The organism is Martinezella tropici, assembly GCF_008370325.1.
GTDB lineage: Bacteria > Pseudomonadota > Alphaproteobacteria > Rhizobiales > Rhizobiaceae > Rhizobium > Rhizobium tropici_B.
Map to the genome: position 1 here is coordinate 1 of NZ_VNIP01000010.1, position 112,297 is coordinate 112,297.

At 60.2% G+C, this 112,297-nt stretch carries 114 protein-coding genes, 2 tRNA genes, 1 pseudogene and 1 riboswitch (1 of these 118 cut by a window edge); of the genes and pseudogenes, 54 read left to right on the forward strand and 63 right to left on the reverse strand.

The annotated features are described in order from the left end of the window. Window positions 1–63: 63 nt before the first annotated feature. The 5 genes from FP026_RS18835 to metG form a co-directional block, all read right to left on the reverse strand. Window positions 64–543 (reverse strand): SRPBCC domain-containing protein, encoded by a 480-nt coding sequence (locus tag FP026_RS18835; RefSeq protein WP_149636155.1) that lies wholly within the window; start codon window positions 541–543, stop codon window positions 64–66. Window positions 544–610: 67 nt separating this feature from the next. Further along, window positions 611–1,102, reverse strand: a complete 492-nt coding sequence (locus tag FP026_RS18840) for a YbaK/EbsC family protein (protein WP_149636156.1) — start codon at window positions 1,100–1,102, stop codon at window positions 611–613. Next, the gene (locus tag FP026_RS18845; protein ID WP_149636157.1) at window positions 1,099–1,926 is read right to left on the reverse strand and encodes an MBL fold metallo-hydrolase; all 828 of its coding nucleotides are present in this window, start codon (window positions 1,924–1,926) and stop codon (window positions 1,099–1,101) included. Before FP026_RS18845 ends, FP026_RS18840 begins: the two co-directional genes overlap by 4 nt. A 4-nt stretch (window positions 1,927–1,930) precedes the next feature. Further along, window positions 1,931–2,713, reverse strand: a complete 783-nt coding sequence (locus FP026_RS18850; protein ID WP_149636158.1) for a TatD family hydrolase — start codon at window positions 2,711–2,713, stop codon at window positions 1,931–1,933. 8 nt (window positions 2,714–2,721) lie between these two features. Next, entirely contained in the window at window positions 2,722–4,275 is a 1,554-nt protein-coding gene (gene metG / locus FP026_RS18855; RefSeq protein ID WP_149636159.1) for a methionine--tRNA ligase, read from the reverse strand. 211 nt (window positions 4,276–4,486) lie between these two features. Here metG and FP026_RS18860 point away from each other — a divergent pair, with 211 nt between their 5' ends. Then, window positions 4,487–5,326: a sulfite exporter TauE/SafE family protein gene (locus FP026_RS18860; RefSeq protein WP_188112628.1), complete on the forward strand. Its 840-nt coding sequence runs from the start codon at window positions 4,487–4,489 to the stop codon at window positions 5,324–5,326. A 51-nt stretch (window positions 5,327–5,377) separates the two neighbouring features. On the opposite strand, the gene FP026_RS18865 is transcribed toward FP026_RS18860, so the two are convergent. From FP026_RS18865 to FP026_RS18895, 7 genes are all read right to left on the reverse strand, one after another. Further along, window positions 5,378–6,409 (reverse strand): DNA polymerase III subunit delta', encoded by a 1,032-nt coding sequence (locus FP026_RS18865; protein ID WP_149636161.1) that lies wholly within the window; start codon window positions 6,407–6,409, stop codon window positions 5,378–5,380. Further along, entirely contained in the window at window positions 6,406–7,083 is a 678-nt protein-coding gene (tmk, locus tag FP026_RS18870; protein ID WP_149636162.1) for a dTMP kinase, read from the reverse strand. Before tmk ends, FP026_RS18865 begins: the two co-directional genes overlap by 4 nt. Window positions 7,084–7,236: 153 nt before the next feature. Further along, window positions 7,237–8,436, reverse strand: coding sequence for a D-alanyl-D-alanine carboxypeptidase family protein (locus FP026_RS18875; RefSeq protein ID WP_149636163.1), 1,200 nt, complete (start codon window positions 8,434–8,436; stop codon window positions 7,237–7,239). Between the two features lie 70 nt (window positions 8,437–8,506). Then, the gene (locus FP026_RS18880; protein ID WP_432444134.1) at window positions 8,507–9,676 is read right to left on the reverse strand and encodes a septal ring lytic transglycosylase RlpA family protein; all 1,170 of its coding nucleotides are present in this window, start codon (window positions 9,674–9,676) and stop codon (window positions 8,507–8,509) included. Between the two features lie 245 nt (window positions 9,677–9,921). Continuing rightward, window positions 9,922–10,791, reverse strand: a complete 870-nt coding sequence (locus tag FP026_RS18885) for a sigma-70 family RNA polymerase sigma factor (RefSeq protein WP_149636165.1) — start codon at window positions 10,789–10,791, stop codon at window positions 9,922–9,924. After that, window positions 10,784–11,407, reverse strand: coding sequence for a flavodoxin family protein (locus tag FP026_RS18890; protein ID WP_149636166.1), 624 nt, complete (start codon window positions 11,405–11,407; stop codon window positions 10,784–10,786). Before FP026_RS18890 ends, FP026_RS18885 begins: the two co-directional genes overlap by 8 nt. A 106-nt stretch (window positions 11,408–11,513) precedes the next feature. Then, window positions 11,514–11,603, reverse strand: a tRNA-Ser gene (locus FP026_RS18895). A gap of 416 nt (window positions 11,604–12,019) precedes the next feature. On the opposite strand from FP026_RS18895, the gene FP026_RS18900 reads away from it, so the two are divergent. Then, on the forward strand, window positions 12,020–12,616 hold the full coding sequence (locus FP026_RS18900) for a DNA-3-methyladenine glycosylase (RefSeq protein WP_149636509.1): 597 nt from the start codon (window positions 12,020–12,022) through the stop codon (window positions 12,614–12,616). Between the two features lie 73 nt (window positions 12,617–12,689). Here FP026_RS18900 and FP026_RS18905 read toward each other — a convergent pair whose 3' ends face one another. The 4 genes from FP026_RS18905 to FP026_RS18920 form a co-directional block, all read right to left on the reverse strand. After that, window positions 12,690–14,234 carry a DHA2 family efflux MFS transporter permease subunit gene (locus FP026_RS18905; RefSeq protein ID WP_149636167.1) on the reverse strand — a complete coding sequence of 515 codons (1,545 nt, stop codon included), beginning with the start codon at window positions 14,232–14,234 and terminating at the stop codon, window positions 12,690–12,692. Then, window positions 14,227–15,453, reverse strand: coding sequence for an HlyD family secretion protein (locus tag FP026_RS18910; RefSeq protein ID WP_149636168.1), 1,227 nt, complete (start codon window positions 15,451–15,453; stop codon window positions 14,227–14,229). The genes FP026_RS18905 and FP026_RS18910 overlap by 8 nt, the downstream gene beginning before the upstream one ends. After that, window positions 15,446–15,910, reverse strand: coding sequence for a MarR family winged helix-turn-helix transcriptional regulator (locus FP026_RS18915; protein ID WP_149636169.1), 465 nt, complete (start codon window positions 15,908–15,910; stop codon window positions 15,446–15,448). The genes FP026_RS18910 and FP026_RS18915 overlap by 8 nt, the downstream gene beginning before the upstream one ends. 314 nt (window positions 15,911–16,224) lie before the next feature. Then, entirely contained in the window at window positions 16,225–16,506 is a 282-nt protein-coding gene (locus FP026_RS18920; RefSeq protein ID WP_149636170.1) for a hypothetical protein, read from the reverse strand. Window positions 16,507–16,686: 180 nt separating this feature from the next. On the opposite strand from FP026_RS18920, the gene FP026_RS18925 reads away from it, so the two are divergent. The 5 genes from FP026_RS18925 to FP026_RS18945 are packed head-to-tail and all read left to right on the forward strand — an operon-like array spanning window position 16,687 to window position 22,175. Continuing rightward, window positions 16,687–18,579 carry a peptidylprolyl isomerase gene (locus tag FP026_RS18925; RefSeq protein ID WP_149636171.1) on the forward strand — a complete coding sequence of 631 codons (1,893 nt, stop codon included), beginning with the start codon at window positions 16,687–16,689 and terminating at the stop codon, window positions 18,577–18,579. 25 nt (window positions 18,580–18,604) lie between these two features. After that, entirely contained in the window at window positions 18,605–19,627 is a 1,023-nt protein-coding gene (gene trpD / locus FP026_RS18930; RefSeq protein ID WP_149636172.1) for an anthranilate phosphoribosyltransferase, read from the forward strand. Window positions 19,628–19,633: 6 nt separating this feature from the next. After that, window positions 19,634–20,449 (forward strand): indole-3-glycerol phosphate synthase TrpC, encoded by an 816-nt coding sequence (trpC, locus tag FP026_RS18935; RefSeq protein ID WP_149636173.1) that lies wholly within the window; start codon window positions 19,634–19,636, stop codon window positions 20,447–20,449. Between the two features lies 1 nt (window position 20,450). Then, a complete protein-coding gene (gene moaC, locus FP026_RS18940) occupies window positions 20,451–20,945 on the forward strand; it encodes a cyclic pyranopterin monophosphate synthase MoaC (RefSeq protein ID WP_149636174.1) in 495 nt (164 codons plus the stop codon). 3 nt (window positions 20,946–20,948) lie between these two features. Further along, window positions 20,949–22,175, forward strand: coding sequence for a molybdopterin molybdotransferase MoeA (locus FP026_RS18945; protein WP_149636175.1), 1,227 nt, complete (start codon window positions 20,949–20,951; stop codon window positions 22,173–22,175). 69 nt (window positions 22,176–22,244) lie between these two features. Here the strand turns inward: FP026_RS18945 and gnd are convergent, their stop codons facing one another. Then, window positions 22,245–23,270, reverse strand: coding sequence for a phosphogluconate dehydrogenase (NAD(+)-dependent, decarboxylating) (gene gnd, locus FP026_RS18950; protein ID WP_149636176.1), 1,026 nt, complete (start codon window positions 23,268–23,270; stop codon window positions 22,245–22,247). A 305-nt stretch (window positions 23,271–23,575) separates the two neighbouring features. Between gnd and tehA the strand changes: the two genes are divergently transcribed. Continuing rightward, a complete protein-coding gene (tehA, locus tag FP026_RS18955; RefSeq protein ID WP_149636177.1) occupies window positions 23,576–24,577 on the forward strand; it encodes a dicarboxylate transporter/tellurite-resistance protein TehA in 1,002 nt (333 codons plus the stop codon). A 31-nt stretch (window positions 24,578–24,608) separates the two neighbouring features. After that, window positions 24,609–24,980 carry a VOC family protein gene (locus tag FP026_RS18960; protein ID WP_149636510.1) on the forward strand — a complete coding sequence of 124 codons (372 nt, stop codon included), beginning with the start codon at window positions 24,609–24,611 and terminating at the stop codon, window positions 24,978–24,980. Window positions 24,981–25,004: 24 nt separating this feature from the next. Here FP026_RS18960 and FP026_RS18965 read toward each other — a convergent pair whose 3' ends face one another. Beyond that, a complete protein-coding gene (locus tag FP026_RS18965) occupies window positions 25,005–26,138 on the reverse strand; it encodes a citrate synthase (protein WP_149636178.1) in 1,134 nt (377 codons plus the stop codon). Between the two features lie 85 nt (window positions 26,139–26,223). Here FP026_RS18965 and FP026_RS18970 point away from each other — a divergent pair, with 85 nt between their 5' ends. Beyond that, entirely contained in the window at window positions 26,224–27,312 is a 1,089-nt protein-coding gene (locus FP026_RS18970; protein ID WP_149636179.1) for a citrate synthase/methylcitrate synthase, read from the forward strand. A 16-nt stretch (window positions 27,313–27,328) separates the two neighbouring features. Here the strand turns inward: FP026_RS18970 and FP026_RS18975 are convergent, their stop codons facing one another. After that, a complete protein-coding gene (locus FP026_RS18975) occupies window positions 27,329–28,204 on the reverse strand; it encodes a LysR family transcriptional regulator (protein WP_149636180.1) in 876 nt (291 codons plus the stop codon). 100 nt (window positions 28,205–28,304) lie between these two features. On the opposite strand from FP026_RS18975, the gene FP026_RS18980 reads away from it, so the two are divergent. Continuing rightward, the gene (locus FP026_RS18980; RefSeq protein ID WP_149636181.1) at window positions 28,305–28,904 is read left to right on the forward strand and encodes a LysE family translocator; all 600 of its coding nucleotides are present in this window, start codon (window positions 28,305–28,307) and stop codon (window positions 28,902–28,904) included. Between the two features lie 26 nt (window positions 28,905–28,930). Here the strand turns inward: FP026_RS18980 and FP026_RS18985 are convergent, their stop codons facing one another. The 4 genes from FP026_RS18985 to FP026_RS19000 all read right to left on the reverse strand — a co-directional run bounded on the left by FP026_RS18985 (window position 28,931) and on the right by FP026_RS19000 (window position 33,006). Continuing rightward, on the reverse strand, window positions 28,931–30,790 hold the full coding sequence (locus FP026_RS18985; RefSeq protein WP_149636182.1) for a CHASE2 domain-containing protein: 1,860 nt from the start codon (window positions 30,788–30,790) through the stop codon (window positions 28,931–28,933). Window positions 30,791–30,802: 12 nt separating this feature from the next. Beyond that, window positions 30,803–31,336 (reverse strand): FecR domain-containing protein, encoded by a 534-nt coding sequence (locus tag FP026_RS18990; protein ID WP_149636183.1) that lies wholly within the window; start codon window positions 31,334–31,336, stop codon window positions 30,803–30,805. Between the two features lie 86 nt (window positions 31,337–31,422). Then, window positions 31,423–32,472, reverse strand: coding sequence for a HoxN/HupN/NixA family nickel/cobalt transporter (locus tag FP026_RS18995; RefSeq protein ID WP_149636184.1), 1,050 nt, complete (start codon window positions 32,470–32,472; stop codon window positions 31,423–31,425). Window positions 32,473–32,613: 141 nt separating this feature from the next. Beyond that, the gene (locus FP026_RS19000; protein ID WP_149636185.1) at window positions 32,614–33,006 is read right to left on the reverse strand and encodes a rhodanese-like domain-containing protein; all 393 of its coding nucleotides are present in this window, start codon (window positions 33,004–33,006) and stop codon (window positions 32,614–32,616) included. Between the two features lie 65 nt (window positions 33,007–33,071). Here FP026_RS19000 and ftrA point away from each other — a divergent pair, with 65 nt between their 5' ends. Next, entirely contained in the window at window positions 33,072–34,109 is a 1,038-nt protein-coding gene (gene ftrA / locus FP026_RS19005; protein ID WP_149636186.1) for a transcriptional regulator FtrA, read from the forward strand. Here the strand turns inward: ftrA and FP026_RS19010 are convergent. The 4 genes from FP026_RS19010 to FP026_RS19025 form a co-directional block, all read right to left on the reverse strand. After that, entirely contained in the window at window positions 34,072–35,700 is a 1,629-nt protein-coding gene (locus FP026_RS19010; protein WP_149636187.1) for a CTP synthase, read from the reverse strand. The two genes, ftrA and FP026_RS19010, sit on opposite strands and share 38 nt — an antisense overlap. A 143-nt stretch (window positions 35,701–35,843) precedes the next feature. After that, on the reverse strand, window positions 35,844–36,371 hold the full coding sequence (gene secG, locus FP026_RS19015; RefSeq protein ID WP_149636188.1) for a preprotein translocase subunit SecG: 528 nt from the start codon (window positions 36,369–36,371) through the stop codon (window positions 35,844–35,846). A gap of 114 nt (window positions 36,372–36,485) precedes the next feature. Beyond that, window positions 36,486–37,256 carry a triose-phosphate isomerase gene (gene tpiA / locus FP026_RS19020; protein ID WP_149636189.1) on the reverse strand — a complete coding sequence of 257 codons (771 nt, stop codon included), beginning with the start codon at window positions 37,254–37,256 and terminating at the stop codon, window positions 36,486–36,488. Between the two features lie 136 nt (window positions 37,257–37,392). Then, entirely contained in the window at window positions 37,393–38,289 is an 897-nt protein-coding gene (locus FP026_RS19025) for an alpha/beta fold hydrolase (RefSeq protein WP_149636190.1), read from the reverse strand. Window positions 38,290–38,494: 205 nt separating this feature from the next. Here FP026_RS19025 and parE point away from each other — a divergent pair, with 205 nt between their 5' ends. The 3 genes from parE to FP026_RS19040 all read left to right on the forward strand — a co-directional run bounded on the left by parE (window position 38,495) and on the right by FP026_RS19040 (window position 43,206). Further along, window positions 38,495–40,558, forward strand: coding sequence for a DNA topoisomerase IV subunit B (gene parE / locus FP026_RS19030; RefSeq protein ID WP_149636191.1), 2,064 nt, complete (start codon window positions 38,495–38,497; stop codon window positions 40,556–40,558). Window positions 40,559–40,711: 153 nt separating this feature from the next. After that, window positions 40,712–41,842 (forward strand): esterase-like activity of phytase family protein, encoded by a 1,131-nt coding sequence (locus tag FP026_RS19035; RefSeq protein WP_149636192.1) that lies wholly within the window; start codon window positions 40,712–40,714, stop codon window positions 41,840–41,842. 149 nt (window positions 41,843–41,991) lie between these two features. Then, complete coding sequence (locus FP026_RS19040) at window positions 41,992–43,206, forward strand: AI-2E family transporter (RefSeq protein ID WP_149636193.1); 1,215 nt, start codon at window positions 41,992–41,994, stop codon at window positions 43,204–43,206. Here FP026_RS19040 and FP026_RS19045 read toward each other — a convergent pair. The 4 genes from FP026_RS19045 to FP026_RS19060 all read right to left on the reverse strand — a co-directional run bounded on the left by FP026_RS19045 (window position 43,178) and on the right by FP026_RS19060 (window position 46,137). After that, window positions 43,178–43,642: a GNAT family N-acetyltransferase gene (locus FP026_RS19045; RefSeq protein ID WP_188112629.1), complete on the reverse strand. Its 465-nt coding sequence runs from the start codon at window positions 43,640–43,642 to the stop codon at window positions 43,178–43,180. The two genes, FP026_RS19040 and FP026_RS19045, sit on opposite strands and share 29 nt — an antisense overlap. A 35-nt stretch (window positions 43,643–43,677) precedes the next feature. Then, window positions 43,678–44,817 (reverse strand): DUF2336 domain-containing protein, encoded by a 1,140-nt coding sequence (locus FP026_RS19050; protein WP_149636194.1) that lies wholly within the window; start codon window positions 44,815–44,817, stop codon window positions 43,678–43,680. A 127-nt stretch (window positions 44,818–44,944) separates the two neighbouring features. Continuing rightward, window positions 44,945–45,550 carry a flavin reductase family protein gene (locus tag FP026_RS19055; protein WP_149636195.1) on the reverse strand — a complete coding sequence of 202 codons (606 nt, stop codon included), beginning with the start codon at window positions 45,548–45,550 and terminating at the stop codon, window positions 44,945–44,947. Further along, window positions 45,550–46,137 carry a nitroreductase family protein gene (locus FP026_RS19060; RefSeq protein WP_112343105.1) on the reverse strand — a complete coding sequence of 196 codons (588 nt, stop codon included), beginning with the start codon at window positions 46,135–46,137 and terminating at the stop codon, window positions 45,550–45,552. The genes FP026_RS19055 and FP026_RS19060 overlap by 1 nt, the downstream gene beginning before the upstream one ends. Window positions 46,138–46,247: 110 nt before the next feature. On the opposite strand from FP026_RS19060, the gene FP026_RS19065 reads away from it, so the two are divergent. Then, on the forward strand, window positions 46,248–47,363 hold the full coding sequence (locus tag FP026_RS19065) for a hypothetical protein (protein ID WP_188112630.1): 1,116 nt from the start codon (window positions 46,248–46,250) through the stop codon (window positions 47,361–47,363). A gap of 77 nt (window positions 47,364–47,440) precedes the next feature. Here the strand turns inward: FP026_RS19065 and FP026_RS19070 are convergent, their stop codons facing one another. From FP026_RS19070 to FP026_RS19090, 5 genes are all read right to left on the reverse strand, one after another. Next, complete coding sequence (locus tag FP026_RS19070; protein ID WP_149636196.1) at window positions 47,441–48,280, reverse strand: lysophospholipid acyltransferase family protein; 840 nt, start codon at window positions 48,278–48,280, stop codon at window positions 47,441–47,443. A gap of 144 nt (window positions 48,281–48,424) precedes the next feature. After that, complete coding sequence (gene thrS, locus FP026_RS19075) at window positions 48,425–50,413, reverse strand: threonine--tRNA ligase (protein WP_149636197.1); 1,989 nt, start codon at window positions 50,411–50,413, stop codon at window positions 48,425–48,427. 127 nt (window positions 50,414–50,540) lie between these two features. Continuing rightward, complete coding sequence (locus FP026_RS19080) at window positions 50,541–51,068, reverse strand: DUF1697 domain-containing protein (protein WP_149636198.1); 528 nt, start codon at window positions 51,066–51,068, stop codon at window positions 50,541–50,543. 4 nt (window positions 51,069–51,072) lie between these two features. Beyond that, entirely contained in the window at window positions 51,073–51,495 is a 423-nt protein-coding gene (yidD, locus tag FP026_RS19085; RefSeq protein ID WP_149636199.1) for a membrane protein insertion efficiency factor YidD, read from the reverse strand. A gap of 15 nt (window positions 51,496–51,510) precedes the next feature. After that, the gene (locus tag FP026_RS19090; protein ID WP_149636200.1) at window positions 51,511–51,975 is read right to left on the reverse strand and encodes an iron-sulfur cluster assembly scaffold protein; all 465 of its coding nucleotides are present in this window, start codon (window positions 51,973–51,975) and stop codon (window positions 51,511–51,513) included. A gap of 402 nt (window positions 51,976–52,377) precedes the next feature. On the opposite strand from FP026_RS19090, the gene folE reads away from it, so the two are divergent. The 3 genes from folE to FP026_RS19105 all read left to right on the forward strand — a co-directional run bounded on the left by folE (window position 52,378) and on the right by FP026_RS19105 (window position 54,529). Beyond that, on the forward strand, window positions 52,378–52,989 hold the full coding sequence (gene folE / locus FP026_RS19095) for a GTP cyclohydrolase I FolE (protein ID WP_149636201.1): 612 nt from the start codon (window positions 52,378–52,380) through the stop codon (window positions 52,987–52,989). A 25-nt stretch (window positions 52,990–53,014) separates the two neighbouring features. Then, window positions 53,015–53,464, forward strand: a complete 450-nt coding sequence (gene hisI, locus FP026_RS19100; RefSeq protein ID WP_149636202.1) for a phosphoribosyl-AMP cyclohydrolase — start codon at window positions 53,015–53,017, stop codon at window positions 53,462–53,464. 105 nt (window positions 53,465–53,569) lie between these two features. Then, window positions 53,570–54,529: a patatin-like phospholipase family protein gene (locus FP026_RS19105; RefSeq protein ID WP_149636203.1), complete on the forward strand. Its 960-nt coding sequence runs from the start codon at window positions 53,570–53,572 to the stop codon at window positions 54,527–54,529. A 156-nt stretch (window positions 54,530–54,685) separates the two neighbouring features. Here the strand turns inward: FP026_RS19105 and FP026_RS19110 are convergent, their stop codons facing one another. Both FP026_RS19110 and FP026_RS19115 read right to left on the reverse strand, forming a co-directional pair. Continuing rightward, the gene (locus FP026_RS19110; protein WP_112343114.1) at window positions 54,686–55,120 is read right to left on the reverse strand and encodes a CBS domain-containing protein; all 435 of its coding nucleotides are present in this window, start codon (window positions 55,118–55,120) and stop codon (window positions 54,686–54,688) included. Window positions 55,121–55,285: 165 nt separating this feature from the next. Further along, window positions 55,286–56,056 carry a rhomboid family intramembrane serine protease gene (locus tag FP026_RS19115; protein WP_149636204.1) on the reverse strand — a complete coding sequence of 257 codons (771 nt, stop codon included), beginning with the start codon at window positions 56,054–56,056 and terminating at the stop codon, window positions 55,286–55,288. Between the two features lie 314 nt (window positions 56,057–56,370). Between FP026_RS19115 and FP026_RS19120 the strand changes: the two genes are divergently transcribed. The 8 genes and pseudogenes from FP026_RS19120 to FP026_RS19155 all read left to right on the forward strand — a co-directional run bounded on the left by FP026_RS19120 (window position 56,371) and on the right by FP026_RS19155 (window position 62,881). Continuing rightward, a complete protein-coding gene (locus tag FP026_RS19120) occupies window positions 56,371–57,033 on the forward strand; it encodes a PAS domain-containing protein (RefSeq protein ID WP_246665389.1) in 663 nt (220 codons plus the stop codon). Window positions 57,034–57,116: 83 nt separating this feature from the next. Beyond that, a complete protein-coding gene (locus FP026_RS19125; protein WP_149636206.1) occupies window positions 57,117–57,746 on the forward strand; it encodes a PilZ domain-containing protein in 630 nt (209 codons plus the stop codon). Window positions 57,747–57,819: 73 nt separating this feature from the next. Then, window positions 57,820–58,782, forward strand: a pseudogene (gene pip / locus FP026_RS19130) (prolyl aminopeptidase). After that, the gene (locus FP026_RS19135; protein ID WP_188112645.1) at window positions 58,697–59,080 is read left to right on the forward strand and encodes a hypothetical protein; all 384 of its coding nucleotides are present in this window, start codon (window positions 58,697–58,699) and stop codon (window positions 59,078–59,080) included. Before pip ends, FP026_RS19135 begins: the two are co-directional and overlap by 86 nt. A gap of 90 nt (window positions 59,081–59,170) precedes the next feature. Beyond that, complete coding sequence (locus FP026_RS19140; protein ID WP_149636208.1) at window positions 59,171–59,776, forward strand: transglutaminase-like cysteine peptidase; 606 nt, start codon at window positions 59,171–59,173, stop codon at window positions 59,774–59,776. A gap of 324 nt (window positions 59,777–60,100) precedes the next feature. After that, window positions 60,101–60,871, forward strand: coding sequence for a hypothetical protein (locus FP026_RS19145; RefSeq protein WP_149636209.1), 771 nt, complete (start codon window positions 60,101–60,103; stop codon window positions 60,869–60,871). Window positions 60,872–60,988: 117 nt separating this feature from the next. Beyond that, window positions 60,989–62,479 carry a D-alanyl-D-alanine carboxypeptidase gene (locus FP026_RS19150; RefSeq protein ID WP_149636210.1) on the forward strand — a complete coding sequence of 497 codons (1,491 nt, stop codon included), beginning with the start codon at window positions 60,989–60,991 and terminating at the stop codon, window positions 62,477–62,479. A 126-nt stretch (window positions 62,480–62,605) separates the two neighbouring features. After that, window positions 62,606–62,881: a hypothetical protein gene (locus tag FP026_RS19155; RefSeq protein WP_075856917.1), complete on the forward strand. Its 276-nt coding sequence runs from the start codon at window positions 62,606–62,608 to the stop codon at window positions 62,879–62,881. A gap of 13 nt (window positions 62,882–62,894) precedes the next feature. Here the strand turns inward: FP026_RS19155 and FP026_RS19160 are convergent, their stop codons facing one another. Then, a complete protein-coding gene (locus FP026_RS19160; RefSeq protein ID WP_149636211.1) occupies window positions 62,895–63,329 on the reverse strand; it encodes a DUF1489 family protein in 435 nt (144 codons plus the stop codon). A 58-nt stretch (window positions 63,330–63,387) separates the two neighbouring features. After that, a complete protein-coding gene (locus tag FP026_RS19165) occupies window positions 63,388–64,797 on the reverse strand; it encodes an L-serine ammonia-lyase (protein ID WP_149636212.1) in 1,410 nt (469 codons plus the stop codon). A 196-nt stretch (window positions 64,798–64,993) separates the two neighbouring features. Here FP026_RS19165 and FP026_RS19170 point away from each other — a divergent pair, with 196 nt between their 5' ends. From FP026_RS19170 to FP026_RS19180, 3 genes are all read left to right on the forward strand, one after another. Then, on the forward strand, window positions 64,994–65,686 hold the full coding sequence (locus FP026_RS19170) for a DUF599 domain-containing protein (RefSeq protein WP_149636213.1): 693 nt from the start codon (window positions 64,994–64,996) through the stop codon (window positions 65,684–65,686). Window positions 65,687–65,748: 62 nt separating this feature from the next. After that, complete coding sequence (locus FP026_RS19175; RefSeq protein WP_149636214.1) at window positions 65,749–66,738, forward strand: heparan-alpha-glucosaminide N-acetyltransferase; 990 nt, start codon at window positions 65,749–65,751, stop codon at window positions 66,736–66,738. Between the two features lie 12 nt (window positions 66,739–66,750). Beyond that, window positions 66,751–67,224 carry a methyltransferase family protein gene (locus FP026_RS19180; RefSeq protein WP_149636215.1) on the forward strand — a complete coding sequence of 158 codons (474 nt, stop codon included), beginning with the start codon at window positions 66,751–66,753 and terminating at the stop codon, window positions 67,222–67,224. A 22-nt stretch (window positions 67,225–67,246) separates the two neighbouring features. Here the strand turns inward: FP026_RS19180 and FP026_RS19185 are convergent, their stop codons facing one another. Next, the gene (locus FP026_RS19185; protein ID WP_112343126.1) at window positions 67,247–67,636 is read right to left on the reverse strand and encodes a MerR family transcriptional regulator; all 390 of its coding nucleotides are present in this window, start codon (window positions 67,634–67,636) and stop codon (window positions 67,247–67,249) included. Between the two features lie 385 nt (window positions 67,637–68,021). On the opposite strand from FP026_RS19185, the gene FP026_RS19190 reads away from it, so the two are divergent. Further along, a complete protein-coding gene (locus tag FP026_RS19190) occupies window positions 68,022–68,516 on the forward strand; it encodes a peptide deformylase (protein WP_149636216.1) in 495 nt (164 codons plus the stop codon). A gap of 61 nt (window positions 68,517–68,577) precedes the next feature. Here the strand turns inward: FP026_RS19190 and FP026_RS19195 are convergent, their stop codons facing one another. Beyond that, on the reverse strand, window positions 68,578–69,117 hold the full coding sequence (locus tag FP026_RS19195) for a hypothetical protein (protein ID WP_432444135.1): 540 nt from the start codon (window positions 69,115–69,117) through the stop codon (window positions 68,578–68,580). A gap of 648 nt (window positions 69,118–69,765) precedes the next feature. Between FP026_RS19195 and FP026_RS30285 the strand changes: the two genes are divergently transcribed. Beyond that, window positions 69,766–69,906: a hypothetical protein gene (locus FP026_RS30285; RefSeq protein ID WP_188112631.1), complete on the forward strand. Its 141-nt coding sequence runs from the start codon at window positions 69,766–69,768 to the stop codon at window positions 69,904–69,906. Window positions 69,907–70,030: 124 nt separating this feature from the next. On the opposite strand, the gene lipB is transcribed toward FP026_RS30285, so the two are convergent. After that, complete coding sequence (gene lipB, locus FP026_RS19200) at window positions 70,031–70,747, reverse strand: lipoyl(octanoyl) transferase LipB (RefSeq protein ID WP_149636218.1); 717 nt, start codon at window positions 70,745–70,747, stop codon at window positions 70,031–70,033. Window positions 70,748–70,985: 238 nt separating this feature from the next. Between lipB and FP026_RS19205 the strand changes: the two genes are divergently transcribed. Then, a tRNA-Leu gene (locus FP026_RS19205) sits at window positions 70,986–71,070 on the forward strand. Between the two features lie 45 nt (window positions 71,071–71,115). Here FP026_RS19205 and FP026_RS19210 read toward each other — a convergent pair. Next, on the reverse strand, window positions 71,116–71,313 hold the full coding sequence (locus FP026_RS19210) for a hypothetical protein (RefSeq protein WP_149636219.1): 198 nt from the start codon (window positions 71,311–71,313) through the stop codon (window positions 71,116–71,118). 54 nt (window positions 71,314–71,367) lie between these two features. Between FP026_RS19210 and FP026_RS30610 the strand changes: the two genes are divergently transcribed. Next, window positions 71,368–71,583, forward strand: coding sequence for a hypothetical protein (locus tag FP026_RS30610; protein ID WP_149636220.1), 216 nt, complete (start codon window positions 71,368–71,370; stop codon window positions 71,581–71,583). Continuing rightward, complete coding sequence (locus FP026_RS30290; RefSeq protein WP_188112632.1) at window positions 71,480–71,857, forward strand: hypothetical protein; 378 nt, start codon at window positions 71,480–71,482, stop codon at window positions 71,855–71,857. The genes FP026_RS30610 and FP026_RS30290 overlap by 104 nt, the downstream gene beginning before the upstream one ends. 18 nt (window positions 71,858–71,875) lie before the next feature. Here FP026_RS30290 and FP026_RS19225 read toward each other — a convergent pair whose 3' ends face one another. Then, the gene (locus FP026_RS19225; RefSeq protein WP_149636222.1) at window positions 71,876–72,298 is read right to left on the reverse strand and encodes a helix-turn-helix domain-containing protein; all 423 of its coding nucleotides are present in this window, start codon (window positions 72,296–72,298) and stop codon (window positions 71,876–71,878) included. 218 nt (window positions 72,299–72,516) lie between these two features. Between FP026_RS19225 and FP026_RS19230 the strand changes: the two genes are divergently transcribed. The 6 genes from FP026_RS19230 (at window position 72,517) to sugE (ending at window position 78,665) form a co-directional block, all read left to right on the forward strand. Next, window positions 72,517–73,452, forward strand: a complete 936-nt coding sequence (locus tag FP026_RS19230) for a DMT family transporter (protein ID WP_188112633.1) — start codon at window positions 72,517–72,519, stop codon at window positions 73,450–73,452. An 80-nt stretch (window positions 73,453–73,532) separates the two neighbouring features. Continuing rightward, complete coding sequence (locus FP026_RS19235; protein WP_149636223.1) at window positions 73,533–75,542, forward strand: acetyl-CoA carboxylase biotin carboxylase subunit; 2,010 nt, start codon at window positions 73,533–73,535, stop codon at window positions 75,540–75,542. A gap of 162 nt (window positions 75,543–75,704) precedes the next feature. Then, a complete protein-coding gene (locus FP026_RS19240) occupies window positions 75,705–76,832 on the forward strand; it encodes an S-(hydroxymethyl)glutathione dehydrogenase/class III alcohol dehydrogenase (RefSeq protein WP_149636224.1) in 1,128 nt (375 codons plus the stop codon). Between the two features lie 74 nt (window positions 76,833–76,906). After that, the gene (locus tag FP026_RS19245; RefSeq protein ID WP_149636225.1) at window positions 76,907–77,371 is read left to right on the forward strand and encodes a YaiI/YqxD family protein; all 465 of its coding nucleotides are present in this window, start codon (window positions 76,907–76,909) and stop codon (window positions 77,369–77,371) included. Next, a complete protein-coding gene (gene fghA, locus FP026_RS19250) occupies window positions 77,368–78,204 on the forward strand; it encodes an S-formylglutathione hydrolase (RefSeq protein ID WP_149636226.1) in 837 nt (278 codons plus the stop codon). Before FP026_RS19245 ends, fghA begins: the two co-directional genes overlap by 4 nt. Before the next feature lie 146 nt (window positions 78,205–78,350). Next, the gene (gene sugE / locus FP026_RS19255) at window positions 78,351–78,665 is read left to right on the forward strand and encodes a quaternary ammonium compound efflux SMR transporter SugE (RefSeq protein WP_149636227.1); all 315 of its coding nucleotides are present in this window, start codon (window positions 78,351–78,353) and stop codon (window positions 78,663–78,665) included. Window positions 78,666–78,672: 7 nt separating this feature from the next. On the opposite strand, the gene FP026_RS19260 is transcribed toward sugE, so the two are convergent. The 8 genes from FP026_RS19260 to FP026_RS19295 all read right to left on the reverse strand — a co-directional run bounded on the left by FP026_RS19260 (window position 78,673) and on the right by FP026_RS19295 (window position 85,008). After that, window positions 78,673–79,059, reverse strand: coding sequence for a DoxX family protein (locus FP026_RS19260; RefSeq protein ID WP_149636228.1), 387 nt, complete (start codon window positions 79,057–79,059; stop codon window positions 78,673–78,675). Between the two features lie 136 nt (window positions 79,060–79,195). After that, window positions 79,196–79,588, reverse strand: coding sequence for a DoxX family protein (locus tag FP026_RS19265; protein WP_149636229.1), 393 nt, complete (start codon window positions 79,586–79,588; stop codon window positions 79,196–79,198). Window positions 79,589–79,709: 121 nt separating this feature from the next. Continuing rightward, a complete protein-coding gene (locus FP026_RS19270) occupies window positions 79,710–81,242 on the reverse strand; it encodes an acyl-CoA carboxylase subunit beta (protein WP_149636230.1) in 1,533 nt (510 codons plus the stop codon). A 63-nt stretch (window positions 81,243–81,305) separates the two neighbouring features. Beyond that, window positions 81,306–81,776: a hypothetical protein gene (locus FP026_RS19275; protein ID WP_149636231.1), complete on the reverse strand. Its 471-nt coding sequence runs from the start codon at window positions 81,774–81,776 to the stop codon at window positions 81,306–81,308. 69 nt (window positions 81,777–81,845) lie between these two features. Further along, window positions 81,846–82,631 carry an ATP12 family chaperone protein gene (locus FP026_RS19280; RefSeq protein WP_149636232.1) on the reverse strand — a complete coding sequence of 262 codons (786 nt, stop codon included), beginning with the start codon at window positions 82,629–82,631 and terminating at the stop codon, window positions 81,846–81,848. Between the two features lie 9 nt (window positions 82,632–82,640). After that, complete coding sequence (locus tag FP026_RS19285) at window positions 82,641–83,294, reverse strand: HAD-IA family hydrolase (protein ID WP_149636233.1); 654 nt, start codon at window positions 83,292–83,294, stop codon at window positions 82,641–82,643. Then, window positions 83,291–84,289, reverse strand: coding sequence for an RluA family pseudouridine synthase (locus FP026_RS19290; protein WP_149636234.1), 999 nt, complete (start codon window positions 84,287–84,289; stop codon window positions 83,291–83,293). The genes FP026_RS19285 and FP026_RS19290 overlap by 4 nt, the downstream gene beginning before the upstream one ends. A gap of 185 nt (window positions 84,290–84,474) precedes the next feature. After that, entirely contained in the window at window positions 84,475–85,008 is a 534-nt protein-coding gene (locus FP026_RS19295; RefSeq protein WP_149636235.1) for a copper chaperone PCu(A)C, read from the reverse strand. A gap of 168 nt (window positions 85,009–85,176) precedes the next feature. Beyond that, window positions 85,177–85,264: riboswitch (glycine riboswitch) on the forward strand. 148 nt (window positions 85,265–85,412) lie between these two features. Between FP026_RS19295 and gcvT the strand changes: the two genes are divergently transcribed. From gcvT to FP026_RS19315, 4 genes are all read left to right on the forward strand, one after another. Further along, entirely contained in the window at window positions 85,413–86,549 is a 1,137-nt protein-coding gene (gene gcvT / locus FP026_RS19300) for a glycine cleavage system aminomethyltransferase GcvT (RefSeq protein WP_149636236.1), read from the forward strand. Between the two features lie 25 nt (window positions 86,550–86,574). Beyond that, window positions 86,575–86,937, forward strand: coding sequence for a glycine cleavage system protein GcvH (gene gcvH, locus FP026_RS19305; protein WP_149636237.1), 363 nt, complete (start codon window positions 86,575–86,577; stop codon window positions 86,935–86,937). After that, window positions 86,937–89,801 (forward strand): aminomethyl-transferring glycine dehydrogenase, encoded by a 2,865-nt coding sequence (gene gcvP, locus FP026_RS19310; RefSeq protein WP_149636238.1) that lies wholly within the window; start codon window positions 86,937–86,939, stop codon window positions 89,799–89,801. Before gcvH ends, gcvP begins: the two co-directional genes overlap by 1 nt. Window positions 89,802–90,145: 344 nt before the next feature. Next, window positions 90,146–90,430: an addiction module antidote protein gene (locus tag FP026_RS19315; RefSeq protein WP_149636239.1), complete on the forward strand. Its 285-nt coding sequence runs from the start codon at window positions 90,146–90,148 to the stop codon at window positions 90,428–90,430. 22 nt (window positions 90,431–90,452) lie between these two features. Here the strand turns inward: FP026_RS19315 and sufA are convergent, their stop codons facing one another. From sufA to FP026_RS19350, 7 genes are all read right to left on the reverse strand, one after another. Continuing rightward, on the reverse strand, window positions 90,453–90,842 hold the full coding sequence (sufA, locus tag FP026_RS19320) for a Fe-S cluster assembly scaffold SufA (protein ID WP_149636240.1): 390 nt from the start codon (window positions 90,840–90,842) through the stop codon (window positions 90,453–90,455). 76 nt (window positions 90,843–90,918) lie between these two features. Further along, window positions 90,919–91,299, reverse strand: a complete 381-nt coding sequence (locus tag FP026_RS19325; protein ID WP_112510877.1) for an SUF system Fe-S cluster assembly protein — start codon at window positions 91,297–91,299, stop codon at window positions 90,919–90,921. Between the two features lie 11 nt (window positions 91,300–91,310). Next, the gene (locus tag FP026_RS19330) at window positions 91,311–92,552 is read right to left on the reverse strand and encodes a cysteine desulfurase (protein WP_149636241.1); all 1,242 of its coding nucleotides are present in this window, start codon (window positions 92,550–92,552) and stop codon (window positions 91,311–91,313) included. Window positions 92,553–92,567: 15 nt separating this feature from the next. Beyond that, entirely contained in the window at window positions 92,568–93,845 is a 1,278-nt protein-coding gene (sufD, locus tag FP026_RS19335; RefSeq protein WP_149636242.1) for a Fe-S cluster assembly protein SufD, read from the reverse strand. Between the two features lie 22 nt (window positions 93,846–93,867). After that, a complete protein-coding gene (sufC, locus tag FP026_RS19340) occupies window positions 93,868–94,623 on the reverse strand; it encodes a Fe-S cluster assembly ATPase SufC (protein WP_092716448.1) in 756 nt (251 codons plus the stop codon). Window positions 94,624–94,694: 71 nt separating this feature from the next. Continuing rightward, a complete protein-coding gene (sufB, locus tag FP026_RS19345; RefSeq protein ID WP_149636243.1) occupies window positions 94,695–96,164 on the reverse strand; it encodes a Fe-S cluster assembly protein SufB in 1,470 nt (489 codons plus the stop codon). 146 nt (window positions 96,165–96,310) lie between these two features. Further along, window positions 96,311–97,477 (reverse strand): cysteine desulfurase family protein, encoded by a 1,167-nt coding sequence (locus tag FP026_RS19350; RefSeq protein WP_149636244.1) that lies wholly within the window; start codon window positions 97,475–97,477, stop codon window positions 96,311–96,313. A 234-nt stretch (window positions 97,478–97,711) separates the two neighbouring features. Here FP026_RS19350 and FP026_RS19355 point away from each other — a divergent pair, with 234 nt between their 5' ends. Then, window positions 97,712–98,389: an alpha/beta hydrolase gene (locus tag FP026_RS19355; protein WP_004108794.1), complete on the forward strand. Its 678-nt coding sequence runs from the start codon at window positions 97,712–97,714 to the stop codon at window positions 98,387–98,389. Between the two features lie 33 nt (window positions 98,390–98,422). Here the strand turns inward: FP026_RS19355 and FP026_RS19360 are convergent, their stop codons facing one another. Together FP026_RS19360 and FP026_RS19365 are read right to left on the reverse strand one after the other, a co-directional pair. Then, window positions 98,423–98,941 carry a GNAT family N-acetyltransferase gene (locus FP026_RS19360; RefSeq protein WP_149636245.1) on the reverse strand — a complete coding sequence of 173 codons (519 nt, stop codon included), beginning with the start codon at window positions 98,939–98,941 and terminating at the stop codon, window positions 98,423–98,425. A gap of 179 nt (window positions 98,942–99,120) precedes the next feature. Next, entirely contained in the window at window positions 99,121–101,610 is a 2,490-nt protein-coding gene (locus FP026_RS19365; RefSeq protein ID WP_149636246.1) for a caspase family protein, read from the reverse strand. Between the two features lie 283 nt (window positions 101,611–101,893). Between FP026_RS19365 and tyrS the strand changes: the two genes are divergently transcribed. Together tyrS and FP026_RS19375 are read left to right on the forward strand one after the other, a co-directional pair. Then, window positions 101,894–103,150, forward strand: coding sequence for a tyrosine--tRNA ligase (gene tyrS, locus FP026_RS19370; RefSeq protein WP_149636247.1), 1,257 nt, complete (start codon window positions 101,894–101,896; stop codon window positions 103,148–103,150). A gap of 183 nt (window positions 103,151–103,333) precedes the next feature. After that, window positions 103,334–103,660 carry a hypothetical protein gene (locus tag FP026_RS19375; RefSeq protein ID WP_149636248.1) on the forward strand — a complete coding sequence of 109 codons (327 nt, stop codon included), beginning with the start codon at window positions 103,334–103,336 and terminating at the stop codon, window positions 103,658–103,660. Window positions 103,661–103,717: 57 nt separating this feature from the next. On the opposite strand, the gene FP026_RS19380 is transcribed toward FP026_RS19375, so the two are convergent. Continuing rightward, window positions 103,718–107,137, reverse strand: coding sequence for a DUF3971 domain-containing protein (locus FP026_RS19380; RefSeq protein ID WP_149636249.1), 3,420 nt, complete (start codon window positions 107,135–107,137; stop codon window positions 103,718–103,720). 129 nt (window positions 107,138–107,266) lie between these two features. Here FP026_RS19380 and FP026_RS19385 point away from each other — a divergent pair, with 129 nt between their 5' ends. The 6 genes from FP026_RS19385 to FP026_RS19410 form a co-directional block, all read left to right on the forward strand. Then, window positions 107,267–107,749, forward strand: coding sequence for a peroxiredoxin (locus tag FP026_RS19385; RefSeq protein WP_149636250.1), 483 nt, complete (start codon window positions 107,267–107,269; stop codon window positions 107,747–107,749). 4 nt (window positions 107,750–107,753) lie between these two features. Further along, the gene (locus FP026_RS19390) at window positions 107,754–108,584 is read left to right on the forward strand and encodes a ferritin-like domain-containing protein (RefSeq protein WP_149636251.1); all 831 of its coding nucleotides are present in this window, start codon (window positions 107,754–107,756) and stop codon (window positions 108,582–108,584) included. Window positions 108,585–108,699: 115 nt separating this feature from the next. Beyond that, complete coding sequence (locus tag FP026_RS19395; RefSeq protein WP_149636252.1) at window positions 108,700–110,016, forward strand: M23 family metallopeptidase; 1,317 nt, start codon at window positions 108,700–108,702, stop codon at window positions 110,014–110,016. Window positions 110,017–110,213: 197 nt separating this feature from the next. Further along, on the forward strand, window positions 110,214–111,731 hold the full coding sequence (locus FP026_RS19400) for a DEAD/DEAH box helicase (protein WP_149636253.1): 1,518 nt from the start codon (window positions 110,214–110,216) through the stop codon (window positions 111,729–111,731). 37 nt (window positions 111,732–111,768) lie between these two features. After that, window positions 111,769–112,191, forward strand: coding sequence for an NUDIX domain-containing protein (locus FP026_RS19405; protein WP_149636254.1), 423 nt, complete (start codon window positions 111,769–111,771; stop codon window positions 112,189–112,191). A gap of 69 nt (window positions 112,192–112,260) precedes the next feature. Continuing rightward, window positions 112,261–112,297: the 5' portion of a DapH/DapD/GlmU-related protein gene (locus tag FP026_RS19410; protein ID WP_149636255.1), read on the forward strand. 596 nt of this gene lie beyond the right edge of the window; 37 of the gene's 633 nt are visible here — the first part of the coding sequence; the start codon lies at window positions 112,261–112,263; the stop codon falls past the right edge of the window.

Sequence of the window (112,297 nt, forward strand, 5' to 3'; positions counted from 1 at the left end):
ATAACATACATTATGGAACTAGAGTCAATATGGCCACAGGAGAGAGTGCACCACTTTTCTATTTTATTTCAGATAGTTGGCGAGATTTTCGAGAGTCGATTTCAAGCCCTCGTCATGGTCTTTCTTGCTGATGCCATATGGCACGTTCTCGCAAACTATGGTGACCTCCGTACCGGACGGCACCTCCGCCCACGACCATGTGATGATCATCGTGCCGGCGAATGCTGCGTCGTCGGATTCGAAATCCACTGCCTGGACGATGCGCCTATCAGGAACGATTTCGAGGAACCGGCCGGAAACGGTATCGGTGTGCTCGGAGGATTTTCCGGGTGTCGAATGATCCGCTGCATCATAGGACAGCGCCAGCCGATAACTGCCGCCTTCATGTGGCTCGAAGACGTGAACGTGCCCCGTCATGCCTTTGGGCGGAAGCCAGGCGATCAATGCATCGGGATTGACGAACGCATCGAAGATCGCGTGTGGCGCGGCGCGGATTGTTCTGGAAGCCGTGTCGGTTCTTTTCGCGCCTGTCGCCTCGCTCATCACGTCCTCCTCGTCGCGAGCATCGCCGCGTATTGCGCGGCTCGGCCAAATGCCCGGGGTTGCCGCTTCAGTTCGCCTTGATGCGAATCGCCTTGGCCGCGATCTTCTCGGCCAGCAGTTTCGGATCGCAGGCGAAAATACTGTCCGGCCGTCCGGCCGCGCTCCAGACCTGGTCATAAGCCAAAAGGCTCTCATCCATGAAAACAGGCAGATCGACGAGATGGCCGATCGGTGCGACGCCGCCGATGGCGAAGCCGGTTTCATCGCGAACGCGATCGATATCAGCGCGCTTCAGTCGAACCCCATAAGCCGTTGCTATATAAGCTGTATCGGCGTTATGGCTGCCCGAAACAAGAAGCAGCGTCAATTCGTGGGTGTCGGCATTGACGAAGACCAGCGACTTGACGATCTGGCCGACGGCGCACCCGACTGCCTTGGCGGCTTCCTCGGCCGTCCGCGTCGATTGCTCCATGCGCTTGATCGAAATATCCAGACCCAGATTGCGCGCCGCCAGTTCGACGCGCTCCAGGCTCGAAAGCTTTCTGCTGTCTTCGCTCATAGATCGTCATCCTCAACGTCAAGCTCGATCTGCATCTGATCGTAGGCCGGCTCGACATGATCGGGCGTTTCCGCCAGCACGGTGTCATAATCGAGCGGCGTATGCATATGGGTCAAGATGGCATGTTTCGGCCGCAAGCGTTCGATCCATCCAAGCGATTGTTCCAGTGATAGATGGCTCGGATGTGGCCGATACTGCAGAGCGTCGATGATCAAGATATCGAGATCTTGAACTTTTTCTACCGATTCTGGTGGGAAGTCGCTGATATCGCTGCAATAAGCGAGTTTGCCGATACGAAAGCCGAGCGAATGAATATCGCCATGCAGCTGCTTGTGAGGCCAGAAACGGATCGGACCGCCCGCCCCGGCGATGGTGAAGCTTGTCTCGAGGCTTTCTATCAACACCGGCCTCACGATCGGCGGATAGCTGCTGCCGAACGGTGTCTCCAGACAGTAACGAAAACCCTCGCGAATGCGATCCATGGTCGGCGGATCGGCATGGATCGGGATCCGATCCTGCGAGATATGAAAGAAGCCGCGCAGATCGTCGATGCCGTGAATATGGTCGGCATGGGCGTGGGTATAGAGCACCGCGTCAACGGCGCTGACACCGGCGCGGATCATCTGCTCGCGAAAATCCGGTCCCGTATCGATGACGACGGTGGTAATCCCGCCATCCGGTGCGATCTGTTCGACGAGAAACGCTGCACGCGTGCGCCGGTTCTTCGGGTTCTTGGGATCGCAGTCGCCCCAATCACCGGTAATGCGGGGAACGCCTGGCGACGATGAACAGCCCAAAATGGTGAAGCGTCGCCGGTATGTCACGACGTCAGACCCTCGTCATCTTGGAAAAGCAGCGGAAGGCGTTCGCCGTGGTGATCTCGGCGATATCAGCCATGCCGACGCCGATCGTATCGGCGAGCACCTCGGCGGTATTGACGACATAGGATGGCTCGTTGCGCTTGCCGCGCCAACGTTTCGGCGCAAGGTAAGGCGCATCGGTCTCGACCAGCAGCCGATCATGCGGGATCGTCTTGGCGATCTCGCGCAGCTCCTCCGACTTCGGGAAAGTCAGGATGCCGGAAAAGGAGATATAGCCGCCGAGCTCGACACCCGCACGGGCAAGGGCAGGGCCGGCGGAGAAGCAATGGAGGATGAAGGGGAAAGCCCCCTTCCCCGTTTCTTCCGTCAGGATCGCAGCCATATCCTCATCGGCGCTGCGGCTGTGAATGACAAGCGGCAGCTTTGTTTCGCGCGCGGCAGCGATATGGCGCAGGAAGCCGGTCTTCTGGTCCTCCGGCTTGACGGTATCGTAGAAGTAATCGAGACCCGCCTCGCCGATCGCCACGATCTTTTCGTGCTGGTTTGCCAGCCGCACGAGGTCTTCCGTCTGGATGTCCAGCTCCTGGTCGGCGCTGTTCGGATGCGTGCCGACCGAGCAGAAAACCGATGGATAGCGCTCGGTGAGCGCAAGCAATCCATCGAGCTTCCTGACTTTGGTCGAGATGGTGACCATCTGCTTGACGCCGACCTCGTGAGCGCGCGCGACGATCGCGTCGCGCTCCTCCTCGAAGTCGGCAAAATCCAGATGGCAGTGCGTATCGATCAGCATGGAAAACCTTATTCGGCGGTCGGCGCGACATAGCGCGGGAAGACCGGTTTCGGCGCTTCCAGCGGCGTTCCGGCGACGAGGCGGCCTGCCTCGCCGAGCGCCGCGAAATCGCGCTTGTCGGCAGGGATTGCAATGAGATCCAGCAGTTTCGCGGAGGATTCCGGCATGAACGGCTGCAGCAGAATGCCGATCTGGCGCACGACATCGGCCGTGACATAGAGCACGGTCGCCATGCGGGACGGATCGGTCTTCTTCAGCGCCCAGGGCTCCTGGCTCGCGAAATAGCGGTCGGTTTCGGAAACCACGGCGATGATGGAAGCAAGCGCGCGATGAATGAGCTGCTTGCCCATGTCTTCGCGGGTCGAGGCAAGCAAGGCATCTGCCTGATCGAGAAGTGCCTTGTCCTCGTCGGTTAGCGGACCGCATTCGGGGATCTGGCCATCGCAGTTCTTGACGATCATCGACAGCGAGCGGCTGGCGAGATTGCCGATGCCATTGGCGAGATCGGAATTGATGCGGGTGCCGATCGCCTCTTCGCTATAGCTGCCGTCCTGGCCGAAGGAGACTTCGCGCAGGAAGAAGTAGCGCACCTGGTCGAGGCCGAAATGGTTCACGAGATTGACCGGGTCGACGACGTTGCCGAGCGACTTCGACATCTTCTCGCCCTTGTTGAGCAGGAAGCCGTGGGCATAGACGCGTTTCGGCAGCGGCAGCTTCGCCGACATCAGGAAAGCCGGCCAATAGACCGCGTGGAAGCGGATGATGTCCTTGCCGATGACATGCAAGTCCGCCGGCCAATATTTCGCCCGCGGATTGTTGCGGTCTTCGATGTAGCCGGTGGCAGTGATGTAGTTCGTCAGCGCATCGACCCAGACATACATGACGTGAGCCGGATCGTTCGGCACCTTGATGCCCCAATCGAAGGTGGTACGTGAGATCGACAGATCCTTGAGGCCTGACTTCACGAAGGAGATGACTTCGTTGCGGCGTTCAGCCGGGCCGATGAAGTCCGGATTCTCTTCGTAAAGCTTCAGCAGGCGGTCCTGGTATTCGGAGAGCTTGAAGAAATAGCTTTCCTCCTGCACCCACTCGACCGGCGTGCCCTGAGGCCCGTAACGCACGCCGTCGGCGCGCAGCTCGGTTTCGTTTTCCTGGTAATAGGCTTCGTCGCGCACCGAATACCAGCCGGCATATGAATCCTTGTAGATGTCGCCGGCATCAGCCATCAGGTTCCATATGTTCCGCGAGGTTTCGTGATGGCGCGGCTGCGTGGTGCGGATGAAGTCGTCGTTCGACGCGTTCAGCAGCTTGCCCATCGCCTGGAATTCGTCGGAATTGCGGTTGGCGAGCTGCTGCGCTTCCATGCCCTCGGCGCGTGCCGTCTGCTGCATCTTCTGACCATGTTCGTCCGTACCCGTCAGAAAGAAGACGTCGCGGCCATCGAGACGCTGGAAGCGCGCCAGCGCATCGGTGGCAATCAGCTCATAGGCATGGCCGATATGCGGCTTGCCGTTGGGATAAGCGATCGCGGTGGTGATGTAGAACGGAGTTTTTTCGGTCATGTCGGGCAGTGGTCCGCTTTTACTGTTGCGTCTCTGTTATTCTTGGCTCCGCTCGCTTTAGCGCATGTTTGCCGGGAGCGAAACACCAAGTTTCGCGCCCGCAGCATTCGGAACTTCGGGATGGCGCCTTGCTTGACTCGGCCCCGCCTCGCCTTTACCCCTTCGCAAGACTGGAACGCAGGACAGAGATGGCCGTGAATTTCATCATTTTATGTATTGGTCTGCCCAACCGCTTCAAGGGCCTGTGAATTTGAGTTTGATTGGTTCCTTTCAACCGCTTTATTCCTTTTCCGGCTTTTTCGTCGGCATGCTGGTCGGCATAACCGGCGTCGGTGGCGGCTCTTTGATGACGCCCTTGCTCGTCCTGCTTTTCGGCGTGCATCCGGCGACGGCTGTCGGCACCGATCTCCTCTACGCCGCAATCACCAAGACAGCGGGAACGGCCGTGCACGGCATTCACGGGCGGGTCAATTGGAAGGTCGTCGGTCTCCTGGCCTCAGGTAGCGTGCCGGCGGCGCTCGCCATGCTCTGGATCATGGCCGGCGTCAATCGCGAGAGCCCCACCGTTGCCCATACCATAACCCTGTCCTTGGGCTGTCTCCTGCTTTTGACGGCGCTGATGCTGATCTTCCGTGGCCAGATTCTTCAGGCCATCGGCAAATGGCGCGGCGAGCGCGGAACCATATCGCCACGCAATATCGCTCTGCTGACAGTCGTCCTCGGCCTTATGCTCGGCATTCTCGTCACCATGACATCGGTCGGCGCAGGCGCGCTCGGTGTCACCGTCCTGCTGGTGCTTTATCCGCAGACGGACGTGCGCGAAATCGTCGGCTCGGACATCGTCCATGCCGTGCCGCTGACCCTGATCGGCGGCATGGGCTATTGGTTCATCGGCGAGATCAACTGGACGATGCTGTTCGCCCTGCTGGCGGGATCGATCCCGGGCATCGTTGCCGGCAGCCTGCTGGCGCCGCGCCTGCACGAGCGGTCCGTACGCATCATCCTTGCCGTTACGCTGGCCATCGTCGCCTGGAAGCTAATCCTTCCCTGATGCGATTCAGAGGAAGCCCCGCAGTGGCTATCGTTAGGAATTATGGTCTGTTTATGCCGAGAGCTGTTGCTTGAGCTCACCGAGGATAGTGATGAGCGTTTGCTTGCGATCGAGATTGTAGGCTTGCGACACGTTCAGCCGCTCGGTGGTCTCGGAATGCAGGCGGGCGAGCCTCTCGGCCGCGGCAACGGAGCCGTCGCGCGCGGCAGCGCGGGCGCGGTCGATGATGTCATCGCCGATATGAGCCACGAAGAAGCCGAAGATCGTGTCGCTGTCCTTTCCGGAAAGCGCATCGGCGAGGCGATGCATAGCCTTGCGGGCCGCGGGTCCATCCGCCGAAAGCACCTGGCGATAGGCCCCGATGATTTCACCGCCGCCGTAATTCAGCAGCTTGAGCGCCTCGCTGACGCTGCCCTTGGCTGCCGAGAGCAATTCGCTCCCCTGCCCGGCCGGAACGCCCAGATTTTCGAGCGCCATGCGCAAGGCATCATCGGGAAGCGGCGCGAGCTTCAAAGGCAGGCAGCGCGAACGGATCGTCGGCAGAAGCCGGCCCGGTGCATGTGAAAGCACGAGGAACAAAGCGCGCTTGGGCGGCTCCTCGAGGATCTTCAGAATGGCGTTTGCGGCGCTGCGGTTGAGATCGTCGGCGGGGTCGATGATGACGATCCGCCAATTGCCCGTGCCCGAGGTCTGCGAGAAGAATTTTCCGGCGCGGCGCACCTCGTCCACGGTGATGGCGGATTTCACCTTGCCGGTCTTGTCGTCGACCGGTCGGCTGAGGTGTAGAAGGTTGTGGGAGGCGCCACCGGAAATTTGCCGGCTGACGGCGGATGCCGGGTCCGGATCGCCGATCGTCTCCGGTGCGGATGCAGGGTCGGGATGGGAGAGGACATGATTGGCGAAACGAAAGGCAAGCGTCGCCTTGCCGATGCCCTCAGGCCCTTCGATCAGCATGGCATGGTGGCCCTTGCCGGAGCGATAGGATTGCGCGAGGAAGGCTTCCGCCTGCTCATGGCCAAAGAGTTTCACATTGTCCTGCGGAGGAATAGCGCCATCAAGGACGCCGGGCCGGTCATCACTCATTGCGCCGCTTCCGATCCCGCGGCGATATTGGCAGCGGCGAGTCGCTTATCGACGATCCCGGCTATTTCCGCCGCGATATCGTCTTCGGACTGCTGTGCGTCGATGACGTGGCAACGTTCGGGTTCGCGCGCGGCGATATCGAGAAAGGCCTCACGGCGTTTCTCATGGGTCTGCATCTCTTCCTTTTCGAAGCGATCGGGCGCAGTGACGGCGGAGGCCCGTTTGCGCGCGCGCTCCAGGCCCTTTTCGGCCGGAATGTCGAGAATCAGCGTGCAGTCCGGCACGACACCGTTGACGGCGACCCTTTGCAGGGCCTCGATATAATCCGGCTCGAGATTGCCAGTCACGCCCTGATAGACGCGCGAGGAATCCATGAAGCGGTCGCAAAGGACGATGGTTCCACGCGAAAGCGCGGGGCGAATGACTTCCTCGACATGATCGTTGCGGGCGGCAGCGAAAAGAATGGCCTCCATGCGCGTGCCGAACATTTCTGCCGCGCCGGAAAGCAGGACGTGTCGTACAGCCTCAGCGCCCGGTGACCCACCGGGTTCACGCGTTACCAGAACCTCATGGCCACGCTCGCGCAACCGTTCAGCCAGCCGGCGGATCTGGGTGGATTTGCCGGCCCCTTCCCCGCCTTCGAAGCTTACGAATAATCCGTTTGCATCAGCCAATGATCATGTCCTGCACTTTTCGCGTGCCATCCGTCTGGTATGCGATACGCACTCTGTTTAACCCAAGACATGTCCCGGTGGAACCATGCATGTCACGGTGTGCATGACTCTATATGGGGTGTGAACAGAGATTTCGCGAGCCGTATTGCCCTCTCAGCTCGGCAAAGGCTTGTCCCATAGCCAGGAAAACAGCAGGGACTCCGTCAATTCCATGAAGGCATCAAAGGCGCGGCGGCCCAATGTGCCCTGCGCGACCGATTCCTTCGTGTAGAGCGGCAGTTCGCGCACCAGCCGGGCGCCCAGGAACACGCGAAGAGTTCCCGCTTCGTAGCCTGCGGCCACGGGCGCAGCCAATGGCCAGCGATAGACGATGCGCGCCGACAGCCGGTCCGGGGTTTCGATCGGGACATAGACATCGACGGGTATCTTCGCCTGCAGACCGACCGTGGAGTCGGCTCCACCATAAACGCTGGCATCGCCGATCACTTCGCCATCGGCAAAGATGCGCTGGCTCTTGAAATTGCTGAGGCCCCATTCGAGCACGCGGCGCGTTTCCTCGATGCGTTCCTTGTCGCTCTTCAGGCCTCCAAGCGCCAGGAACAGCCGGCGGCCGTCGCGCTGAATGGAGGCGACGATCGAAAAGCCCTCGCCTTCGGCAAAGCCGAGCCCCAGGCCATCCACGCCGATATTGAGCAGAAGCATCGGGTTCTTGTTGCGCTGATAGATCTTGTTCCAGGTGAAATCGGCCTGGCCGAAATATTTATAGAGATCCGGGTGCCTCTGCTGCAGGTCCTGCGCCAGCATCACCATCTCCCGCGCGGAGACCTTGCCGCCGCCATTGGCATCAGGCAGGCCGGTGGAATTGGTGAAGGTCGCCCGCGACATTCCGATCTCGCGGGCACGCGCCGTCATGCGCCGCGCGAATTCGCGCTCGTTGACGGACATGCCTTCCGCCAGAACGATGCAGGCGTCATTCGCCTGCTGCACGGCAATACCCTGGATCAGATCGCCGACGCGGATGCGTGATTTCAACGCGGCGAACATCGTCGATGCGCGCGAGGGAGCGCCGCCTGTCCGCCAGGCATTTTCCGAGACGGGATATTCGGTATCGAGGCTGACCTCCCCACGTCCGATTGCCTCGAAGACGACATCGAGCGTCATCAATTTCGCGAGCGATGCCGGCGAAATCAGCTGATCCTCGTTCTTCGCAAGCAGGATGGTGCCGGTCGAGGCTTCGATCATGAATGCCTGCGAGGCTTTCGTATCGAAAGTGCCGGTTGCCGCCTGCGCAAAGGCGGAGGCGTTGCTGAACCCGAGGACAAAAAGGAACAAAAGAATCAAGCGCTTTGGCATATCGTCCCCTTCATCCGGTCACCGGCACGATTATTTTAGTGACGGGTTGAGATTCAGGCAATGATGCTGATCAATCCGCGTGCGTCGTACCCTGATGCTGGCGGTGATAGGACGAAAGGATCGATTGCTGCGTCAGCCCGTCATTGCGGACCATGACGGCATCGAAAGCGAGATTGACATAGACGGTCTTGACGGGAGCCTCCTGATAGGCGGCAACGGCCGAGCCCAGGGTTTCATCCTTCAGGCTTGCAAGACGCCGCGAGAAGTCCGGCCGCTCATAGGGGATCGGGCCGATTCTCGGAAGCACGACCATGGTCGAATCCCCTGGTTCTGCTGCCGGCATGGCGCCGCCGTTCCATTCCATCGGGGGCGGATTGTTACGCTTGCTGCCATTGTACCCGGCGTCAGGCGTAGAACCAGCGAAAGCAGTCGTCGCGTAAGGTGACTGGCGCGGAATGGGAGCGATTGCCGGCGCGGGGTCATAGCTGCGCTGCTGGCGGCTCGCGCGGAGCGGAGTGTCGGAATCAGGCAATTGATCCGCCGTCATCCGGCCGGCCGAGGCAACCATTACACCTGTCGCGATCTGGCCGCCCGGATTGACGCTGGGCAGGCGCGAACCCTTCGGAATGTAGGAGGCCATCAGATAGGGATCGTCGTGACCGTCCATGCGGGCGCGGCCGACATACTGCACGCGCACGTCGCCGGTGCCACTGTGCTGGAGATCGAGCATCTGTGCGGTCTTGTTGGAAAGGTCGATGATGCGGCCGGGATGATATGGGCCACGATCATTGACGCGCACGATGATGGAGGAGCCGGTTTCGACATTGGTGACGCGGGCATAGCTCGGCAGCGGGAAGGTCGGATGCGCGGCGGTCAATGCCTGCTGGTCGTAGACTTCGCCATTGGCCGTCAGGCGGCCATGAAAGGCCGAACCGTACCAGGAAGCGATGCCGACCTTGCTGTAGCTGTAATCTTCCTTGGGGTAGTACCACTTACCTTTCACCTGGTAAGGATTGCCGACCATGAAGCGGCCGCCGCCCTTCGGCACGGGGCCGTTGTTGACGACGCGAGGGCTCGCCTTCACGCCATATTCCTTCTCCGAGAAATATTCCTTGCCGTGCTGGCGTGTCGAGGCAACCTTCTGAGACGTTCCGCAGGCTGTGATGGTTGCGCACATCAGGGAAAGAGCAAACCAACGCATACCCGTTGCGCATGTCACCGCACGATTTTCTGATGTCATCTGTCCCAAGCCGCTACTCATTACTCTGACGGAGGTCTGATATCGGTACATCCCTCATTCCGGTATCGTGCTACGCTCCAATCACCTAACGGTGCTTTAATCATGATTACAGTTTGGCGTTTTTGCGATGCAAATTGAGCGCACTGAAGAAATTCCGAAAGTCATGGTTAACGCGCGGTAAAGCGGCATCGGCTTGGCGGAGCGAAGGCGACCGTTTCGCATCCCGCTCTTTGCGCCGTCAACCGTCAATGGGGCACGCCGATAATGTGCTGCAGCTTGTCCGGATTGCGCATGCAATAGATGGCAACGACCTTTTCCTGCTCGATCTGCAGCGCGGTCGTCTGCATGACATTGCTGCCTTCCACCGTTACGAAGCCGGGCAAACCGTCGATGACGGCATAATGGATCAGCCGGGAAGGCTGCGCGCGGAAAATTCGTGCCAGCTGCTCATGCAGCAGCATGACGGCGGAAAGCCCGATGTGCGGTCGCTGCGATGTCGGTACCTTGCCACCGCCGTCGGCATAGACAACGACATCCTCGGAAAGCAGGGCGCGAAGAGCGGCCATGTCTCCCGTTCTCGACGCCGTGAAGAAGGCGGTGGCAAATTTGAGCCCCTGCTCCCTGCCGATGGCAAAGCGCGGCCGGGCTTCGCTGACATGCGCCCTCGCCCGGCTGGCAAGCTTGCGGCAGGCAGCAGCCTCGCGGCCGATCGCCAGCGCAACATCGTCGAAATCCATGCCGAACACGTCATGCAGGAGAAAGGCGGCACGCTCCAGAGGTGACAGGCGTTCCAGCGCCAGCATCAACGGCAGCGTGATGTCGTCGGCCGCATCGCCATCGTCCGGATCGAAAATCGGCTCTGGCAGCCAGGAGCCCACATAGGACTCACGGCGGCGGCGTGCCGATTTCAGTTCGTTCAGGCAAAGCCTGGTGACGATGGTCCGCAGAAACGCGGCGGGCGCGCGAATGGTGGCACGATCGGTCGCCAGCCAGCGCAGCCAAGTATCCTGCACGATATCCTCGGCATCCGCGACCGATCCGAGCATTCGGTAGGCAAGCCGGACGAGCCGCGGGCGCAGCTCGGAGAAGATCGGATCCGTCGGCGTTTCATTCATGGACCGCAAGCTCGCGTGGGAACGGGCTGACACCGCGGCCACGGGCGAACTGCAGCGTCGTCAGCGCCACCCGTCGCCCAAGATGGCGGGCGGTGGCGAGATCGGATGCAGGCGGCGCGGTCTCCGGGCCTTCATCCGTGTTCGCCTGCGCCGCCGCGCCAAGCCAGAAGCCGAGGCGGTTCAGATCCTCTTCGGAACCCATTGAAGAACAGTTCGCCGGAGGAAGATCGAGACCGACCCAATGCATTCCGTGCTGGGCTGCGAAGATCACCATCTGCATCAGCGTCGAAAGCTTGTCACCGGATCGTGACCCCGAGGTGGTGAAACCGGCAGCAATCTTGTCCCTCCACCGATAGCCCTTGGCAAGAACGGCATGCGATGTTGCCTCCTGGAACGCTTTGAACGATGCCGAGACCGAGCCCATATAGGTCGGCGATCCGAAGATGATGGCCTGCGCCGCATTGAGATCATCCCAGTGGTGCTCCACCTTGTCCACCGCCAACAACATGGCCTCGACGCCATCTACCTGCTCAACCCCCGCCCTCACGGCTTCCGCCTGACGGCCCGTATGCCCATAGCCGCTATGATAGACGATTGCGATTCTCTGCAGGATCATTGTCATCTCCTTCGAAATTGGCGTTGCGAAGGAGATGACAAGGCATGAGGGAGGATTGTGACATGCCGGGATTTTTTATGGGATCGAAGACATCGAGAAAGGCTATTGGCGGAAGAGGTGGGATTCGAACCCACGGTACGGTTTCCCGCACGCCGGTTTTCAAGACCGGTTCCTTAAACCACTCGGACACTCTTCCAAGCAATTGAAAAGGCTGAAAAATCCATGCATTGCTGATTTTTCGAAACCGGGTGTTGCTACCGGTTTTCTACCCAATCACTCGACGGCTGGCTTTTTAGCAGCTTTGGTCGCCGCGTCAACTTGTTCCGCCGAGCTCTCCCGCATTCTCGACATCAGATGGAATGGCAATCGAGGGATACCGATCGAGTGCGGGTCGGTGCGCGGGTTTCGTTTCGTCAAGGCGCTGGAAATAAGGTGGCCCGGCCGCTGGAGACGGCCGGGCCACCTTCGCCAGGTCAGGGGTCAAATCTGACTGAAGCAAGTCATTAGTAAGCCAAGCTTATAATTTGTCAATTATCGACCCGTTGGTCGTGAAGGTCTCGATTTCCGGGCGTCGTGTTGATGGCTTCGACTATCCGGGATAGTTTCCTTGCCATGACTTTTGACGATCATTCCCTGTCGCTTGGCGCCAAGCCCCTTGCCGGCCCTGCCCTCACCGCCTTTTTCAGCCGCGATGCCGTGGTGGTCGCGTCCGATCTGATCGGGGTGCGTTTCACTGTCGCGGGCATAGGCGGTCGCATCGTCGAGACGGAGGCCTATCGGCCCGACGACGAGGCTTCCCACGCATATCGCGGGCCGACGCCGCGCAATGCGGCCATGTTCGGTCCCGCCGGCCATGTCTATGTCTACCGCTCCTATGGTATTCACTGGTGCCTGAATTTCGTTTGCAGCAAGGGGAGCGCAGTGCTCATCCGGGCGATCGAGCCGGAAAATGGCATCGAGGAGATGATCCGGCGGCGTGGCCTTGCCGACATCGTCTCGCTCTGCAACGGGCCGGGCAAGCTGTCGCAGGCGCTTGATGTCGATATAAGGCTCGACGGCCGCTCCCTGGATACGGCGCCATTTTCGATGTCTCTCGCGGAACCGGTGCCGGTCGTTTCCGGCAAGCGCATAGGAATCACCAAAAACATCGATCCGCTCTGGCGCTTCGGCGCGGCGGGCTCGCGTTTCGTCAGTCGTCGTTTCCCATGAGCGAGCAAAAGCGGCCGCCGGGTGGTGCCCGGCGGCCGTCTGGCCACGCAGTGAAACTGGAAAGACTGCGCGGCTATTCCATCGCGACGCTGTGGTCCACGGCCGGAGGCGCCTTCGGCTTGCGGAGCAGTACCAATAGCGGCATGGCGAAGATCGACATCAACATCAGCAATTTGAAGTCGTCGATATAGGCGATGACGGTTGCCTGGGTGGTGATCATGCCGTCGAGCGTCGCGCGTCCCACAGCCGTCAGGGGGCTTACTCCTTGCGCGGCCGTCGCATCGAAATAGCGGTTGAACGGCGTCACATAGGCGGCGATGTTGGCATGGTTGACCTGCGTATTCTCGGTGATCAGCATCGAAACGACGGAAATGCCGACGCTTGAACCGATATTGCGCGAGAGGTTGTAGAGACCCGTCCCCTCGCCGCGCATCTGCGCCGGCAGCGTCGCGAAAGCGATCGTCGTCAGCGGCACGAAGAGGAAGCCGAGGCCGGCGCCCTGGACGAAGCCGACTGATATCAGAGTCCACTGCGAGACATCCGGCGTCCAGCCGGTCATGTCGTACGTGGCCCAGGCCGTCAGCGCGAGGCCGATGAACAGCAGCCAGCGCGTATCGACCTTGCCGATCAGGCGTCCCACCAGGAACATGCAGAACATGGTGCCGAGGCCGCGCGGTCCCATGGCGATGCCGGCGGTGACGACCGGATAGCCCATCAGCGTCTGCAGATAGGGCGTCATCAGCGCCAGCGAAGCCAGATAGGTCACGCCGACGATGAAGATGAACAGGATGCTGACGGCAAAGTTCTGGTCCATGAAAAGCCGCGGATTGACGAAGCTTCGCTCGGCCGTGAACATGTGCACGAGGAAGAGATAGAAGGCGCTGACGCAGACGAGCGCCTCGATGATGATTTCGCTCGAGTAGAACCAGTCGAGCTGTTCGCCGCGGTCAAGAAAGAGCTGTAGCGCTGCAATCGTGATCGAAAGCATGCTGAACCCGAACCAGTCAAGCTTGGCCAGCGCATCTAGCTTCGTTTCCGTCACATAGACCACGATGCCGAAGAAGGCGAGCGCGCCGATCGGCACGTTGATGTAGAACACCCAGCGCCAGCTGATATTGTCGGTCAGCCAGCCGCCGATGACCGGCCCCAGCACCGGGCCGACCATGACCGAGACGCCGAACAGCGCCATGGCGCGGCCGCGCTCCTCGACACTGTAGATATCGAGCAGAATGCCCTGCGACAGCGGCACCAGCGAAGCGCCGAACAACCCCTGCAGCAGGCGGAATCCGACGATCTGAACCAGTGATTCCGACAGGCCGCAGAGAACTGAAGCAGCGACGAAGCCGGCGATCGCGACCAGCAGAACCCGCTTGCGGCCGAACTTTGCCGAAAGGAAGCCGGAGGGCGGCGTCATGATCGCCGCCGCAACGATGTAGGACGTCAGAACCCAGTTGATCTGGTCGGCGCTGGCGGAGACGTCGCCCTGAATGTGCGGCAGCGCGACGTTGGCGATCGTGGTGTCCAGCGCCTGCATGATGACCGACAGGATGACGCAGGCGGTGATCGCGCCGCGATTGGCGACAGGCGCCGCGGCCGAAGAAGGGGTAGCGTTACTCATGATCCTGACCGCGCGAACGGCCCAGCAGGTTGGTGATGAAATCGGGCAGGCCGCGGGCATGGCCGGTGTCGACATCGGCAACGACGCTCATTCCGACGCGCAGCGGCGGCTTGCCCTGCATATCATCAATGCTGATGATCATTGGTATGCGCTGCACGACCTTGACCCAGTTGCCGGTCGTGTTCTGGGCCGGCAGCAGCGAGAAGCTGGAGCCGGATGCGGGCGAGATGCTGGCAACCGTGCCCTTCCAGGTCACGTCCGGATAGGCATCAACAGAGATGTCGACCTTCTGGCCGGGGCGCACATAAGTAAGCTCGGTTTCCTTCGGGCTCGCATTGATCCACACATGGGTCGTGGAAACCAGCGAGAAACCCTGCTGCGCGGCCGTCAGATAGGCACCGACCTGAAGCGAGGGTACGTTGGCGGTGATGCCGTCGAAAGGCGCGCGCACGACGGTATCGTCGAGCTCGCGCTGTGCGTTGTCGACCGCGGCCTTGGCCTGGAGATAAAGCGGATTTTGCTCGACAGGCAGGTCGGCGGCACCCTCGCCACCCAACTGGGCAAGGGTCGTTGCCGCCTGCGCCTGCGCGACCGATACCTTCTGCTGTGCGGCCTCGAGGTTGTGCTTTGCCTGGTCAAAAGCCGCCTTCGAGGCAACCGAGCTGCTGATCAGGTTCTGCTGGCGTTCGAATTCCGTCTGGAAGTAGGGAATGTCGGCCTGTGCCTGGGCGATTTCGGCCAGGGCCTGCTTGTAGCTCGCTTGCAGGTTCAGGATCTGGTTCCTGGCGTTGCCAAGCTGTGCCGTTGCACCCTCCAGTGCGATCCGGAAGGAATCGGGCTTCAAGCGAAAGAGCACCTGGCCCTTCTTCACCACTTCGTTCTCATGCACGTCAACCGAGATCACCGTGCCCGAAACGTCGGTGGAAACGCCCACCATGTCGGCCTGGATATAGGCATTGTCCGTGGACATGATCTGTCCGCCGGTGACGTAGTAATAGCCGCCGATGATGAGCGCGACGGGCAGCAGTGCGAACAGAACCGGTCGCGTCAGGTTGCGGCGCTTGCGCGGCGTTTCCGGAGGCGCGACCGGGGCCGCCGCTGTAGCTGCCGCGGGCTTTGGTGACGGATTGGAGGACGGGGCCTCCGCCACCGGGGTCTCAGTCTGTTCAGCGGAATTTACGTTTGCAGGTACGCGAAGGGAGGAAGATGCGTCAGCCATGTTGTAACTCTTTGTCGACTGCCTTTGAACGGCAGGCGTTAAGCAGGTTTGATTTCATGAGGGTAAGCAATTCGTAGAGGCGCTCTTGATCCTCCTGCGAGGTTCCTTCGAGCGCTTCCTTGCGTGTCTGGTCGCCCATATCGCGCATGGTATCGATCAGCGGCCGGGCTTCCTCGCACATGTAGAGAAGCCAGCTTCGCCGATCGCGCGGATGCTGCCGGCGCTCCACCAGACCGCGCTCGCTCAGCTTGTCGAGGATGCGGACCAGTGTGATCGGCTCAATCTCCAGCATTTCCGCCAGACCGGCCTGATGGATACCTTCATTGTTTGCGAGGTAGGCGAGCGTCTGCCATTGCGAACGCGTCAGGCCCAAATCTTTTGCGCGCTGCTCGAACCGCTTGCGAAACAGCCTGGCAACGTCGTGAAGGAGAAAACCGAGGGTAGGTGTCGAATTCATGGTATAAAAAGCCTGCTATTGATAAGCAACCTTATAATTAATGGTACCTATAGTAAGCGCCCACGCGATACAAGAGGCGAGCGATCAAGAAATGGCTATTGTCGAAGATGTCGCAGGGCCGTCGCAAAGATGCCGCGGTGGGCGGCGGCTGGGCTGCATATCGTGAAAATCGCAATGCATGCGCGCAAAAATGACTATCGGTGGCCGATTATCAATTGAAAAGGCGCGGACCGATTCGTCCGCGCCTTTTCGGCAGTTTCGCAGCAGAGGTGGTACGTAGGGGGCGTCCCACCCGTCGAGAGTTCGACCGGAAGCTAGCGTCGGCTGAGAAGGCCGATGAGATAGCCGATGCCGGCTGCGGCAGCGACCATGAAAATCGGCTCCTCGCGAACTCTCTCGCGCAACTGCTCGGTGATCTCCTGGGCTTCCTCCGCGACGACAGATTTCGCTCCCTGCCCCACAGCTGCCATGCTCTGCGACAACCTCGACAGATCTTCGCGTAGCGCAGCGACCTGCGCGGCAAGGTCCTCCATTGCCATTTCGGTCTGTGCTCGCGCGGAAGAAGATTGGGCGGAAGCTGGTTTCGTTTCTGCCATCGTGTGCTCCTTATGTCTCCTGGTTCGTAGAACGCCGCTGCCTGTCAAAGGTTCCGGCGGCTTTGCCTGCCATCCGGCGATTTCCCCAGTGGCTCTTCAATTCCGGTTCGGATTGTTCTAAGGAACTCCGATTGTTTCGCCCGCGTGCGAAGACTTGATGATGACGAGGTTTGCTTTCCAATGTTCGACGTGCTGAGAAAAATCGCCCAGACCTGGCTTGCCAAGGGCCTGTTGCTTCTTCTTGCGGCAGCCTTTGGTGTATGGGGCGTCGAGCGGTCCCTCATCAGCGGCGGCAGCAGCAGTACGGTTGTCACCGTTGGCGATCAGCACATCGATACCAATGAATTCCGTCTCGCCTATCGTCGCCAGATTCAGGCGATCAGCCAGCAATTGCGCATGCAGATCACGCCGGAGCAGGCGCGCGCTTTCGGAATCGGACAGCAAACGGTGGCGCAACTCGTCGCCGGCGCCTCACTCGACCAGCTTGCCGCCGATATGGGCCTCGGTCTTTCACAGGACCGGCTGGCCAAGCTGATCGGCGACGATCCGGCCTTCAAGGCGACGAATGGCTCTTTCGACCGGCAGAAATTCGACCTGCTGCTACGCAACAGCAATATTTCGCCTGACGATTATATCAAGGAACGCAGCAAGGTTGCGATCCGCGGCCAGATCGTCGAGGCGGTATCGAACGGCTTTACCGCCCCGCAGGTCCTGGTCGACGCCGTCAAGCAATATCACGACGAGACCCGCACCATCGATTATCTGCTGCTGACAAATGCCAACATCGACCCCGTCAAGGCGCCGGCCGACGATGTCCTGCAGAAGTGGTTCGACGGCGTGAAGTCGAAGTTCCGCGCGCCGGAATATCGCAAGTTCGGCTATGTCAAACTGCAGGCCGAGGATATCGCCGATCCGGCGAGCGTGTCCGACGACGAGGTGCGCGCGCAGTTCGACAAGCGCAAGGACAGCTTCACGACGCCGGCGGCGCGCACGATCGAGCAGTTGACCTTCGCCAACAAGGACCTCGCCAACGCCGCGGCCGATGCGCTGAAGACCGGAACGACCTTCGACCAGCTGGTTTCCGACCAGGGCAAGAAGCCCTCCGATGTGCTGCTCGGCACCTTCACCAAGGATCAGGTTCCGGATAAGACCGTTGCCGAAGCGGCCTTTGCCGTCGCCAAGGAAGGCGGCACGAGCCCTGTCGTCGATGGTTCGTTCGGCCCGGTCATCCTGCGCGTGACCAACGTGAAGAATGAGACCGCGAAGAATTTCGACGAGGTCAAGGAAGATATCCGCAAGCAAATTGCGCTCAGCAACGCCGCCAGCGAAATCACCAGCGTCCACGACAAGTTCGAGGACCTGCGCGGTTCCGGCGCCTCGCTGCAGGAAGCCGCGTCGCAGCTGAAGCTGAAATTGGTCACCATCGATGCCATCGATCAAACCGGCCTCGACCAGAAAGGCAATGAGATCAAGGATCTGCCGGCACGCCAGCAGCTGCTTTCGGAAGTCTTCAAGGCCGATCAGGGTGGCAACCCGGCTCCGCTGACGGTCGGAAATGACGGCTATATCTGGTACGACGTCATGAACATCACGCCCGATCACGACCGGCCGCTTACGGAAGTGCGCGAAAAGGCCGTTGCCGATTGGACTGCCGAACAGCAGAAGATCGCGCTTGCCGCCAAGGCGACCGAGCTGAAGCAGGAAGCGCAGAAGGGCAAGTCGCTTGCCGATATCGCCGCGCCGCTCGGCATCGCCGTCGAAAACAAGACCGGCATCATGCGCTCGAGCGATGATCCGGTTCTGGGCCGTGGCGGCATCGCAGCCGCCTTCTCCGGAGCCGTCGATGCGGTCGCCAATGCCGTCGGCGCCGATGATACGACGCAGATCCTGCTCAAGGTCACCGATGTCAACGACAATCCGACGACCGATGCGCTGAGCAACGACGATCAGCAGGTTGCTCAGATCGCCAACGCCGCCGGAGACGACATCCTCGATCAGATGGTCAGCCAGCTGCAGGGCAAATATACCGTAACGGTCAACCAGAGCCTCGCCGAACAGGCGATGTCCCGTTAGGCCCGGTCGGGAGGATGGATAGTCGATGAGCGAATTGAAGCCTTTCCTCGCCAAGGTCGCCAATCGCGAGGCATTGACGCGGGACGAAGCCCGGCAGGCATTCGAAATCCTGATGTCGGGTGAGGCCACGCCATCACAGATTGGCGCATTCCTGATGGCTCTGCGCGTGCGCGGCGAAACCGTCGACGAAATCGTCGGCGCTGTGACCACGATGCGCGCCAAGATGCTGCCGGTGAAAGCCCCGGCTGATGCCATCGATATCGTCGGCACGGGCGGCGATGGTGTCGGCACATACAATATTTCGACGCTGGCGGCATTCATTGTTGCCGGCGCGGGCGTGCCGGTTGCCAAGCACGGCAACCGTGCTCAAAGCTCCAAGGCCGGCACCGCCGATACGCAATCCGTGCTGGGTATCAAGCTCGACATCGGGCCGGAGACGATCGCCCGCTGCATTCGCGAGGCTGGCATCGGCTTTATGTTCGCGCAGCTGCACCATTCGTCGATGCGCCATGTCGGCCCTTCGCGCGTCGAGCTCGGTACGCGGACGATCTTCAATCTTCTTGGTCCGCTTTCGAACCCGGCCGGCGCGCGCCGGCAGCTGCTGGGCGTCTTCGCGCCGCAATGGGTATTACCGTTGGCCGAGGTGCTGAAGGATCTCAATGCGGAAAGCGTCTGGGTCGTGCACGGCGACGGTCTGGACGAGATCACGACGACCGGCAAGACCTCCGTCGCGGCGCTTGAGAATGGTAAGATCCGCACGTTTGAGCTGACGCCGGCCGACTTCGGCCTGCAGCATGCCGACCTCGCGGACCTCAAGGGCGGCGATGGCATTGCCAATGCGGCGGCGCTCCGGGGCGTGCTCGGTGGCGCAAAGAATGCCTATCGCGATATCGCGCTCGCCAACGCCGCCGCCTCGCTGGTCATTGCCGGCAAGGTGGAAACGCTCCATGATGGCATGAAGCTTGCGGCCCATTCGCTCGACAGCGGCGCCACGGCCGTCGCATTGGAAAAGCTCGTTGCCATTTCCAACGAGGAAGCAGAGGACTAGGACGTCATGACCGATATCCTTAAAAAGATCGAGGCCTACAAGCGCGAGGAAATCGCCGCCGCCAAGGCCAAGCTCTCTCTTGCCGATCTCAAGGCCATGCAGGCCGGGCAATCCGCACCGCGCGGCTTCCATAAGGCGCTGCTCGCCAAGAAGCATGCCGGCATTTTCGGACTGATTGCCGAGATCAAGAAGGCAAGCCCCTCGAAGGGCCTGATTCGCCAGGATTTCGACCCGCCTGCCCTCGCAAAGGCCTATGAAGCCGGCGGAGCAGCCTGCCTTTCTGTGCTGACCGATACGCCCAGCTTTCAGGGCGCTCCGGAGTTCCTGACGACGGCCCGCGCAGCCTGCTCGCTGCCGGCGCTGCGCAAGGATTTCATGTTCGATACCTATCAGGTGCAGGAGGCCCGCGCCTGGGGTGCCGACTGCATCCTGATCATTATGGCGTCGCTCTCCGATGATGATGCGGAGCGCCTTCAGGACGAAGCATTCGGCCTCGGTATGGATGTGCTGGTCGAGGTTCATGATGCGGAGGAGATGGAGCGCGCGCTGAAGCTGTCTTCGCCGCTGATCGGCATCAACAACCGTAATCTGCGCACCTTCGAAGTCAGCCTCACGGTCAGCGAAAACCTGGCTGCCATGGTTCCGGAAGGCCGGCTGCTGGTCGGCGAAAGCGGTATCTTCACCCATGCCGATTGCACGCGCCTCGAATCCGTCGGCATCACCACCTTCCTCGTCGGCGAAAGCCTGATGCGCAAGGATGATGTGACGGCGGCGACCAAACTGCTGCTGGGCGGCGAAACCGGCATTCTGGCGGCCGAGTGAAATGAGCACCGAGAAGGCCGGTCTGACCCATATCGACGCTTCCGGCGAAGCGCATATGGTCGATGTCGGCGACAAGGCAGAGACGGCACGCAGCGCCACGGCTGCCGGTTACGTCAGAATGAAGCCGGAGACCTTGGCTCTGATTCGCGAAGGCAACGCCAAGAAGGGCGATGTCATCGGCACAGCGCGGCTCGCGGGCATCATGGCGGCGAAGCAGACGAGCAACCTCATTCCCCTCTGCCATCCCCTCATGCTGACGAAGGTTGCCGTCGATATCGAGGAAGACGCCGCCCTGCCCGGCCTGCGCGTAACGGCGACGGCAAAGCTGACCGGCCGCACCGGCGTCGAGATGGAAGCGCTGACGGCGGTTTCTGTCGCCTGCCTGACGATCTACGATATGGCCAAGGCCGCCGATCGTGGCATGGAGATCGGCGGCATCACATTATTGGAGAAATCCGGCGGCAAATCGGCAGATTTCCGCCATCCAGGGGCCTGACACATGAGCCTATTGCCCGTTGCCGAAGCGCAGGCGCGCCTCTTGGACAGTGCCGCGCCGATCCATCGCGTTGAAAGCGTTCCGCTCGATTTGGCCGAGGGCCGGGTTCTGGCCAGGGATCTGACCGCTCGCCTGACCCAACCGCCTTTCGATGCTTCGGCGATGGACGGCTATGCGTTGCGCTTCGAGGATGCGGCAATGCCGGGTTCGGAGCTGCAAGTCATCGGCGTCTCCGCTGCTGGCCATGCCTTCGAAGGAACCGTCGGCAAGGGCGAAACGGTTCGCATCTTCACCGGCGCACCCGTTCCTGCAGGCCCCGATTCGGTCCTCCTGCAGGAAGATGCAGAGCGGCTGGAAAGCGATCGTATCCGTACGACCTATCCCCTGCGCAAGGGGCAGCATATACGCCCGCGCGGGCAGGATTTCCTGGAAGGTGAAGCCGTGCTTCCTGCCGGCACGGTCATGGATTTCTCGCGGCTCACCGTCGCCGCGGCCATGAATCATCCGGCATTGGATGTCTACCGCCGTCCGCTGGTGGCGATTCTCGCGACCGGCGACGAGCTCGTGGCGCCAGGCAATGAACCAGGTCCCTCGCAGATCATCGCGTCGAACACCTTCGGCATCGCCGCGCTGGCCCGCAACGCCGGCGCGCATGTGCTCGATCTCGGCATCGTCGCCGACGACAACGACGAGATCACCGCCGCCATCGGTCGGGCGCAGGTGGCCAAGGCCGATATCATCGTCACGCTCGGCGGAGCCTCGGTCGGCGATCACGATCTGGTGCAAGCGACGATGATCGCTGCGGGCATGAAGCTGGATTTCTGGCGCATCGCCATGCGCCCCGGCAAGCCGCTGATGGTCGGTAGCCTCGGCGACATGCATGTCCTCGGCCTTCCCGGCAATCCCGTTTCCAGCCTCGTCTGTGGCCTGCTTTTTCTCGAGCCTCTGATAAGAAAACTTGCGTCCCTACCGCCGGTCAAGCGTGAGGGCGTTGCGCGCGCCGCCGTGACCTTTGCGGCGAACGATCAACGCCAGGATTATGTTCGCGCGACGCTGACGAAAGCTGACGGCGGCGGCTGGCTCGCCGAGCCGTTCTCGAAGCAGGATTCATCGATGATGAAGGTTTTTGCGCGCGCCGACTGCCTGGTCGTCCGGCCGCCGCATGCATCGCAGCTTGACGTGGGCTCGCCCACTCCGGTCATATTGCTGCGGCCGAACCTTTTGGATTGAGCTGGGCAAGCAAAAGCCGGGAGGTTTGACCCACCCGGCTCGCAATCATCAGATCGATAGGCTAGTTAATTACTTCGCCGGCTTCTCATGGTGCCCGCCGAAGCCGGCCCGCATGGCGGAGAGAACCTTGTTGGCGTAGTCGTCATTGCCGCGCGAGGCGAAACGGCCGTAAAGCGCGGCGCTCAGTACAGGCGTTGGAACACCTTCATCGATCGCAGCCGAGATCGTCCAGCGGCCTTCGCCGGAGTCGGAAACGCGGCCGGCATACTGCGAAAGAGCAGCATCGCCATGCAGGGCGTCGGCCGTGAGGTCGAGCAGCCAGGAGGTGATAACGCTGCCGCGGCGCCAGACTTCGGAGATTTCGGCGATATCGAGATCATATTGATAGTATTGCGGATGCGAGAGCGGCGCGGTTTCCGCGTCCTTCTCGGCGGTCTGCTTGCCGATATTGGCATGATGCAGCACGTTCAAGCCCTCGGCATAGGCGGCCATCAGTCCGTATTCGATGCCGTTATGGACCATCTTGACGAAGTGGCCGGCGCCGGACGGGCCGCAATGCAGATAGCCCTGCTCCGCCGTGCTGTTCCTGGCCGCTTCTTCCGAGCGCATCTTCGACGGAGCGACATCACCGATACCAGGAGCAAGCGTTGCGAAGATCGGCGAGAGATGCTCGACCGTTTCCTTCTCGCCGCCGATCATCAGGCAATAGCCGCGCTCGAGGCCGAAGACGCCGCCACTGGTGCCGACGTCGACATAATGGATGCCCTTGGGCTTCAGCTCTTCGGCGCGGCGGATGTCGTCATGGTAATAGGAGTTGCCACCGTCGATGACGATGTCCCCCTCTTCGAGAAGCGGGACGAGCGCTGCCAGTTCCTGATCGACGATCGCAGCCGGCAGCATCAGCCAGACGACGCGCGGCTTGGCGAGCTTCGATACGAAATCTGCAAGCGACTTGCTGCCGGTGGCGCCGAGCTGCTCCAGCCCCGCGATGCTTTCCGGACGCGCATCGAAAACAACCGCGCTGTGACCGCCCCTCATCAGGCGCTGCACCATGTTGTTGCCCATACGGCCGAGGCCGATCATACCGATTTGCATATTTCAGTCTCCTAGGACGGTTTTAATCGTTTTGACTACTCAATAAAGACATTTCGCAATCTTTTCCAATGAACAAATGACGGGCGAGCTATGCACTGGCTCGGGAGCGCAGAAAAATTTGCACGTTCACGCATCTGTGATATCGCCGGCCGAAACCTCCGGCCTTTTACCATGATCACGCTTTGCCGGCCTTGAGGAAATCTGTATTTTGCCCTTCCGTTCGAGTTGATAAATTTAGCATCTGTTCCGGCTCTTCGCACATTCTCTCTAAGTCCACGCTCGCTACGGAGCGTTAAAGGAGGCATATGGTTGCGTCTCTGAAACTTCCGCTCATTCCCGCCGCGTTCTTCGGCATGGTCCTGGGACTCTCCGGCCTCGCCAATGCCTGGCGGGTCGGTGCCCGCATCTGGCAATTGCCGGCGGTCGTCGGAGAAGTGCTGACCTTTGTCAGCCTCGCCGTCTGGCTGGCGTTGATCGTGCTTTATGCACTCAAATGGGTGGTCGCGCGCGACGAAGCCCTCAAGGAGGTGGCCCATCCCGTCCAGTGCTGCTTCATCGGCCTGGTTGGTGTGGCGACCATGCTGATCGCCGGAGGGCTTTTGCCCTATTCGCGTATCGGTGCCGAAACCATATTCCTGCTCGCCGCTGTCTATACGCTCGCATTCTCCGTCTGGCGTACCGGCGGCCTTTGGCAGGGTGAGCGTGACATCGCCACGACGACCGCCGTGCTCTACCTGCCGAGTGTCGCGGGAAGCTTCGTGACCGCCATCGTCGGCGCGGCCCTCGGTTTTCCCGAATGGGCTCAGCTTTTCTTCGGCGCCGGTTTCTTTGCCTGGCTCGCCATCGAGTCGGCATTGCTGCACCGCCTGTTGACTGGACCGGCACTGGCTCCGCCGCTGAGACCGACCCTTGGAATTCAATTGGCGCCGCCGGCCGTCGGCGCGCTCGCCTATATCAGCGTTACGAAAGGCCCTCCCGACATGCTGGTGCATGCGATGATCGGTTACGGCTTGCTGCAGGCCTTGATCATGCTTCGCCTCCTGCCCTGGATCACGAAGGAAGGCTTCAGTCCCGCCTATTGGGCTTTCACCTTCGGTGCGACGGCGCTGGCGACTGCTCCCATGAGGCTGGTCGAGCGCGGCGATGTCGGGCCGATTACGCAACTTGCGCCAATCCTCTTCATCATTGCCAATGTCGTCGTCGGCCTGATCGCACTGGCAACGATCTGGCTGGTTGCCAACCGCAAGCTAGTGATCGGCTGGATCGAACTTGCCGACCGCGATGCCGGCGCGGTAGGCCATGGTTGAGGAAGTTCAAGAGCGCCATTTTGAGGACGGCATGCTTGACCATGTGACGATCGGCGTTCGCGACCTGGAACGTTCGAAGATATTCTACGATAGGGCATTGCGCCCTCTCGGCATCGAACGTCTTTATGCAGAAGGCCAAACTTTTGCGGGCTATGGTGCTAAACCAAAGGCATTTTTCTGGATCGGCCAGCGCGATGCACCGCAGACAAGCGCGCATGTAGCCTTCACTGCCGGCAGCAGGAAGATCGTGGACGAATTTCACCAGGCGGCCCTTGCCGCCGGCGGTATCGACAACGGGGCTCCCGGGCTTCGTCCTCACTATCACCAGAACTATTATGGCGCCTTCATTCTCGATCCGGATGGCCACAATATCGAAGCCGTTTGTCACTTGCCGGTGAGCTGAGTGGCGGCGGTGATTCCGGTGAGATCACTGCACCGGCGGGCCGACATAGCGCGCACGCGGCCGAATCAACCGGCCGCTGGTCGCCTGCTCCATGGCGTGAGCGAGCCAGCCGACCGTCCGCGCCAGCGCGAAGATGATCAACGGCGCATCCTCCGGGAGATGATAGGCATGGGTCATCGCCGTCAGCGCGAAGTCAACGTTGACGCGCTCGCCGACCAGCTGTTCGCCGACATCGCGAACCCTGGCAAATAGCGGCGGAAGCGTAAAGCAGCGCAGCAGCGCCTCGGCACGGATATCGACATCCGGATAAAGCTGATGACCGAAGGCCGGCAATGCCCGACCCTCCGACAGGTAGTCGCGGACGGCTTCTTCCGCGCCCGTCACGGCGGCCCGGGCAATCAGAGAGCGCACGCTTTGCCATGCGCCGCCATGCAAAGGACCCGTCAGCGTGGAAAGGCCGGACAAGGTGGCGGCGGACAATGTCGCTCCCGCGGACGCCGTGATCCGTGCAGTGAAGGTCGAAGCATTCAATTCGTGATCGGCGAGCAGAACGAGACTGCGGCGTATCAGGTCGCTCGCATCAGGACGGCTCCATGCGGCGGCGAGACGTTGATGCAGCGGTCTGTCCGACGCCCCTGGAGCCAAGGCTTCGGCCACCGTGTCGAATACACTCTCCGCTTCGTTCTGCAGGGCTGGAAGCGAGCGCCCGAGTGACGGCAGGTCTTTCATTATGCGCTCGGCAAGCGCGGAGAATGCGGCATTCAGGGAGGGAGGCTTTTGCCGCGCCTGGTTTTGCTCGAAACGTAGCGGCCGCTTCATGTCCCATAGCAGCAGCGCGATATCCTCTAGCGCAGCACTTTCGGCAAGCATTGCCGCATCCCGGCCGCGATAGAAGAGCCTGCCGTTCGAAACCGTCGACAGTGCCGATGGCAATACCGGATCGCCCCATTGAATGGCTTCAGCCGCCACTGCCTCCGTCTTGCGCCGGCCGGCATGGCGCGTGGCCAGCCGCTTGACGTCATCGGTAAAATAGAGGCTGCGTCGGGTATCGGCGGGATCCGGCTTCGCGCGAATGCGCCCGCGGCTGACGTTGGCGTAGAGTGTCTGTGATTTCGTTCCCAGCAGGGTCAGCGCCTGCTCCGCCGTCAGCCAGCTCATCCATCCCTCATATTGATCAATTGCATCAAGATTGACGTCAATAAAAATAGGCCCGATCTAATCGCATAGTCAAAGGAGAACGATGATGAAAAGTGGTCTTGAAGACGTCATTGCCGCAGAAACAAAGCTGTCCGACGTCGATGGTGCAGCCGGTCGCCTGATCATCCGCGGCGTGTCGCTGGATGATCTGGTGGCGACCAGCCGCTTCGAGGATGTCGCAGCGCTGTTGCTCGATGGCCTGTTCGACGAGCATATCGACGCGGCCTCCATCCGGACGCAGCTCGGCGCGGCCCGCCTTGCGCTCTTCCCGCATGTGGAGGCTGCCGATGCCGCTGTGCTCGCGCTGCCGCCAGTCGATGCCGTGCGTGCCTTGCTGGCTCGCCTCGGCGACGGCGAGGACTTTGCGACGGCCGTCCGCCTGATGGCGGCGCCCGCCGTCTTCCTGCCTGCCGTATTGCGATTGCAGCAAGGCGAGACGCCGATCAAGCCGGATGCATCGCTTTCCCAATCGGCTGATATCCTGCGCATGCTGACGGGCCGTGTTCCGACAGCGGAGCAGACGGCGGGTCTCGATGCCTATCTGGTGACGATTTCCGATCATGGCCTCAATGCATCGACCTTCGCCGCGCGCGTCATTGCTTCGACCCATGCGGGCCTGACCTCTTCCGTGCTCGCGGCGATCAGCGCCCTTAAAGGTCCTCTGCATGGCGGCGCCCCCGGCCCGGTTCTCGATATGCTCGACGGTGTCGGCAAGCCCGAAAATGCCCGCGCATGGCTGTCGCAGGCGCTCGATCACGGCGAGCGGCTGATGGGTTTCGGCCATCGCATCTATCGCGTCCGCGATCCGCGCTCCGACGCCCTGAAGACGGCGTTGAAGCCGATCTTTGCGAGCGGACAGGCGGATGCCGCGCGCATCGCCTTGGCGGAAGCCATCGAGGCGGCGGCCCTCGCGCTTTTGAAGGAGCGCAAGCCGGATCGTCCCTTGGACGTCAATGTCGAATATTACACCGCCCTGCTGCTCGACGCGCTCGGCTTCCCGCGCAGTTCCTTTACCGGCGTCTTCGCGATCGGCCGCACGGTCGGCTGGATCGCCCATGCGCGCGAACAGACGCTCGACGGGCGCCTGATCCGCCCACAGTCACGCTATGTCGGCCCCTTGCCGAAAGCGGCATAGTGGTTCCAATAAACGCTCAGGCGGCCGCGGATTGGCGCGGCCGCATCATGCCTTCGCGGATGTGACGGGCAAGCTCCAGCGTCTGGGGCGTTGCGTTCCCCTTGGGCAAATGCAGGTTGATCGCAAAGATCGGCAGTTCGGGAAGCCCTTGCTCGACCGTGAGGATATCGAGATCGGCCGGAACGGTGGAGGCGAGCCAGGCGGTTACCGCGAGATCCGTGCGCACCGTCGCCGTGGTCGCCTCGATATTGCCGTTCTCGAAAACAGTCCGCCAGCGCAGCCCATCCTTGCTGAGTGCCGCAAAGACGGATGACCGGAAGGCACAGGTATCGGCCACCATCGAGATCGGCAATGGCACCTTGCGATGGGCACTGCCTGCCTTCGCGCCGACCCAGACAAGCCGCTCGACGGCAAGGCATTCGCCCTGCGACGTTCCGTATGCTTCCTCGACGACACAGAGGTCGACGGTCCCCTTTCCCAACTCTTCGAGCAGTTCCGGTGATGATGCGCAGACCAGCGAAATCTCCACCTGCGGATAGCGCTCGGCATAGGATTTCAGCACAGGTGCCAGCGTTGCTCCCACGAGATCATAGGGAACGCCGAGCCGGACGCTGCCGCGGACGCTCCTCTCCGTCATGTCGTCCCAGATCTCGTCGTTCAATGCCAATAGGCGGCGGGCGTTGCCGAACAATCGTTCGCCCGCTTGCGTCAGCCGCAATCCGCGCCTGTCCCGCTCGAACAGGGTACAATCAAGCATGTCCTCCAGCCGTTTGATCTGCTGGCTGACGGCGCCCTGCGTCATATGCAGCATATTGGCGGCAATCGTCATGCTCCCCTTGTCGGCAACGGCAGCAAAGGTTCGGATAAGGGCTATGTCGAGGTTCCGGATCATGGCTCGTATTATAAACGCTAATGCCAAGATCCTTCAATATTCGTTTTGCTGATGAAGACTGCCTCTCTATCCCTTGTCTCAAAATCGAGAAAGGCTGGAGATGACTGTCGAAACCCTGTTGCCCCTGATCCTCTTCGCATTGGTTTCGACCATAACGCCGGGAGGCGCCACGACGCTCGCGACCGCATCCGGCGCGCATTTCGGCTTTCGCCGGTCGATCCCGGTCATGGCCGGCTTCGCCGTCGGGCTTGGCTCCATGGCAGGCGCGACGGCCGCGGGGCTTGGCGGAGTATTGCTGGCGCTGCCGACGCTGCAGATCGGCATGAAGGCACTGGGTTCGCTCTATCTGATCTGGCTTGCCGTCCGGATCGGCGGGAGCGGCCCGCCGAGCAGGGCCGGCCAGATGGCGAGGCCTACCGGCTTCGTCGCCGGTCTCTGGATGCTCTGGCACAATCCCAAGGGTTGGGCGATGACCATGGGTGCCGCCGCTTCTTTCGCCGCGCTGGCGGAAAGTCCCGTCAGACTCGCAGTCCTGCTCGGCGTGACCTTCTGCCTGGTCGCGGCCTTCTCGCTCGCCGTGTGGTGCATTCTCGGACAAATGCTCGGGCGTCTGCTGAAAACGGCATGGCAGTGGCGCGCTGTCAATATCTTGCTCGCCTGCCTCCTGGTGATTTCGATCATTCCGATGTGGCATGAATGAAAGCCGGCACGCTGAGGGCGGGATGATCATGTTCGGCTGCGCCAAAGCCATATGGTCAATGTCCCGGCGCGGCCACGCAAGCTTGCTTCGATCGGACCTTCGAGGTTCCCTTCCCTGAAAGGAGTGCTGTCCCGACCGGCGGAAAGCAACAGCTCGTCGCTGATGGCGATCTCGGCGCGATTGCTGGCGGCGACCTCCATCAGACGGCTGGCGATGTTGACCGTGTCGCCGGTTGCGGTGATCTGCTGGCGCCCGCCACCGCCGAGCCTCGAGGCGACGATGGTGCCGAAATGCGCGCCGATCTTGAAGCCGATGCGGGATGCCACCGTCTCCGGCAGCGCCGAGAGCCAGCCTCTCATCCGCTCGGCCAAACGAATGCAACAGTGCGCCGCATCGGAGGGATCGCTGGGCCTCGGCTGCGGCAAGCCGAACAGGATCATCGCTCCATCGCCCATGAAGCTGGTGATGGCGCCGCCGCATGCAGTCACCTCCTCATCGACGAGATTGTAAAAGCCGTTCAGCAGTTCCCGCACGGCAGCCGGGCCGATCGTTTCGCTGAGACCCGTGAAACCGTTGATATCGATGAAGACGACGGCAGCTTGCTGATGCACCGGGCTTGCGAGGAAATCGGGATCACGGGCAAGATGTTCGGCAAGGCCGGGCGCCTCGATGCGTTGCAGGAGCTCGCTTTGCTCGGCGAAGCGCGTGGCCCGCCTGCGGTCGAACCAAAGCTGTGCCGCGCCGAACAGCAGCGCCGGCGGCACGGTCGCGGCAATCGGCAGGGCGGCACTCAGCCAGATCCCATGCTTGAAGGCGCTGACATTGACTGCGAACCAGACGAGCACGACGCCGAGGACTGTTATCAGGCCAATGGTACTACGCTGCCAGGAGAGAAGGCCGACGACGAGCAGCGGCAAACCGATGGCGAAATAGAGATCGATGAAGCGAATGTTGCGGTCGCGCGCCAGGCCGTCTCCGGCAATCAGATGCGTGATTGAGGTGGAGATGACTTCGACACCCGGCAGAACGGGATCGAAGGGCGTTGGAAAGACATCGCTGCCACCGGTAACGGTTGCGCCGATGACGACGACATGATCCTTGATCGCAGCTTCCGGCAATTGCCCGTTGAGCGCCGCGCTGGCACTGATAGTGCGGATCGTGCCGCGCGGACCGTAGAAAGAGAGCGGCAAGAGATAGCCGGTATCGGTCTGGATGGACCGGCCGCCGATCTTGATACGATCGGAGATGACGGTTGTCTGCTCATCGGTTGCGGCGGAAACGACGCGCAGCGAAAAGGATGGCTCGATCCGCTCGCCGCTGCGAAACAGCATCGGAACGAAACGCGGCGTTCCCGCCTTGTCCGTCTGCACATTGACGATACCATAGCTTGCGGCGTCGGCGAACCGCTGCTGCGGTTCAAGGAATTGCAGGGCGCTTGGCACGCGGGCGAGGGGTTCCCTGCTGTCGTCAACGACACGCTGTCGGCTTTCGGGGAAAACGCCGGCTGCAGCCAGCACGACTTTGGTTCGCTTCAGCGATTGCTCCAACGCGGAATCGCCAACCTCGTCACCGGAATCGACCAGAAGCAGGTCGAGCGCGATGGCTTTCGGTCCCAGCGCGCCGATGGCATCGATGATTTTGGCGAGCGCTGTCCGCGGTAAGGGATAGTGCCCCGCCACACGCGACGTATCATCGTCTATGGCAACAATCGTGACGAGATCGGGTGGTTGGTGGCTGCCACCGAGCGTATTGCGAAGGTTCGTCAACGTCGCTTCGGCGTTGTCGACGAAGGGAATGTCACCACGCAGATGAGCGATGCCGAGGCCCAATCCCCAGACGGCAGTCAAGAGTAGTGCAATCAGCGTCTGCAGCGGTGGTCTGCGCATCGCGTCGCGACCTCACTGGCCGAGGCGAGCCATCAAAGCGTTTATGCGCGGCTGTCCCCATTGGGTGACACGCAATGCGGAGCGGCTGCGGTCGACATCCACGCCTTGCCCTTGGCCGAGCGTAACCCCCTGCCCGGTCGATACCTTGTTGACCGCGACCCGGCCGCGCAAGACAAGCACGGACGTGTTGCCCCGTTTCACATCGACGGCCCATCGCGTGCCGCGCACGGCGGCGATTGCCTGTGGCGTTACCACTTCGAATCCTCCCTGAACGCGACCGGCATCCACATCGATCAGCGCTGCCTTGCTGTCGAGCACAACAGCATCCACGCGGCCATCACGGTTCCGGTCCGCAAGCCGATAGTGCGCGCCGCGCTCGACGGTGATGCTGAGCCCAGCTTCGCAATTCAACATCTGGCGCTCGGCGCTGACAGCGGGCCGCAACGGACAATTCGCGACGGCTTGCGCGGAAGCGGTGCCGGCGCTGATGATGCACAGGGTGCCTGCCGCCAGCGCCAGGCTACGAATATTGCTTGCGTGGATCATGATTGTGGCCCCTCATCGCATATAACTGGAGCCGCGGACGGCGATTTCCAGTCACGGCATGCTCGATCCCTGAGGACGATGATGCGTCATGAGCGCTTGATCTGCAAGTTGTCGTAGCCTCTGGCTTTGTAGAGCACGGTCGAAATCACCCAGCTCAGCAGGAAAATGCCGACGACGACGAAACCGAAATTGGCAAGATTGTCATTGAGTTCGCCGATCAAGCTCCAGAAGCCGCCTTCAAGGCCGAGCTTGTCGGAAATCAGCCCCAGCGCCTCTATGCCGCCGATAAAGATGGCGACGACGACCGAGGCCGCCGTGATCGTCAGATTGTACCAGAGCTTGCGCACCGGCTTGACGATGGCCCAGCGATAGGCTCCGGTCATCAGCGTGCTGTCGAGCGTGTCCATCAACGACATGCCGGCGGTGAAGAGCGCCGGGAAGAGGAGGATAGTCCAAAAGGACATGCCCTGCGCGGCCTGAGCTGCGGAAATGCCGAGAAGCCCGATTTCCGTCGCGGTATCGAAGCCGAGGCCGAAAAGAAAGCCGATCGGATACATGTGCCATGAGCGGGTAACGACCTTGAACATCGGCCGGAAGATGCGGGCCAGAAAGCCGCCGCCGGCAAGCAGCGTATCGAGATCCTCGTCCGCGACCCTCTCGCCCCTTTGTGCCCGCCTGAAGGCGGACCAAACGCCTTTGAGGACAAAAAGGTTGGCAACGCCGATCAGAAGCAGGAACACTGCCGAAACCGCCGTGCCGATGACGCCGCCCACATCGTGGAAGGAATCGAGCTGGCTCTGCATGGCGGCCGCCGTCGCGGCAATCAGGATCGAGGCGATCACTACGATCGAGGAATGGCCGAGCGAAAAGAAGAAGCCGACCGCATGGGGCTGCTTCTTTTCCTGAATGAGCTTGCGCACGACATTGTCGATCGCAGCGATATGATCGGCATCGAAGGCGTGGCGAAGCCCGAACATATAGGCAAGAAGCGCAATACCAAGCAGTGAAGGCCTGTCGGCGAAAGCGGCCCAGGCCCAAACCCATGCGGCAATATTGAACGCGATCAGCAATGCGAAAGTGAGAGCGATCTTGGCTCTCGGTCTTTCCGCGCGATCGTCAAATGGATTGAGGATCATACTTTTGTTCCCGTTATGCTTACTCGCACAGTGCCATGGAACGGGAAGCGGCGCGACAGTCGAATGACGTAGGTGCCGAAGTTATTCGCAGTGTCACAAAAATGAGCAAACTCGGCGCGACCGGGTCTGCTCCGCGCCTGATTAGCCTATTTCGAACGGGTGCCCTTCATCGGCCCAGCCGGTCATGCCGCCGATCATGACCTTCACGCGCTTGCCCAGCGAGCCCAGGCGCCAAGCCGCCTTGTCGGTGCCGTTGCAATGCGGCCCGGCGCAATAGACGACGAATAGCGTATCGTCAGGCCATTCCGCCATCTTCCGCGCGGTCATCTTGCCATGCGGCAGATTGATCGCGCCGGGAATATGCTGCTCCTGGAACATGGCAGGACCGCGAACATCGAGCAGGACGAAATCCAAATTGCCTGACGTCATCGCCTGGCGCACATCGGAGCAATCAGTCTCGAAGGCAAGCCTGCAGGCATAGTGCTCTGCGACGAGGCTCGGGGCGGCTGCGGGGATTTCACTGACCAGGGACATGGAACGCTCCTTCTTGGGTTCGGTGCATTCATGCCTGAGTGATCTCACAGTTGAAATTGGCCGAAATGCCATATAGCGTCAACATCATGCCAAACTCCGGTAACCCAAATCTTCTCGGCCCGCATGTCGTCACGCTCGTCTATGATGGGTTGTGCACGTTCGAATTCGGCGTCGCCTACGAAATCTTCGGCCTGCCACGGCCGGAAATGGGCGATGACTGGTATCGCTTCTCCGCCTGTGCGATCGAGGACGGCCCGTTGCGCGCCGCCGGCGGGCTCACGGTGCAGGTCGATCACGGGCTTGAGGTCATTGCCCATGCCGATCTGATCATCGTGCCTGGTTGGCGCGGGATCGGGACGCCTGTCCCTGACCCGCTGATCGCCGAGCTGCAGGCCGCCAGCCGCCGTGGCGTGCGCATCATGTCGCTATGCTCGGGCGTGGCGGTCCTTGCCGCCGCCGGATTGCTCACTGGCCGAAAGGCGACCACGCATTGGCGATATGTCGATTCCATTGCCGCGCGTTATCCGGACATATCAGTGGATGCCGACGTCCTTTATGTCGACGAAGACAGCGTGCTGACAGCCGCCGGCAGCGCCGCCGCCATCGATCTCTGCCTGCATGTGGTGCGCCGGGATTTCGGACCTGATATCGCCAACAGCGTCGCGCGCCGCCTCGTGGTGCCACCGCATCGTGAGGGCGGCCAGGCGCAATACATCGAGACACCGGTTCTGAGGCAGCGCGAGGGAGCACGTCTGGGGCCACTGCTGGAATGGATGCGCGAGCGTTTGCAGGAAGAGCAGCCCATTGCCGCGCTTGCAGCGCGGGCGGGCATGAGCGTGCGGACCTTCCAGCGCCGCTTCGAGGCGACTACCGGCATGTCGCCGGGCGAATGGCTACTCAGCGAGCGGCTGCGGCGCGCCCGCGATCTGCTTGAAAAACAAACAACCATCTCGTTGGACGATGTGGCGGTGGCGAGCGGATTTGGATCGCTCGCCACCATGCGCCATCACTTTCGGGAGAAGCTTGCGGTCAGTCCGAGCGACTACCGCAAGCGGTTCGCCGCTCTTAGACCAGACGGCTCTGTTCCGTCGCTGCTTCGATGAAGCTGGAGAACAGCGGGTGCGGTTCCAGCGGCCGGGATTTCAGCTCCGGATGATACTGGACGCCGATGAACCACGGATGATCCGCATATTCGACCGTTTCCGGCAGGATGCCATCCGGTGACATACCGGAGAAAGTCAGGCCGCAGTCTTCCAGCCGGTCTTTGTAATCGACATTGACCTCATAGCGGTGGCGATGGCGCTCCGAAATATCGGTGGAACCGTAGATTTCGGAAATCTTCGTGCCCTTCTTCAGCGCCGCCTTGTAGGCGCCGAGACGCATGGTGCCGCCGAGATCGCCGGATGCCGTGCGCTTCTGCAGTTCGTTGCCCTTCAGCCATTCCGTCATCAGGCCAACGACCGGTTCTTTGGTGGGGCCAAACTCGGTCGACGAGGCATGTTCGACGCCGGCCAGATTGCGGGCCGCTTCGATGACGGCCATCTGCATGCCGAAGCAGATGCCGAAATACGGCACCTTGCGCTCGCGTGCGAAGCGGGCTGCCAGGATCTTGCCTTCCGAACCCCGCTCGCCGAAGCCGCCGGGCACGAGAATGCCGTGAACCTTCTCGAGATAGGGTGCCGGATCTTCCTTTTCGAAGACTTCCGACTCGATCCATTCGAGCTTGACCTTGACCCGATTGGCGATGCCGCCGTGATGAAGCGCTTCGATCAGCGACTTATAGGCATCCTTGAGGCCTGTATACTTGCCGACGATGGCAATGGTCACCTCGCCTTCCGGCGTGCGGATGCGGTTGCAGACTTCTTCCCACTGGTCGAGACGCGGCTTCGGTGCCGGCTCGATGCCGAACGCGGCCAGCACTTCGTTGTCGAGACCTTCCTTGTGGTAGGCCATCGGTACGTCGTAGATGTTGGCGACGTCCAGCGCCTGGATAACGGCAGACGGACGGACATTGCAGAACAGCGAAAGCTTGCGGCGTTCTGCTTCCGGGATCTCACGATCCGCACGCACGAGCAGGATGTCCGGGTGAATGCCGAGAGCCTGCAGTTCCTTGACGGAATGCTGCGTCGGCTTGGTCTTCAGCTCGCCGGCGGCCGGAATGTAAGGCATCAGCGTCAGGTGAACGTAGATCGCCGTACCGCGCGGCAGGTCGTTGCCGAGCTGGCGGATCGCTTCCATGAAAGGCATGGCTTCGATGTCGCCGACGGTGCCGCCGATCTCGCAGATGACGAAATCATACTCGTCATTGCCTTCCGTCACGAAATCCTTGATCTCGTTGGTGACGTGCGGGATGACCTGGACGGTTGCGCCCAGATAGTCGCCACGGCGTTCCTTGTCGATGATGTTCTTGTAGATCCGACCGGTGGTGATGTTGTCGGTCTTGGTGGCCGAGCGGCCGGTGAAGCGCTCGTAGTGGCCGAGATCGAGGTCGGTTTCCGCACCATCGTCGGTGACGAAGACCTCGCCGTGCTGGGTCGGGCTCATTGTGCCCGGGTCCACGTTCAGATAGGGGTCGAGTTTGCGCAGGCGGACTCGATAACCACGAGCCTGCAACAACGCTCCGAGAGCCGCAGCCGCAATTCCTTTTCCGAGGGAAGAAACCACGCCGCCAGTGATGAATACATATCGCGCCATGGGAGTCACCGGATACCTTTTCACAAATGATTCCGCTAGCCCTAAAATTCGTTTCCGGAATTTTGGCTACAGAACGCGGAATATGGACAAAACAAAACCGGCAGATCCAAGGACCTGCCGGGGATGATCTTCGGCGACCGGAATTACTTACCGGTCGGAACGCCGCCGTTGTCGGCTGGCGCAGGAATCGTCGTCGCCGGCGCGGTCTGCTGACCGGTCGCGGCCGGAGCCTGTTGAGCCGGCGCCGTAGCGGCGGGCTGGTTCGTGGTTGCAGGCGGCGTTGCCTGCGACTGCGGAGCGACGGCGCCGCTGTTCGGAACGCCGCTATTGTCGGCCGGCTTCGGTTGGGTGGTCGCCGGCGCCGGGCTCTTCTGCCCGCCGAGCGAATCAAGAATGCCGTTGCCCTGGCCCGCCGTGCTCGGGATACGGTTGAGGATGTCGGTCGGGCGAGCTTCGAAACGCGACAGCACGTTCATGCCGAGCGCGAGCGCGAAGAACAGCGCTGCCAGAATGGCCGTGGTGCGCGTCAGCGCATTGGCCGTACCGCGTGCAGACATGAAGCCCGATCCGCCGCCGATGCCGAGGCCGCCACCTTCGGAGCGCTGAATCAGCACAACGCCGATAAGGGCGACAACGATCATGAGATAGATAACAAGCAGTACGGTTTGCATAGATCCAGTCCTGCCCGCTGGCGGGCATCAAAAAGAAAAGCTCGCGGCTCTTTACATGAGGCTCTCGCCTATTCCAAGCCCCTTTAAGGCTGGAATACCGGCCAAGTTGTTGCTTCAGGCGAACTGCCGTTCGAATGCGGCATAAATGGCGAGGAAGTCGACCGCTTTCAAGCTCTGTCCGCCGACAAGAACGCCGTTGACATGGGGAATGTCCAGGAGATCGCGCGCATTGGCGCCACTGACCGATCCGCCATAGAGGATTCGCATGTTCGCGCCTTCCCTGCCAAAGCGCTCGATAAGCTCGGCGCGGATGAAGGCATGCGCCTCCTCGACGTTTTCCTGGGTCGGAACGACACCGGTGCCGATCGCCCAGACCGGCTCATAGGCGATTACGGTCGTCTGTGCCGTAGAGCCATCCGGAATGGAGCCTACGAGCTCTCGCTTCAGCACATCGAGCGTCTGGCCGCTGTTGCGTTCATAAGCGGTCTCGCCGATGCAGATAATGGCGATGAGCCCCGCATCATGTGCCGCCTGCGCCTTGGCGCGCACCAGCATGTCGCTTTCCGCATGGTTCCTGCGGCGCTCGGAATGGCCGACGATGACATGGGTGCCAAAACAATCGGCAATCATCTCGGCGGAAATATCGCCGGTATGGGCGCCGCTGACCTGTTGATGGCAATCCTGCGCGCCGATGGCGAGTGGGCTGTCGTCGCAAAGTGCCGTTGCGACATAGAGCAATGTAGCCGGGGGGCAGAGCAGCGTATCGATTTTCTCCGAGAGCGGCGCCTTGACGCCATCCGCGATCGCCTTGATCTGATCGAGGCTCGCACGCGTGCCGTTCATCTTCCAGTTTCCGGCCAGAAGCGGCCGTACGGTCTTCGTCATTCCAAGTGTCTCCCCCTTATTTCATCAGTCGGACTAACAAAAAGGGGGAAGAAAGGAAAGTTATCGAACGGGGGCGGAACCAGTTAAAATCGTTTGAAAAATGCATATCCGGAAAATAATCCGACGCCCGAGCATTTTAGGATGCCTGCGGATCGACGATCCAGTTGAGCACCTTGCGCCAATCGGTCATGCGCACGGGTGTTCCGTGATTGCCGGTTTCGAAAAGTGTGAAGCGCGTCGGATAATGCGCCTTGTAGAGTTTCTCGAAGAGTGCCTGCTGATCCGCCGCGGCGTAGACGGGGTCCTTGCTGCCATGCGTGAACCAGAGCGGCAGTTTCGCCTTGTAAAAGGGGCTCTTGGTGAAATCCGGATCGGTCACCCCGCTCAGGATCGCCATACCCTTCAGGCGCTTGACGCTTTCGGCATCACGGGTAATGCCCCAGCAGACGAAGCTGCCCATGGAGGCGCAGGTGAGGATCACCGGCTTGCCGCCCGATTGCTCGTAGGAATAGCGGATCAGCGCGGCGATATCGGCAACCCCGTTGCTGTCGAAACCCCTGACGCTCGGCGCGTAATAGGTGCCGCCATTGCGATAGGCGAGGTTTTTCAGGCGGTTGAAATTGCCGCCAAAGGTATAGTCGTTGGAGCCGAGCCGGCGGTCGCCGCCGCGGCCGTGAATGAAAATAACAGTAAAGGCTTGTCTCGAGGCCGGGCCGATACGAGTGACGTCGACCTTGCGATCACCGAGCTGCAGGGTCTCGTCCTCTTGCGCCTTCCAGCGCACGCCGGTGTCGACATAGGCCGGCTTGACCCGTCTTTCCGGAATCTGGTCGCGGCCGTTGATATCCCGAATTTCCTGGTAATCGATCGTCTGGAAGGCGCCATTGTCGTGGCTTTCGATGACGGTCTGATTAGAAAACAGCTCGTCCTTGAAGGGCTTCAGCATATCGGCGCAGGCCCCTTGAGCGGTCGCCAGAAGCAGAATGCCCGAGATTGCGGACAGGATAGGCAAATGAGCTGTGGACATTCGCATGCGGATACTTCCTCCGATCGGCCATCGGGCTTGCCATTCGTCACCCGGCAACGCAAATCTCATTCATGAATCTGCCCCGTCATGGGGCGCCATCGCTCTTGTGCGCCGTTTCTGGCAGAATCACGGTGATTCGCGAATACCGGCTATAAATGCGACAATAAAGGGATCTGGCCCCTCCAGGACAAATCTAGCAGCTTGAAGTTCTATGGATAACAGCAACGATCTCTTCTCCGGACTACCCCGCTCGCCGAAACCGGAAGCAGCGGAAAAGCCGGCCGTAAAGGCAGAAATGCCAGCCGCAGCGCCCGCACAGCGCGCGGCCCCAACGACGTCGTCGTCGGAAGAATACGGCGCAAGCTCCATCCGCGTTCTCGAGGGGCTCGAGCCCGTTCGCATGCGTCCCGGCATGTATATCGGCGGCACGGATGAAAAGGCTCTGCACCACCTCTTCGCCGAAGTCATCGATAACTCCATGGACGAGGCTGTGGCCGGCCATGCGAATTTCATCGAGGTCTATCTCGACCGGGAAGGCTACCTGACCGTCACGGACAATGGTCGCGGCATCCCTGTGGAAAACCATCCGCAGGTTCCCGGCAAGTCGACGCTCGAAGTCATCATGACGAAGCTGCATGCCGGCGGTAAGTTCGACGGCAAGGCCTATGAGACCTCTGGCGGTCTGCACGGCGTCGGCGTGTCCGTCGTCAACGCGCTGTCGGATGATCTGGAAGTCGAGGTTGCCCGTAACCGCAAGCTCTATCGCCAGCGATTCTCGCGCGGCCTGCCGATCGGCGGCCTGGAAGAGCTGGGCGATGTGCATAACCGGCGCGGCACCCGCGTTCGCTTTCATCCGGATCCGCAGATTTTTGGGGATCACGCCCGCTTCGATCCGGCCCGCGTCTTCCGCATGGCCCGCTCCAAGGCCTATCTGTTCGGCGGCGTCGAGATTCGCTGGGCTTGCGATCCTGAGCTGGCGCCCGAAGGTGCCGACGTTCCGGAAAAGGCGGTCTTCCATTTCCCGGGAGGCTTGAAGGATTACCTCAAGGCGACGATGGGCAATGAGTTCACCGTCACCCGCGAGATATTCGCCGGCAAGACGGAGAAGGAAAGCGGCCACGGCTCGCTCGAATGGGCGATGACCTGGTATGGCGGCGATCCGCAGATCCACTCTTATTGCAATACGATTCCGACTCCGGAAGGTGGTACGCACGAAGCTGGTTTCCGAATCGCGCTGACCAAGGGCCTGAAGAACTACGCTGATCTCACACAGAACAAGCGCGCGGCCAATATCACCACCGACGATGTGATGATTTCGGGCGTCGGCATGTTGTCGATCTTCATCCGCGAGCCCGAATTCGTCGGCCAGACCAAGGACAAGCTTGCAACGGTCGAAGCCCAGCGCATCGTCGAAAACGCGCTGCGCGATCCCTTCGATCATTACCTGACCGATAATCCGGCCGAGGCCGAAAAGCTGCTGGAATGGGTGATCGAGCGCTCGGAAGAGCGCATGCGCCGCCGCAAGGAAAAGGAAGTCAACCGCAAGACCGCGGTGCGCAAGCTGCGCCTGCCCGGCAAGCTGGCGGATTGCTCGCAAAGTGCGGCCGAAGGTGCGGAACTCTTTCTGGTCGAGGGCGATTCGGCAGGTGGCTCGGCCAAGCAGGCGCGAAACCGCACCAACCAGGCGATCCTGCCGCTGCGCGGCAAGATTCTCAACGTCGCCAGCGCCGGCCGCGAGAAGTTGTCCGCCAACCAGCAGATTACTGACCTCGTGCAGGCGCTCGGTTGCGGCACGCGCACCAAATATCGCGAGGAAGACCTTCGCTATCAACGCATCGTCGTCATGACCGATGCCGACGTCGACGGCGCGCACATTGCCTCGCTGCTGATCACCTTCTTCTATCAGGAAATGCCCGAGTTGATCCGCCAGGGCCATCTCTTCCTGGCCGTACCGCCGCTCTACAAGATCACGCAAGGGTCGAAATCCATCTATGCGCGTGACGATGCTCATCGTCTTGAGTTGATGGAGACGGAATTCAAGGGCAGAGGCAAGGTCGAGATCAGCCGCTTCAAAGGTCTGGGCGAAATGCTGCCGGCCCAGCTCAAGGAAACGACGATGGATCCGTCCAAGCGCACCCTGCTGCGTGTCGAGATCGACGAGGTTGATTTCGAAGGCACGCGCGATGCGGTCGATAATCTGATGGGCACGAAGGCCGATGCGCGCTTCCGCTTCATTCAGGAACGGGCCGCTTTTGCCGAGGATCTGGATATCTGACGGCGAACCAACCGCCGATTGCTAAAGCCGGCAGGCTTCGCGATATTTTACCGGATTGTCCGATATCCGTTACGAAAGCGTCATGGATCGATGTGTAGATGGCGGCATTGCCTTGAATGCCGCCATTTCATCATCCGGATTGACGATTTCGCCATGTTGAAGCCATTTCTGACGACCGCCGCCGTTCTCCTCTTCAGCCATGCCGCCCATGCGCTCGATATCGGGACGACGATCGACGTGCCCTGCCCCTTCGGCGACTGCAAGGCCGGCATCGGTCTTTCCTATCTTGGCAATTACGATATTCCGACGGGCTTCATGGAAAACGGCGTGGAAGTCGGCGGCCTATCGGGCATCGACTTCGATCCCGCTACCGGCCGCTATTTCGCAATTAGCGACGACCGCTCCGAAAAGGCGCCTGCCCGCTTCTACGACCTCGATATCGATGTCGACGCCAGCGTCCTGAAGAGCGTCACGGTGATCGATCATGTCACGCTGAAGGACAAGGATGGCCAGCCTTTTGCTCTCAAGAAGGTCGATGGCGAATCCATCCGCCTGGGAAAGGACGGCATTTATTGGAGCAGCGAAGGCGATGGCAAGGCGCTGCTGCCTCCCTTCGTGCGCGTCGCCAATCGCGACGGCAGCTTCGTCCGCGAGTTCTCATTGCCGGATGGTTTTGCCCCGACGGCCGACAAGCATACGGGGATCCGCGACAATCTCGCGTTTGAAGGCCTGACCTTCCTTTCAGGCGGCGACCTTCTCGTTAACACCGAATCTGCCCTTTACCAGGATGGGCCGGTCACGACGCTGACCAACGGCGCGCTCGCACGCATCGTTCGGTATGACGCCGCGGCGGGCGTGCAGAAGGCGCAATATGTCTATCCGGTCTCGCCGATTCCGCAGGCACCCTCGCCGGCAAGTGGCTGGAACGACTTCGGCCTGTCCGAGATCCTGGCGCTCGACGATCGTCATCTGCTTTCGGTCGAGCGCGGCTATGCGCAGGGCGTCGGCAATTCGGTCGTCATCAACATGTTCGATCTCGACGGCGCCACTGATGTCGCGAATATCCCGTCGCTCATGACAACCGATCAGCGGATCGTGCCGGTGCGTAAGACGGAGATCATGGATTTGCGCGCGCTCGGTCTTGCTCCCGACAATATCGAAGGCGTTACCCTCGGCAAATCGAGAGACGGTAGCGACGTGCTGATCTTCGTAGCCGACAACAATTTCAATTCGACGCAAAAGACGCAGTTTTTCGCGTTCAAGGTGATCCACCGCCCCTCGTAATACCTGCCTCCGGCCACGCGCCAATCGCTTTCCAGTCGTGCTAATGTCATGGCCGCATTATAAAGAGGCTTTCCGGCTGTTGCTCTTGAAACAGCCAAGATCATACCCCATAACCGGGTGATCTAGTAAAAAGGGGCGAAATAAGTCCGGTGGGTGTATTTGAACGTCATAAGCCGAAGGAGCATCGGTGGCTGGGGCCGAGCGCGCATGCGCGCATGCCGTTGATACCATCCATTTCCGCTGCACGCTGGCTGCTGATCCTGATCGCAGTCGCCGGCATTTATTTCTTCTATGGCTTCCTCGTGCCAGTCCTGGCCGCGGGTGTCATCGGCTTCGCCACATGGCCGCTTTATAGCGATGTCGTGCGCCGGACGGGCGGAAACACGACGCTTGCGGCCACCGTCGCGCTTGCGTTCATCGTGACTTTTCTCGTTCTGCCGATTGTCCTCTCCGCCATTTATATGGCCGGCGAGGTACGTGAATGGTTCGGCTGGGCTGTGCATGTCAACCGCGACGGCGCGCCGCCGCCGCAATGGATTCTGGCCCTGCCTGTCGTAGGCTCGTGGCTCGGCGAGCAATGGACGCAATATGTCGGCAGTCCCGGCTCGCTCGGCGAACTGGCGCAACTCGTAAGCGGCGCGCATATCGGCAATATCTACCGCGCAGTGCTCGCAGCCGGCGGCGGGGCATTCCATGTCGTCCTGACTCTGCTGTTCATGCTGATTGCGCTGTTCTTCATCTATCGCGACGGTTCGACGTTCGTTCGGCAGGTCGATCTGCTTGGCGAGCGCATCCTGCCCAACCGCTGGGAACGGATTTCCCGCGTTGTTCCCGCGACCATCAGCTCGACCGTTATGGGTATGACGCTGATTGCCATTGGTGAAGGTATCGTTCTCGGCGTCGCCTATTGGATCGCCGGCGCTCCGTCCGCCATCACGCTTGGCGTTCTCACCGGCGTCATGGCCCTGGTGCCGGGCGGCGCTCCGCTGTCGATGTCGCTCGTTTCTATCTATCTCATCGCCAGCGGCTCGCTTTGGGCGGGTGTTGGGTTGTTTGTTTGGGGTACGGTGGAGCTTTTCATCGTCGACAAGACGCTTCGCCCGAAGCTCGTCGGCGGTCCGATCAAGCTGCCCTTCCTGCCGACATTCTTTGGCCTGGTCGGTGGCGTGAAGACCATGGGCTTCCTCGGTCTCTTCATCGGCCCGGTCTTGATGGCAATCATCGTCGCCATCTGGCGCGAATGGATTCGCGAGGCGGAGTTGACCGAAGAGCAGCATGCGCAGGAGCCGGAGCTGCAACTGCGCGGCCCGGCGGCTTCGAACACTGATCGCGTCCCTAGGTCCGAGCCAGCCTCTTCTCCATGAACAGGCTGAGCGGATCGGGCTGGTAGTCGCCAAAGGCAGCGATTTCGACATAACCGAACCGCCGATAAAGGCTGATTGCCTCCGGCTGGTATATGCCGGTTTCCAGCCGGATCGCTGAAAGGTTCTTTTCCAGAGCCGTCGCTTCGAGCGCTTCCATCAGCTTGCGCGCGATGCTGAGTCCGCGGGCTGCGGGATCGACGAACATGCGCTTGATCTCCGCCGTGCCGTCGCCGGCCTCCACCAGGGCGCAACATCCGACGATGGCTTCCTCCAGCCTTGCGACCCAGAAGGTCACGTCCGGTTTCTCCAGCGAAGCCAGATCAAGGATGTGATTGCTCTCAGGCGGATAAAGCGATTCCGCATAGGCGCTCGACATATCGAGAAGGCGGATGACACCTTCCTGGCGCGGGGATTCGATGGCGATCGTCAGCGGCAAGTTGAACCTCGGAAAAATGAACCGCGCGCTGGATATCACGCAGCGGCGAGCGTCGCCAGAGCCGCGAAGCTGCGCGCGGCCTGTCGTCGTTCGGCATTCGCCAGCTTCTCCACCATGTCGAGCAGCTGCGTTGCGGCAGCCGGAGGCTGCTCGGCAAGGCGGAATTTACGCATCAGCTGCGAAGAGACGTTCTCCAGCATGGCAGTGCCATTCTTGCGGGACGCTTCGCGCCAGATCAGTGTCGCTTCGACGAAGATCGTGCTGATGTCCCGGGTCAATCGGGCGCTTTCGTAAAGCGCCCGGATGGCATGGGCGCGGCCTCTGGAGATGATGGAGCGCACGCGCCGCTCATCGCAGCCGGAAAGATTGGTGATCGCACAGGCGAAGAAATCGACCTTGCCGGAGCACAGCGCATGCATCAGGAAGGCGGGCGTCAGCCAGCCGCATTGCCTGAGATGCTCGACGAGATCGGGCAATTGCTCGTGTTGTGCCGTTCCCGCAATGGCGACAGTCGCAGATTCGCTCGCTTCGCGCGTCACCTGCTGCAGCCTGCTGCTGCCGATGAAGCTCTGAACGAGCGTCGATTCGGATAGCGCCTCACTGACCCGTCGCATCAGCAGGTGCCTGACATCCGAAGGCAGGGCGTCACGGGAAAGAAGAAGGCCGCGTATATCGGCGCAATCGCCCATGCGCTCGGCGATACGCTTAAGCGAGGCCTGCGAAAGCAACGCGCCGTCATTTTCGAGCAGACACAGAATTTCCGCCTCGCCGCCGATCTCGGCAAGCGCTGCGCAGACAGCACGCGGCACCTGGCCGCGGGAGGCAATCAGGACTCGCGTCACGTCGCTGCCATGCAGTGACAGATCGACAAGATCGGCATCGGTGAACACTGGCGAAAGCAGAATGATCTGTCCCGCTATTTCCGGCTGGTCCCCAGCCAGAGACAGAATGACATTGCGCGGAGCGCCGGCCGAGCGGGCAACCGCTTCGGCAAGCGCAAGCCGCACGCGCGGAGACGGATCATCGAGCAGATAGGTCATCGCCATTTCCGCGGCGTCACGCTCTTCTCTGGGCATCTCCGACTGCAGATAGGCTCTGCCGAGCGCATTGGCCGCCCTAGCCCTGCTTTCTGCCTTGGCGGTCTCAGCCCAGCGAAGGAATGCTTCTATGATCACTTAATGCCCCGATATCGGCGAGGCGATTCCCGCCCCGCAAACTCATATCACTCACGCTATCGAGGAAAGGTTTACGGGACGTTTACCGTACCTGTTAACCTTTTGCATATCAGTGCGATGGCTCCGTTCAGGGAGTCCTTGGCCGCATCATCTCGAAGACGTCGCTGCCCTCGCTATAATCCATATAGCCCATGCGGGCGACGGGCCGCGTTAGCGCCATGTCCAGCCTGCCGTCACGGATGATCGTCTCGTCGATGTGGATGCCCACGACCTGACCGATGACCATGATGTTTTCCGACGTCTCGCCATCGAGGCCCTTGGGCTGCAGCACCTCGGTGACGCGACATTCAAGGACCGCGAAGGCTTCGCCCACATAGGGAGCGTCAACCAGTTGGCCAGGCTTGGCCGTCAACCCGGCCAGCTCGAATTCATTGGTGCCGTAGGGAACGGCAATCGACGAATGGTTCATCTTTTCCACGATATGGCGGCTGACGAGATTGGCGGTGAAAACGCCGGTTTCCTCGACATTGCGCACGCTGTCCTTTCGACCGGCGGAGGAAAACATCACCAGCTTCGGCCGGTCGCTCACCGCGTTGAAAAAGGAATAGGGGGATAGGTTCAGCGAACCATCCCTGCCCTTGCTGCCGATCCAGCCGATCGGCCTTGGCGCGACGATGGCCTTGAAAGGATCATGCGCCAAGCCGTGACGATTGCTGTCCGTGGTATAGAACATCACGCGTCCTCGCCGCCGACCCAGCTCACAGTCTCCGACAGTTCCGGGCGCGGGCGCTCGACGGGAGGGAAGCTGGAGGAACCGATATGGATGAAGCCGGCCACCTTCTCGCCCGGTTCAACGCCGAGCAGCGGATAGGCGCGCTCATCATAGGCGAACCACTCGGTCAACCAATTGGAGACCCAGCCATGAGCATTCGCGGAAATCAGCAGGTTCAGGCAAAGCGCGCCCGCCGACATCAGTTGTTCCCATTCCGGAATCTTGAAATGCGGCGCCGCCTTGCTGACGACGGCGATGACGACCGGAGCGCGGGTGAAGCGCGTACGCTCGACCTGGATCATCTCCTCTGAAAGGTCCGGCTTGGCTTCCAGCGCGAGCTTCAGCAATTCCTCGCCGATACGCGCCCGCTCCTCGCCGCGGTAAACAATGAAGCGCCAGGGGGCAAGCTTGCCATGATCCGGCACGCGCGAGGCCAGCCGGATGATCTCCTCGATCTCAGCCTTGCCCGGCCCCGGCTCCGACATTTGAAACGCGGGAATGGATCGGCGCACGGCGAGATAATCGACCAGCTTGATATCGGTTTTCATTGAGGAACTGCCTTCATTTTGGCTTGTGGTCAGAGGTAGGTCTTGAATTTGCCACTGCATTGGTTTTGAAGTGGCTTGTGTTTTATCGGAAGTCAATCGGTTGGGTATCCATGTCAGGCATTTCATCCGCTCGCCGATTGAGTGCTGTCATCGCAATCTTCGCAAGCGTGAGCACGGTCGCCTCGGCGCAGGAAGCCTTCAAGGAATTCAAACAGCTGGACGGCAGCGTAAAGATGCCGAAGCTCAACGCCTTCGTGGCGCCCGATGGAGAGAATTCAGCCTCCCGCACCTTGCATGACGTTTCGCTCGAAGCGAGGATGACGCCACAGAGCAGCCCGCAGCAGCAAGGCCTCTCCTGGTATGTTTTCAGCCCTGTTGCCGGTGCCGACGGCAAGCTGCCACTTGTCGCCAGCTCCCGAGGAGGCTCGGCTTCCTTCCACCTGCTGCCCGGCGACTACTTCGTCAATGTCTCTTTCGGCCGTGCCGGTGTCACCAAGAGATTGAGCGTGGCGGCAACGGGCGAAACGCAGAAGCAGACGATGGTGCTCGACGCCGGCGGCATGGTCTTGAATGCCGTATCCGGATCCGACGTCCGTATCCCGCCGAATGAGCTGAGCTTCGCGATCTATTCCAGCGAAGCCAAGGAAGACGGGGAACGCGGCCTTGTCATGGACGATGTGAAGCCGAATACGTTGGTCGGCCTCAGCGCCGGCACCTATCACGTCGTTTCCGAATATGGCGAGGTCAACGCCGTCATCCGCGCCGACATTCAGGTGGAGGCCGGCAAGGTGACGCAGGCGACCATCCAGCACAGGGCGGCAAAGATCACGCTCAAGCTGGTGTCGGATGCCGGCGGCGAAGCAATCGCCGATACCGCCTGGTCGGTCCTGACATCGGCGGGCGATATCGTCGGCGAAAGCGTCAGCGCCTTCCCGACCATGGTGCTGGCCGAGGGCCGCTATACCGCCGTCGCCCGCAACAAGGACAAGATCTATCAGCGCGACTTCACCGTCGCCGCGGGCATGAATACGGATGTGGAAGTGCTGATGAAGCAGCAGCAGCCGCAGGATGTCGATACCGAGCAGCCAGCCCGCCAGCTTCCGATCCAGATGCCACCGATGCGTCAGAGCCAGACACCATCGGCAACGACCAGTCAGCAGCCATTGCCGACCTATGAACAATTGGCGCCTGCCGCTGGCGGCGATAGCGGCGATAGCATGGATTGATGGCGGCATGCTTTCGCCCGCTGGCTGAAAACACCGGAGCGATCACCGTTTGGTGACAGGCAGCTTCGCGCCATTGCCTACCCGGCCTTGCGACGCAGCATCTTTCTTGGCGGCGCCATCGAGAACACAGCCCCATAGAGCTTCGACAACAGATCCTTGCGGTCGCTGCCTTCGCTGAGTGCTTCCCAGCTTCTGAGAGCACCGACGTGAGCTGTGATGGTGCTGCCGGAAAGGCGCCGAAATTCGCGGATCAGCAGCGAAATGCGCAAGGTCATCGAAATGCGGCTCGCCAGATGGAATAGCCTTCCGTTCTGCCCTTCGAAATAGACGGGGAGGACGCTCGCACGCGCGGCCTGGATGAGCTTGGCGGGGAATATCTTCCATGGAAGATCCTCGGCGCGACCGAAACCCTTCCTGGCTGTTGCAACGCCGCCGGCGGGAAAAACGATGATGGTCGTGCCTTCCTTCAGCAGGCGAACCGCCTCATGCCGGGTCTTCATGTTGATCGCCATCGCTTCCTTGGTTTCCTCGAAGGAGACCGGCAGCGAATAGTCGAGCATCTCAGGCACTTTCAACAATTCATTGTTGATGAGAACCTTGAAGGGGCGTCCCAATTGCTCGGCAAGCGCCAACACCGCGATCCCGTCGCCGATACCATAGGGATGGTTGGCGACGATGACGATCGGTGCCTCGGGAATCCGGCTCGGCGGCCATTCGCCCTTGATGAGCAGCCGCACGTCGATGAGATCGAGCATCTTGCCGAAGACGCGCTCGCTCTTGCCGACGATATCGGTGCGCCAGATATCGTAAAGGCGGGTGTAACGGTCCCGGCCGGACAGGCCCTCGATGGAGCGGATGAACCAGCGCTTGAGACGCGGATCCCGTTCATTGGCGTAGGATAGTTCTTTGAATTCCAAGTGCGCGACGGGGGCTGCCCGCTCCTATCGTTCCGTTGCGTCACATGTTGCAGCCACAGCAACGCCTTGATTCATCAAGTATATGAATGCTGTATGACAGTTGTCTGACGGCGTCCTGAAACGCCGTCAGATATCGGTAGCCCGTCAGGCAGCCTTGGCGCGGCGTGCCGCCCGCTTGCGCAGGATATCCGGTGCTGTCGCCTCCAGAGCAAGCGAAGCGATGGCTTCGTCAAGCGACATGGAGGTCTGAGCCTGGCTGCCGAGGCGGCGGATATTGACCGAACGCTCTTCGGCTTCCTTCTTGCCGCATACGATAATGACAGGCACCTTCGTGACCGAATGCTCTCGGATCTTGTAGTTGATCTTCTCGTTGCGGAAGTCGGTCTCGACCGTGAGACCGGCATCGCGCAGCGCTTCCGCCACCTCTTCGCCATAGGCATCGGCTTCGGAGGTGATGGTTGCCACCACCACCTGCAGCGGCGAGACCCAGAGCGGCATGTGGCCGGCAAAGTTCTCGATCAGGATTCCGAGGAAACGCTCCATCGAGCCGCAGATGGCACGATGGATCATGACCGGCTGTGTCTTTTCGGAGTGCTGGTCGATGTAGAAGGCACCGAAGCGTTCCGGCAGATTGAAATCGACCTGCGTCGTGCCGCACTGCCATTCACGGCCGATGGCGTCCTTGAGCGTATATTCGAACTTCGGACCGTAGAACGCGCCCTCGCCCGGCAGGATGCCGGTCTTGATGCGTCCTTCGGACTGCGCTTCGATGGTCTTCAGCACGTCCATCATCACGCTTTCGGCGCGATCCCAGAGCTCATCCGAGCCGACGCGCTTGTCGGGGCGGGTCGAGAGCTTGACCACGATCTCCTTGAAGCCGAAGTCCTCATAGACCGACAGGATGAGATCGTTGATCTTCAGGCACTCGGCCGCCATCTGCTCGTCGGTGCAGAAGATGTGAGCATCATCCTGCGTGAAGCCGCGCACGCGCATCAGCCCATGCAGCGCGCCCGAGGGCTCGTAGCGATGCACGGCACCGAATTCCGCAAGCCGGATCGGCAGTTCGCGGTAAGACTTCAAGCCATGCTTGAAGATCTGGATATGACCCGGGCAATTCATCGGCTTCAAAGCGAAGACGCGATCGTCATCGGTATCGTCGCCGGCGACGGTGACCTTGAACATGTTGTCGCGATACCAGCCCCAGTGACCCGAGGTCTCCCAGAGCGACTTGTCGAGCACCTGCGGCGCGTTGACTTCCTGATAGTCGCCCTGCAGCCGCCGGCGCATGTAGGACACCAGCGTCTGGAAAATGCGCCAGCCCTTGCCGTGCCAGAAGACGACACCGGGGCCTTCTTCCTGGAAATGGAACAGATCCATTTCGCGGCCGAGACGGCGATGATCGCGCTTCTCTGCTTCGGCAAGGATGTGCAGATAGTTGTCGAGATCCGCCTGTTCGGCGAAGGCCGTGCCGTAGATGCGGGTCAGCATCGGATTGTTGCTGTCGCCGCGCCAATAGGCGCCGGCCACCTTCATCAGCTTGAAGGCCGTGCCGATCTGGCCGGTCGAGGCCATGTGCGGGCCGCGGCAGAGATCGAACCAGTCGCCCTGGTAATAGATCTTCAGATCCTGGCCTTCGGGAATGGCATCGACCAGCTCGACCTTGTAATTCTCGCCCTTGGCGGCAAAGACTTCTTTCGCCTTCTCGCGCGACCAGATTTCCTTGGTGAACGGCTTGTTGCGCTGAATGATCTCGCGCATCCGCTTCTCGATGACGGGAAGGTCATCGGGCGTGAAGGGCTCGTTCTTGGCGAAGTCGTAATAGAAGCCGTTTTCGATGACCGGACCGATCGTTACCTGCGTTCCCGGCCAAAGTTCCTGCACGGCTTCGGCGAGAACATGGGCGGTGTCATGGCGGATCAATTCCAGCGCGCGGTCGTCCGTGCGGGTGATGATCTCGATCTTGCCGTCGGCCACCGGATCGGAAAGATCACGCACTGTGCCGTCGATGGCAATGGCGACGGCCTTCTTGGCAAGCGACTTGGAAATGGATTCGGCGACATCGCGACCGGTCGTGCCGGCAGCGAAGCTGCGCACGGAACCGTCGGGAAATGTCAGGGAAACGGATTGGGACATCTATATTCTCCTTGTCCAGTCCCGCCAACGAATGCGGGTGGTTTCGTAAATGCGGACTAAGTAAATGCTTACTTATGTCCGCGCGCCTGATAGCCGTATTTCGTGATCTAGTAAAGAAAAAGCGGCGTTAGTGGCGGATCATCTCGGCCAAACCGCGCACCGTGTTCCAATTCCGCATCGTTCCGACGCCAAGCCTCTTCGTCGTCAGGGCCGGCAGCATTTTCGTCTCGCTGGCCTTGAGGCCGAAGTCGATCCAGAGATCGCCGTCGACAACAGCCATGCGCTCGCTGCGGCGGTATTTCTCCAGCGCATCCAGGACTTCGTGCTCGAGCGGCTGTCGCATAACCCGAACGATGACCTCACTGCCGATCCCGTCGACGAAAGGATTGCCCTCGGCAAGCTTCAGCCACGTATCCGCATCGCGCACGATGATGTCGACATGTTTGCCGAAAGCAGCAGCAAAGCCGGCTTCGAGCCGTGCCTCGATCGAAGTGATCGGCTGGTTCTCGCATTCGAAAATCAGGTTGCCGGTTGCCACCAGCGTGCGGGCGTTGCGAAAGCCGAGCCCCTCCGCCATCGCCTTGAGATCGCTCATGACCACCCGGCGGCCTGGCCCAAGAACGATGCTGTGCAGCAGCGCGACGTAAACCGCCATGCAGTCAGGCAGCCTTTTGCCCGAGGCGGAAATAACGCCAGGGTGTCCACCAATGATAGCGGTGCTCCAGCTCGTGGGGTACTGGATCAAGCCCACTCGTGCCTCCCGGCCCGCAGCGCGCCACTCGAAATAATGTCATCCAGCTGCCTGCCCAAAGCCCATGGCGCGCAACCGCCTCATAGCCATATTCCGAGCAGGTCGGGATGTGGCGGCAGGAATTGCCGATAAAGCCGGAAAGCGTCAGTTGATAGAGGCGAATGAAGCCCATGCCGAAGAGCCGGTCCGGTGTTTTACGGAAAGGCCCGGAATAGTTGCGCGACTTGGCGACTTTATCTCCAGCCGGTGACGCGTCGCGCCGCATCCGCTTGGAGGGAGCAGCGCCGCCCTCATCTTCATCATCGTCCTGCATGAGACAGAATTGACACATCGCCCGGTGCCTCGATTAGACGGCTTCGGCCGTTTTGGCGTTTTCGCCTTGACGCGCCGCCTCGATCTGCCCGATCGCATCCACGACGGCATCGAAGGTCAGCATGGTCGAGGCGTGCCGGGCCTTATAATCCCGAACGGGCTTGAGGTAGCGCATATCCTCGAACCGCCCGCTCGGTCCCTCGCCGTCGGCCTTGAGCATAGCAAGCATATCTTCGCGGGCCTTTCGCACTTCGTCGGCCGAAGCGCCGACGACATGGCGGGCCATGACCGAGGACGATGCCTGACCAAGCGCGCAGGCCTTGACGTCATGGGCAAAATCGGTCACGACATCGCCGTCCATTTTCAGCCAGATTTTTACGCGAGAACCGCACAGTCTGGAATGGGCCTGGGCACTGGCATCGGCGTCAGAAAGACTGCCAATACGGCCGATATTGCCGGCAAACTCCAGGATTTTGCTGTTGTAGATATCGTCCATCACAGATTTCGCTCCGATGCACCTGTTAGAACATGATGCCGAAAAGTGTAGGCGGTTTTCGGGCGACATCATGCTCTATTTATTCGATTCTAGAGTGGATTCAGATTTTAAGTCGAGCAGACCTAAAATCATCCGGCTCTAGTGTTTCGTAACAAAAAACACAGCGTGTCCGTTTAGGACACTTTCACAGGGACAATGCCATACTATATGTATGTCGTTCGAAGACCATCGAAATGCAATGGTCTTCTGTAAGTTTGATGGGAAACCGTGCAGGACGGCAGGCTTGTCCGCCAGCCAGAACGCCCCGGAGCCCGCCAAAGGTACGTAAGCCCCCTTATGTGGGAAATGCCAGTGGCGAGTCCGACAAAATGATATCCGCGTAGCGGGTCAGGAGATCCACAGGTAATGGACGCCATTGTAAAGAACTTTCCGCAAGTCGTTGATTCCGAACGTCCGACGCAGAAGGAAGCCGAGGACGCAGTCCGCGTTCTGCTCCGCTGGGCCGGCGACGATCCGCAGCGCGAAGGCCTGCTTGATACGCCAGCGCGCGTCGCCAAGGCTTATCGCGAGCTCTTCGGCGGCTACGACATGAGCCCTGAGGACGAACTCGGCCGCACCTTTGAAGAGGTGTCGGGCTATGATGACATTGTCCTTGAACGTGACATTCCGTTTTTCTCGCATTGCGAACACCACATGGTGCCGATCATCGGTAAGGCGCATGTCGCCTATCTGCCGAATGGCCGCGTGCTTGGCCTCTCCAAGATCGCCCGCGTCGTCGATATTTTCGCCCGCCGCCTGCAGACGCAGGAAGCAATGACGGCCCAGATCGCCAATGCGATCGATGAGACGCTGCGCCCACGCGGCGTTGCCGTCATGATCGATGCCGAGCATATGTGCATGGCCATGCGCGGCGTGAAGAAGCAGGGCTCCACGACGCTGACGATGACCTTCACCGGTGCTTTCAAGGCCGATCCGGCCGAGCAGGCCCGTTTCATGTCCTTGGTCCGGGGCCGCTGACCGGGCTTCAACGAAAGAGCCGGAGATGAATCTAATTTTCAATGCTCCTTCCGAAGACAAATCCGAGTTGGAGGATGCAGGCGATTTCACGCCTCGTTTCGACGATCGCGGCCTGATCACCGCGATCGTGACCGATGCGCACGACGGCGAACTCCTCATGGTCGCCCATATGAATGCCGAGGCGCTCGCCCTGACGATCAAGACGGGCACGGCGCATTATTTCAGCCGCTCGCGCGGAAAAATCTGGAAAAAGGGCGAAACCTCCGGAAACCTTCAGACAGTGAAGCAAATCCGAACGGATTGCGATCAGGACGCCATCTGGCTGAAAGTGGAGGTCGCCGGACATGACGCAACGTGCCATACTGGGCGTCGTTCCTGCTTCTATCGAACGGTTGAGCTTGAAGATGGCAAGCCCGTGTTGAACGTGGTCGACGATCATCTGCATTTCGATCCGGAAGAAGTCTACAAACAGTAGATCCAAAGGCGAAACGATCGGGCAACCACCACCGATATACGATTTGGAAACGAAAAAGGGACAGTATTTTAGCGGAGGCACCTGGGGCCTCGGAGGAGGCGTCAAATGCTGAATTGGGGGTTGAATCGCCATAACGGCGGACAGAACTTGACCGATTCAAGCCTCTCGCAGGATATCTCCAATCCGCTTCTTCCTCCCGCGCCACCCAAGAAAGTCAAGATCGCCCTGGCGCTCGGCGGCGGTGCTGCGCGCGGCTGGGCCCATATCGGCGTTCTGCGCGCGCTCGACGAGGCAGGTATTCAAGTTGGCATGATCGCCGGCACCTCGATCGGCGCCCTGGTGGGCGGCTGCTATCTTGCCGGCAAGCTCGACGAGCTCGAAGCCTTTGCCCGCTCTTTGACGATGCGCCGCATCGCCAGCCTTCTCGATCTAACCATCGGCGGCAGTGGCCTGTTCGGCGGCATGCGGCTGACCAAGCGCATGCAGGAGCATTTGGAAGGCTTCTCCATCGAGGATTTGGACCGTCCCTTTGTCGCCGTCGCCTCGGAATTGAATACCGGCCATGAAGTCTGGATTGCCAATGGCTCCTTGATCACGGCACTCAGGGCTTCCTATGCCCTTCCCGGCATTTTCGAGCCGGTGCGAACCAATGGCCGTACGCTGGTCGACGGCGCCCTCGTCAATCCCGTACCGGTTTCGGTATGCCGCTCGTACGAACAGCCGCTCGTGGCGGCGGTCAATCTAAACTATGACCTCTTCGGTCGCTCGGCGGTGGTCAAACACAATGTCGGCCCGTTGAGCGGCGAGCTGGTGCGGCGGGAAGACACGCCACCCATGAAACTTGGCATGACTGGCGTCATGGTCCAGGCTTTCAATATCATCCAGGATAGAATAGCCCGCGCCCGTCTGGCCGGCGATCCGCCGGATCTTGCGCTGCATCCACGCCTCAGCGATATCGGCCTGTCGGAATTCCATCGCGCCGGCGAGGCTATCGAACGCGGCTATGAGGAAGCCCTGACAAGATTGCCGGAAATCCGCCGCATGCAGGAAGCATACGCGCGCTAAGGTGTAAATCAAAGTTGGTAGATCAATTTGAACCTCTCCGCCGAGAACGGGAGAGGCTCTGCCGACGCCGGCCCTTCGCTTTGAGCTCAGGGCATTCGTCGCTGCAATCGACCCGCCGGGTCGATTGCTTCGGTGGCGCCGAACCGCTTTTCACCCTCAGCCGGCGATATAGGCTTTGATCTGCTCGGCTTCGAGTTCGATCTCGCGGATGCGCCATTTGACGACGTCGCCGATCGAGATGATGCCGGAAAGCTTGCCTTTTTCCTCGACGGGAACGTGACGGAAGCGGCGCATGGTCATCAGTTCCATCAACTCGTCGGTCGTGGTGTCTTCCTTGCAGCGATGCACTTTCGCGGTCATCATCGAGGCGATCGGCTTTTCAAGGCATTCATGGCCATGCTTGGCAACGGCGTTGACGACATCCCGCTCGGTGAAGATGCCGGAAATCTTGCCACCCGGCCCGACGACCACGATGGCGCCGATGCGATTCTCATTGAGAATCTTCGCGGCCTCGGCAACGGTCGTGTTGCCGCCGGTCGTAACGACGTCGCGACCCTTGGCCTCCAGTATGGCCTTTACGGAAACTGACATTCGATCCTCCCATCTCGAAAGCATGATGAACACTTGAAGGTCCGATATGTTCCGAAATTACCCCCGGAGCTCAAACCGGCGCCCTGCCCGTCGGTCGGGTCGATCTCCTCATTTCGCGACCGACGGATAGCAATGGTGCGCCTGTGTCAGTGAGAAAGCAACAGCTCATTCATCGCGTGGTAAAGCTTCCTGGGCCTCCTCGCGCGACTGCCGGTCGAACAGCGCAAAAAGCAGAAATCCGAACAGGAAACCGCCAATATGGGCATCCCATGCCACCGGCTGCGAGCTGTCGCCGGCAAGTGTGATCCCGAAGGCGACGAGCGCGTTACCGGCAATCCACATGACGATATAGGCGACGACGGTACGGCTTCGAAGCGAGCGGAGAACGGTGAGGCGCGGATTGAGATGCGCCTCCCGCATGGAGGTCCGTCGACCGTCCATGGCCGGAAAAGCAAAGCGGCAGGCCGCCCCCATGAGCGCCGAGACGACTCCGGACGCCCCTATCAGAAGCGTTTGGTCGCCCCAGTAGAGTGCGGCATGCATGAAGGCGGACGCCGCAGACGAGAGAATCCAAAAAATGACGTAACGCGAGGTCCCTATGCGCCGCGCCACGGGTGCTGCAAAAACCATCAGCCACAGACTATTGAAGACGATGTGCTCGACCCCGCCATGCAGCAGCGAATAGGTGACCGGTGTCCAAAGCCATTCCAGGCCCTGCTGCGACAGGGGAAAGGCGTAGCGGGCCGGGATGAAGCTGAAGGTGAAATAAATCCAGTTCAGCGTATCGTCCGACCACCACGGCAGGTTCATGATCGCGAAAACGATGATCAGGACGGCCAGGCTTGCCAGAATGACGGGAGGCAGATTGAAAGCCGGAGCGCGTTGCCGCGGCCGCGGATCTTCCGGCTCTTGGCGCGGCAGCTGTTCATCATCCATGTCTTGCTCGGCTTTCTATGAAGGTCATCGACACATAGCGCAGCGAAAATCAAAAAAAAAGCCGCCCAACAAAGCCGGGCGGCGTATCGGGCACTCCTTCCGGAATTGACCTTGAGGCCGATCCGGGACCCGTGAAGTTCGTGCTGAAGGTCACTTCGTGAAGTGATGAACAATTCCTTTCATTTGCCATCGCGAAAGGCAATCGAAACCATTCGTTAACCCTAACGGCCCGGCTTTGGCATGGAATTCGCAACGCTGGAACTGGAGGCAATGAATGCCTGGGCAATTGAATTGAAATGGGACACGGAAGCGAGATGCGCCAGAAAACGAGCATCGACATATTTACTTATTGGGAACAGATACGCGGTAGCGCGGATGCCCCCTTGCGCAATTTGATACAGCCGTCGGCGGTCAGCCATATTCTCCCGGAACTGTTCATCCTCGAAAATACCGCGGACGACAATCCGCGTTTCCGGCTGGCCGGTACGGCAATCTGCAATCTCATGGGGCGCGAGATTCGCGGCGAAGACTTCGCGGCTCTCTGGGCCAGCAGCCAGCAGGACGATCCAGTGCGTATCGCCGCCGGCGTGATGAGGCATGTCATTCCAGCATCCATCCACGCCACCGGCTATTGCATCAGCGGCCGCAGCATGACCTTCGAAATGATATTGATGCCTGTACGGTCATCCAACGACATTTGCGACAGGTTGCTGGGATGCCTGACGCCCACTGTGCATTCAACGTGGCTCGGCAATGAGCGTCTGGAATTTCTGGCGCTTGACCGCAGCCGGCTGCTCTATGAGCGCGAGGCCCGGCTCGTGGCCTCTCCTCCCCATCCAGATCCGACGGATCTTCTGCCGCTTCAGGCAGGCGCCAGCCTTGGTGAATGGATGCGTCGAAAGCTCAATCAAGCAAAGAATAGCCGCGATCGTGCCAGAACTGATCCGGCATGGGACAGAATCGGCCGTCGCACTTGAGTTATGCCTCGGGAAAGACAACCTTACTTTAAGGAGTCGCGGCTAATAGTTGAGAGAGACGCAATAGGATTCAAGGCGCTTCCATGCACTCGTTCCAACCGGCCCAAGCGACGCGGCCCAACCAGTTGGCAGGCAACGCCGTCCGCGGTGATCAACGGACCTTCCAGCGGGTTCCGATCAACATGCAGGGCCGCCTGATGCTGGCCAATTACGAGGAATTCGAGTGCCTGGTGACGGAAATGTCGCCGGGCGATCTCTATGTCACCTGCGCGGGACGTCCGCGCTCTGACGAGCGGGTCATCGCCTATATCGACCATCTTGGCCGCGTCGAGGGCAATGTCGTGGCGGTTGACGGCCGTGGTTTCAGCATGTCGATCAACGCGACCGAGCGGAAGCGCGAGAAGCTCGCCGCTCAGCTGACCTGGCTTGCCAACAAGCATGAGCTTGGCCTGCCGGAAGACCGTCGTCACGACCGCCTGACGCCGCGTGATGCGCGCAGCGCACTTACCCTCGATGACGGCAGGCAATATGTCTGCCGCATCATGGACCTCTCGCTTTCGGGTGCAGCCGTCGACGTCGAAATTCGCCCGGCGATCGGGACACCGGTTCGTCTCGGCAACATGCGTGGCCGCGTGGTGCGTCACTTCATAGAGGGCGTGGCGATCGAGTTCCTCTCCTTGCAGTCGCGCGAAACCTTGCGCGAATTTCTCTGATACTGTCATCTTCTTGTCACGCCGCGTCGCGAAACAGCGACGCCTGTCCTTTCCTCGATTGCGTGGCGGCAAGATGCTCTACCCGGACACAGCTCCCTTCGATGAAGGCCTGCTTGACGTTGGCGACGGCCAGCGGATTTATTGGATGCTATCGGGCAATCCAGAAGGTATTCCCGTTCTCATCCTGCACGGCGGCCCGGGATCCGGCAGTTCCGCCGGAACGCGACGCTATTTCGACCCGCAACACTACCGGATCATTCAGTTCGACCAACGCGGCTGCGGCGGCAGTCTCCCGCATGCATCGGAACCAGCGCTCGATCTCACGGCCAATACCACATGGCATTCCATTGCCGATATCGAGCAGTTGCGGTTGAAGCTCGGTGTCGAACGCTGGATCGTATTCGGCAATTCCTGGGGCTGCACGCTGGCGCTGATCTATGCCGAAACCCATCCGCATCGCGTGGAAGCTTTGCTGCTCGTTGGAATAACGATGACGAGGCAGTCCGAAATAGATTGGCTTTATCGCGGGCTTGGCCGTTTCTTTCCGCAGGAATGGGCGCGCTTTCGGGCCGCAGCGCTACAACAGGATCGCGATGGCGATCTGGTGGCCGCCTACTATAACCTTCTATGCGATCCGGATCCCGCAATCCATGTGAAAGCTGCCAGGGATTGGCACGAATAGGAAGCTGCCTCAATCCTGGTCGATCCGCGTGCGACCCTGTCGCCGCGCTGGTCCGATCCACGCTACCTGACGGCGCGGGCACGGATCATCACTCACTATTTTTACCACCTGGCCTGGCTCGAGGAGCGGCAGATCCTGCGCGACATCCGTCGGCTTGCCGGCATCCCTTGCACGATGATTCATGGACGACTGGATCTGGAGGCACCTCTCGTCACTGCCTGGGAATTGTCGCAGGCCTGGCCGGAAGCGAACCTGGTGATCGTCGCGAATGCTGCCCACTCGCCCGCAGTCGCCGAAATGGCCACCGCGATCATTCGCGCAACCGACGGCCTTCGCAGCGATATCAAGCGATAAAAATCAAAAATATTTTGAGCCGGCTTTCTCAAAATGGGACATGTCCGACCATAAACGGCGGTTTTTACCGCCGCGACAGAGCGTCTGCGCGATTGCCATGTTTCATTGTGGCACGCTTTCCGTCGAAAGTGCCCCTGCCACGTTAAGAAATCCGTTTCGAGAAGTCCTTTCAGCGCAGCACGATGCAGGATTCCGCCCTCCCGCACCCAATACCGAAATCATTCAAATTTTAATCGAATTTTCCGCGAACTTGAATCAAGTTTTCTGCGTGTTTTATGAAAGTTTGATCCAGATTTGAATAAACTAAGTCCTTAATTTGACTGCGCAATTTTGCGCGGGATAAAAACATGCGTGTCATTCTGATCCCAATAAAAACAGGGACAGGGACATGAACTTTCAATTCGCAATTCGCGGCTGCGCCGCATTGATATTCGCCACTCTTGGCTTCTTCGGCCTTGCTCAGGCCGCGCCCGCCAACATGACGATCACCGGCGATGCAGCTCCTCCGATCGGCCACTATGAGTTCTGCAAGGAAAATCCGCGGGAATGCGTTTATGCCAGCGGCGATGCCGGTCCGGTCATCCTCACCCAGGACAGCTGGAAGACGATCCTGACGGTCAACTACACCGTCAACACAACGATCAAGCCGGTGACCGACATGGAACTCTATGGCGTCGAAGAGAAATGGGCCATCCCGACGACCGCCGGCGATTGCGAGGATTTCGCTCTGCTGAAGCGCAAGCAGCTGATCGATGCCGGCTTCTCTCCCTCCGATCTGTTGATGACCGTCGTGCTGCAGCCGAACGGCGAAGGCCATGCCGTTTTGACGGTTCGCACCGATCGCGGCGATTTCGTGCTCGACAACATGCGCAACAAGGTGAAGCTCTGGTCCGAGACCGAATACACCTTCCTCAAGCGTCAATCCGCTGATGATCCGGCCCGCTGGGTCAAGATACAGGATGGCCGAGCCGTCGCGGTCGGCAGCTTGAAGTAAGCTTTCCGCACACGATCGTCGGCGTCGATGGTCGAAGTCTAAGGCCCGGTCTCGTCCCCTGAATTCTGTCCAGATCGGTGCCTCTGAGCCGTTCCCACTGTCCCGGGGAACGGCTCTTTTTTATTGAGCAGCGCCCTCGGGGTGAGTGCGGATAATTTCCGGCGAATTTAACCGCACGACTAGCATGGCTGGCGATCTATAATTAACCATCGGTTAACCATCGTGGCGCCAATCATCGTTTCCAACGAGACTCAGTAAGTCAGTCGTCGCGCGATTTGGCCATCGGCGATGGCGGCCGGAGCGGAAAGAAACGAAGGCAACAGCATGGCTCCTCCTCTGTCATCCGCCTCAATGATCGAAGAAAGACCGCTGATTTCAAGCGGTTTCGTCTATCGGCTTACGGCTGGCGTTGCCGTGCTGGCCGCTCTTACCGTTGCCATCTCCGTCGGCGGTCCCTGGCTTGGCGAGAAAATATCGTTGGCCGGACATACGACCGATGCCAAGCCCATCTCGGTTGCGATCGGCGACGATATCCTGCATTTGGCTGCGAACACGATCCGCTTCCCGAGCGAGCGTGTGGACGGCGCCGCCGAGCGCATCGACCTTTATTTGACCTGGCCGCAAATGCAGGGTTATAGCGAGGCGGATCGGCTGCGCTTCGATGATATCTCCCAGTCGTCGTCGCTGATCTTCCTGCAGGTCAGCCAGAGCACGATGTCTCGCGACATGTCGGGCAGGCTGGAGCCGATCTATTCGCAATTGATGGATGGTGCCTCCTATACCGCTCCCTTCGGTCTGACGGCACATCGGCTGCGCGCGGATGCCGGCTATAATGGCGAAGTACTCCTGACTGCGCCGCGTCCCGGCCAATCCGATTATGTCGTGCGCTGCCTCCTTCCTGCCTCCCCGGCCCTGGCAACGAGCGGAGACTGCCAGCGAGATGTCAAGCTCGGCAAGGATTTGAGCGTTCTCTACCGCTTTTCCGGCAATCAGCTCGGGGATTGGCGCGCCATGGACGCCGCCATCCAGAATTTCATCAGGGCGCGCCTTGTCGATAAGGCCGACGCGGCGCCAACAGCCGCAGCCGGCCAATAAAATGGCGCAAAAACTTGAAACCAACTATTCATCATAAACCGATTGGTAACGCTAAGCTCCTACTGTCGAACGCAACGGGCGTTCATGGAGGCGGCGGCCGGATAATCGAGAATGTAAATGCAAGCAGAGAGTGATTTAGTGTCCAAGTCAATTCTTTCCGTTTCGTCGTCTCAAACCGGTAAGATCCTGGCGAGAGCGCTTCTTGGCTTTTCGATCGCGACGGCAACGGTCACCGTGACAGTCGATGCGAATGCCTCGGGCACGAAGTATGCAGGCATCGTCATCGATGCGAATACCGGCAACGTCCTTTATAGCGAAAACGCCGACACGCTCCACTATCCCGCCTCCTTGACCAAGATGATGACGGTCTACCTGACCTTCGAGGCGCTTGAAGCCGGACGCATCACTCTCGATACTCCTGTCGTCTTCTCAAGGAATGCCGCCGCCCAGGCGCCGACGAAGCTTGGAATTGGTCCCGGCCGTTCGGTGACCGTTCGCGAGGCCATCCTCGGCATCGTCACCAAATCCGCAAATGACGCCGCCATGGCGCTCGGCGAAATGCTCGGCGGATCGGAGGAAGGCTTTGCCCGGCTGATGAACGACAAGGCGCGCGCGCTTGGCATGACTCGTACGACCTATCGTAATCCGAACGGCTTGCCCAATACCGCGCAGATGACGACCGCGCGTGATCAAGCCCGCCTCGGCGTGGCTTTGCGTGAACATTTCCCGCAATATTACGGCTTCTTCTCCGAGACGAGCTTTCGTCTCGGCAACCGCGTCATTAACGGCCATAACCGTTTGATCGGCTCCGTGCGGGGTGTCGACGGCATCAAGACCGGCTACACCCGCGCGGCTGGCTATAATCTTGCAACCTCGGTGAAGATCGATGGGCGCTCTATCGTGGGCGTCGTCCTGGGTGGCGCCTCGACACCGGCTCGCGACAATCAGATGCGCAAGCTGATTGCTGAATATCTGCCTGTCGCATCGACGAAGCATATCCCTTCCAACGTTATCGCGCAGGCGCCGGCTGCGGCCCCCAATGTCCAGGCTGCCAGCGCGCGCATGGCCGACATGAGCCGCGCGAAAATCAAGAACGACGAGACGGCTGAAACCACCGATGCGCGTCCCTCCAGCGCGGCCGCCTTTGCAGCGGTGACGCCGCAATCCAACAATCCATTGCTTTCGGCGAAACCCGTCCAACGCCCCGCTTCCGAAGAAGTCGCTTCCATGGCACCTTCGGACGACGGCGATGAGGACGAAGTCGACACCATGACGACGGCATCGACGACCGAGGCCGATACCAAGCTGGTTAAGCTGCAGCGGGCCGAGAAATCTGAAAGAGTTGCAAAGGCCGCCAAATCCGAGCGCGAGCCGACCGGCTGGGTCGTTCAGATCGGCGTTTCCTCGAGCAAGAACGGCGCGAGCGACCTGCTCGATACGGCGAAGAGCAAAGGTGGCAAGGCGCTTCGCGCCGCCAAACCTTACGCGGTCGCCTTCGATGGTGGCTATCGCGCCCGCTTCGGCGGTTTCGAAGATCAGAGCGCCGCACTCAATGCATGTAAGGCGCTCAAGCGCGCCGGCGTGAAGTGCTGGGCAAGCATGGAATAGGAATGCGGTCGCGATTTTCGCGCCGCATGGTTTGCAGATTGGCCGGGCTTTGTGTCTCGCCCGGCTTTCCGGTCCCGAATGTCAAACGGGCCGGCCCTGAGTTGGTAACGTGTACGGGGTTTTGAAATGGCAATGAACGAGAACTTTCCCGGTTTCTCGCTCGATAGCGGGGGCAAGATGAAACAGAAGAGCTTTGCTCTTCATCCGCTGCATGAAGCGGCGATGCGATTGGCGGACCTCGGTCTCAGCCGCTCGCGCTCGCGCAACAAGACGAAAGACCTGATCGGCATCCTGCTCTGCCACGGCGCACGCGCCTGGCGCTATTCGCAGCCGGAAGCGCATATTCATCTGCACATCACCGCGCCAACGGGCCGCGCGCCGATTATGATGCGGCTGCGCTAAGCAGCCGCCTGGCCTATAGCAATCCGAGTTCAGAGAGCTCCCGCCGAAGATCGGCGGGCAGTTCAGCCGCAGCCCCGAGGCTGTCAAGATCGCGCGGGACGTCCTCTTGCGGCAGATAACGCCAGCCCTGAAACGGACGCCGAGGCTGGCCGGTGGTTTCGATGACGCTCGGATCGAGAATGAGCCGGCAGCGATGAATACCGTCCGCGTCGGTGAAGGTCTCGATGCCGAGCAGCTTCTGCCTTGCCTGCACCTGCCCCTTGATCACCCAATAGAGCGAGCCGCCATCCAGCAGCTCCTCGGTCCGTTTCGGCACCATGCGTGTCGTATGGGTCGTATGCGGCTCCAGTCCGGCGGCAATGGCGTTCATCGCCCGCTCGGACACCCATTCGCGCAGATCCTCGATCGAATCCGCGCCGACGCACAATTTGATGAGATGCAAAGCCATAGTGCCGTTGAAGTCCTTTTGCCCGGCAGCGTCAAGCTTTTAGATCAGGCGTCCACACTCAGCATTCCACGACATTGACGGCGAGCCCGCCGGTCGAGGTTTCCTTGTATTTCTCGCTCATGTCGTAGCCCGTCTGGCGCATGGTCTCGATGCAGGCGTCGAGCGGTACGAAATGCTGGCCGTCGCCTTTGATTGCGAGCGAGGCGGCGGTGACCGCCTTGACCGCGCCGAGTGCATTTCGCTCGATGCAGGGCACTTGTACCAATCCGGCGATCGGATCGCAGGTCATGCCTAGGTGATGCTCCAGCGCGATCTCAGCTGCATTTTCGATCTGCTCCGGTGTTGCGCCCATCACCGCCGCAAGCCCCGCAGCCGCCATGGCCGCCGCCGAACCCACCTCGCCCTGACAGCCGACTTCGGCGCCGGAAATCGAGGCATTATGCTTGATGATGCCGCCGACCGCCGCTGCCGTCAGCAGGTAGTTGCGAATGCCGTCCTGGTCCCAGTCCTCGTGGAAATGCTGATAGTAGCGGATGGTTGCCGGGATTACGCCGGCGGCACCATTGGTCGGCGCCGTCACCACACGCCCGCCGGCCGCATTCTCTTCATTGACCGCCATGGCGTAGACGCTCAGCCAGTCATTGGCGAGCAGCGGGTTGATGCGGTTGCTGCGCCATTCCTCCTGCAGCTTGTCATGGATGGCGCGCGCACGCCGGCGCACCTTCAAGCCGCCGGGCATAATGCCGTCGACCTTGAGGCCACGATCGATACAGCTGCTCATCGCAGCCCAGATGCGATCGAGACCGGCATCCAGCTCCTCGGCGCTCATGCGCGTCTCTTCATTGGCGCGCTTCATTTGGGCGATCGAGAGGCCGGAACGCTCGGACATTTCAAGCATCTGCTTGGCACTGGCGAAAGGGAAAGGAATGCGCTCGCCCGTGGCGGCCGGCTTCTTCTTGTCCGCTCGCATCTGTTCCAGTTCCGTATCCGTGACGACGAAGCCGCCGCCTACGGAGTAGTAAATGCGCTTGAGGAGAAGGCGGTCGTCCTTGTCGAAGGCGGAGAAGCTCATGCCGTTGGCATGGCCGGGCAGCGGCACCTTCTTGTCGAAGATGAGATCGGTCTTGGGCTGGAATTCATACGCAGGGTGGCCCGGCGGCGTGATGCGCCCGCTGCGCTCGACCTCGTCGATGATGCCATCCATATGATCGGGATCGACGATATCCGGCTTCTCGCCCATCAGGCCGAGAATAACAGCCCTGCCTGTGCCATGGCCGATGCCCGTATGGGCGAGCGAACCATGCAGGCTGACCTTGATCGAGGTGACATGCACATTCGAGGACGGGCGCGGCCATTCATTCGACAGCAGCAGGTCCAGGAAACGATTGGCCGCCGACATCGGTCCCATCGTATGCGAGCTGGACGGTCCCACACCGATCTTGAACACATCGAAAACTGAAAGAAACATGGACCTTTGGTGCCTCCAGGCAAATCGTTTTCCGAAGGCTACGCTATCGGGGCAAGCTTGCACGGCGATTGGCCGACATCGGATTTCATGGCAGCGACATTACATATAGGCATTCGGGGAAGCAAACAGAAGGCCATTGCACGCCGCCCGGGCTGCGCTACAGTCCACATCGGATTGATCTGGAGAATCTGCCTTTATGACGACTGCCGACTATGTCGCCCTCGCCCTATTCATCTTTCTCTGGATCGCGCTGAACTGGATCACCACCAGCGCCCGCTTTTTCAATCGAACCAGCCTGACGCTGGCAATGAACGAGCGCCGCAGGGAGTGGATCTACAATTCATTGCGCCGCGATCTGAAGATGATCGACACGCAGATTCTCTCGGGCCTGCAAAACGGCACGGGCTTCTTTGCCTCCACCTCGATTTTTGCGATCGGCAGCTGCTTTGCGCTGCTCGGCGCCACCGACAAGGTCAATGCTTTCTTCTCCGATCTGCCCTTCATTCTCAATGGTGGTCGCACCGCTTTCGAGATCAAGGTGGCCGGGCTTGCCTGCCTCTTCGGCTATGCCTTCTTCAAGTTCGGCTGGGCTTACCGCCTGTTCAACTATTGCACCATTCTCTTCGGTTCCCTGCCGATGCGCGAGGATGCTCTTCTCGATCCCGCGGGTGCGGAAAGAGCCGCCGAGCGCGTTATACGCATGAACATCATCGCGGCGCGCAATTTCAACGCCGGCCTCAGGGCAATTTTCCTGTCCATCGGCTATCTCGGCTGGTTCCTCAGCCCCTATGTCTTCATGGCGACGACGATTTTCATCATCATCGTGCTGATCCGCCGACAGTTTTTTTCCGATGCCCGTCTGGCCATCATGGATGGCGATATGCCATGACAAGGCCGCGCCGGCTCGAACCGGTGCGCAAGATCTAAGTTCATGCCTGGAAGGACTCCTCAATGGCCGCCATTGCCGAGCGCGCGGACACACCTCGAAAAACGCCTCGCATCGGCATTCTGGATACGGCGCGAGGCTTGGCCCTTCTGGCCATGTCAAGCTATCATTGCACTTGGGATTTCGAATTCTTCGGCTATCTCGATTCCGGCACGGCTGAAACGGGCTGGCTGAAGCTTTATGCCCGCGCCATCGCCAGCATCTTCCTCTTCCTGGCAGGCTTCAGCCTCGTGCTTGCCAATACGCCGGAGATTCGCTGGCGCTCCTATTGGCGACGGATGGGCGTGATTGTTGCTGCGGCCGCAGCAATTTCGCTCGTCACCTTCATCGGCATGCGTGACGAATGGATATTCTTCGGCATCCTGCACAGCATTGCGGCGGCAAGCCTCGTCGGCCTGCTGTTCCTGCGACTGCCGGCTTTCGCCACCCTACTCATCGCGGCTTTGCTGACAGTCGGCATCGTCATCGACAATGTCATCACACCCTTATCGCTGCATTCGAGCTTTTTCGATGCGCCGTGGCTCTGGTGGGTGGGGCTCTCCGAAAATCTGCGGCGCTCGAACGACTATGTCCCGCTCTTTCCGTGGCTGACGCCATTCCTGTTCGGTCTCGGCATGGCACAATTGGCCACATCCCTCGGCTGGCTCGAGCGCCTGGCGAAATTCGGCCCCGGCCGCAATCTGATCGCCCGCGCCGGCCGCCACAGCCTTATCTTCTATCTGGTCCACCAGCCCGTCCTGTTCAGCCTGGTTTATCTCTTGTCGCTGGTCGCGCCGGCGCCGCCGCAGGATCCGACGGTCGGCTACATCAGGCAATGCGTCGCCTCGTGCACGCGGTCAGGCACCGAAACCATGTGCCGCAGCTTCTGCCAGTGCACGCTCGACAAGTTGCAGGCCCAGGATCTCTTCAAACCATTGCAATCCGGAGCGATCAAAGCAGATAGCGATGAACGCGTAAGCCGAATCGCGATACAATGCACGGATGAAGCGCAATGACAGGGTTATTCCATGAATGCCTATCGTTCGAAGTCGCTGAGTTTTCCGTGGCCGCCGCTGCTCTATAGCCTTGCCGTCATTGCGGCGCTTTGCCTCCAACGGTGGTATCCGTTGCCCTTGCCCTTCATCTGGGCGCTCGCCTCATGGGTCGTCGGAGCGCTTCTCACCGCCTTCGCGGTGACGCTGAATGTCTGGGCCGTCGAGACGCTGGTGGAAAGACGAACCACCGTCCTGACCCAACGCTGCAGCGCGCATCTCGTCACCACAGGCCCCTTTCGCTTCACCCGCAACCCGACCTATCTCGGCTATACTTTGCTGACGGCGGGGCTGGGCATGATGATCGGCAATTTATGGTTTGTGGCGATGGCGGCAGCAGCGGCGGCTTTGACGACACTGCTTGTCATCCGCTGCGAGGAGATGCATCTCCTCTCGCGCTTCGGCTGCGAATTCGAGTTTTACTGCAAGCATACGCGCCGCTGGCTATAGGGCGCTTGCGGTTAGCCCGCGCTCAGGTCCCGACGCCGATTTCGGCGAGGCGTCCGAGACAGGCTTCTTCGACATTGTCGAGTTCGCTCAGCGTGTCGTCGATATCCTTGCGCTTCTGGCGCAATTCGTCGCGCTTTTCATCGACACGCTTCATCAGCAGCTTCAGCTGACCGATCTCGCCCGGCGGTTCCTTGTAGACCTGAATGATCTCGCGGATTTCAGCAATAGTGAAGCCGATGCGGCGGCCGCGCAGGATTTCAGCGATGAGGCGTCGGTCGGCGGGCCGGAACAAGCGCGTGCGCCCCTTACGCTCGGGATGAATGAGGCCCTCGTCCTCATAGAACCTCAAGGTTCGAGTCGAAACCCCGAATTCCCGAGTAAGCTCCGTTATGCTATAATATCCGTCGACCAAGAATCCGCCCCTATCTGCTGAGCCAGCATAATATTGACTTTTACGTAATAGTCAATTTTCACTGGTTTATTGCGTCTTCCCCGGCCACAAGCGCAGCACAATCGTCAGCTCGCAGGGCCACGGAGAACGAAATGCCAGCTAAAATCGATGACTGCGGGGCACAAAATTAAGTGCCTACCCACAAAACTTCTGCCCGAATCGATATAGCGGCAATGCGAAAAGCCTCAATGTAGCGATCGCCTCGTGCCGGCAAACGGCATCACGCTCCAAGGACTCATGCTTGTTTTGCCCAGCTTATAATATGGACTGGCGAGGTAGTGGCATTGCCGCCATCCTGGCTTTATCCTCATAACCTGCATATGTCCTTCCATTTATAGAGAGTGCCGTGCCCGCCCGCCCCATCATCCGTTTTCCCGATCCGCTGCTGCGGACCGCCTGCGACCCGGTGAGCGTTTTCGACGATAATCTGCGAATGCTCGTCGACGACCTGCTGGATACGATGCGCGCCGCTCCCGGCATCGGCATCACCGGCCCCCATATCGGAGTCCTCAGCCGAGTCGTGGTGATAGAACTCAGCCGCGAGGATGGCGTGCGCACCTATATTAATCCGGAGATTTTCTGGTTCTCGGAAGAGACCATGCAGCAGACGGAAGGCAGCGTTTCCATGCCTGGAGCGACAGAAGAGATCGTCAGGCCCAAATCAATCCGCTTCCGCTATCAGGATGTTTCAGGTGAGGCACATGACGCGGAAGCGAATGATTTTCTCGCCATCTGCGTTCAGCACGAAATCGACCAGTTGGACGGAATCTTCTGGCTTCAGCGACTTTCGAAGCTCAAGCGTGATCGCCTTGTAAAGAAATGGGAAAAGATGCGGAACTGATATCGCTAAAACGAAACGGGCGCCAAGAAGGCGCCCGTTCTGCAAGTGGCTGGATATGTAATCAGCCTTTGAGCTTGGAGTTGCAGAGGCTGTAGTAGCCACCGCCCTTCTGGATCCACTTGAGGCCGCCGAGCGAATTGCTGGCTTTAGCGGCATTGTATGAGTCGACGCAAGTGTGGAAGCGGCCCTTGCCGGGCGTTTCGCTGGCATACTTGGCATCGACCTTTGCCGGGAAGGTTACGCCGGCCGGGGCAGCCGTCGTCGGCTTTGCCGGCTCGCTTGCAGGCGGCTTCATGGCATCGGGCTCGTTGGCGTCTACCTTGGCGGCAGCGGTCGTCTTTGCCGTCTTGGAAGGCGTCGTTGTTGCCGGTGCTGTGGTTGCCGGTGCCGTCGTGGTGGCGCTGGCATCGGCGCTGCACTGCGTTGCACGGAAGTCGTTCCACTTTTGGCCGTTCAAGGTACCAGCGGTCTTGGCCGCCTGGTATTTGGCGCTGCACTCTTTCATGGTTAGCGCAGAAGCCGAAGAAGCGAGGCCCATCGAACCTACAACTGCAAGAGACGCAAAAGACATCAACAGAATGGCACGACTAGTCATTGGCATTTCCTCCGCTCTATGACGAATGTCGAAACTATTAATCGTATCGTCCCAATCGATTGTCAATCGACGCGCGATTTCCGGGGGCGACGAGAAACACCATATGCGGACGAACATGAACGCAAACTGTACAAAAATAGCCATCGAAAAGAGAGGCTTGGCAGGGTCGACAATCACCGGTGGCGGGCCGAGGGAGTGTCGGATTCAACTGTAGGCTGATAAGACCAAGATGCCGATTTGGCGCAATGGCGTGCCGGTTATCCCACTCGCTGGTCAGCGAAGCGCTCGGCTGCAATTGCATTGAGCGTGAAACTACTGACGCGCAATGGCCGATGTCGCGCTATAGATGGAAGCGATTGTGGGCGCGATACAACCTATCGCAAGATCCGGGGCTTGAAGTGCGGGCATGTCGCCCTACTCTCTTCTTGGCAGTTCCCCTCTCTATGCCCTGGATGCTCTCCCTTCCAGGGCATTTTTCTTGGCAGGCATCCCATGCGACGGGATCCATCAGCCAAAATGATTTGCCTAAAATGATTCGCCTTGGCCCTTCAATGTGCGTAGGTTGCCTTATCGCTGGTTACCGAATCCGTAGGCGCCGGCGGCTGAGAGTTGCTGATGCGGCGCTCTCGCCTGCAGAGGTCAAGGAGTTCTCACATGGCCTCGCATGACAATCGAGACAATATACTCAGCGATCAGCAGCTACATGATCTTCTCAAGGCGGAAGACGAGAAGGATCATCCGGAGAAAGCGAAGCTTGGCAAGCCGGATGACCTTGTCGTGCCTGCCGAAGAATAAGCTCAAGAGCCTTGCTTGTGAGGGCGGCAGCGGTCGATCGGGCGAGCTGGCTGATTCTGCCCCGCTTCGACGTTGAAATCGGAATAGCTGTCTCGGATCGCGTGAAGGCGCTTGGGAAGCGATTTTACGTGTCGTTGACCGTCTCTCCGAAGACCTGCTCGAAGGCATCGCGAAGGCGAATGTCGACATCGGTCATCATGACCGGCAGGCCGAGATCGACGAGGCTGGTAACGCCGTAAGCGGAAATGCCGCAGGGAATGATGCCGGTGAAATGACCGAGATCAGGATCGACATTCAGCGAAAGGCCGTGAAACGTCACCCATTTGCGCACGCGGATGCCGAGAGCCGCGATCTTGTCTTCCGCCACGGTGCCATCAGGCAGCACCGGCTTCTCCGGCCGCCGGACCCATACTCCGACTCGATCCTCGCGCCGCTCGCCGCGCACATTCATCGAATCGAGCGTGCGAATGATGACTTCTTCAAGCGCGCCCACGAAGGCGCGGATATCCTGCCGCCGACACTTGAGGTTCAGCATGACATAGGCCACCCGCTGACCCGGCCCATGATAGGTATATTCACCGCCACGTCCGGTCGCAAATACCGGAAACCGATCCGGCTCGATAAGATCGGCGGCATCAGCGCTCGTGCCCGCGGTATAGAGCGGCGGATGTTCGACCAGCCACACCAGTTCAGCCGCCTGCCCCTCGGCGATGGCGGCGACTTCCGCCTCCATCGTGGCAACGGCCTCTTCATAAGGCACGAGGCCATCGCTGATCCGCCAGCGAACGGGCGGCGTACCGTGGACGGGGAACATTTGATGAGAAAGTTCGGTGCGAAGCATATGGCAGTCCTTTGCGTGCCGCCGGGCGCTTATGTGGAAATCCACCGCGGCCTGCGAGTTGTCCACATATGGCGCTAATCGGGCGGGAATTCAAACATCTAAGGCGTTTCCATCGCATCGGGACGAGCGCGATCGGAGGAGCTGTGAAGGAATTTAAAAAAACTGACACATCGCTCTTGTGCCCCCCGAATGCTTTTGCTACATGCAGCCGCGCCGGAGCAATCCGGCCTACCACGATGCGGTCGTGGCGGAATTGGTAGACGCGCAGCGTTGAGGTCGCTGTGGGGCAACCCGTGGAAGTTCGAGTCTTCTCGACCGCACCAAAAAGAACCCGGCTTAGGCTGGGTTTTTTGTTTTTCAAACAAGGCTTAGCCAAAGTTTGTTTCAGCACGACATTTGCTTCGCATGCCATCGTCCGTTCCGCTGACAGCCCGCAGGCCGATCAAAACGCCGGGAATATTGCGGTACTGCGCCTTCGGCCCAAATAAGTTGCTCGCGAAATTCATGTCGAGATGCAGTTCTTCTGCCCTGCTTGGCAGGAACAGTATTCGGATTTCCATGGTCACTTGACTTCGCGCCCCTCTCTGGCACCGTGAATTCTTCAGACATGGGGAGGATGCATGACACCGGAACGCTTTTCAGAATGCCTTTTGCATATCCGGTGGACGCCCATCAATCTGGCGAGCGCTCTGCAATGTGACCTGTCATGGGTGGAGGCGTTGGAAGCCGGAAATGCTGAAGTCCCGACCGGATTGGCGGAGTGGCTGGAAACTCTCGCGCGATGCCATGAGAAAGCCGGTGTTCCAACCACCTATCGCGGCCGGGGACACGACTGAGATCGAAGGGGGACGAACCTGGAGAACGAATGGCAGTCCGGAAATGGCGGATACTTCATTCCAAACGGAGGGATTTGAGATGAATGATGATTTTCGCTTGAAGCTTATCAAAATCAGAGGCGAAAAGATCGCCCATCGCAACGAACTGCTGGCGATGAAGATGCAGGGCGTCAGCGCAAAAGAGATCCGAGAGGTTATCGATCTTGACGGTATGATCGCCCGCGAACAACTCGCGATCGACAACCTCGACGATACGATTGCCCGCCTGAGCTAGAAATGCCCAGCGCCGCGCTCAATGCGCCACGTCCTTGCTGAGATTGCGCAGCCGGATCTGATGATCGAGCCGCTCGAGTTGTTGAGTCGTTGTTTCGATTAGCCGGCCGATTTCCTGATAGGCCGTACGCAGCCGCGAAAGCTCGTTCCTGACGGCTTCCAGCGCACGCTCGTCGCTATCCTCACCGGGTCCGTCACCCGATCCGGTCATCAGCCATGTCGGAGAAACATCGAAAAGAGCCGACATCTTCACCAGAGCGGACGGATTGGGTTCGGCGCGGTCGGATTCCCATGCGAGCATTGTCTCCTCGCTGACACCGAGCTGTCCAGCGAGCGTCTTGAGACTGATTCCCGCGGCATCGCGGGCCATGGACAGACGCCCGCCAAGCGTATCGCCGCCTTCATCCGAAAAAACGGTCGTCTCTTGTTCTGGTTTGAACATCGGTGCGATCCCTTTCCTGGTCGCGCCAGCGATCTTGCGCGGCGCATTTATGTTTTAGCCGTTTCCAAAGCTCCAGATAGGTCTAAGGGCGTCATCCTGCCACCGCGATGTGTCCCAATTGGAAAAGTGCGACGTTTTGCGGCGACTGTCTCCGCGTCTTGCGACCCGCTCCTGATCGCGCCTTGATTGCATGCCGTTCCTGTGTTTGATGTCTGTCCATGTCCGTTTCTCCCGTCGTCTCCACACAACAGAATCCGCTTAGGGGCATGACGATCATGGCGAGCGCCATGTTGCTGCTGCCGACGATGGATGCGATTGCCAAATACATGGCGAGCTTCGAAGGCATGTCGCCGGGCCAGGTGACCTTCTATCGCTTCTTCTTTCAGCTCGTATGCATGCTGCCGCTGCTCGCGACTGCAACCGGGCGGTCGGCCTTCTCGGCAAAGCGTCCCTGGATGAACCTGCTGCGCGGCGCTCTGCATGGCGCTGCGAGCCTGCTCTTTTTCGCTGCGGTCAAATACATGCCGCTTGCCGATGTTTTTGCGATCTATTTCGTCGAACCCTTCATGCTGACGGCGCTTTCCGCCTTGTTTCTTGGTGATAGGGTCGGTTGGAGGCGGTGGCTGGCGATCGTTATCGGCTTCGGCGGCGCCATGATCGTCATCCAGCCGAGTTTTGCGATCTTCGGACTGAAGGCATTGCTGCCGGTCGCCTGTGCTTTTCTCTATGCGCTCTATCTCTTCATGAACCGCGCCGTGGGCGAAGCGGATTCACCGCTGACGATGCAGATCATGGCGGGCGCGGGCGGCACGCTGTTCATGGCATTCGCGCTTTTTGCCGGTGCATCCGCCGGCATCACAGATTTCGAACCTTCCCTGCCCGCCTCCGTGCTCGGGCTCATCCTTTTGCTGATTCTGGGCTCGACATCCGGCTACGCGCATATGTTGGTCGTGAGAGCCTTCCGGCTGGCACCGCTCTCGCTCCTCGCCCCATTCCAATATTTCGAGATAATTTCCGCCACCATTCTTGGCTACGCGATCTTCGGTGATTTTCCAAATCTTTCCAAATGGATCGGCATATCAATCATTGTCAGCTCCGGCCTCTTCATCATCTGGCGGGAACGCGTTCAGTCGCGAACGGAAAAAACCGCGTGAGCGCCGATATCTTCGCATGGACCGACGGTGCAATTTATGGCTAAAACACTGACTGAATAGAGTATTTGGGCGGAGATTGCATGTTCAAGAAGATCCTGATCGCCAATCGCGGCGAGATCGCCTGCCGCGTGATCAAGACCGCGCACCGGATGGGTATCCTGACGGTCGCCGTCTATTCCGATGCGGATCGGGACGCATTGCATGTCGAAATGGCCGATGAGGCCGTCCATATCGGTCCGGCGCCTGCCGCTGAAAGCTATCTCGTCGCTGAGAAGATCATCGCCGCGTGCAAAGAGACCGGCGCCGAAGCCGTTCATCCGGGTTACGGTTTTCTCTCCGAGCGTGCCGCCTTCTGCGCGGCGCTGGAGAAGGAAGGCATCGTCTTCATCGGCCCGAAGCCGAAGGCGATCGAGGCCATGGGCGACAAGATCGAATCGAAGAAATTCGCCAACGCCGCCAAGGTCTCCACCGTTCCGGGTCATCTCGGCATCATCGATGACGCCGATCATGCCGAGCGGATCGCCGGCGACATCGGCTATCCCGTCATGATCAAGGCGTCCGCCGGTGGTGGCGGCAAGGGCATGCGCATCGCCTGGAGCAAGGACGAGGTACGCGACGGATATGAGCGCGCCCGTTCGGAAGCGAAAAGCTCCTTCGGCGACGATCGCGTCTTCATCGAGAAATTCGTGGTCGATCCCCGGCACATCGAGATCCAGGTGCTGGCCGATGCGCACGGCAATGTCGTCTATCTCGGCGAGCGTGAATGCTCCATCCAGCGCCGGAACCAGAAGGTCGTGGAAGAAGCGCCCTCGCCGTTCCTCGACGAAACGACGCGCAAGGCCATGGGCGAACAGTCCGTGGCGCTGGCCAAGGCGGTCGATTATCAAAGCGCCGGCACCGTCGAATTCATCGTCGATCGCGACAGGAATTTCTACTTCCTCGAAATGAACACCCGCCTGCAAGTCGAGCATCCGGTGACGGAACTCGTGACCAGGATCGATCTGGTCGAGCAGATGATCCGTGTTGCCGCCGGCGAAAAGCTGCCGTTCAAGCAGGCGGATATCAAGCTTAACGGCTGGGCGGTCGAAAGCCGCCTCTACGCGGAAGACCCCTATCGCAACTTCCTGCCCTCTATCGGCCGCCTGACGCGATATCGCTCGCCGCGCGAGACGAGGACGGAAAAATCGGTCGTGCGCAACGACACCGGCGTCTTCGAGGGTGCAGAGATTTCCATGTATTACGATCCGATGATCGCCAAGCTCTGCACCTGGGCTCCAACCAGGTTGGAGGCGATCGAGGCGATGGGCGAAGCCTTGGATGGTTTCGTCGTCGACGGCATCGCGCACAATATGCCGTTCCTCTCCGCGCTGATGAAGCATCCGCGCTGGCGCGAGGGCAACCTCTCCACCGGCTTCATTGCCGAGGAATATCCTGATGGTTTCGCGCCCGTGACGCCGGATGAGGATCAGACAGCGCTTCTCGCCGCAGTCGCCCTCTCCTGTAGTCTGACCGAATCCAACCGTCGCGAGCGTTATGCCGATCGCTTGCGTCCTACGGCCGGGCCATTGCCGGAGAACTGGATCGTCAAGCTCGGTACGGATTACCTGCCCGTGGCTCTGCTGGAGGGCGTGGTAATCATTCCCTTCGAGATGGATATGCAGCTGGGCGGCAAGACTGTGACCGTTTCAACCGACTGGCGTCCCGGCGATACCGTCTGGGTCGGCACCGTGGGCGGCCGCAAGCTGACCGCCCAGATCCGCACCGCGCTGAACGGTTTGCGCATCGATTGGCAGGGTATTTCCGTCAGGGCCAAGATATTCACCCCGCGGCAGGCTGAGCTCGACAAGCTCATGCCCGTCAAATTGCCGCCCGACACGTCGAAGCTGTTGCTCTGCCCCATGCCGGGCCTGGTCGTCGCCATTGCTGTTGCCGAGGGACAGGAAGTCAAGGCGGGCGAGACGCTTGCGATCGTCGAGGCGATGAAGATGGAAAATGTCTTGCGCGCCGAACGTGACCTGGTCGTCGGCAAGATCAACGCCAAGCCGGGCGAGAGCCTCGCCGTCGATGCCGTGATCATGGAATTTGCCTGATTCCGATACTCGGTATGGCAACCAGATCGGAAAAGATGCGTGGCGAACGCTCGGCTAAAACATGATAATTGCGACGCTAAGTGTCTGATTTTGGCTTGAGTCATTCTACACGCCCGTGCCAATGTCGCCACGACCAAAATCATAGCAAGAAGGGATGAGATCATGGACGTTCGCGCCGCGGTAGCCGTTGCTGCCGGCAAGCCGCTTGAAGTGATGACGGTTCAGCTTGAGGGGCCGAAGGCCGGCGAGGTGCTGATCGAGGTCAAGGCGACCGGCATCTGCCACACCGATGATTTCACGCTGTCGGGTGCCGATCCGGAAGGCTTGTTCCCGGCCATCCTCGGCCATGAGGGTGCCGGCATCGTCGTCGATGTCGGGCCGGGGGTCACTTCGGTGAAGAAAGGCGATCACGTCATTCCGCTCTACACGCCCGAATGCCGCGAATGCCCGTCGTGCCTGTCGCGCAAGACCAATCTGTGCACGGCGATCCGCTCGACGCAAGGGCAAGGCCTGATGCCGGACGGCACCTCGCGCTTCTCGATCGGCAAGGACAAGATCCATCACTATATGGGCTGCTCGACCTTTGCCAATTACACGGTCTTGCCGGAGATTGCCGTCGCCAAGGTCAATCCCGACGCCCCCTTCGACAAGATCTGCTATATCGGCTGTGGCGTGACGACCGGCATCGGTGCGGTCATCAACACCGCCAAGGTGGAGATGGGGGCAACGGCGATCGTCTTCGGTCTCGGCGGCATCGGGCTTAACGTCATCCAGGGCTTGCGGCTTGCCGGCGCCGACATGATCATCGGCGTCGATCTCAACAATGACAAGAAGGAATGGGGCGAGCGCTTCGGCATGACGCATTTCGTCAATCCGAAGGAGGTCGGCGACGACATCGTGCCCTATCTCGTCAACATGACGAAGCGTGGTGCCGACCAGATCGGCGGGGCCGACTATACCTTCGACTGCACCGGCAACACCAGGGTGATGCGCCAGGCGCTCGAAGCCTCGCATCGCGGCTGGGGCAAGTCTGTGGTCATCGGCGTTGCAGGGGCCGGCCAGGAGATCTCGACGCGGCCGTTCCAGCTGGTGACGGGCCGCACCTGGATGGGCACGGCCTTCGGCGGCGCTCGCGGCCGCACCGATGTGCCGAAGATCGTCGACTGGTACATGCAAGGCAAGATCGAGATCGATCCGATGATCACCCACACCATGCCGCTCGAAGACATCAACAAGGGCTTCGACCTCATGCACTCCGGAAAGAGCGTCAGGGGCGTCGTCGTCTATTGACGTTGAAACCCACTCGACTGCACATATACGGCGCATGAGGAATGCGCCGTATATAGCTGAAAAGACTTGATATCATGATTTATGTCGACGCCGACGCGTGCCCGGTGAAGCCGGAGATCCTGAAAGTTGCCCAGCGCCATGGCATCGAGGTGACATTCGTCGCCAATTCCGGGCTGCGACCGTCGCGGGACCCGATGGTGCATAACGTCATCGTCTCCAACGCCTTCGATGCCGCCGACAACTGGATCGCCGAGCATGCCAGCACCGGAGACATCGTCGTGACGGCCGACGTGCCGCTTGCCGGCCGCTGCGTTGCCACTGGAGCGCTGGTGACGGGGCCGACCGGCCGCATCTTCGACAAGACGAATATCGGCATGGCCACGGCCATGCGCGATCTCGGCGCGCATCTTCGCGAAACCGGCGAAAGCAAGGGTTACAACGCCGCCTTCTCGCCGCGGGACCGCTCCGCCTTTCTCGAAACCTTCGACCGGCTTTGCCGGCGTTCAAAAACTTATCAAACGCCTGGAGGCCAGCCGTGAACATCATTTCCCAGAACACCGCCTTCGGCGGCATGCAGGGCGTCTTCTCGCACGAGTCCGAAGCCTGCAAATGCGAGATGACCTTTGCCGTCTTCGTGCCGCCGCAGGCGATCAAGGAGCCCCGCCCCGTCCTCTGGTATCTTTCCGGCCTCACCTGCACCCATGCCAACGTCATGGAAAAGGGCGAGTATCGCCGCATGGCCGCCGAGCTCGGCCTGATCGTCGTCTGCCCGGACACCAGCCCACGCGGCAATGACGTGCCGGATGAACTGACCAATTGGCAAATGGGCAAAGGCGCCGGCTTCTATCTCGACGCCACCGAGACGCCCTGGGCCGAAAACTACCAGATGTACAGCTACATCACCGAGGAGCTGCCCGCTCTCATCGCCAAGCAATTCCGCGCCGACATGAGCCGCCAGGGCATCTTCGGCCATTCGATGGGCGGCCACGGCGCCATGACGATCGCGCTGAAGAACCCGGAGCGCTTCAAGAGCTGCTCGGCTTTCGCCCCGATCGTACAGCCCTCGACGGCGGATTGGTCGGCTCCTGCGCTTGAGAAATATCTCGGCAGTGACAAGGCCGCATGGCGCCGCTATGACGCCTGCGCGCTTGTCGAAGACGGTGCCCGCTTCCCCGAATTCCTGATCGATCAGGGCAAGGCCGACAGCTTCCTCGAAAACGGCCTCCGTCCCTGGCTGTTTGAAGAGGCGATCAAGGGCACCGATATCGGCCTGACACTGCGCATGCATGAGCGCTACGACCATTCCTACTACTTCATCTCCAGCTTCATGGATGATCATCTCAAGTGGCATGCCGAACGCCTGACAAGGTGAATGTGGCAGGGCTGCCATGCGGTTTGCCTTGAAAAATGACTTCGGCAAAAGCATATAGCCAATGCGCAGACGACTGCGGCGGCCGGTAGACATTGCCGGCCGTAGCCATCGCGGGGACGGCCTCGCTCTTAACAAAGGAGCGTAAAATGGCTTGGTTCCTGCTTTTCCTCGCAGGCTTGTTTGAAATAGGCTGGGCGGTCGGCCTCAAATATACCGACGGATTCACCCGGCCGATGCCAACGGTCCTCACCGTCATTTCCATGATCATCAGCGTGGTGCTGCTAGGCCTTGCTGTAAAAACCCTACCGATGGGCACGGCCTATGCGGTCTGGACCGGCATCGGTACGGTTGGCACGGTTCTGCTTGGCATATGGCTGCTCGGCGATCCCGCGACTTTCATCCGGCTGCTCTGCATCTGCCTGATCGTGACCGGCATTGCAGGCCTGAAGCTTGCCGCCTAACAAACGGTCATTGGCGCTGGCGATTGTCCAGCGCCCATTTTCCAGGGCCCGAAAATACCAGAAACAGGAAGATGAAGCAGAACAGCACCGCGCCATCGCCCTGATTGTTGGCCGGGAAGAAATCGATCTGCATATGCACCATGAAATAAGCGATCGCCATTTCGCCGCTGAGGAGAAAGGCGACTGGGCGGGTAAATAGACCGAGCAGGATAAGGATACCGCCCATGAACTCGATGATTGCCGCAACGAAAAACAGCGTCGTGATGGCGTAAGGTGCCGGCGGAAAACCGAAGAGCTTCTGTGTGCCATGTTCGATGAACAACAGGGCCGTCACGATTCGCAGAATTGCGAGAACTGCAGACTGATAAGGCGACAAACGCTCTGAAAGTGCCATAAATATCTCCGTTCGAAAGGGAATGCGAAGGAGATCCTGTCGAAAGTGCTCTCGCTCCGCTGACAACGGAATTAACACGCGAGAGCCATATTTATTCGCCAGGCCCGGCGATAGCCAGGCCCGGCGAATAGGCGGATTACTTCTTGTTGTTATCCAGCGCCAGAAGACCCGGACCTGCGAAGATCAGGAACAGGAAGACGAAGCAGTAGAGGATCGCTGCGTCACCGCCATTGTTGGCAGGGAAGAAATTCTTCGGTGAATGGGCCATGAAATAGGCGACCGCCATATTGCCGCAGAGAATGAATGCGACCGGCCGGGTAAAGAAACCGACGATTGTCGCCAATCCGCCGACGACTTCGATGATCCCCTGAACCAGGATCAAGGTCGGCAAGGGGCTTGGAAATTGGCCGCCGGCCGGAAAGCCAATAAGCTTTTGCAAGCCGTGTTCGATGAACAACAGGCCGGTCATCACACGCAATACAGTAAGAGCATAGGGCTGATATTGATTCAGCCGATCGGAAAGCGCCATTTTAAACTCCAGTTTCAACTCCGTGCAGGAAGCAATAAAGCGACCTGCTCGGAACATGAAAACACGGCTTCTGACGTCCAATCAATTTTCCGTGTGAAATCCGTGACTTGTTGTCACGTACTCAGAGCGGAATGTTGTCGTGCTTCTTCCAGGGGTTGGTCAGATCCTTGTTGCGCAGCATTCTAAGCCCTTGCGCCAGCCGCCGCCGCGTCGAACGCGGCATGATCACTTCATCGATATAGCCCCGTTCGGCCGCGACGAAAGGCGACAGGAAGCGATCCTCGTACATCTTGGTATGGGCTGCGATCTTTTCCGGATGGGCAATGTCCTTGCGGAAGATGATCTCGACGGCACCCTTGGCACCCATGACGGCGATCTGCGCTGTCGGCCAGGCATAGTTGAGGTCGCCGCGCAGATGCTTCGAAGCCATCACGTCATAGGCGCCGCCGAAGGCCTTGCGTGTGATGACGGTCAGTTTCGGCACGGTGGCTTCGGCATAGGCAAAGAGCAGCTTGGCGCCGTGCTTGATCAGCCCGCCATATTCCTGTGCCGTTCCCGGCAGAAAGCCGGGCACATCGACAAAGGTGACGAGGGGGATATTGAAGCAGTCACAGAAGCGCACGAAACGCGCCGCTTTTCGCGATGCATCGCTGTCGAGAACGCCGGCCAGCACCATCGGCTGATTGGCGACGAAGCCGACCGTGGCACCCTCGATACGACCGAAGCCACAGACGATGTTCTTGGCGAAGCTTTCCTGTATCTCGAAGAAATCCCCCTCGTCCGCCACCTTCAGGATCAGTTCCTTGATGTCGTAGGGCTTGTTGGCATTGGCCGGAATCAGCGTGTCGAGCGAGTTGTCCGGCTCCGTCACGGACTGATAGCACTCGATCTCGGGCACGACAGCCGTATTCGACTGCGGCAGGAAATCGATGAGGCGACGCACTTGCAGCAGCGTATCGACATCATTGTCGTAGGCCGCATCTGCGATCGAGGATTTCGTCGTATGCACCGAGGCGCCGCCGAGTTGCTCGGAGGTAACGGTCTCATTGGTGACGGTCTTCACCACATCCGGCCCGGTGACGAACATGTAGGACGTGTCACGCACCATGAAGATGAAATCCGTCATGGCGGGAGAATAGACGTCGCCGCCGGCACAGGGGCCCATGATGATGGAGATCTGCGGAATAACGCCGGAGGCCAGCACATTGCGCTGGAACACCTCGGCATAGCCGCCGAGCGCTGCAACACCCTCCTGGATACGGGCGCCGCCAGCGTCATAGATACCGATGATCGGCGCCCGGTTCTTCAGCGCCATATCCTGCACCTTGGTGATCTTTTCCGCATGTGCTTCCGAAAGAGATCCACCGAAGACCGTGAAATCCTTGGCAAAAATGAAAACAGTACGCCCGTTGACCGTGCCCCATCCCGTCACGACGCCGTCGCCGGCGATCTTGCTCTTGTCCATGCCGAAATCGGTCGAGCGATGTTCGACGAACATATCGAATTCCTCGAAGGAACCCTCGTCTAGAAAAATATCGATGCGCTCGCGCGCCGTCAGCTTGCCGCGCGCATGCTGCGCATCGATGCGCGCCTGCCCGCCTCCGAGTCTTGCGACCTCCCGACGACGTTCCAGTTCCTGCAGGATTTCCTTCATGCGGTCTTCTCTCCTTCACCGCTTGGGATTAGCACGACGCAAGCACCGTTTGAAGCTGCCGGCTCAATCCGCTAGCCGCGGCGTAGTCAGTGAAAAGATGGAGCGGACGCGCGCCGCGATATCCTCCGCCATCAGCTCATCTGCCGTGGCCGGATCGGGGGCGGTGGTTTTAGTCTCGAAAGATGCCATGGCGACCACCGCGCCACCGTCCAGTTCCGCCGCGTCGATATTGACCTTGACGCTATTGCGGTCACGGTTGAAGCCGCGCGCCTTGCGAACATCGGTCAGCCGCACGGTGATTGCGACCTGGGGCAAGGGTTGGCTATAGGCCGTTGCGGCGATCGCCGCATTCACGCGATCATTGACGGCGGCAACCAGCGCCGGCGATATCGGAGGTAGAGCCTGATCGGCGACGACGCTCGCGCTGCGCACGGCATAGGTTGGAGGCGGAGGGTCGACGGACCAGCTTGAGCAGGCGACCAGTGCCAAACATCCCACGAGCGCCGAAGCGGCACCCGACCTCAACCACGACATGATATCCGTCCAGACCTACGAACTTTTAAGACACGAAGATCGATATAAAGGACTGGAAATCAACAATGTTCAACTGCGAAGCGCGGAAAAAACATCGGTCGCGGCCTGAAATTCCTCAAAACGCTGTGCACGACGCAGCTCGGCCTCCTCGTCGCTACCCCAATGCTCGATCGTCCAGTCCTCATCGAGATGGGCAAGCGACCAGACGTCGGTAAGCGGCAGGAAACCTTCGGCAAAGGCCAGAGCCAGGATCGCCGAACCGGTGAGCGTCGTAATCGTGTGAAGGCTCGCAAGTTCCATCGGCGTATTGAACTTGCGCAAGGCGGCGGCGAAGGCTGTGATCGCTTCCCTAGGCTGCTCCTGATGCATGACGCCTTCGGCCAGGATGAAACGGGCACCGAGGTCGCGCGCCGCCCATTCGATCACCGGATTCCAGCGCTCCGACTGCCGCTCGACGAGCCGCTCAGGACCGTCGGCGCGGTAGCAGAGCAGATCACTGCCCGAGAAGCGGACGATTTCGTCGAATACGGCCTGGCTCCCCGTCGCAACGCCGTCAATGGCCGTGTTGACGAGGCGCGTCACAGGCATGGTCGCGGGATCAATGACATCAATCTGACGCGCCCATTCGGCGGCTACAAGCTTAGCAAGCGCCTCTGTCGGCAGGGCCAGGGAATGCCGCGCCGGCGTCTTCACCACCTTGCCGTCGAGAGCAATGGCGTGACCGCCCTCGTCCGCGCTGATCGTCACATCCTTGTAGAAGCGCTTGGGCAGCGGCTTCTTCATCTGGATCTGCGCACGGCGGATCGGATCGGGATGGCTGAGACCTTCGGAAAGATCGTTCAACAGGTCGCGCATGGCGTCACCTCAGAGAATATGGCTCAACAAGTCGTTCGGATGGTGGGCTATGGCATCGGCTCCGGCTGCCAGCAACTCCTCGACGGAAGCATAGCCCCAGGCGACGCCGATGGCAGTCGCACCTGCCGCCTTCGCCATCTGCATGTCATAGATGGCATCGCCGATCACGATCGTGTCATGGGGATCCATGCCGGTTTCGTCGCAGCATTCCGTCACCATCGCCGGATGCGGCTTGGATGGGCAATCGTCGGCGGTGCGCGAGACAATGAAATAGGGCGTGAAATCGTTGACCTCAAGGATATGGGTCAAGCCGCGGCGGGATTTACCCGTCACCGCGCCGATCAACAGTTCATCGCGGGCCGCAAGCGTCTCGATCAGCGGCTTGATGCCGTCGAAGAGCGGCGTCTGCATGTCCGCCTCGTCCCGTACGTCGGGAAAGATCGACTTGTAATGCGCCGTCATCGCGATCGCTTCGTCGTCGACATGCGGCTTGCCCTGCAGGCGGGCAATGGCGATATCAAGCGTCAGGCCGATGATCGACTTGGTGGCCGAAACATCCGGACGCTTATAGCCGAAGGCGACAAAGGTTCGCGCCATAACCTCGTGGATCAGCCGCGCGCTGTCGACCAACGTGCCGTCGCAATCGAAAAGGACCAGCCTCATTCGTCGTCCGGCTCCCCTGCCGATTCCATATCAAAGCCGAGAAGGTTCCAGGTCTGCACCATGTGCGGCGGCAAAGGCGCGGTGACGCGCAGGCGTCCGCCGCTCGGATGCGGGATATCGATATGGCGCGCATGCAGATGCAGGCGCTTCTGGACACCACCCGGAAAATCCCAGTTCGGATCGTCATCGAAATATTTGGGATCGCCGATGATCGGATGGCCCATATGCAGCGCGTGGACACGCAGCTGGTGGGTACGGCCGGTATAGGGCTCCATTTCCAGCCAGGCGAGGCTCTGCGCTGCGGTCTCGAGCACGCGATAATAGGAGATGGCGTGATCGGCGCCCTCCTCTCCATGCTTGGCGATGCGCATGCGGTCGCCATCCGGCGTCGCTTCCTTCACCAGCCAGGTGGAGATCTTGTCCTCATGTTTGCGCGGCACGCCCTTGACCAGCGACCAATAGGTCTTCTTGGTGTCGCGCTCGCGAAAGGCCGCAGTCAGCTTCTGCGCGGCACCGCGGGTGCGGGCAACGACGAGCACACCCGATGTGTCGCGGTCGAGACGGTGCACCAGGCGCGGCTTCTCGCCCTTCTTGCTCGTCCATGCCTCGAGCATCTTGTCGATATGACGGGTCAGGCCGGAGCCGCCCTGCACAGCAAGGCCGGCCGGCTTGTTCAGCACATAGACTTTATCGTCCTCATGCAGCAGCATGCGCGCAAGAAGCTCGGCATCGCCGGAATGTTTGAGGTCATTGCCCGCGATCGGACCGCTCTTCGCTCCCTTTGCATCGACATCGAGCGGCGGCACGCGCACCGTCTGTCCCGGCTGCACGCGCGCATCCGTCTTCACACGGCCACCATCGACACGCACCTGTCCGGAACGCATCAGCTTCTGCAATTGCCCGAAGCCGAGTCCCGGAAAATGCACCTTGAACCAGCGGTCGAGGCGCATGCCGGCCTCGTCAGGCTCGACCTTAATATGCTCAATCCCGGCCATTCTTCTTCTTTCAAACACCGCGGCATGTCCCGGGAAAGCGGCAACGCGCTTTGGGCGGGTCATGCGAATTCAAACGACAGGACCATCAGCCCCGTGGCCGGAGATTTCCTGGCCTTTTGACGTGGCTTTAGAGCATTTCGAGGAAAAGTGGAAACCGGAATTATACGGAAGGATAATTTTCTGGCTCAGTTTCCCTTGGCCGAGACGACGGGCAGATTGACGTCGACCATGCCCGCCTTATCGAACATCAGCATCACGGGCACCGTGCCGCCCTGCTTGAAGGGCGCCTTTACCTGCTTGAACATCATGTGCATCGTATTGGGCGCAAGCGTCACCGTGGCGCCAGCGGGAATGGCGATGCCGCCCTTGATTTCGCGCATCTTCATGATCTCACCATCCATCTTCATCTCATGCAGCTCCACCTTCCCGGCGGAGGAAGAAGTCACGGAGGTGAGCTTGTCGTCGGTGGTGCCGCCGTTATGGATGGTGATGTAACCGCCGCCCACGGGCTGGCCAGGTAGCATGGCGCGAACATAGCCGCCGCTGATATCGAGATCGCCGAGTTTCGCCGCAGCGGAGCCCGAAGGCGCTGTGCCGGCGTCCATGTGCATTCCAGGCATGGATTTCATCGCGCCACTGTCCTGCGCCATCGCCTCGCTAAAGAACAATGAAAATGCACCAATCGAAATCAGCAATGCGGCGGCGTGGTTGCGGTTCATTGTCATCTCCTGCCCGGCTCCTCAATCGACCAGAAGGGATAGCCTCTCCCATGACAGTTGCAAAGGCCCGTAATCATTAGGGAACGCAGGATTGATCGGCGCGACAAAAATTTGTTCAGCGGCGACATTTGCCCCTTGCCATCTTTGGCCACGACCGGATAATGGCAATCGACCTTGTTGGGAGAATCCGGCGCAAGCCGGTGCCGAAGGAGCAACCGCCCCGGAAACTCTCAGGCCAAAGGACCAGCAAGGGGCAGACGGAACTCTGGAGAGAAGCGCGCAAGCGTTCGCCGAAGGGATAACAATCTCAGGCAAACAGACAGAGGGGGCTCATCGTCAGGCGCAGTCGCGCCGAAAGTGTGAGCTCTGCGCTTCGAGATGAGCGCAAAACCCGGAGGCGTCATTTGGACGAGACCGCTGCCCTTAAAACAACACCCCTTCACGCCCTGCATCTGACGCTCGGTGCCCGCATGGTGCCGTTCGCAGGCTACGATATGCCGGTGCAATATGCGCCCGGCGTGCTGAAGGAACATCTTTGGACTCGATCTTCCGCCGGCCTGTTCGACGTGTCGCATATGGGTCAGGTGACGATCCGCGCCCGCTCCGGCAAATATGAGGATGCAGCGCTGGCACTCGAAAGCCTGGTGCCGGTGGATATTCTCGGCCTTGCTGAAAATCGCCAGCGCTATGGCTTCTTCACCGACGACAAGGGCGGCATCCTCGACGACCTGATGATCGCCCACATGGATGACTATCTTTTCGTCGTCGTAAACGCCGCCTGCAAAGAGCAGGATTTCAAGCATCTTCAAGAGCATATCGGCGATAGCTGCGAAGTTACATTACTCGATCGCGCCCTCATCGCCCTGCAGGGACCGCGCGCCGTCGACGTGCTTGCCGAGCTCTGGGCCGATATAGCCCACATGAAATTCATGGACGTGCGCCATTGTCGCCTCCACGACGTCTCCTGCCTCGTGTCCCGCTCCGGCTATAGCGGCGAAGACGGTTTCGAAATCTCCGTACCACTAGACAAGGCCGAGGATATCGCCAAGCGGCTGCTGGAGCATCCGGACGTCCAGCCGATCGGCCTTGGCGCCCGTGACTCGCTGCGCCTCGAGGCCGGCCTCTGCCTCTATGGCAACGACATCGACGAAACGACGACGCCAATCGAAGGCGCGCTCGAATGGGCCATCCAGAAGGCCCGCAGGACCGGTGGTGTACGCGCCGGCGGCTTTCCCGGAGCAACCCGTATTCTCGGCGAACTCGATGGCGGCACCTCGCGCCGCCGCGTCGGGCTGAAGCCCGAGGGTAAGGCACCGGTGCGCGGTCACGCCAAGCTCTATGCCGATGCCGAAGGCAAGACGGAGATCGGCGAAGTCACCTCTGGCGGCTTCGGCCCGAGCATCGAATCCCCGGTTGCCATGGGCTATGTGCCGACCGAATTCACCGCCCCCGGCACCACCATCTACGCTGAAGTGCGCGGCAAATACTTACCCGTCGCCGTCAGCGCCCTGCCTTTCATCAAACCCACCTACAAACGCTGAACGTCTTTTCCAGAGAGGATTATCCATGCTGAAATTCACCGAAGAACACGAGTGGCTGAAGGTCGAGGGCGATGTCGCAATCGTGGGCATCACGGCGCATGCGGCCGAACAGCTCGGCGACCTCGTTTTCGTGGAATTGCCCGAAGTCGGCGCCAGCTTCTCCAAGGGCGACGACGCGGCAACCGTCGAATCCGTCAAGGCGGCGTCCGAAGTCTATTGCCCGCTCGACGGAGAAATCACCGAGGTCAACGAAGCCATCACCGCCGATCCGGCCCTTGTCAATTCCGATCCGATGGGTGCCGGCTGGTTCTTCAAGCTCAAATTGAAGAACGTTGGGGATCTTGATGGTCTTCTTGATGAATCCGGTTACAAGGAGTTGATCGGATAATGACGACGCCTACGGAATTCAAATTCACCGACTATCAGCCATACGATTTCGCCAATCGTCGCCATATCGGCCCGTCCCCCTCCGAGATGGCCGACATGCTTGGCGTGATCGGCTATAAAAGCCTCGACGGCTTGATCGACGCGACGCTGCCGCCGGCCATCCGCCAGAAAACGCCGCTCTCCTGGGGCGCGCCAATGACGGAGCGCGAGGCGCTCGACAGGCTTCGCGAGACTGCCAACAAGAACAAGGTTCTCGTCTCGCTTATCGGCCAGGGCTATTACGGCACGATCACGCCGCCGGTCATCCAGCGCAATATCCTGGAAAACCCGGCCTGGTACACGGCCTATACCCCCTACCAGCCTGAGATCAGCCAGGGCCGCCTCGAGGCGCTGCTGAACTACCAGACGATGATCAGCGACCTTACGGGTCTCGATGTCGCCAACGCCTCCCTGCTTGATGAGGCGACCGCCGCGGCCGAGGGCATGGCGATGGCGGAACGCGTCGCGAAATCCAAGGCAAAAGCCTTCTTCGTCGATGCCGAATGCCATCCGCAGACCATCGCGCTGATCAGAACCCGTGCCGAGCCGCTCGGCTGGACCGTTATCGTCGGAAATCCGTTTACGGATCTCGATCCCGTCGACGTCTTCGGCGCGATCTTCCAGTATCCGGGCACGCATGGTCACATCAACGATTTCACCGGCCTGATCGCACGCCTGCACCAGACCGGCGCAATCGCCATCGTCGCGGCCGACCTCCTCTCCCTGACGCTTTTGAAATCTCCCGGTGAAATGGGCGCGGATATCGCCATCGGCTCCTCGCAGCGCTTCGGTGTTCCGGTTGGCTATGGTGGCCCGCATGCCGCCTATATGGCCGTGAAGGACGATTACAAGCGCTCCATGCCCGGCCGTCTCGTCGGCGTTTCGGTCGATGCGCGTGGCAATCGCGCCTATCGCCTGTCGTTGCAGACCCGCGAGCAACATATCCGTCGCGAAAAGGCGACGTCGAATATCTGCACCGCCCAGGTGCTGCTCGCCGTCATGGCCTCCATGTACGCGGTCTTCCACGGTCCGCAAGGTCTGAAGGCGATCGCCCAACAGGTTCACCAGAAGGCCGTCCTGATGGCCAAGGGGCTGGAAAAGCTCGGCTATACCATCGAGCCGGAAAGCTTCTTCGACACGATCACCGTCGAGGTCGGTCACATGCAGGCTCTCGTCCTGCGCGCGGCTGTGGCCGAAGGGGTGAACCTTCGCAAGGTCGGTGAAACGAAGATCGGCCTGAGCCTGGACGAACGCACGCGCCCGGCAACGGTTGAAGCCGTCTGGCGCGCCTTCGGCGGCGATTTCCGCATTGCCGATTTCGAACCGTCCTATCGCCTCCCGAAGACCCTGCTGCGCACCAGCGAATACCTGTCGCATCCGATCTTCCACATGAACCGCGCCGAAAGCGAGATGACGCGCTACATTCGCCGCCTCTCCGACCGCGACCTCGCGCTTGACCGTTCGATGATCCCGCTCGGCTCCTGCACCATGAAGCTCAATGCGACGGCGGAAATGCTGCCGATCACATGGCCGGAATTTTCGGATATCCATCCGTTCGTGCCAGCCGACCAGGCGCTCGGCTACCGCGAAATGATCGATGATCTGACGGACAAGCTCTGCGCTATTACCGGCTACGACGCCTTCTCCATGCAGCCGAACTCCGGCGCGCAGGGCGAATATGCCGGCCTCCTGACCATCCGCAACTACCACATTGCCAATGGTCAGGGTCATCGCGACATCTGCCTCATCCCGACCTCCGCGCACGGCACCAACCCGGCTTCGGCGCAGATGGCGGGCATGAAGGTCGTGGTCGTCAAGGTCAGCGACGACGGCGATATCGACATGGCCGATTTCCGCGCCAAGACCGAGCAATATGCCGACAACCTCTCGTGCTGCATGATCACCTATCCTTCGACGCATGGCGTCTTCGAGGAGACAGTGAAGGAAATTTGCGATCTCGTGCACAAGCATGGCGGTCAGGTCTATCTCGACGGCGCCAACATGAACGCTATGGTCGGCCTCTCGCGTCCGGGCGATATCGGCTCTGACGTCAGCCACCTGAACCTGCACAAGACCTTCTGCATCCCGCACGGCGGCGGCGGTCCCGGCATGGGCCCGATCGGCGTCAAGGCGCATCTGGCGCCTCACCTGCCCGGTCATCCGGAAACGGATGGCCGCAGCGGTGCGGTTTCGGCGGCAGCTTTCGGTTCGGCCTCCATCCTGCCTATCTCCTGGAGCTACTGCCTGATGATGGGCGGCGAAGGCCTGACGCAGGCGACGAAGGTGGCGATCCTCAACGCCAACTATATCGCTGCGCGGCTTAAGGGCGCCTATGACGTGCTCTATAAGTCGAAGGCGGGACGTGTCGCGCATGAATGCATCATCGACACGCGCCCGCTGGTCGCAAGCGCCGGCGTGACGGTCGACGATGTCGCCAAACGCCTCATCGATTGCGGCTTCCACGCACCGACCATGAGCTGGCCGGTTGCCGGCACGCTGATGATCGAGCCGACCGAATCGGAAACGAAGGCCGAGATCGACCGCTTCTGCGAGGCGATGCTGGCAATCCGTGAGGAAGCCCGCGCCATCGAGGACGGCCGCATGGACAAGACCGATAACCCGCTGAAGAACGCTCCGCACACGGTGGAAGATCTCGTCGGCGAATGGGATCGTCCCTATTCGCGCGAACAGGCCTGCTTCCCGCCCGGCGCGTTCCGCGTGGACAAATACTGGTCCCCGGTCAACCGAATCGACAATGTCTATGGCGATCGCAACCTGATCTGCACCTGCCCGCCGCTGGAATCCTACGCCGAAGCAGCCGAATAGGATTTTTGCAAAAAAGCGAAGCGGTTCAGTCGCTTCGCTGGAAACAGACATAAATCTATTGCGAAACTTGTCTATGAAAACGCCGCGCGTCCTACCGGATGCGCGGCGTTTTTGATGACGCGGCAATGGGGCCTTGGAATTCAGATTTATGCCGGAACAACCGGAATTTCACTTCGTCGCCGGGCGAACGGAAGCTTGCTTGCGGATGCGATCACGCGGCAATGCCCGCATAAAGCTGCTTGCCCCACTCCAATTCCGGTCGGCTTTTCCAATGAGCCACCATGGCCACATCGACTTCGCGTCGGGAATCATCCGCGATTGGCTTGTACGGAAAGGCATATGACATGAATCAGGAGAATCTTTTGGACGCGGACAATCTCGACGGCTACATCGCGGCCGCTTTCGCAACGGACGATCCGTCCTCCATTGCCAGGGCATTGGGCGAAGTCGCCCGCACGCGCAACATGAGCAAGCTCGCCAAGGATGTCGGCATGAACCGCTCGGCACTCTATCGCGCTCTCAGCGGCGAGGGAAATCCTGAATTCGCGACGATCCTGAAAGTCGTCAAGGCACTTGGCCTCAAGCTGACGCCGGTGCCGAACGCGCATTGCAAATCCGGCACGCTCTGAAGAGATCGAAAAGCAGATTAGCTTATACGGCCGGCTCAGCCTGACGCTGAGCTGCCAAAGCAGCGAGATCGGCGGGCTTCAATTCGACGGATTCGCCGCAGCCGCAAGCCGATGTCTGGTTCGGATTGGTAAAGATGAAGCCGGAGCGCAACGTCGTGGTCTCGAAACCCATTTCCGTGCCGAGCAGATAAAGCACGGCCGATGGCTCGATCCAGACCCTGGCGCCATCGCGCTCGATCAGATCGTCCTTCGGGTTCGGCTCGGTCACCAGATCGATGGTATATTCCATGCCGGCGCAACCGCCCTTCTTGATGCCGACGCGAACGCCCTTGGCATCGGGGCCGGAATTTCCGACGATCGCCTTGACGCGGGCTGCTGCCGCATCCGTCATGCTCATGACTGCAAAGCCCATGGGCTCATTCTCCTTCCGCAACCGGGGTCAAGATCCGGCGCTTCGAGTCTTAATGTAAAGCCGGCGGCTTAAAGCTTCAATACCAGCCGACAGCGACCTGCGCCTCTTCCGACATGCGATCGGGCGTCCATGGCGGATCGAAGGTCATGCTGACCTCGACGCCGGAGACGCCTTCGACGGCGCCGACGGCATTTTCGACCCAGCCCGGCATTTCGCCGGCAACGGGGCAACCGGGTGCGGTCAGCGTCATGACGATCTTCACCATGCGGTCGTCTTCGATGTCGATCTTGTAGACGAGACCAAGCTCGAAGATGTCGGCGGGAATTTCGGGGTCGTAAACTGTTTTCAGCGCAGAAATGATGTCATCGCTGAGGCGTGCCAGCTCATCCTCGGGGATGCTGGAATGCACGATCCCTTCGCGCACATCGATTTTCTGTTCGCTTTCGTCGAGTGACATCGCTTGCCTCCTTAGGCAAAGAACTTGCGCGCATATTCCAGCGCATCCGCCAAAGCATCCACCTCGGCGCGCGTATTGTACAGGCCGAACGATGCACGGCATGTGGAGGTAACGCCGAAGCGTTTCAAGAGCGGCTGGGCGCAATGAGTGCCGGCTCGAACCGCGACACCCTGCCGATCGATCACCATCGAGACATCGTGGGAGTGAATTCCCGCAAGCTCGAAGGAGAAGATGCCGCCCTTGCCCGGAGCCGTGCCGATCACGCGCAGCGAATTGATATCGCGCAGCCGTTCCGCCGCATAGGCGGCGAGATCGGCCTCGTGACGGGCAATCGCTTCCCGGCCGATGCTGTCCATATAATCGAGCGCGTAGCCAAGACCGATCGCCTGGACGATCGGCGGCGTTCCCGCTTCGAAGCGATGCGGCGGATCGTTGTAGGTGACGTTTTCCTCGGTGACGTCGAAAATCATCTCGCCGCCGCCCTGGAACGGCCGCATCTCGGCAAGCCGCTCCTTCTTGCCGTAGAGTACGCCAATGCCCGATGGACCATAAAGCTTGTGACCGGTCATGACGTACCAGTCGCAATCGATATCCTGCACATCGACGGGCATATGCACCGCACCCTGCGAGCCGTCGATCAGAACCGGAATGCCGCGCTCATGCGCGATCCGGCACACTTCCTTCACCGGAACGACCGTCCCGAGCGCGTTCGACATATGCGTGATGGCGACGAGTTTGGTGCGCTCCGTCAAGCTCTTCTCGAAATCCTCGATATGAAATGCACCCTCGTCATCGACAGGCACCCAGACGAGCTTCGCACCCTGCCGTTCCCGGATGAAATGCCAGGGAACGATATTGGAGTGATGCTCCATGATGGAGACGACGATCTCGTCGCCCTCGCCGATCTTCGGCATGCCCCAGCCGTAGGCGACCGTGTTGATCGCCTCGGTCGAGTTCTTGGTGAAGACGATATCGTCGACTGACGGTGCATTCAGGAAACGGCGCACCTTTTCGCGCGCCGCTTCATAGGCTTCCGTCGCCGCATTGGACAGGAAGTGCAGACCGCGATGCACATTCGCATATTCGCTGGAATAGGCGTGCGAAATCGCGTCAATGACGACCTGCGGCTTCTGCGCGGAGGCGCCGTTGTCGAGATAGACCAGCGGCTTGCCATGCACCGCCTTCGCCAGGATCGGGAAATCCCGGCGAATGGCTTCGACGTCATAGGCCGTTGCCGGCACGATCTTGTCCACGAGCTTTGCCTCCAATCAGGCGTGCTTTTCCAGCCAGGCAGAGATAACGCCTTCCAGCGCCTCGACCAGGGCTTCGTCTTCCAGTTCCTCGACGATCTCGGCCACGAAGGCATTGACCAGCATGGCGCGCGCCTTGTTCCTCGGGATGCCGCGAGCCATCATGTAGTAGAGATGGTTCTGGTCGATATCGGCAACCGTCGCGCCATGGCCGCACTGGACGTCATCGGCGAAGATTTCGAGCTCCGGCTTGACGGAAAATTCGGCGTCGTCCGACATCAGCAGCGTATTGCAGGCCATGCGCGCGTCGGTCTTCTGTGCATCGGGCGCAACCCGGATCATGCCCTGGAACACGCCGCGGGCACGGTCAAACACCACGTTGCGGACGATCTCGGTCGATGCGGTATGCGGAACGTCATGACCGAGCACCAGCGTCACGTCCGTATGCGTGTCGCCGCCGAGCAGGTTGATGCCGCGCAGCGTCAGATCAGAGCCCTCGCCCGTTACCTTTATATGTAGCTCCTGGCGTACCAGCTTGCCGCCGGCATTGATGACGAAGAGCTTCAGTTTCGCATCGGCGCCGAGATCGACGCGGATCTGACCGAGATGCGTATCCTCGGATCCCTGCTCCTGCAGGATGATCCAGATCACTTCAGCACCTTTGCCGATCTTGATTTCGCTCACCGACGAGACGAGAGCAGCAGCGCCTTCGACAGCCTGATGACGCTCGATGACCGTTGCCTTCACGTCGGCTCCGAAGGAAACCGGCAAGCGGCTGTGGATCTGCCCGCCGGCATGCACGAATTGCAGTTCCAGCGGCACTTCCAGTTCAGTGCCATCGGGAAAGTCGATGACATAGCCATCGCGCACGAAGCTCGCATTGATGCGCCCGATCGCGTCATCCTTGCCGAGTGCTTCGAGGCCGGCGGCAGCCGTGCCATCGATCAGGCTATCGGCGTAGCGTCCGACCGTCAGATTCTTGACGACGGAAGCCTTTTCGTTCGCCTTACCCTGGAGGACCGCAAGGACCGAAGATCCCTCGACCGTCGGCGGCAGCGCTTCCACGAGACCCTTGCCGATATCGCTGGGAACCAGGCGCAGCAGGTTCTTGAAATCGGTGTAGTGCCAAGCTTCGACGCGGCGCGTCGGCAGGCCTGCGGTCTTCAGCTCGTCCAGCAGGCGATCGCGGACGGCAAAGACTTCGCCGTCACCAGGCAGATCACCCATCTGGTCGTTATACGCCTCGATCAGCGCCGTCTCGGCTGATGTCAGGCGGTTCGTCGTCTGAATGTTCATCGACGTGTCCTTTCCGCCTCGATCAGGCTGCAGCTCCGATGATGTCGGCATAGCCGTTGGCTTCAAGCTCATGCGCCAGCGTCTTGTCGCCGGACTTGATCACCTGGCCCTTGTAGAGAACGTGAACGGTGTCCGGAACGATGTAGTCGAGCAGGCGCTGGTAGTGGGTGATGACGATCACGGCGCGATCCGGAGAACGCAGCGCATTGACGCCATCGGCGACGATCTTCAGCGCGTCGATGTCGAGGCCGGAATCGGTTTCGTCGAGCACGCAAAGCTGCGGCTCCAGCAACGCCATCTGCAGGATTTCGGCGCGCTTCTTTTCACCGCCGGAGAAGCCGACGTTCAGCGGGCGCTTCAGCATGTCCATGTTGATCTGCAGCTTGGCAGCGGCATCCTTGACGCGGCGCAGGAAATCCGGCGTCGTCAGCTCGTCTTCGCCGCGCGCCTTGCGCTGTTCGTTCAACGCCACTTTGAGGAACTGCATCGTGGCAACACCTGGGATTTCGACCGGGTACTGGAATGCCAGGAAGATGCCCTTGGCGGCGCGCTCGGCGGCGTCGAGCTCCAGAATGCTTTCGCCGTTATAGAGAATGTCGCCCTCGGTGACTTCATAGTCCTCGCGGCCGGCGAGAATATAGGAGAGCGTCGACTTGCCGGAGCCGTTCGGACCCATGATGGCGGCAACTTCGCCTGCCTTTACGGTCAGGTTCAAGCCGCGGATGATCTCGGTGCCGTCTTCGGCGATGCGGGCGTGCAGGTTCTTGATTTCAAGCATTTTCAATATCCTATCGCAGGAATGAGTGTGCGGCGCGCCGGGCGCGCCAAGCTAATTCTGTTTCGTGGGCGTCAGCCGACGCTTCCCTCAAGCGAGATGCCGATCAGCTTCTGCGCTTCGACGGCGAATTCCATCGGCAGCTCCTGCAGTACTTCCTTGACGAAGCCGTTGACGATCAGCGCGATCGCCGCTTCCTCGGGAATGCCGCGCTGCAGGCAGTAGAACAGCTGGTCCTCGGAAATCTTCGAGGTCGTCGCTTCATGCTCGAACTGAGCGGACGAATTCTTCGCCTCGATGTAAGGCACCGTATGCGCGCCGCACTTGTCGCCGATCAAAAGCGAGTCGCATTGCGTGAAGTTACGTGCGTTCGACGCCTTGCGGTGAGCTGAAACCTGGCCGCGATAGGTGTTCTGCGAGACGCCGGCAGCGATACCCTTCGAGATGATGCGGCTCGACGTGTTCTTGCCGAGATGGATCATCTTGGTGCCGCTGTCGACCTGCTGATGGCCATTCGAAACCGCGATGGAGTAGAACTCACCACGGCTGTCGTCGCCGCGCAGGATGCAGGACGGATATTTCCAGGTGATCGCGGAGCCGGTCTCGACCTGCGTCCAGGAGATCTTCGAGCGGTGGCCACGGCAATCGCCACGCTTGGTGACGAAGTTGTAGATGCCGCCCTTGCCGTGCTTGTCGCCCGGATACCAGTTCTGCACCGTCGAATACTTGATCTCGGCGTCATCAAGCGCAACCAGTTCGACGACGGCCGCGTGCAGCTGGTTTTCGTCGCGCTGCGGCGCCGTGCAGCCTTCGAGATAGGAGACGTAGGCACCTTCTTCGGCGATGATCAGCGTGCGCTCGAACTGACCGGTGTTCTTCTCGTTGATGCGGAAGTAGGTCGACAGCTCCATCGGGCAACGAACGCCCTTCGGCACGAAGACGAACGAACCGTCGGTGAAGACGGCCGAATTCAGCGTCGCATAGAAATTGTCCGTCGTCGGCACCACGGAGCCGAGATATTTGCGTACCAGCTCAGGATGCTCGCGGATGGCTTCCGAGATCGACATGAAGATCACGCCGGCCTTCTTCAGCTCTTCCTTGAAGGTCGTGACGACGGAGACGGAATCGAACACCGCATCGACAGCAATCTTGGGCTTCTCGACGCCGGCGAGAATTTCCTGCTCGCGTAGCGGAATGCCGAGCTTCTCGTATGTCTTCAGAAGTTCCGGATCCACATCGTCGAGCGACTTCGGACCGGCGAATTTCTTCGGCGCGGCGTAGTAATAGATGTCGTTGAAGTCGATCTTCGGATAGTCGACGCGCGCCCATGTTGGCTCTTCCAGCGTCAGCCAGCGGCGATAGGCCTCGAGGCGCCATTCCAGCATCCATTCCGGCTCTTGCTTCTTGGCGGAGATGAAGCGGACAATATCCTCGGACAGACCCTTGGGAGCCTTGTCCATTTCGATGATGGTCTCGAAACCATACTTGTACTGGTCCACGTCAATCAGGCGAACCTGATCGACCGTTTCCTGGACTGCAGGCATTTCGTTCTCCAATCTCGCCGGATACAAGGTCCGGCAGCTTGTCAACGTTGCGGCAGACTTATGTCTGCCCTCTATGTAGTCGGCCAAAAGGGACTTTTCACCCCGATTGGCAAGCGGAAATTTCGGTTTCCGCAAAATTGTGGCCGTCAGGCCGCCGCACCCGCCAGCTTGCGCCTTCCTGCGATGCGGGCAAACGCGGCGATTGCGCGATTGATATCCGCTCCGGTTGTGGTCGGCCCAAGCGAAATACGGAGAGCCCCGAGCTTGGGGTCGCATCCCATCGCCACGAGCACATGGCTCTCGCCGACCTTACCCGACGAGCAGGCGGAACCAGCCGATATGGCAACACCTTCGAGATCGAAGGCGATCTGCCCGGTCTCGGATTTCAGGCCCGGCAGCGTAAAGAAGCAGGTGTTCGGTACGCGCGCGCCCTGTTCACCATGAATAATGACATCGGGTGCGCTCTGCCGCATGCCCTCTTCCAGCCGGTTGCGCAATCTGGCAATTGCGGCATTACGGCCTTCAAACCCATCGAGCGCGGCCGCGGCGGCTGCGCCGAAGCCGACGATGGCAAGCGTGTTTTCCGTACCCGAGCGATGGCCCTTTTCCTGTCCGCCGCCGTGGATCAGCGGTTTCGGCATCAGCACTTCACCGCGAGAGACGAGCGCACCGACGCCTTTGGGACCGCCGATCTTGTGCGAGGATATGATCAGGAAATCCGCACCGATCGCATTGATATCCAGCGGAACGCGGCCAGCCGCCTGAACCGCGTCGACCACGAAGAGCCCGCCCGCGGCCTGAACAAGCTTTGCCGCTTCAACGACAGGCTGGAGAATTCCGGTCTCATTGTTGGCAAGCATGATCGCCACCATCGGCAAGCCGGCCGTTTTGTCATGGGCTGACAGCAGCGCCTCCAGCGCGGCAAGATCGAGCGTGCCGTCTGCCGTCACCGGTATTTCGCTGACACTATCCTTGGCAAACCGCCCACCTTCGCGCACCGCCGGATGCTCGATGGCCGATATATATAGATGGCTGACCGCAAGCGGCGTCCGCCCCATGCGGAACTCCGGCGTCAGCACCATGTTGGCCGCCTCGGTGGCGCCGCTGGTGAAAACGACATGCGCGGGTTCCGCGCCCGTCAGGCTTGCCACTTGCCTCCGGGCGGCCTCGACAGCGGCCCGCGCTGCCCTACCTTCGCCGTGAACGGAATTGGGGTTGCCTTGAATATCCATTGCACGCAACATCGCATCGCGCGCCGCCGGATGAAGCGGCGCGGTAGCATTCCAGTCGAGATAGAGGCGCGTTGCCACCATAATCGTCTTCCTGCGCGACTTTGCTTTGTTGCGGCCGGCTCGTTTTTCCTTGAAATTTCAGCCGGGCATGCCTTATGACACGTTCCACAAGCCGTTGCACAAACAACGCGCGGAACACCGCATCAAGTTTCGAATTGTTCTAAACTGCGTTCTAGAAAAGATGAGCGCATTCGTCAAGTCAACTTGCTGCGTGCCGCAGGGTTTGAACGCAGAAAAAGAAGAGCCGGAGTATCGATGCCCGAAGTAATTTTCAACGGCCCCGCGGGTCGCCTTGAAGGCCGCTATCAGCCCTCCAAGGAAAAGAGCGCCCCGATCGCGATTATCCTTCATCCCCATCCGCAGTTTGGCGGCACGATGAACAATCAGGTGGTCTACCAGCTCTTCTATATGTTCCAGAAGCGCGGCTTCACCACACTCCGCTTCAATTTCCGCGGCATCGGCCGCAGCCAGGGCGAGTTCGATCACGGCGCCGGCGAGCTTTCCGATGCGGCTTCGGCACTCGATTGGGTGCAGAGCCTTCATCCGGACTCCAAGAGCTGCTGGGTTGCCGGTTACTCCTTCGGTGCATGGATCGGCATGCAGTTGCTGATGCGCCGCCCCGAGATCGAAGGTTTCATGTCGATCGCGCCGCAGCCGAATATCTACGATTTCTCCTTCCTCGCGCCCTGCCCGTCGTCCGGCCTGATCATCAATGGCGACGCCGACAAGGTTGCCCCGGAAAAAGACGTCAACGGCCTCGTCGAGAAGCTGAAGACACAAAAGGGCATCCTGATTACGCATAAGGTCGTTCCGGGAGCCAACCACTTCTTCAACGGCCAGGTCGAGACGCTGCTCGGCGAATGCGAGGACTATCTCGATCGTCGCCTGAACGGCGAACTGGTGCCGGAACCGGCAGCCAAGCGCATTCGCTAAGAAAACAAGCGCATCCGCTAAGAAAAACGGCCGTTAACGGACCATTCTGAAAGTGGGACACGAGATCCCGTCGATCGTCATCGACGGGTGATCCTGCATGCCGATTTTCCGTAAAACCCGTTGCGATGCGACGTTTTGCGGATGAGTGAAAGCAATGAATTGCCTGGCAAAGCCGCGCGTGAAGAACCATTGCGCCAATGCGCCGGCAATCTCGGTCGCGTAACCATTGCCCCAGGCATCCTTCTGAATGGAATAGCCGAGCTCGAACTCGCCCCTGCCGCTTTCCAGGTGAAAGCGCGAGAAGCCTGCGCGGCCGATAAAGCGTCCATCGTCGCGCCTCAGCATCTTGTATTTGGTCACGCCATCACGCGCCTCTTCGCCGAACCAGCTTTTCAGCCGCTCCTCGGCCTTCTCCAGGCTCCATGGAGCCGCGCCCGAGAGATAGCGCGTGGTTTCAATCGTCGAATGCAATTGCCGAATTACTTCGGCATCACCCTTGTCCCACATCGTTAGAACGAGGCGCGGGGTTTCGAGTATGATGGTGTCACTCATCTGCTTGCCTGTTTTCGTGATGGATCTGCGGTCTGCCGTAACGTGTACGGTCAGGCCAATTGGCAACCGGCCGGTTAGTGCTAAACGCTCGGCCTGATTTCAACAAGCCGATCAAGCGGCAATACCGCATGCGAAGGCCCGCCGAAGCGGGCCTTCAGATTATCGCTCGATATCATCCGTCAGTGACATGCCGGCAGGCCGGGAGCGCCGCACTTCTTCTTTTCCGGAGGCTTCTGCGGCGGGGGCGGAGGTGGTCTCTTCACCTGCTGTTGCACGACCTTCGGCTGCGGTTGCGGCCTGGGCTGAGCCTGCGGCTTCGGCGCTGGCGCCCTCGCCTGTGCCACGACATGCGGCGCGGGTTTGCGCTGCTCAGCAGCCGGATTGGCTTGCCAAGGCGGCACGGCGGCGACATGAGGCTGACTGTTGACCCGAGGTTGGCTGCCGGTGACCGCCTTGGGCTTCGCCGGCGTCCTGGCGGCGATGGCCGGCGGCACCGAGGCATGGGCGCTGGGCTTCGGTGCAACGGCCACCGGATTCGGTTTACCGCTCGGCGCTGCTTGCGGTGCCGGGGTTTTGGCAATCTGGTTTTGCCCCTTCACGGCAGGCGCGTTGCCAACAGCCGGCAGTGGTTGCCCCTTGGAACCGGGAAGCGCGTGTACATTGGCGTTCGGTGCAGTCTGAGGCTGCTGAGCCTGTTTCGTTTGCGCTGCGCCAGGATTGACCGACAGCTTGCCCGTGGCTGGCAAAGGCTGACCGTTGGCACCGGGAAGTGCATGCGCGTTGGCATTTGTGCCTTGCTGGGTAGGTTGAGCGGCGGCAGCCGGATTATGCACCGCATTGGGTGCGGCTTGCAGCGGTTGCGCCTGCTTGGTTTGAGCCGTTCCCGGATTGCCCGGCAGCTTGCCACCAGTCGGCAGCGGCTGAACATTGGTGCCAGGCAACGCGTGAGCAGCGGCATTTCCAGCTCGCGGCTGCGCCGATGGCGCGACAGCCGGAGCGGCTCCAGGTGCTGCCTTGACCGCTGCGGGCGGATTCTGCTTTTGCAGCACTGCCGCCTTCTTCTGCACCGACGGCGGCAGGGCGACATGCAGCGCCGCGGTGCCTGCTCCGGCAATAACGGCTGCGCCGGCAAGCTTCTGACCCGTCGTCAGTCCGGGTGCTGCAGGTGCGGCGCCATTCTCATTGACAACAGTATTGTTGTTGATGACCGTCGTGTTGTTCACGACCGTATTGTGAATGTTGTTGAAGATGACGTTGTTTTCCGGCGGCGCGATATCGCGCGGCGGTTCGACCCATTGAGGAACCGGAACGAAGACCGGCGCCGGCAGCACATAGACATCGACCGAGGGCTGTGGCGGCGCCAGCACGACGAAATCCGGCGGCTGCGGTGCCAGGAAGACGACAGGCGCCGATGGGGCATAACCGAAATGGGCATCATCGAAATAAAGCACCGGCCGATCGACATAGACCACTTCCGGTGGGGGTGGCGGCGGCACGTCATACTCGATAACGGCGAATGACGGCGGCGGCTCAAGCGCTGCTTCGAAATGCTCCAGACGGCGGCGGGCATCCCAGACGTGCGGACCGCGTGGATACCGCCTCAAATAGGACCAATAGGCCTCGGGCGTGTCCGCAATCCAAGTCTCGCGCCAGGTGATCGCTTCGCGACGCGCGGCGATGATGGCGCGCACACGCCTTGCCATGGAGTCGTTCGGATAGGCTGCGAGGAAATCCTCATAGCCCTGCAGCGTATCGCGATCGAGCGCGGCGAAATAAGCATCCCGCTCGTCGAAATCACGGATCGCCTTCGTGCGGATCGCAGCATTGTCGTAGCCGGAAGCCTGGGCGGCCGGAGCGTCGGGACCGCGATCGAAGAAGGTGAAAGCATTCTTGAATTTCGAGGCATCCCAGGAGATCTGCGCGCCCTTGGTTAGATCGCTGACGCGCAGGCGTGTGCGGTCGAACACATCGCCGAGCGGCAGGCCGCCGACGCGGATCATCTCCGCCAGCGCATGCGCGTAGGAACCATAGGGTCCGGCCTCCTGCGGCGCCACCGTGCCGGGCGCAGCATTGAAGGCGATCAGCTGATTGGCGTCCGGATCGACCAGTGCCAGTCCACCGGCCAACGGCTGATTGGATTGCACGAACGGATTGGCCCTCGCCGCATCGAGCACGATGATGCTGCCGCGATTGTTGATGGCCGCCAGCGATTTGGCGAAATCGGTCATCCGCAGCGCCTCGACCGGCACATCCGTGGCATTGGCGATTTGAGCATCCACGGGTACGAAATAATTATCGCCCTGATATTGCACGCCGTAGCCCGCCAGATAGACGAAAACGACGGTATCGGGGCCTGACGCATTCGCTTTCGTCAGAAAGTCCCTCATCGCATCGCGCAATCCGTTCTGGTCGAGGTCGCGCGCGCCGATCACATCGAAGCCGGCCGCCTGCAGCGTCTGCGCGATCAGGCCGGCATCATTGGCCGGTGTCGGAAGTGCGCCCGCCTTGTAGGCGGCATTGCCCACGACGAAGGCTATTCTCTTTTCGGGAGAACCTTGCGCTTCGGCAGGGCCCGCAGCAGCAATACCGGCCAAAACCAACATCATGGCAAAGAACGCCCAGATCGTCTTTTGAGATGACAATCCCATCATCGAGAGCAGAGGTGACATACCGGCTTCCTTCGCGAAACATGTGACGCACAGGGGATCAATAAGAAATGGCTAGGATTTGATTTGGGCGGATGCGCGGCATATTCCCGGCGGCATGACGGCGATGTCACGGTCTATTCACGTTCAGAAACGTCCGTTTGTAGATCCCGCCCTGCCGAAACTTGCCATCCGTCCCACCAAAATGATGACGTGCCGGCAAATCGGTGCTAAACGCGCCTCCGCGATATCAACAATAGCGACTTCGCCGCATCCTTCATCGACGCGGCTTCGAGAGACCAAGATCATGGCTGAGTTCAAATCCGATTTCCTGCGCACCCTGCACGAGCGCGGCTTCATTCATCAGATTTCCGATGAAGCAGGCCTCGACGATCTCTTCGCCAAGGAAACGGTAACGGCCTATATCGGCTTCGATCCGACGGCGTCGAGCCTGCACGCCGGTTCGCTGATCCAGATCATGATGCTGTACTGGATGCAGACGACCGGCCATCGCCCCCTGTCGTTGATGGGCGGCGGCACCGGCATGGTCGGCGACCCATCCTTCAAGGAAGAGTCCCGCCAGCTGATGACGATCGATACGATCGAGGGCAACATCGCGTCGATCAAGCGCTGCTTCTCGAACTACCTCACCTATGGCGAAGGCCCGAAGGATGCGTTGATGGTCAACAACGCCGAATGGCTGCGCTCGCTCAATTACCTGGAATTCCTGCGCGACGTCGGCCGCCACTTCTCGGTCAACCGCATGCTGTCCTTCGATAGCGTCAAGACGCGTCTGGATCGCGAGCAGTCGCTGTCATTCCTCGAATTCAACTACATGATCCTGCAGGCCTACGACTTTGTCGAATTGGCCAAGCGTTACGATTGCCGCCTGCAGATGGGCGGCTCGGATCAGTGGGGCAATATCGTCAACGGCATCGACCTCGGTCACCGCATGGGGACGAAACAGCTCTTCGCTTTGACTTCGCCGCTGCTGACGACGGCATCCGGTGCCAAGATGGGCAAGTCCGCCACCGGCGCGGTCTGGCTGAATGCCGACCTACTTTCGGCCTACGACTTCTGGCAGTACTGGCGCAACACCGAGGATGCCGATGTCTCGCGCTTCCTGAAGCTCTACACGACGCTGCCGATGGATGAGATCGCACGGCTTTCGGCCCTTGCCGGCTCCGAGATCAATGAGGTCAAGAAGATCCTTGCGACCGAAGTCACCGCGATCCTGCATGGCCGCGCCGCAGCCGAACAGGCCGCCGAAACGGCACGCAAGACCTTCGAGGAAGGCGGCCTGTCCGAAAACCTGCCGTCCGTCGATGTCCCGGCTTCCGAACTTGAAGCCGGTATCGGGCTTCTCTCGCTGATCGTGCGTGCCGGCCTTGCAGCTTCCAATGGCGAGGCTCGCCGCCACGTTCAGGGCGGCGCGGTTCGTATCAACGACGAAGCCATCAGCGATGAGCGCAAGATCATTGGCAGCGGCGAAGTGACGGCCGATGGCATCATCAAGCTGTCGCTCGGCAAGAAGAAGCACATCCTGATCCGCCCAGCCGCTTGAACGGTTGGTCGCGTGACAACGAACAAAGCCGGCGCACCCTCGCCGGCTTTTTTGTTTTCTGCTATCTTTGCGCGCGCAACGCTATCGATCCAATGGCGCTACCAGAAGCAATTTAAGCTCTTCATGTCGGATTGAGCCCTGCCCGTTCGTCCTCTGTAGGATCTGAAATGCCGGAGGTGAATTATGGATGAATTGCCCATCATCAAGACGAGGCGCAAAGGCCGAAGCCTTATGCAGAACATGCTGATTCCAAGTGAGGAAATGGTTGTCCGCGCGCTCTGGACGGCGCCTGCAGGTCGCCTATCGGATCTCGGCGAACTGCGACAGTCGCTTGCCAAACAATATGGTGCCGAGGCCTGCTGTCCTGTCACCGTACAGCAACATCTGGTGCGGATCAGCGAAGCCCGCGACGCTCCGTTCTGGCGTGTCGTGGATCCCGACCGACCATTCGCCCGGCGAATGAGCGGCGGACCTGAGCGCATACGGCAGCAATTGGCAGAAGAAAAATAATCCGTTACGCGGCGTCTTTATGAAAGAGACGCCGCGGTCGCCTTGCGGCGCACTTCCTCAATATTCAAATATCTGCCTGAAGACACCCGGCGCAATGATCGACAACGGGTTGATCTGGAGGTTCGATTTTTCCAACGTACCGGTCAGCCTGAAGGTGATGCCGATGAGACCACGGTCGCTGCCGTTGCCGAGGATGAAGCCGACGATCGGGACCTCCGCGAACAGCCGGTTCAGGCCGTAGGCGGGCATGAAGGTTCCGGTCATGTCCATCTTGCCGCTGGCATCCTTCAGCGTTCCCTGGAACGTCGCACCTAGCTGCACGCCGCGCACCACGCCGTTCTCCACCGATAACGTGCCGTCACGCATGACAAGCCGGGCAAAGCCCCGCTCGAAGCTCTGCGAACGCGTATCGATATTCTGCTTCACCGCCGCATTCAGGCTCTTTCCGTTCTTGCCGCTCGGCGTCGAGACGATGGTCGAAAGCTTCTTTTCATCGATGATGGCGAAGTTGCGGATATCGAGCGAGCCATCCCAATCATCCTGCCCGGTCGAGCGCAGCGAAAGATTGAGAAGCCCCCCCTTCAGGTGCTTGTAGAGATCGGTGAAGCGCGCGACCGCACCGGCGTCGCCGCTCGTGATGCGGATCACGCCGTTGCTGCCCTTGCTCATCTGGGTGACGAGAGCCTCGCCGCTGCGCGTCACGCCGGAAAAATCCGCTGCCGTCGTCTTGCCGCCGGCGATCGAATAGACGCCCTTGACGTTGCCCATGGTCTCGTCGTTGAAACCGATGACCTTGTCGATATTGGCGCGAACGGTCGCGCTCGCCGAAGCATCGCCATCCGAATTTTGCTGACCGCCTGAGGTAGACGACTTCAGGCGGGCCAGGATCGGACGTATGTCGGCGGAATTGCCCGATATGGCGACATCGTAACCGCCGCTTTTGCTCCGCTTCAGGGAGAGCGCAAAATCGTCGAGCGCCGAAAGCTTGACGCTGTCGAAGCTCGCCGATGTCAGAGTCCCCTTGCTGATCAGGAGATCGCCGCTGACGCCGAAACCGTCGCCCTTGAGCGTGAAATTCTTGAGCGTCGTCTGATTGTCGGGGCCGGACGCCTCGAACTGCGCGACCGCGCCGATGCCGCTACCCTTCGACCAGCCGACCCAGGGCACCGTCAGTGCCGCCTTGCCGAGATCGACCTTGACGCCCTGGCGATCCTCGTCGATGCGCGTCAACTCCACCTTGACGGGTCCGTCGATTATATCGCGAAGACCGGGCAGAACCGCGTTGCGCTGCGCATCGGTCAGCGTGGCCGTAATCACACGCGCTCGCTTTATCGGCGATTTGCCGTCGGTCGGCTCGACCATGTCGATCTCAGCGGGAATGCCATCGATCTGGGCCAGTGCCTGCAGATGAATCGATTGTGGATCAGCTGAAATCTCGCCCGTCAGATTGTCGATCTTGCGATTGTTCATCGGCTTCAGCAGATCGACATTGTCGAGTTCGAGCTTCGCCTGCCAATCCGGCGGAGGCGGCTGCTGATCCCTGATCAGTCCGATCCTGGCATCGACCTTGGCGACGATCTTGCCGTTGAAATCCTCCGGCTTGAACTCCGTCCGCTGCAGCACCTCGAGCGGCTTGTAGCTCAGGAGCTCGCCTATGGCGTCACCCGAGCCTGATATCGTCAAGTCGAGATCGGCCATCAACGGCTTGTCATATGTCGCCGGGATCGAGAAGCCGCTGTCGTTCAGAGTGATCGTGCGGCCAGTGGCAAAATAGGAGGTTGCCGTCGCGATATTGACGGCCATGTTCGGCCCGGTCAAATCGAAATGGGCTTTGGTGTCGCGCAACGGCGGGATGTCGCCGGGGACGTTCAGACGCGCGCCGGCGATGTCGAAGGCGATGTGCAGCTCGTTCTTGCCAAGCTGCAGCTTGCCGCTTTGCGAAGCTTCCCTCAGCCTTCCGGCAGGAATGAAGACGGATATGACGGCATTGGTCACCGAGCCGCCAAAAAGATTGGCTTCGACCCATGTCCTCGGTTTCGAGGCCATCCAGAAAGGCCAAAGCTGCTTGATAACAGTTGTATCCAGTTTGTCGGCGCGGCCGCCGAAGCTGATTTCCGGCGAGCTGTCACCGAGCTTCATATGCAGGGAACCGAACAGTGCACCTTGTGGTGTCGATACGCCGAGATCGTCGAACTGGAATTCCTTGGTCTCGGAAAGAAAGTGCCCCGTGGCGCGACCATCGAAACTGACCGGCTTTTCCCCCGAGATCGATGATGCGGCAACGCCATCCTTGATCACGAAATCGATGCCGAAACCCTTGCCTGCATTGGCATTGACACGATCGAGATCGATGAGCGCACCGGAGAACGGCACCATGGTGCCGACGAATTGCACCTTTGAAGGCGCAATCTCCAGCGTCTGATGATCGAAATTATAGGCGAGGTTGATGTTGCCCTGCGTCAGGTCCTGGATGTCGCGATCCATATAGAACGTGCCGGGCTGCACGTCGATCGAGGCTTCGAGCTTCGGATCGATGCCGGCATCGCCCTTGACGGCGGACAGGATCACATTGGCAAAACTGACGACGCCCTGCCGCGGCGCGCCGTTCGCATCATAGGCCATGGTCAATGGCTTGAGATCGAGATTGGAGATTCTCGCCGTCAGCGACGAACTGTGGCCGGGCTGCTGCTGCGCCGCCTTCACGTCCAGTGTCGCCACCGACCCGTTGACGGCAACCTCGCCAAAGAGATGCAACGCGTTCGGCTCGGCGCGTTCGAAGGTAAGATTGTCGACCACGAGAGAGATCGGATCGCCTTCCTGGCGCGCCAGCTTCATCGAGAATCCGGAAATGCGCACGGAATTCGTGCCGCCGCGCTGCACGAAATGCTCCAGGAAATCGAGATTGTCGAAGGCCGCGTTCAGCGCCTGCGGCAGTGCATCGACCCGCAGCTTCGTCAGATCGACGGGATCTCCCTGGGGCAGAAGCGATGTATCGAGCGCGATGCCCTCCGCCGCCACGCTTGCAACCTCCACCCGGCCCTCGAGCAGAGCCAGCGGATCGAGCTCCATGTTGACGGCAGACATCGTCGACAGATGCTTGCCGCTGTCCTGATCGATGACGTTCACGTCGTGAGCTTCGAGCGTCAGCCGCAGGCCGGATGTGAAGCGGATCACGGTTGCGCCGACTTCGGCCTTGTAGCGTGGGCCGATGGCATGATCGAGCGCCGTCTGCGCCTTCTGCGACAGCGGCGCGTCGAAGATACCGCCTTCGATGGTCGCGATGATGGCGCCGATGATGATGGCAAGAAATGCAAAGAAAACCAGCGTGATGCGGCAAACATGCCAGACATGCGAACGACGACGGCGCACGCGCTCCGGCACATGCACGATCAGCGGATCTTCGGCCTGGGCGGACGGCAGATTGTCGAGCGGCACGAGATCCTTTTTGCGGAATGTTATCTTTTCGCCTCGGATCACTCCTGCGCGTGCCTTTCGCTCTCTACAATTTTGTTGGTGACGCTGCGTCCCATTGGACGGCACACGCGGGCAGTATATATGGCTTCCCTCAAGTGTCATCTAAAAAACCGGCAAAAGAAAGGTTTTCCCGTGGCGGAAGTTTTTCCAGTTCAACTCGGCATTGGCGACAAAGCACCGGATTTCGATCTCCCACGCGATGGCAGCGGCCGTATTCGTCTTGCCGATTTTACCGGGAAGCCGCTGGTGGTCTATTTCTACCCCAAGGACGACACCACGGCCTGCACGACGGAATCGATTTCCTTCACGGCGCTCGCAGCCGCTTTCGCCAAGGCTGACGTCGCCCTCCTCGGCGTGTCTCCGGACCCGGTCAAGAGCCACGACAAATTCGTCAAGAAGTATGCGCTCTCCGTGCCGCTCGCCTCCGACGAGGAAAAGACCATGGCGATGGCCTATGGCGTCTGGCGGGAGAAGAGCATGTATGGCCGCACCTATATGGGCGTCGTGCGCTCCACCTTCCTGATCGGTGCCGATGGCCACATCGCCAGAATATGGGACAAGGTCAAGGTCGCAGGACACGCCGAGGCCGTTCTGGCCGCCGCGATGGAACTTTGACGGCATGAAGGACAATCTCGAACCGATCACATCGCTGCGTGGCGGCGCCATCGCCGCCATCCGCGCGGCCGATCTCGATCAGAAGACCGAGCTTGCCCAGGAATCGGCAAGACGCTGGTTTGCCCGCACGCTGTCGCTGCGTTCGCCGCTCGATCCGCCGCTCGCCGATCGCCCCGGCCGCCCCGACAAGCCGGATCTGGTGCCGCCAAAGCATATGGAGAAGCGCTCCCTGCATACGCTCAAGGGCCGCATCGCACTGCTGCACGCTATCGCCCATATCGAGCTGAACGCCGTTGACCTGGCACTGGATATCGTCGCACGCTTCGCGACGGGGCCGGTTCCGAATTCATTCTTCGACGGCTGGATGCAGGTCGCCTTCGAGGAAGCCAAGCATTTCCGCATGGTGCGGGCGCGGCTGCGCGAACTGGGCGTGGACTATGGCGATCTGCCGGCTCATGACGGCCTGTGGCAGGCAGCTCATGCGACCCGCACCGATCTGACCGCCCGCCTCGCCGTCGTGCCGTTGATCCTCGAAGCCAGGGGATTGGACGTAACGCCGGCGCTGCAGGCGAAGATGCGCGAAACCGGTGATCTGGAGAGCGCCGCCATCCTCGACGTCATCTATAATGATGAAAAAGGCCATGTCGCCGTCGGTGCCAAATGGTTCCGATTCCTGTGCGCACGGGAGAAGCGCGATCCGGCCCGCACCTTCCAGGAATTGGTGCGCGCCAACTTCCGCGGCTCCCTCAAAGCGCCGTTCAACGACATCGCAAGGGCGGAAGCGGGACTGACTCCATCCTTCTATCGCTCGTTAACCTCTACGAACAGCGCATAATCCCCTAACATTACAGGCTTTTTCCGGTATTTAACGATGCGCCGGAAAGTATTCGTTAACCATAATGCCGTGTACTTCAAATCAATGCCATAAGGCATCGATTGGGAGATTCTCGGTGATAGCAAAGCCCCAAAATCGGGTTTTCGGCAAGCAGCAGCGACACCACACCATTATCGTCGCCAGCGGCGATACGGTGCGCCATATGACCGTGCGTCCATGGATGGCCGCCATTGCCGTCTGCCTGACCGGGATCTTTTCGATCGGCTATCTGCTTGCCACGTCCTATCTCGTGCTGCGCGACGATCTGATCGGTGCGACGATGGCCCGCCAGGCGCGCATGCAATATGACTATGAAGATCGTATCGCCGCCTTGCGCGCCCAGGTCGACCGCGTGACGTCCCGCCAGCTCCTCGACCAACAGGTCGTGGAAGAGAAGGTCGACAAGCTGATCGAGCAACAACAGCAGCTTTCATCCCGCAACGGCAAACTCGGCACCTTGCTCGACAGGGCCGAAAGCTCCGGCCTTACCGACAAGAGCCAGCATCCCGACGCAAATGCCGCCGTCCCCGGCAACGAACATGCCCAGCTGACCGCGCCGAAGGCGATCGAGAAGCTTCTTTTGGGGGGTAAGCCGGCCGATGTGACACCCGATAACTCCACGCTCGCCTATGTCCCCGCACCGGAAACGGTCGCCGATCGCGCCGATCGCGTCTTCTCGAAGGTGACGTTGTCGTTGAAGCACGTCGAACAGGATCAACTGACCCGTATCCGTAACCTCACGGCCGATGCCTCCGGGACAGCGAATGAAATCCAGACGATCATGCACAATGTCGGGATCAAGATTCCGAACGAGGTCGCGCTCGCAAAGGGCGAGGATGCGGACAACGGCGTGGGCGGACCTTACGTGCCGCCTGAAAATGTGGATCAGTTCGAACGGTCGATGGCGGACCTCGATACAGCATTGACGCATCTGGAAACCGTGCGGGGTGCGGCCGAAAGCCTGCCCTTCCGAAATCCGGCAGCGGGCAAGCTCATCACCAGCCCCTTCGGCAATCGCAAGGACCCATTCTTCGGCACGCTGGCACTCCACACCGGCACGGATTTCCATTTCAGCCCCGGCGAGAAGATTAAAGCCACTGCCCCTGGCAAGGTCATCGCGTCCGGATGGACGGGCGGTTACGGCAATATGGTGGAGATCGACCATGGCGACGGCATCTCAACGCGCTATGGCCATATGGAGCAGGTTCTCGTCAAGGTCGGCGACAAGGTCGGTGCGGGCGCCGTCGTGGGCCTTGCCGGCAGTACCGGACGTTCGACTGGAACGCATCTGCATTATGAAGTCCGCGAGAACGGGCATCCGGTAGACCCGATGTATTTCATCAATGCCGGCACGAAACTCGCAAGTTACATCAGCGGATTGGGCGCAATTTAGCTGCCGGAATTGTGACAAACGCGCAACAAAGATGGCACTAATCCAAAAATTGCGTTATGAATGAGCTTCAGGTCCGTTGAAGCGCCTGCTTTCCTTGACTTCACGGGTATTTGGTTCTATGTCGCGCTGCGTTGCGGCACGTTCCTGCGTGTCGACTCATAGTGTTCGACTGAACCAAGACGGAATTAGATTTCCCTTTGACAACATTTGCTGACCTTGGCCTGAGCCAAAAAGTCCTTTCCGCGGTAACTGACGCGGGCTACACCACACCGACTCCGATCCAGGCCGGTGCCATCCCGTTTGCGCTTCAGCGCCGCGACATCTGCGGCATTGCCCAGACCGGAACGGGCAAGACGGCCTCTTTCGTGCTGCCGATGCTGACGCTGCTCGAAAAGGGCCGCGCCCGCGCGCGCATGCCGCGCACGCTGATCTTGGAGCCGACGCGCGAGCTGGCGGCCCAGGTCGCCGAAAACTTCGAGAAGTACGGCAAGAACCATCGCCTCAACATCGCCCTGTTGATCGGCGGCGTGTCTTTCGAAGATCAGGACCGCAAGCTGGAGCGCGGCGCCGATGTGCTGATCTGCACGCCTGGCCGCCTGCTCGATCATTTCGAGCGCGGCAAGCTGCTAATGAGCGCCGTCGAGATCTTCGTCATCGACGAGGCCGACCGCATGCTCGACATGGGCTTCATCCCCGATATCGAGCGCATCGCCAAGCTCATTCCCTTCACGCGCCAGACGCTGTTCTTCTCGGCCACGATGCCGACGGAAATCCAGAAGCTGGCCGATCGCTTCCTGCAGAATCCGGAACGCGTCGAAGTCGCCAAGCCGGCATCGACGGCCAAGACCGTGACGCAGCGCTTCGTTGCCTCGCATGGCAAGGATTACGAGAAGCGCGCCACCTTGCGCGATCTCATCCGCGCCCAGACAGATCTCAAGAACGCGATCATCTTCTGCAATCGCAAGAAAGATGTGGCCGATCTCTTCCGCTCGCTCGAACGCCACGGCTTCTCTGTCGGTGCCCTACATGGCGACATGGACCAGCGCTCGCGCACGACGATGTTGCAGAACTTCCGTGACGGACAGATCCAGCTTCTCGTCGCCTCCGACGTCGCAGCCCGGGGTCTCGATCTTCCCGATGTCGGCCACGTCTTCAATTTCGATGTTCCGATTCATTCGGAAGATTATGTCCATCGTATCGGCCGCACCGGTCGCGCCGGTCGCTCCGGCGCAGCCTTCACCATCGTGACGAAGCGCGACACCAAGCACGTCGACGCGATCGAGAAGCTGATCGGTGAAGACGTCCAGTGGTTGAACGGCGACCTTTCGGCGCTTCCGCCAGCGGAAGAGAGCGGGGACGACAACCGTTCCTCCCGCCGCCGCGACCAGAAGGGCAAGGGCCGCGATCGGGATCGCAGCCCCAGGGGTCGGAGTGCCCCGAGTCATAAATCTGATATCGACGTCGAGGATAATGGCGTCGTAGCGATCGAAGCAGCACCAGCAAAGGCCGAAAGCGTGAGAAACGAGCGGAAGTCTGAGAACAACAACAAATCCCACAACGGTTCTCGCAACAGCCACCGGCCCTTCCCTGCTGCCAACGATGACAATCGTGAACGCCGCAACCGCTATCGCGACCAGGATGACGGCCCGACCCCTGTCGGCTTCGGCGACGATATCCCGGCTTTCATGCTCATCGTAGCAAACGCCAAGGCCTGATAGACCCCATATAGACGTACATCTGGGGATCCAAGCATTGGGTAAGCCCGGCATCGATTTCCCAGGATTAGGAACCGGTCTCGCAATTTTGCGGGACGGCAAACTATTGCTCTATCGGCGCCTCAAGGCACCGGAATCCGGCTTGTGGAGCATCGTCGGCGGCAAGGTCGATCATATGGAGCCGGCCGCCAAGGCCGCGGTCCGCGAAGCGGAAGAGGAAAGCGGCCTCTCCATCGGCAGGATCGACTATCTCTGTACGCAGGAAGTCATCATCGAGGCCGACCAACAGCACTGGATTTCGCTGATCTACATCTGCAGGGATTTTTCCGGCGAACCGCGCTTGATGGAGCCGGACAAGCTCTCCGATTTCGGCTGGTTCAGCCGCGACGAGCTGCCGGCTCAGCTTTCCGAATTCGCCAAGGCAACTATTGCCCATTTGAGCGAAGACGATTTCCGCTGACGCCTGAAGCCCGGCGTCACATATCTTTCATCGTCTCCAGTTAGGCAGGCCGAAATCTGGAGACCGTAAATGCCATCGACCGCACAGGAAAATCGCCCCAAGATCG

What these genes read in the sequence shown, in the direction of transcription:
- FP026_RS18835 (WP_149636155.1), bottom strand. Translation starts at nt 543, where the DNA reads ATGAGCGAGGCGACAGGCGCGAAAAGAACCGACACGGCTTCCAGAACA.
- FP026_RS18840 (WP_149636156.1), bottom strand. Translation starts at nt 1,102, where the DNA reads ATGAGCGAAGACAGCAGAAAGCTTTCGAGCCTGGAGCGCGTCGAACTG.
- FP026_RS18850 (WP_149636158.1), bottom strand. Translation starts at nt 2,713, where the DNA reads ATGCTGATCGATACGCACTGCCATCTGGATTTTGCCGACTTCGAGGAG.
- metG (WP_149636159.1), bottom strand. Translation starts at nt 4,275, where the DNA reads ATGACCGAAAAAACTCCGTTCTACATCACCACCGCGATCGCTTATCCC.
- FP026_RS18860 (WP_188112628.1), top strand. Translation starts at nt 4,487, where the DNA reads ATGTATTGGTCTGCCCAACCGCTTCAAGGGCCTGTGAATTTGAGTTTG.
- FP026_RS18865 (WP_149636161.1), bottom strand. Translation starts at nt 6,409, where the DNA reads ATGAGTGATGACCGGCCCGGCGTCCTTGATGGCGCTATTCCTCCGCAG.
- FP026_RS18875 (WP_149636163.1), bottom strand. Translation starts at nt 8,436, where the DNA reads ATGCCAAAGCGCTTGATTCTTTTGTTCCTTTTTGTCCTCGGGTTCAGC.
- FP026_RS18880 (WP_432444134.1), bottom strand. Translation starts at nt 9,676, where the DNA reads ATGACATCAGAAAATCGTGCGGTGACATGCGCAACGGGTATGCGTTGG.
- FP026_RS18885 (WP_149636165.1), bottom strand. Translation starts at nt 10,791, where the DNA reads ATGAATGAAACGCCGACGGATCCGATCTTCTCCGAGCTGCGCCCGCGG.
- FP026_RS18890 (WP_149636166.1), bottom strand. Translation starts at nt 11,407, where the DNA reads ATGATCCTGCAGAGAATCGCAATCGTCTATCATAGCGGCTATGGGCAT.
- FP026_RS18900 (WP_149636509.1), top strand. Translation starts at nt 12,020, where the DNA reads ATGACTTTTGACGATCATTCCCTGTCGCTTGGCGCCAAGCCCCTTGCC.
- FP026_RS18905 (WP_149636167.1), bottom strand. Translation starts at nt 14,234, where the DNA reads ATGAGTAACGCTACCCCTTCTTCGGCCGCGGCGCCTGTCGCCAATCGC.
- FP026_RS18910 (WP_149636168.1), bottom strand. Translation starts at nt 15,453, where the DNA reads ATGGCTGACGCATCTTCCTCCCTTCGCGTACCTGCAAACGTAAATTCC.
- FP026_RS18915 (WP_149636169.1), bottom strand. Translation starts at nt 15,910, where the DNA reads ATGAATTCGACACCTACCCTCGGTTTTCTCCTTCACGACGTTGCCAGG.
- FP026_RS18920 (WP_149636170.1), bottom strand. Translation starts at nt 16,506, where the DNA reads ATGGCAGAAACGAAACCAGCTTCCGCCCAATCTTCTTCCGCGCGAGCA.
- FP026_RS18925 (WP_149636171.1), top strand. Translation starts at nt 16,687, where the DNA reads ATGTTCGACGTGCTGAGAAAAATCGCCCAGACCTGGCTTGCCAAGGGC.
- trpD (WP_149636172.1), top strand. Translation starts at nt 18,605, where the DNA reads ATGAGCGAATTGAAGCCTTTCCTCGCCAAGGTCGCCAATCGCGAGGCA.
- trpC (WP_149636173.1), top strand. Translation starts at nt 19,634, where the DNA reads ATGACCGATATCCTTAAAAAGATCGAGGCCTACAAGCGCGAGGAAATC.
- moaC (WP_149636174.1), top strand. Translation starts at nt 20,451, where the DNA reads ATGAGCACCGAGAAGGCCGGTCTGACCCATATCGACGCTTCCGGCGAA.
- FP026_RS18945 (WP_149636175.1), top strand. Translation starts at nt 20,949, where the DNA reads ATGAGCCTATTGCCCGTTGCCGAAGCGCAGGCGCGCCTCTTGGACAGT.
- gnd (WP_149636176.1), bottom strand. Translation starts at nt 23,270, where the DNA reads ATGCAAATCGGTATGATCGGCCTCGGCCGTATGGGCAACAACATGGTG.
- tehA (WP_149636177.1), top strand. Translation starts at nt 23,576, where the DNA reads ATGGTTGCGTCTCTGAAACTTCCGCTCATTCCCGCCGCGTTCTTCGGC.
- FP026_RS18960 (WP_149636510.1), top strand. Translation starts at nt 24,609, where the DNA reads ATGCTTGACCATGTGACGATCGGCGTTCGCGACCTGGAACGTTCGAAG.
- FP026_RS18965 (WP_149636178.1), bottom strand. Translation starts at nt 26,138, where the DNA reads ATGAGCTGGCTGACGGCGGAGCAGGCGCTGACCCTGCTGGGAACGAAA.
- FP026_RS18970 (WP_149636179.1), top strand. Translation starts at nt 26,224, where the DNA reads ATGAAAAGTGGTCTTGAAGACGTCATTGCCGCAGAAACAAAGCTGTCC.
- FP026_RS18975 (WP_149636180.1), bottom strand. Translation starts at nt 28,204, where the DNA reads ATGATCCGGAACCTCGACATAGCCCTTATCCGAACCTTTGCTGCCGTT.
- FP026_RS18980 (WP_149636181.1), top strand. Translation starts at nt 28,305, where the DNA reads ATGACTGTCGAAACCCTGTTGCCCCTGATCCTCTTCGCATTGGTTTCG.
- FP026_RS18985 (WP_149636182.1), bottom strand. Translation starts at nt 30,790, where the DNA reads ATGCGCAGACCACCGCTGCAGACGCTGATTGCACTACTCTTGACTGCC.
- FP026_RS18990 (WP_149636183.1), bottom strand. Translation starts at nt 31,336, where the DNA reads ATGATCCACGCAAGCAATATTCGTAGCCTGGCGCTGGCGGCAGGCACC.
- FP026_RS18995 (WP_149636184.1), bottom strand. Translation starts at nt 32,472, where the DNA reads ATGATCCTCAATCCATTTGACGATCGCGCGGAAAGACCGAGAGCCAAG.
- FP026_RS19000 (WP_149636185.1), bottom strand. Translation starts at nt 33,006, where the DNA reads ATGTCCCTGGTCAGTGAAATCCCCGCAGCCGCCCCGAGCCTCGTCGCA.
- ftrA (WP_149636186.1), top strand. Translation starts at nt 33,072, where the DNA reads ATGCCATATAGCGTCAACATCATGCCAAACTCCGGTAACCCAAATCTT.
- FP026_RS19010 (WP_149636187.1), bottom strand. Translation starts at nt 35,700, where the DNA reads ATGGCGCGATATGTATTCATCACTGGCGGCGTGGTTTCTTCCCTCGGA.
- secG (WP_149636188.1), bottom strand. Translation starts at nt 36,371, where the DNA reads ATGCAAACCGTACTGCTTGTTATCTATCTCATGATCGTTGTCGCCCTT.
- tpiA (WP_149636189.1), bottom strand. Translation starts at nt 37,256, where the DNA reads ATGACGAAGACCGTACGGCCGCTTCTGGCCGGAAACTGGAAGATGAAC.
- FP026_RS19025 (WP_149636190.1), bottom strand. Translation starts at nt 38,289, where the DNA reads ATGCGAATGTCCACAGCTCATTTGCCTATCCTGTCCGCAATCTCGGGC.
- parE (WP_149636191.1), top strand. Translation starts at nt 38,495, where the DNA reads ATGGATAACAGCAACGATCTCTTCTCCGGACTACCCCGCTCGCCGAAA.
- FP026_RS19035 (WP_149636192.1), top strand. Translation starts at nt 40,712, where the DNA reads ATGTTGAAGCCATTTCTGACGACCGCCGCCGTTCTCCTCTTCAGCCAT.
- FP026_RS19055 (WP_149636195.1), bottom strand. Translation starts at nt 45,550, where the DNA reads ATGTTCTATACCACGGACAGCAATCGTCACGGCTTGGCGCATGATCCT.
- FP026_RS19060 (WP_112343105.1), bottom strand. Translation starts at nt 46,137, where the DNA reads ATGAAAACCGATATCAAGCTGGTCGATTATCTCGCCGTGCGCCGATCC.
- FP026_RS19065 (WP_188112630.1), top strand. Translation starts at nt 46,248, where the DNA reads ATGTCAGGCATTTCATCCGCTCGCCGATTGAGTGCTGTCATCGCAATC.
- thrS (WP_149636197.1), bottom strand. Translation starts at nt 50,413, where the DNA reads ATGTCCCAATCCGTTTCCCTGACATTTCCCGACGGTTCCGTGCGCAGC.
- FP026_RS19080 (WP_149636198.1), bottom strand. Translation starts at nt 51,068, where the DNA reads ATGGCGGTTTACGTCGCGCTGCTGCACAGCATCGTTCTTGGGCCAGGC.
- yidD (WP_149636199.1), bottom strand. Translation starts at nt 51,495, where the DNA reads ATGTGTCAATTCTGTCTCATGCAGGACGATGATGAAGATGAGGGCGGC.
- folE (WP_149636201.1), top strand. Translation starts at nt 52,378, where the DNA reads ATGGACGCCATTGTAAAGAACTTTCCGCAAGTCGTTGATTCCGAACGT.
- hisI (WP_149636202.1), top strand. Translation starts at nt 53,015, where the DNA reads ATGAATCTAATTTTCAATGCTCCTTCCGAAGACAAATCCGAGTTGGAG.
- FP026_RS19105 (WP_149636203.1), top strand. Translation starts at nt 53,570, where the DNA reads ATGCTGAATTGGGGGTTGAATCGCCATAACGGCGGACAGAACTTGACC.
- FP026_RS19110 (WP_112343114.1), bottom strand. Translation starts at nt 55,120, where the DNA reads ATGTCAGTTTCCGTAAAGGCCATACTGGAGGCCAAGGGTCGCGACGTC.
- FP026_RS19115 (WP_149636204.1), bottom strand. Translation starts at nt 56,056, where the DNA reads ATGGATGATGAACAGCTGCCGCGCCAAGAGCCGGAAGATCCGCGGCCG.
- FP026_RS19120 (WP_246665389.1), top strand. Translation starts at nt 56,371, where the DNA reads ATGCGCCAGAAAACGAGCATCGACATATTTACTTATTGGGAACAGATA.
- FP026_RS19125 (WP_149636206.1), top strand. Translation starts at nt 57,117, where the DNA reads ATGCACTCGTTCCAACCGGCCCAAGCGACGCGGCCCAACCAGTTGGCA.
- FP026_RS19135 (WP_188112645.1), top strand. Translation starts at nt 58,697, where the DNA reads ATGCTGCCCACTCGCCCGCAGTCGCCGAAATGGCCACCGCGATCATTC.
- FP026_RS19140 (WP_149636208.1), top strand. Translation starts at nt 59,171, where the DNA reads ATGAACTTTCAATTCGCAATTCGCGGCTGCGCCGCATTGATATTCGCC.
- FP026_RS19145 (WP_149636209.1), top strand. Translation starts at nt 60,101, where the DNA reads ATGGCTCCTCCTCTGTCATCCGCCTCAATGATCGAAGAAAGACCGCTG.
- FP026_RS19150 (WP_149636210.1), top strand. Translation starts at nt 60,989, where the DNA reads ATGCAAGCAGAGAGTGATTTAGTGTCCAAGTCAATTCTTTCCGTTTCG.
- FP026_RS19155 (WP_075856917.1), top strand. Translation starts at nt 62,606, where the DNA reads ATGGCAATGAACGAGAACTTTCCCGGTTTCTCGCTCGATAGCGGGGGC.
- FP026_RS19160 (WP_149636211.1), bottom strand. Translation starts at nt 63,329, where the DNA reads ATGGCTTTGCATCTCATCAAATTGTGCGTCGGCGCGGATTCGATCGAG.
- FP026_RS19165 (WP_149636212.1), bottom strand. Translation starts at nt 64,797, where the DNA reads ATGTTTCTTTCAGTTTTCGATGTGTTCAAGATCGGTGTGGGACCGTCC.
- FP026_RS19170 (WP_149636213.1), top strand. Translation starts at nt 64,994, where the DNA reads ATGACGACTGCCGACTATGTCGCCCTCGCCCTATTCATCTTTCTCTGG.
- FP026_RS19175 (WP_149636214.1), top strand. Translation starts at nt 65,749, where the DNA reads ATGGCCGCCATTGCCGAGCGCGCGGACACACCTCGAAAAACGCCTCGC.
- FP026_RS19180 (WP_149636215.1), top strand. Translation starts at nt 66,751, where the DNA reads ATGAATGCCTATCGTTCGAAGTCGCTGAGTTTTCCGTGGCCGCCGCTG.
- FP026_RS19195 (WP_432444135.1), bottom strand. Translation starts at nt 69,117, where the DNA reads ATGCCAATGACTAGTCGTGCCATTCTGTTGATGTCTTTTGCGTCTCTT.
- FP026_RS30285 (WP_188112631.1), top strand. Translation starts at nt 69,766, where the DNA reads ATGGCCTCGCATGACAATCGAGACAATATACTCAGCGATCAGCAGCTA.
- lipB (WP_149636218.1), bottom strand. Translation starts at nt 70,747, where the DNA reads ATGCTTCGCACCGAACTTTCTCATCAAATGTTCCCCGTCCACGGTACG.
- FP026_RS30610 (WP_149636220.1), top strand. Translation starts at nt 71,368, where the DNA reads ATGACACCGGAACGCTTTTCAGAATGCCTTTTGCATATCCGGTGGACG.
- FP026_RS30290 (WP_188112632.1), top strand. Translation starts at nt 71,480, where the DNA reads ATGCTGAAGTCCCGACCGGATTGGCGGAGTGGCTGGAAACTCTCGCGC.
- FP026_RS19225 (WP_149636222.1), bottom strand. Translation starts at nt 72,298, where the DNA reads ATGTTCAAACCAGAACAAGAGACGACCGTTTTTTCGGATGAAGGCGGC.
- FP026_RS19230 (WP_188112633.1), top strand. Translation starts at nt 72,517, where the DNA reads ATGTCCGTTTCTCCCGTCGTCTCCACACAACAGAATCCGCTTAGGGGC.
- FP026_RS19235 (WP_149636223.1), top strand. Translation starts at nt 73,533, where the DNA reads ATGTTCAAGAAGATCCTGATCGCCAATCGCGGCGAGATCGCCTGCCGC.
- FP026_RS19240 (WP_149636224.1), top strand. Translation starts at nt 75,705, where the DNA reads ATGGACGTTCGCGCCGCGGTAGCCGTTGCTGCCGGCAAGCCGCTTGAA.
- FP026_RS19245 (WP_149636225.1), top strand. Translation starts at nt 76,907, where the DNA reads ATGATTTATGTCGACGCCGACGCGTGCCCGGTGAAGCCGGAGATCCTG.
- sugE (WP_149636227.1), top strand. Translation starts at nt 78,351, where the DNA reads ATGGCTTGGTTCCTGCTTTTCCTCGCAGGCTTGTTTGAAATAGGCTGG.
- FP026_RS19260 (WP_149636228.1), bottom strand. Translation starts at nt 79,059, where the DNA reads ATGGCACTTTCAGAGCGTTTGTCGCCTTATCAGTCTGCAGTTCTCGCA.
- FP026_RS19265 (WP_149636229.1), bottom strand. Translation starts at nt 79,588, where the DNA reads ATGGCGCTTTCCGATCGGCTGAATCAATATCAGCCCTATGCTCTTACT.
- FP026_RS19270 (WP_149636230.1), bottom strand. Translation starts at nt 81,242, where the DNA reads ATGAAGGAAATCCTGCAGGAACTGGAACGTCGTCGGGAGGTCGCAAGA.
- FP026_RS19275 (WP_149636231.1), bottom strand. Translation starts at nt 81,776, where the DNA reads ATGTCGTGGTTGAGGTCGGGTGCCGCTTCGGCGCTCGTGGGATGTTTG.
- FP026_RS19280 (WP_149636232.1), bottom strand. Translation starts at nt 82,631, where the DNA reads ATGCGCGACCTGTTGAACGATCTTTCCGAAGGTCTCAGCCATCCCGAT.
- FP026_RS19285 (WP_149636233.1), bottom strand. Translation starts at nt 83,294, where the DNA reads ATGAGGCTGGTCCTTTTCGATTGCGACGGCACGTTGGTCGACAGCGCG.
- FP026_RS19290 (WP_149636234.1), bottom strand. Translation starts at nt 84,289, where the DNA reads ATGGCCGGGATTGAGCATATTAAGGTCGAGCCTGACGAGGCCGGCATG.
- FP026_RS19295 (WP_149636235.1), bottom strand. Translation starts at nt 85,008, where the DNA reads ATGAACCGCAACCACGCCGCCGCATTGCTGATTTCGATTGGTGCATTT.
- gcvH (WP_149636237.1), top strand. Translation starts at nt 86,575, where the DNA reads ATGCTGAAATTCACCGAAGAACACGAGTGGCTGAAGGTCGAGGGCGAT.
- gcvP (WP_149636238.1), top strand. Translation starts at nt 86,937, where the DNA reads ATGACGACGCCTACGGAATTCAAATTCACCGACTATCAGCCATACGAT.
- FP026_RS19315 (WP_149636239.1), top strand. Translation starts at nt 90,146, where the DNA reads ATGAATCAGGAGAATCTTTTGGACGCGGACAATCTCGACGGCTACATC.
- sufA (WP_149636240.1), bottom strand. Translation starts at nt 90,842, where the DNA reads ATGGGCTTTGCAGTCATGAGCATGACGGATGCGGCAGCAGCCCGCGTC.
- FP026_RS19325 (WP_112510877.1), bottom strand. Translation starts at nt 91,299, where the DNA reads ATGTCACTCGACGAAAGCGAACAGAAAATCGATGTGCGCGAAGGGATC.
- sufD (WP_149636242.1), bottom strand. Translation starts at nt 93,845, where the DNA reads ATGAACATTCAGACGACGAACCGCCTGACATCAGCCGAGACGGCGCTG.
- sufC (WP_092716448.1), bottom strand. Translation starts at nt 94,623, where the DNA reads ATGCTTGAAATCAAGAACCTGCACGCCCGCATCGCCGAAGACGGCACC.
- sufB (WP_149636243.1), bottom strand. Translation starts at nt 96,164, where the DNA reads ATGCCTGCAGTCCAGGAAACGGTCGATCAGGTTCGCCTGATTGACGTG.
- FP026_RS19350 (WP_149636244.1), bottom strand. Translation starts at nt 97,477, where the DNA reads ATGGTGGCAACGCGCCTCTATCTCGACTGGAATGCTACCGCGCCGCTT.
- FP026_RS19355 (WP_004108794.1), top strand. Translation starts at nt 97,712, where the DNA reads ATGCCCGAAGTAATTTTCAACGGCCCCGCGGGTCGCCTTGAAGGCCGC.
- FP026_RS19360 (WP_149636245.1), bottom strand. Translation starts at nt 98,941, where the DNA reads ATGAGTGACACCATCATACTCGAAACCCCGCGCCTCGTTCTAACGATG.
- FP026_RS19365 (WP_149636246.1), bottom strand. Translation starts at nt 101,610, where the DNA reads ATGTCACCTCTGCTCTCGATGATGGGATTGTCATCTCAAAAGACGATC.
- tyrS (WP_149636247.1), top strand. Translation starts at nt 101,894, where the DNA reads ATGGCTGAGTTCAAATCCGATTTCCTGCGCACCCTGCACGAGCGCGGC.
- FP026_RS19375 (WP_149636248.1), top strand. Translation starts at nt 103,334, where the DNA reads ATGGATGAATTGCCCATCATCAAGACGAGGCGCAAAGGCCGAAGCCTT.
- FP026_RS19390 (WP_149636251.1), top strand. Translation starts at nt 107,754, where the DNA reads ATGAAGGACAATCTCGAACCGATCACATCGCTGCGTGGCGGCGCCATC.